This is a genomic window from Arthrobacter terricola (assembly GCF_004354015.1).
Taxonomy (GTDB): domain Bacteria; phylum Actinomycetota; class Actinomycetes; order Actinomycetales; family Micrococcaceae; genus Arthrobacter; species Arthrobacter terricola.
Genome location: NZ_SMRU01000023.1, coordinates 1 through 102,920, shown reverse-complemented (window position 1 = coordinate 102,920; position 102,920 = coordinate 1). Strand labels below are relative to the sequence as shown.

At 63.9% G+C, this 102,920-nt stretch carries 113 protein-coding genes and 4 pseudogenes; 59 read left to right on the top strand and 58 right to left on the bottom strand.

The window, feature by feature from the left end; genetic code table 11:
- The 4 genes from E1809_RS26800 to E1809_RS18350 form a co-directional block, all read left to right on the top strand.
- Positions 1 to 315, top strand: a 315-nt coding sequence (locus tag E1809_RS26800) for a hypothetical protein (RefSeq protein WP_165962382.1), incomplete at its 5' end; no start/stop codon positions are given.
- Entirely contained in the window at positions 300 to 1,511 is a 1,212-nt protein-coding gene (locus E1809_RS18360; RefSeq protein ID WP_165962381.1) for an MFS transporter, read from the top strand. The genes E1809_RS26800 and E1809_RS18360, both read left to right, overlap by 16 nt.
- A 72-nt stretch (positions 1,512 to 1,583) precedes the next feature.
- A complete protein-coding gene (locus E1809_RS18355) occupies positions 1,584 to 2,732 on the top strand; it encodes a GGDEF domain-containing protein (RefSeq protein WP_133205678.1) in 1,149 nt (382 codons plus the stop codon).
- A gap of 6 nt (positions 2,733 to 2,738) precedes the next feature.
- Positions 2,739 to 3,008, top strand: a complete 270-nt coding sequence (locus E1809_RS18350; RefSeq protein ID WP_133205677.1) for a hypothetical protein — start codon at positions 2,739 to 2,741, stop codon at positions 3,006 to 3,008.
- Positions 3,009 to 3,058: 50 nt separating this feature from the next.
- On the opposite strand, the gene E1809_RS18345 is transcribed toward E1809_RS18350, so the two are convergent.
- Together E1809_RS18345 and E1809_RS18340 are read right to left on the bottom strand one after the other, a co-directional pair.
- Positions 3,059 to 3,244 (bottom strand): hypothetical protein, encoded by a 186-nt coding sequence (locus tag E1809_RS18345; protein ID WP_133205676.1) that lies wholly within the window; start codon positions 3,242 to 3,244, stop codon positions 3,059 to 3,061.
- 201 nt (positions 3,245 to 3,445) lie between these two features.
- A complete protein-coding gene (locus E1809_RS18340; RefSeq protein WP_133205675.1) occupies positions 3,446 to 3,802 on the bottom strand; it encodes a cupin domain-containing protein in 357 nt (118 codons plus the stop codon).
- Positions 3,803 to 4,065: 263 nt separating this feature from the next.
- On the opposite strand from E1809_RS18340, the gene E1809_RS18335 reads away from it, so the two are divergent.
- Positions 4,066 to 6,243, top strand: a complete 2,178-nt coding sequence (locus E1809_RS18335) for an amylo-alpha-1,6-glucosidase (protein ID WP_133205674.1) — start codon at positions 4,066 to 4,068, stop codon at positions 6,241 to 6,243.
- Here E1809_RS18335 and E1809_RS18330 read toward each other — a convergent pair.
- From E1809_RS18330 to E1809_RS18295, 9 genes and pseudogenes are all read right to left on the bottom strand, one after another.
- Complete coding sequence (locus tag E1809_RS18330) at positions 6,240 to 7,484, bottom strand: NAD(P)/FAD-dependent oxidoreductase (protein WP_133205673.1); 1,245 nt, start codon at positions 7,482 to 7,484, stop codon at positions 6,240 to 6,242. The two genes, E1809_RS18335 and E1809_RS18330, sit on opposite strands and share 4 nt — an antisense overlap.
- 46 nt (positions 7,485 to 7,530) lie before the next feature.
- Positions 7,531 to 8,253 carry a VIT1/CCC1 transporter family protein gene (locus tag E1809_RS18325; RefSeq protein ID WP_133205672.1) on the bottom strand — a complete coding sequence of 241 codons (723 nt, stop codon included), beginning with the start codon at positions 8,251 to 8,253 and terminating at the stop codon, positions 7,531 to 7,533.
- A 36-nt stretch (positions 8,254 to 8,289) separates the two neighbouring features.
- On the bottom strand, positions 8,290 to 8,961 hold the full coding sequence (locus E1809_RS27775; protein ID WP_205754246.1) for an oligopeptide/dipeptide ABC transporter ATP-binding protein: 672 nt from the start codon (positions 8,959 to 8,961) through the stop codon (positions 8,290 to 8,292).
- Positions 8,962 to 9,070: 109 nt separating this feature from the next.
- Positions 9,071 to 9,310: pseudogene (locus E1809_RS28015) on the bottom strand (ATP-binding cassette domain-containing protein); the annotation flags it as partial.
- A gap of 53 nt (positions 9,311 to 9,363) precedes the next feature.
- Entirely contained in the window at positions 9,364 to 10,359 is a 996-nt protein-coding gene (locus E1809_RS18315) for an ABC transporter ATP-binding protein (RefSeq protein ID WP_133205671.1), read from the bottom strand.
- Positions 10,352 to 11,128 carry a GntR family transcriptional regulator gene (locus tag E1809_RS18310; protein WP_205754245.1) on the bottom strand — a complete coding sequence of 259 codons (777 nt, stop codon included), beginning with the start codon at positions 11,126 to 11,128 and terminating at the stop codon, positions 10,352 to 10,354. The genes E1809_RS18315 and E1809_RS18310 overlap by 8 nt, the downstream gene beginning before the upstream one ends.
- 43 nt (positions 11,129 to 11,171) lie before the next feature.
- Complete coding sequence (locus E1809_RS18305) at positions 11,172 to 12,110, bottom strand: ABC transporter permease (protein WP_133205669.1); 939 nt, start codon at positions 12,108 to 12,110, stop codon at positions 11,172 to 11,174.
- Positions 12,097 to 13,041 carry an ABC transporter permease gene (locus E1809_RS18300; protein WP_235835674.1) on the bottom strand — a complete coding sequence of 315 codons (945 nt, stop codon included), beginning with the start codon at positions 13,039 to 13,041 and terminating at the stop codon, positions 12,097 to 12,099. Before E1809_RS18300 ends, E1809_RS18305 begins: the two co-directional genes overlap by 14 nt.
- Positions 13,042 to 13,057: 16 nt before the next feature.
- Positions 13,058 to 14,599 carry an ABC transporter substrate-binding protein gene (locus tag E1809_RS18295; protein WP_133205668.1) on the bottom strand — a complete coding sequence of 514 codons (1,542 nt, stop codon included), beginning with the start codon at positions 14,597 to 14,599 and terminating at the stop codon, positions 13,058 to 13,060.
- Between the two features lie 414 nt (positions 14,600 to 15,013).
- Here E1809_RS18295 and E1809_RS18290 point away from each other — a divergent pair, with 414 nt between their 5' ends.
- A complete protein-coding gene (locus tag E1809_RS18290) occupies positions 15,014 to 15,310 on the top strand; it encodes a hypothetical protein (protein ID WP_133205667.1) in 297 nt (98 codons plus the stop codon).
- Positions 15,311 to 15,965: 655 nt separating this feature from the next.
- Here E1809_RS18290 and E1809_RS18285 read toward each other — a convergent pair.
- The 7 genes and pseudogenes from E1809_RS18285 to E1809_RS18255 form a co-directional block, all read right to left on the bottom strand.
- A pseudogene (locus E1809_RS18285) lies at positions 15,966 to 17,199 on the bottom strand (IS3 family transposase).
- 234 nt (positions 17,200 to 17,433) lie between these two features.
- Positions 17,434 to 18,477 carry an NAD(P)-dependent alcohol dehydrogenase gene (locus E1809_RS18280; protein ID WP_133205666.1) on the bottom strand — a complete coding sequence of 348 codons (1,044 nt, stop codon included), beginning with the start codon at positions 18,475 to 18,477 and terminating at the stop codon, positions 17,434 to 17,436.
- A 28-nt stretch (positions 18,478 to 18,505) separates the two neighbouring features.
- Positions 18,506 to 19,486, bottom strand: coding sequence for a D-2-hydroxyacid dehydrogenase (locus E1809_RS18275; RefSeq protein ID WP_133205665.1), 981 nt, complete (start codon positions 19,484 to 19,486; stop codon positions 18,506 to 18,508).
- Positions 19,483 to 20,598, bottom strand: coding sequence for a tartrate dehydrogenase (locus E1809_RS18270; RefSeq protein WP_133205664.1), 1,116 nt, complete (start codon positions 20,596 to 20,598; stop codon positions 19,483 to 19,485). Before E1809_RS18270 ends, E1809_RS18275 begins: the two co-directional genes overlap by 4 nt.
- Positions 20,595 to 22,142: an aldehyde dehydrogenase family protein gene (locus E1809_RS18265; protein ID WP_133205663.1), complete on the bottom strand. Its 1,548-nt coding sequence runs from the start codon at positions 22,140 to 22,142 to the stop codon at positions 20,595 to 20,597. The genes E1809_RS18270 and E1809_RS18265 overlap by 4 nt, the downstream gene beginning before the upstream one ends.
- Before the next feature lie 17 nt (positions 22,143 to 22,159).
- A complete protein-coding gene (locus tag E1809_RS18260; RefSeq protein WP_133205662.1) occupies positions 22,160 to 23,437 on the bottom strand; it encodes an NAD(P)/FAD-dependent oxidoreductase in 1,278 nt (425 codons plus the stop codon).
- Positions 23,438 to 23,467: 30 nt separating this feature from the next.
- Complete coding sequence (locus E1809_RS18255) at positions 23,468 to 24,142, bottom strand: haloacid dehalogenase type II (protein ID WP_133205661.1); 675 nt, start codon at positions 24,140 to 24,142, stop codon at positions 23,468 to 23,470.
- Between the two features lie 346 nt (positions 24,143 to 24,488).
- Here E1809_RS18255 and E1809_RS18250 point away from each other — a divergent pair, with 346 nt between their 5' ends.
- From E1809_RS18250 to E1809_RS18220, 7 genes are all read left to right on the top strand, one after another.
- On the top strand, positions 24,489 to 25,415 hold the full coding sequence (locus E1809_RS18250; RefSeq protein ID WP_133205660.1) for an ABC transporter substrate-binding protein: 927 nt from the start codon (positions 24,489 to 24,491) through the stop codon (positions 25,413 to 25,415).
- 13 nt (positions 25,416 to 25,428) lie between these two features.
- Positions 25,429 to 26,361 (top strand): amino acid ABC transporter permease, encoded by a 933-nt coding sequence (locus E1809_RS18245; protein ID WP_133205659.1) that lies wholly within the window; start codon positions 25,429 to 25,431, stop codon positions 26,359 to 26,361.
- The gene (locus E1809_RS18240; protein ID WP_133205658.1) at positions 26,358 to 27,125 is read left to right on the top strand and encodes an amino acid ABC transporter ATP-binding protein; all 768 of its coding nucleotides are present in this window, start codon (positions 26,358 to 26,360) and stop codon (positions 27,123 to 27,125) included. Before E1809_RS18245 ends, E1809_RS18240 begins: the two co-directional genes overlap by 4 nt.
- A gap of 3 nt (positions 27,126 to 27,128) precedes the next feature.
- A complete protein-coding gene (locus tag E1809_RS18235; RefSeq protein WP_133205657.1) occupies positions 27,129 to 28,262 on the top strand; it encodes an FAD-dependent oxidoreductase in 1,134 nt (377 codons plus the stop codon).
- An 80-nt stretch (positions 28,263 to 28,342) separates the two neighbouring features.
- Positions 28,343 to 29,596 (top strand): aspartate aminotransferase family protein, encoded by a 1,254-nt coding sequence (locus tag E1809_RS18230; protein ID WP_133205656.1) that lies wholly within the window; start codon positions 28,343 to 28,345, stop codon positions 29,594 to 29,596.
- A gap of 26 nt (positions 29,597 to 29,622) precedes the next feature.
- Positions 29,623 to 31,077 carry an NAD-dependent succinate-semialdehyde dehydrogenase gene (locus E1809_RS18225; RefSeq protein ID WP_133205655.1) on the top strand — a complete coding sequence of 485 codons (1,455 nt, stop codon included), beginning with the start codon at positions 29,623 to 29,625 and terminating at the stop codon, positions 31,075 to 31,077.
- Positions 31,078 to 31,119: 42 nt separating this feature from the next.
- The gene (locus E1809_RS18220; protein ID WP_133205654.1) at positions 31,120 to 31,812 is read left to right on the top strand and encodes a GntR family transcriptional regulator; all 693 of its coding nucleotides are present in this window, start codon (positions 31,120 to 31,122) and stop codon (positions 31,810 to 31,812) included.
- Between the two features lie 476 nt (positions 31,813 to 32,288).
- On the opposite strand, the gene E1809_RS18215 is transcribed toward E1809_RS18220, so the two are convergent.
- Positions 32,289 to 32,486: a YegP family protein gene (locus E1809_RS18215; RefSeq protein WP_133205653.1), complete on the bottom strand. Its 198-nt coding sequence runs from the start codon at positions 32,484 to 32,486 to the stop codon at positions 32,289 to 32,291.
- 614 nt (positions 32,487 to 33,100) lie between these two features.
- On the opposite strand from E1809_RS18215, the gene E1809_RS18210 reads away from it, so the two are divergent.
- Positions 33,101 to 33,367, top strand: coding sequence for a hypothetical protein (locus tag E1809_RS18210; protein WP_133205652.1), 267 nt, complete (start codon positions 33,101 to 33,103; stop codon positions 33,365 to 33,367).
- A 40-nt stretch (positions 33,368 to 33,407) separates the two neighbouring features.
- Positions 33,408 to 33,539, top strand: a complete 132-nt coding sequence (locus E1809_RS27770; RefSeq protein ID WP_268908715.1) for a hypothetical protein — start codon at positions 33,408 to 33,410, stop codon at positions 33,537 to 33,539.
- A 302-nt stretch (positions 33,540 to 33,841) separates the two neighbouring features.
- Here the strand turns inward: E1809_RS27770 and E1809_RS26795 are convergent, their stop codons facing one another.
- Positions 33,842 to 34,279 (bottom strand): hypothetical protein, encoded by a 438-nt coding sequence (locus E1809_RS26795; protein ID WP_165962380.1) that lies wholly within the window; start codon positions 34,277 to 34,279, stop codon positions 33,842 to 33,844.
- Positions 34,280 to 34,456: 177 nt separating this feature from the next.
- Here E1809_RS26795 and E1809_RS27475 point away from each other — a divergent pair.
- From E1809_RS27475 to E1809_RS18170, 6 genes and pseudogenes are all read left to right on the top strand, one after another.
- Positions 34,457 to 34,652: pseudogene (locus tag E1809_RS27475) on the top strand (ATP-binding cassette domain-containing protein); the annotation flags it as partial.
- Between the two features lie 601 nt (positions 34,653 to 35,253).
- Positions 35,254 to 35,481, top strand: coding sequence for a hypothetical protein (locus tag E1809_RS18190; protein ID WP_133205650.1), 228 nt, complete (start codon positions 35,254 to 35,256; stop codon positions 35,479 to 35,481).
- Between the two features lie 185 nt (positions 35,482 to 35,666).
- Positions 35,667 to 36,167, top strand: coding sequence for a hypothetical protein (locus E1809_RS18185; RefSeq protein ID WP_133205649.1), 501 nt, complete (start codon positions 35,667 to 35,669; stop codon positions 36,165 to 36,167).
- 193 nt (positions 36,168 to 36,360) lie between these two features.
- Positions 36,361 to 37,935 (top strand): DUF2079 domain-containing protein, encoded by a 1,575-nt coding sequence (locus E1809_RS18180; protein ID WP_133205648.1) that lies wholly within the window; start codon positions 36,361 to 36,363, stop codon positions 37,933 to 37,935.
- The gene (locus tag E1809_RS18175; protein WP_133205647.1) at positions 37,932 to 38,651 is read left to right on the top strand and encodes a hypothetical protein; all 720 of its coding nucleotides are present in this window, start codon (positions 37,932 to 37,934) and stop codon (positions 38,649 to 38,651) included. The genes E1809_RS18180 and E1809_RS18175 overlap by 4 nt, the downstream gene beginning before the upstream one ends.
- Before the next feature lie 29 nt (positions 38,652 to 38,680).
- Entirely contained in the window at positions 38,681 to 39,193 is a 513-nt protein-coding gene (locus tag E1809_RS18170; RefSeq protein ID WP_133205646.1) for a hypothetical protein, read from the top strand.
- A gap of 275 nt (positions 39,194 to 39,468) precedes the next feature.
- Here E1809_RS18170 and E1809_RS18165 read toward each other — a convergent pair whose 3' ends face one another.
- The 4 genes from E1809_RS18165 to E1809_RS18150 all read right to left on the bottom strand — a co-directional run bounded on the left by E1809_RS18165 (position 39,469) and on the right by E1809_RS18150 (position 43,423).
- The gene (locus E1809_RS18165; protein ID WP_133205645.1) at positions 39,469 to 39,705 is read right to left on the bottom strand and encodes a hypothetical protein; all 237 of its coding nucleotides are present in this window, start codon (positions 39,703 to 39,705) and stop codon (positions 39,469 to 39,471) included.
- A gap of 323 nt (positions 39,706 to 40,028) precedes the next feature.
- On the bottom strand, positions 40,029 to 40,403 hold the full coding sequence (locus E1809_RS18160) for a hypothetical protein (RefSeq protein ID WP_133205644.1): 375 nt from the start codon (positions 40,401 to 40,403) through the stop codon (positions 40,029 to 40,031).
- 369 nt (positions 40,404 to 40,772) lie between these two features.
- A complete protein-coding gene (locus E1809_RS18155; RefSeq protein WP_205754243.1) occupies positions 40,773 to 41,522 on the bottom strand; it encodes a gamma-glutamyl-gamma-aminobutyrate hydrolase family protein in 750 nt (249 codons plus the stop codon).
- Between the two features lie 248 nt (positions 41,523 to 41,770).
- Positions 41,771 to 43,423: an APC family permease gene (locus E1809_RS18150; RefSeq protein ID WP_205754242.1), complete on the bottom strand. Its 1,653-nt coding sequence runs from the start codon at positions 43,421 to 43,423 to the stop codon at positions 41,771 to 41,773.
- A 210-nt stretch (positions 43,424 to 43,633) separates the two neighbouring features.
- On the opposite strand from E1809_RS18150, the gene E1809_RS18145 reads away from it, so the two are divergent.
- Together E1809_RS18145 and E1809_RS18140 are read left to right on the top strand one after the other, a co-directional pair.
- Positions 43,634 to 44,347, top strand: a complete 714-nt coding sequence (locus E1809_RS18145; protein ID WP_133205642.1) for a FadR/GntR family transcriptional regulator — start codon at positions 43,634 to 43,636, stop codon at positions 44,345 to 44,347.
- 563 nt (positions 44,348 to 44,910) lie between these two features.
- Positions 44,911 to 45,081: a penicillin acylase family protein gene (locus E1809_RS18140; RefSeq protein WP_133205641.1), complete on the top strand. Its 171-nt coding sequence runs from the start codon at positions 44,911 to 44,913 to the stop codon at positions 45,079 to 45,081.
- Positions 45,082 to 45,501: 420 nt separating this feature from the next.
- Here the strand turns inward: E1809_RS18140 and E1809_RS18135 are convergent, their stop codons facing one another.
- From E1809_RS18135 to E1809_RS27125, 7 genes are all read right to left on the bottom strand, one after another.
- Entirely contained in the window at positions 45,502 to 46,320 is an 819-nt protein-coding gene (locus E1809_RS18135; RefSeq protein WP_133205640.1) for an SDR family NAD(P)-dependent oxidoreductase, read from the bottom strand.
- A 66-nt stretch (positions 46,321 to 46,386) separates the two neighbouring features.
- Positions 46,387 to 47,949 carry an amidohydrolase gene (locus E1809_RS18130; protein WP_133205639.1) on the bottom strand — a complete coding sequence of 521 codons (1,563 nt, stop codon included), beginning with the start codon at positions 47,947 to 47,949 and terminating at the stop codon, positions 46,387 to 46,389.
- A gap of 132 nt (positions 47,950 to 48,081) precedes the next feature.
- Complete coding sequence (locus tag E1809_RS18125; RefSeq protein WP_133205638.1) at positions 48,082 to 49,110, bottom strand: ABC transporter permease; 1,029 nt, start codon at positions 49,108 to 49,110, stop codon at positions 48,082 to 48,084.
- Positions 49,107 to 50,666 carry an ATP-binding cassette domain-containing protein gene (locus E1809_RS18120; RefSeq protein ID WP_235835673.1) on the bottom strand — a complete coding sequence of 520 codons (1,560 nt, stop codon included), beginning with the start codon at positions 50,664 to 50,666 and terminating at the stop codon, positions 49,107 to 49,109. Before E1809_RS18120 ends, E1809_RS18125 begins: the two co-directional genes overlap by 4 nt.
- Positions 50,663 to 51,637, bottom strand: a complete 975-nt coding sequence (locus E1809_RS18115) for a sugar ABC transporter substrate-binding protein (RefSeq protein ID WP_133205637.1) — start codon at positions 51,635 to 51,637, stop codon at positions 50,663 to 50,665. Before E1809_RS18115 ends, E1809_RS18120 begins: the two co-directional genes overlap by 4 nt.
- Before the next feature lie 685 nt (positions 51,638 to 52,322).
- Entirely contained in the window at positions 52,323 to 52,928 is a 606-nt protein-coding gene (locus E1809_RS18110) for a TetR/AcrR family transcriptional regulator (RefSeq protein WP_133205636.1), read from the bottom strand.
- A 3-nt stretch (positions 52,929 to 52,931) separates the two neighbouring features.
- Positions 52,932 to 53,111, bottom strand: coding sequence for a hypothetical protein (locus E1809_RS27125; RefSeq protein ID WP_133205635.1), 180 nt, complete (start codon positions 53,109 to 53,111; stop codon positions 52,932 to 52,934).
- A 217-nt stretch (positions 53,112 to 53,328) separates the two neighbouring features.
- On the opposite strand from E1809_RS27125, the gene E1809_RS18100 reads away from it, so the two are divergent.
- The gene (locus tag E1809_RS18100; protein ID WP_133205634.1) at positions 53,329 to 53,748 is read left to right on the top strand and encodes a VOC family protein; all 420 of its coding nucleotides are present in this window, start codon (positions 53,329 to 53,331) and stop codon (positions 53,746 to 53,748) included.
- Here E1809_RS18100 and E1809_RS18095 read toward each other — a convergent pair.
- From E1809_RS18095 to E1809_RS18085, 3 genes are all read right to left on the bottom strand, one after another.
- Entirely contained in the window at positions 53,648 to 54,547 is a 900-nt protein-coding gene (locus E1809_RS18095) for an RNA polymerase sigma-70 factor (protein WP_165962379.1), read from the bottom strand. The genes E1809_RS18100 and E1809_RS18095 overlap by 101 nt on opposite strands.
- Positions 54,548 to 54,557: 10 nt before the next feature.
- Positions 54,558 to 55,133: a carboxymuconolactone decarboxylase family protein gene (locus E1809_RS18090; RefSeq protein ID WP_133205633.1), complete on the bottom strand. Its 576-nt coding sequence runs from the start codon at positions 55,131 to 55,133 to the stop codon at positions 54,558 to 54,560.
- 949 nt (positions 55,134 to 56,082) lie between these two features.
- The gene (locus E1809_RS18085; protein ID WP_133205632.1) at positions 56,083 to 56,913 is read right to left on the bottom strand and encodes a ComEC/Rec2 family competence protein; all 831 of its coding nucleotides are present in this window, start codon (positions 56,911 to 56,913) and stop codon (positions 56,083 to 56,085) included.
- 339 nt (positions 56,914 to 57,252) lie between these two features.
- On the opposite strand from E1809_RS18085, the gene E1809_RS18080 reads away from it, so the two are divergent.
- Complete coding sequence (locus E1809_RS18080) at positions 57,253 to 57,516, top strand: hypothetical protein (protein ID WP_133205631.1); 264 nt, start codon at positions 57,253 to 57,255, stop codon at positions 57,514 to 57,516.
- 469 nt (positions 57,517 to 57,985) lie between these two features.
- Here the strand turns inward: E1809_RS18080 and E1809_RS18075 are convergent, their stop codons facing one another.
- A complete protein-coding gene (locus tag E1809_RS18075; RefSeq protein ID WP_133205630.1) occupies positions 57,986 to 58,234 on the bottom strand; it encodes a hypothetical protein in 249 nt (82 codons plus the stop codon).
- A gap of 378 nt (positions 58,235 to 58,612) precedes the next feature.
- Here E1809_RS18075 and E1809_RS18070 point away from each other — a divergent pair, with 378 nt between their 5' ends.
- The 3 genes from E1809_RS18070 (at position 58,613) to E1809_RS18060 (ending at position 60,737) form a co-directional block, all read left to right on the top strand.
- Positions 58,613 to 59,173, top strand: coding sequence for an SRPBCC family protein (locus E1809_RS18070; RefSeq protein WP_133205629.1), 561 nt, complete (start codon positions 58,613 to 58,615; stop codon positions 59,171 to 59,173).
- A 123-nt stretch (positions 59,174 to 59,296) separates the two neighbouring features.
- Positions 59,297 to 59,548, top strand: a complete 252-nt coding sequence (locus tag E1809_RS18065; protein ID WP_133205628.1) for a hypothetical protein — start codon at positions 59,297 to 59,299, stop codon at positions 59,546 to 59,548.
- A gap of 178 nt (positions 59,549 to 59,726) precedes the next feature.
- Positions 59,727 to 60,737 (top strand): SDR family oxidoreductase, encoded by a 1,011-nt coding sequence (locus E1809_RS18060; RefSeq protein ID WP_133205627.1) that lies wholly within the window; start codon positions 59,727 to 59,729, stop codon positions 60,735 to 60,737.
- A 450-nt stretch (positions 60,738 to 61,187) separates the two neighbouring features.
- Here E1809_RS18060 and E1809_RS18055 read toward each other — a convergent pair whose 3' ends face one another.
- Positions 61,188 to 62,285: a LacI family DNA-binding transcriptional regulator gene (locus tag E1809_RS18055; protein WP_133205626.1), complete on the bottom strand. Its 1,098-nt coding sequence runs from the start codon at positions 62,283 to 62,285 to the stop codon at positions 61,188 to 61,190.
- A 147-nt stretch (positions 62,286 to 62,432) separates the two neighbouring features.
- Here E1809_RS18055 and E1809_RS18050 point away from each other — a divergent pair, with 147 nt between their 5' ends.
- The 5 genes from E1809_RS18050 (at position 62,433) to E1809_RS18030 (ending at position 67,169) form a co-directional block, all read left to right on the top strand.
- Positions 62,433 to 63,314: an ABC transporter substrate-binding protein gene (locus tag E1809_RS18050; RefSeq protein WP_133205682.1), complete on the top strand. Its 882-nt coding sequence runs from the start codon at positions 62,433 to 62,435 to the stop codon at positions 63,312 to 63,314.
- A gap of 74 nt (positions 63,315 to 63,388) precedes the next feature.
- Positions 63,389 to 64,177, top strand: coding sequence for an amino acid ABC transporter permease (locus E1809_RS18045; protein WP_133205625.1), 789 nt, complete (start codon positions 63,389 to 63,391; stop codon positions 64,175 to 64,177).
- Positions 64,174 to 64,944 (top strand): amino acid ABC transporter ATP-binding protein, encoded by a 771-nt coding sequence (locus E1809_RS18040; protein WP_133205624.1) that lies wholly within the window; start codon positions 64,174 to 64,176, stop codon positions 64,942 to 64,944. The genes E1809_RS18045 and E1809_RS18040 overlap by 4 nt, the downstream gene beginning before the upstream one ends.
- Positions 64,944 to 65,984: a Gfo/Idh/MocA family protein gene (locus E1809_RS18035; RefSeq protein WP_133205623.1), complete on the top strand. Its 1,041-nt coding sequence runs from the start codon at positions 64,944 to 64,946 to the stop codon at positions 65,982 to 65,984. Before E1809_RS18040 ends, E1809_RS18035 begins: the two co-directional genes overlap by 1 nt.
- A gap of 63 nt (positions 65,985 to 66,047) precedes the next feature.
- Positions 66,048 to 67,169 (top strand): NAD(P)/FAD-dependent oxidoreductase, encoded by a 1,122-nt coding sequence (locus tag E1809_RS18030; protein ID WP_133205622.1) that lies wholly within the window; start codon positions 66,048 to 66,050, stop codon positions 67,167 to 67,169.
- 373 nt (positions 67,170 to 67,542) lie between these two features.
- On the opposite strand, the gene E1809_RS18025 is transcribed toward E1809_RS18030, so the two are convergent.
- Positions 67,543 to 67,740, bottom strand: coding sequence for a YegP family protein (locus tag E1809_RS18025; RefSeq protein WP_133205621.1), 198 nt, complete (start codon positions 67,738 to 67,740; stop codon positions 67,543 to 67,545).
- A gap of 578 nt (positions 67,741 to 68,318) precedes the next feature.
- The gene (locus E1809_RS26790; protein WP_165962378.1) at positions 68,319 to 68,468 is read right to left on the bottom strand and encodes a hypothetical protein; all 150 of its coding nucleotides are present in this window, start codon (positions 68,466 to 68,468) and stop codon (positions 68,319 to 68,321) included.
- A 99-nt stretch (positions 68,469 to 68,567) separates the two neighbouring features.
- Between E1809_RS26790 and E1809_RS18020 the strand changes: the two genes are divergently transcribed.
- The 4 genes from E1809_RS18020 to E1809_RS18000 all read left to right on the top strand — a co-directional run bounded on the left by E1809_RS18020 (position 68,568) and on the right by E1809_RS18000 (position 71,646).
- Positions 68,568 to 69,260, top strand: coding sequence for an NRAMP family divalent metal transporter (locus E1809_RS18020; RefSeq protein ID WP_133205620.1), 693 nt, complete (start codon positions 68,568 to 68,570; stop codon positions 69,258 to 69,260).
- Positions 69,261 to 69,406: 146 nt separating this feature from the next.
- Positions 69,407 to 70,435 (top strand): cation diffusion facilitator family transporter, encoded by a 1,029-nt coding sequence (locus E1809_RS18015; protein WP_133205619.1) that lies wholly within the window; start codon positions 69,407 to 69,409, stop codon positions 70,433 to 70,435.
- Positions 70,436 to 70,757: 322 nt separating this feature from the next.
- Positions 70,758 to 71,027 carry a TetR/AcrR family transcriptional regulator gene (locus E1809_RS18005; protein WP_133205617.1) on the top strand — a complete coding sequence of 90 codons (270 nt, stop codon included), beginning with the start codon at positions 70,758 to 70,760 and terminating at the stop codon, positions 71,025 to 71,027.
- Positions 71,028 to 71,307: 280 nt separating this feature from the next.
- Entirely contained in the window at positions 71,308 to 71,646 is a 339-nt protein-coding gene (locus E1809_RS18000; protein ID WP_133205616.1) for a hypothetical protein, read from the top strand.
- Here E1809_RS18000 and E1809_RS17995 read toward each other — a convergent pair.
- The 3 genes from E1809_RS17995 to E1809_RS17985 all read right to left on the bottom strand — a co-directional run bounded on the left by E1809_RS17995 (position 71,643) and on the right by E1809_RS17985 (position 75,278).
- On the bottom strand, positions 71,643 to 73,037 hold the full coding sequence (locus tag E1809_RS17995) for an Nramp family divalent metal transporter (RefSeq protein ID WP_133205615.1): 1,395 nt from the start codon (positions 73,035 to 73,037) through the stop codon (positions 71,643 to 71,645). The genes E1809_RS18000 and E1809_RS17995 overlap by 4 nt on opposite strands.
- A gap of 796 nt (positions 73,038 to 73,833) precedes the next feature.
- Positions 73,834 to 74,277, bottom strand: a complete 444-nt coding sequence (locus E1809_RS17990) for a hypothetical protein (RefSeq protein ID WP_133205614.1) — start codon at positions 74,275 to 74,277, stop codon at positions 73,834 to 73,836.
- Positions 74,278 to 74,549: 272 nt separating this feature from the next.
- A complete protein-coding gene (locus E1809_RS17985; protein WP_308166979.1) occupies positions 74,550 to 75,278 on the bottom strand; it encodes a GAF and ANTAR domain-containing protein in 729 nt (242 codons plus the stop codon).
- Between the two features lie 175 nt (positions 75,279 to 75,453).
- On the opposite strand from E1809_RS17985, the gene E1809_RS17980 reads away from it, so the two are divergent.
- From E1809_RS17980 to E1809_RS17965, 4 genes are all read left to right on the top strand, one after another.
- Positions 75,454 to 75,663 (top strand): hypothetical protein, encoded by a 210-nt coding sequence (locus E1809_RS17980; protein WP_133205613.1) that lies wholly within the window; start codon positions 75,454 to 75,456, stop codon positions 75,661 to 75,663.
- Between the two features lie 214 nt (positions 75,664 to 75,877).
- Positions 75,878 to 78,361: an ATP-dependent Clp protease ATP-binding subunit gene (locus tag E1809_RS17975; protein ID WP_133205612.1), complete on the top strand. Its 2,484-nt coding sequence runs from the start codon at positions 75,878 to 75,880 to the stop codon at positions 78,359 to 78,361.
- A gap of 235 nt (positions 78,362 to 78,596) precedes the next feature.
- Positions 78,597 to 78,821 (top strand): hypothetical protein, encoded by a 225-nt coding sequence (locus E1809_RS17970; RefSeq protein ID WP_133205611.1) that lies wholly within the window; start codon positions 78,597 to 78,599, stop codon positions 78,819 to 78,821.
- Between the two features lie 6 nt (positions 78,822 to 78,827).
- Positions 78,828 to 79,049: a hypothetical protein gene (locus E1809_RS17965; protein ID WP_133205610.1), complete on the top strand. Its 222-nt coding sequence runs from the start codon at positions 78,828 to 78,830 to the stop codon at positions 79,047 to 79,049.
- Positions 79,050 to 79,219: 170 nt separating this feature from the next.
- Here the strand turns inward: E1809_RS17965 and E1809_RS17960 are convergent, their stop codons facing one another.
- Positions 79,220 to 79,423, bottom strand: coding sequence for a cold-shock protein (locus E1809_RS17960; protein ID WP_133205609.1), 204 nt, complete (start codon positions 79,421 to 79,423; stop codon positions 79,220 to 79,222).
- Between the two features lie 252 nt (positions 79,424 to 79,675).
- Between E1809_RS17960 and E1809_RS26785 the strand changes: the two genes are divergently transcribed.
- Positions 79,676 to 79,849, top strand: coding sequence for a hypothetical protein (locus E1809_RS26785; RefSeq protein ID WP_165962377.1), 174 nt, complete (start codon positions 79,676 to 79,678; stop codon positions 79,847 to 79,849).
- 176 nt (positions 79,850 to 80,025) lie between these two features.
- Here the strand turns inward: E1809_RS26785 and E1809_RS17955 are convergent, their stop codons facing one another.
- A complete protein-coding gene (locus tag E1809_RS17955) occupies positions 80,026 to 80,832 on the bottom strand; it encodes a nuclease-related domain-containing protein (protein ID WP_133205680.1) in 807 nt (268 codons plus the stop codon).
- Positions 80,833 to 81,410: 578 nt separating this feature from the next.
- Between E1809_RS17955 and E1809_RS17950 the strand changes: the two genes are divergently transcribed.
- Complete coding sequence (locus E1809_RS17950) at positions 81,411 to 81,626, top strand: hypothetical protein (RefSeq protein WP_133205608.1); 216 nt, start codon at positions 81,411 to 81,413, stop codon at positions 81,624 to 81,626.
- A gap of 266 nt (positions 81,627 to 81,892) precedes the next feature.
- On the opposite strand, the pseudogene whiA reads toward E1809_RS17950, so the two are convergent.
- Positions 81,893 to 82,850 (bottom strand): annotated as a pseudogene (gene whiA / locus E1809_RS17945) (DNA-binding protein WhiA).
- A 410-nt stretch (positions 82,851 to 83,260) separates the two neighbouring features.
- Here whiA and E1809_RS17940 point away from each other — a divergent pair.
- Positions 83,261 to 83,467, top strand: a complete 207-nt coding sequence (locus E1809_RS17940) for a hypothetical protein (protein WP_133205607.1) — start codon at positions 83,261 to 83,263, stop codon at positions 83,465 to 83,467.
- Between the two features lie 362 nt (positions 83,468 to 83,829).
- On the opposite strand, the gene E1809_RS17935 is transcribed toward E1809_RS17940, so the two are convergent.
- Positions 83,830 to 84,126: a hypothetical protein gene (locus E1809_RS17935; protein ID WP_133205606.1), complete on the bottom strand. Its 297-nt coding sequence runs from the start codon at positions 84,124 to 84,126 to the stop codon at positions 83,830 to 83,832.
- 469 nt (positions 84,127 to 84,595) lie between these two features.
- On the opposite strand from E1809_RS17935, the gene E1809_RS17930 reads away from it, so the two are divergent.
- Together E1809_RS17930 and E1809_RS17925 are read left to right on the top strand one after the other, a co-directional pair.
- A complete protein-coding gene (locus E1809_RS17930; RefSeq protein WP_133205605.1) occupies positions 84,596 to 85,090 on the top strand; it encodes a hypothetical protein in 495 nt (164 codons plus the stop codon).
- Positions 85,091 to 85,190: 100 nt separating this feature from the next.
- Positions 85,191 to 85,490 carry a DUF4193 domain-containing protein gene (locus E1809_RS17925; RefSeq protein WP_133205604.1) on the top strand — a complete coding sequence of 100 codons (300 nt, stop codon included), beginning with the start codon at positions 85,191 to 85,193 and terminating at the stop codon, positions 85,488 to 85,490.
- Positions 85,491 to 85,614: 124 nt separating this feature from the next.
- On the opposite strand, the gene E1809_RS27120 is transcribed toward E1809_RS17925, so the two are convergent.
- From E1809_RS27120 to E1809_RS17915, 3 genes are all read right to left on the bottom strand, one after another.
- The gene (locus tag E1809_RS27120; RefSeq protein ID WP_205754241.1) at positions 85,615 to 85,758 is read right to left on the bottom strand and encodes a hypothetical protein; all 144 of its coding nucleotides are present in this window, start codon (positions 85,756 to 85,758) and stop codon (positions 85,615 to 85,617) included.
- 116 nt (positions 85,759 to 85,874) lie between these two features.
- Positions 85,875 to 86,153, bottom strand: a complete 279-nt coding sequence (locus E1809_RS17920) for a putative quinol monooxygenase (RefSeq protein ID WP_133205603.1) — start codon at positions 86,151 to 86,153, stop codon at positions 85,875 to 85,877.
- Positions 86,153 to 86,521, bottom strand: coding sequence for a hypothetical protein (locus tag E1809_RS17915; RefSeq protein ID WP_133205602.1), 369 nt, complete (start codon positions 86,519 to 86,521; stop codon positions 86,153 to 86,155). The genes E1809_RS17920 and E1809_RS17915 overlap by 1 nt, the downstream gene beginning before the upstream one ends.
- A 393-nt stretch (positions 86,522 to 86,914) precedes the next feature.
- On the opposite strand from E1809_RS17915, the gene E1809_RS17910 reads away from it, so the two are divergent.
- Positions 86,915 to 87,298 carry a hypothetical protein gene (locus E1809_RS17910; protein ID WP_133205601.1) on the top strand — a complete coding sequence of 128 codons (384 nt, stop codon included), beginning with the start codon at positions 86,915 to 86,917 and terminating at the stop codon, positions 87,296 to 87,298.
- A gap of 126 nt (positions 87,299 to 87,424) precedes the next feature.
- On the top strand, positions 87,425 to 87,715 hold the full coding sequence (locus E1809_RS17905; RefSeq protein ID WP_133205600.1) for a hypothetical protein: 291 nt from the start codon (positions 87,425 to 87,427) through the stop codon (positions 87,713 to 87,715).
- A 624-nt stretch (positions 87,716 to 88,339) separates the two neighbouring features.
- Here E1809_RS17905 and E1809_RS17900 read toward each other — a convergent pair.
- Positions 88,340 to 88,867, bottom strand: coding sequence for a hypothetical protein (locus E1809_RS17900; RefSeq protein ID WP_133205599.1), 528 nt, complete (start codon positions 88,865 to 88,867; stop codon positions 88,340 to 88,342).
- A gap of 102 nt (positions 88,868 to 88,969) precedes the next feature.
- Between E1809_RS17900 and E1809_RS17895 the strand changes: the two genes are divergently transcribed.
- From E1809_RS17895 to E1809_RS17865, 7 genes are all read left to right on the top strand, one after another.
- Positions 88,970 to 89,332, top strand: a complete 363-nt coding sequence (locus tag E1809_RS17895) for a hypothetical protein (protein ID WP_133205598.1) — start codon at positions 88,970 to 88,972, stop codon at positions 89,330 to 89,332.
- A 737-nt stretch (positions 89,333 to 90,069) separates the two neighbouring features.
- Entirely contained in the window at positions 90,070 to 90,909 is an 840-nt protein-coding gene (locus E1809_RS17890) for a hypothetical protein (RefSeq protein ID WP_133205597.1), read from the top strand.
- The gene (locus E1809_RS17885) at positions 90,906 to 91,331 is read left to right on the top strand and encodes a phage holin family protein (protein WP_133205596.1); all 426 of its coding nucleotides are present in this window, start codon (positions 90,906 to 90,908) and stop codon (positions 91,329 to 91,331) included. Before E1809_RS17890 ends, E1809_RS17885 begins: the two co-directional genes overlap by 4 nt.
- A complete protein-coding gene (locus tag E1809_RS17880; protein ID WP_133205595.1) occupies positions 91,328 to 91,870 on the top strand; it encodes a DUF3618 domain-containing protein in 543 nt (180 codons plus the stop codon). The genes E1809_RS17885 and E1809_RS17880 overlap by 4 nt, the downstream gene beginning before the upstream one ends.
- Before the next feature lie 101 nt (positions 91,871 to 91,971).
- Entirely contained in the window at positions 91,972 to 93,042 is a 1,071-nt protein-coding gene (locus E1809_RS17875; protein ID WP_133205594.1) for a YihY/virulence factor BrkB family protein, read from the top strand.
- Positions 93,043 to 93,092: 50 nt separating this feature from the next.
- A complete protein-coding gene (locus E1809_RS17870; RefSeq protein WP_133205593.1) occupies positions 93,093 to 93,836 on the top strand; it encodes an HAD family hydrolase in 744 nt (247 codons plus the stop codon).
- A 191-nt stretch (positions 93,837 to 94,027) separates the two neighbouring features.
- Complete coding sequence (locus E1809_RS17865; protein WP_133205592.1) at positions 94,028 to 94,273, top strand: DUF6480 family protein; 246 nt, start codon at positions 94,028 to 94,030, stop codon at positions 94,271 to 94,273.
- Between the two features lie 83 nt (positions 94,274 to 94,356).
- Here the strand turns inward: E1809_RS17865 and E1809_RS17860 are convergent, their stop codons facing one another.
- The 3 genes from E1809_RS17860 to E1809_RS17850 form a co-directional block, all read right to left on the bottom strand.
- Complete coding sequence (locus E1809_RS17860) at positions 94,357 to 95,010, bottom strand: hypothetical protein (protein WP_133205591.1); 654 nt, start codon at positions 95,008 to 95,010, stop codon at positions 94,357 to 94,359.
- Between the two features lie 366 nt (positions 95,011 to 95,376).
- Entirely contained in the window at positions 95,377 to 95,628 is a 252-nt protein-coding gene (locus tag E1809_RS17855; protein ID WP_133205590.1) for a DUF4259 domain-containing protein, read from the bottom strand.
- 27 nt (positions 95,629 to 95,655) lie between these two features.
- A complete protein-coding gene (locus E1809_RS17850; RefSeq protein ID WP_235835670.1) occupies positions 95,656 to 95,886 on the bottom strand; it encodes a helix-turn-helix domain-containing protein in 231 nt (76 codons plus the stop codon).
- A gap of 214 nt (positions 95,887 to 96,100) precedes the next feature.
- On the opposite strand from E1809_RS17850, the gene E1809_RS17845 reads away from it, so the two are divergent.
- Both E1809_RS17845 and E1809_RS17840 read left to right on the top strand, forming a co-directional pair.
- Positions 96,101 to 97,714, top strand: coding sequence for a recombinase family protein (locus E1809_RS17845; RefSeq protein ID WP_165962375.1), 1,614 nt, complete (start codon positions 96,101 to 96,103; stop codon positions 97,712 to 97,714).
- Positions 97,715 to 97,917: 203 nt separating this feature from the next.
- A complete protein-coding gene (locus E1809_RS17840; protein ID WP_133205587.1) occupies positions 97,918 to 98,241 on the top strand; it encodes a hypothetical protein in 324 nt (107 codons plus the stop codon).
- A 173-nt stretch (positions 98,242 to 98,414) separates the two neighbouring features.
- Here E1809_RS17840 and E1809_RS17835 read toward each other — a convergent pair whose 3' ends face one another.
- Both E1809_RS17835 and E1809_RS17830 read right to left on the bottom strand, forming a co-directional pair.
- On the bottom strand, positions 98,415 to 99,149 hold the full coding sequence (locus E1809_RS17835; RefSeq protein ID WP_133205586.1) for a hypothetical protein: 735 nt from the start codon (positions 99,147 to 99,149) through the stop codon (positions 98,415 to 98,417).
- A 176-nt stretch (positions 99,150 to 99,325) separates the two neighbouring features.
- Positions 99,326 to 100,177, bottom strand: coding sequence for a hypothetical protein (locus E1809_RS17830; RefSeq protein WP_133205585.1), 852 nt, complete (start codon positions 100,175 to 100,177; stop codon positions 99,326 to 99,328).
- Positions 100,178 to 100,542: 365 nt separating this feature from the next.
- Between E1809_RS17830 and E1809_RS27115 the strand changes: the two genes are divergently transcribed.
- Positions 100,543 to 100,818 (top strand): hypothetical protein, encoded by a 276-nt coding sequence (locus E1809_RS27115; RefSeq protein ID WP_133205584.1) that lies wholly within the window; start codon positions 100,543 to 100,545, stop codon positions 100,816 to 100,818.
- 26 nt (positions 100,819 to 100,844) lie between these two features.
- Here E1809_RS27115 and E1809_RS17820 read toward each other — a convergent pair whose 3' ends face one another.
- The 4 genes from E1809_RS17820 to E1809_RS17805 form a co-directional block, all read right to left on the bottom strand.
- Positions 100,845 to 101,087 (bottom strand): hypothetical protein, encoded by a 243-nt coding sequence (locus E1809_RS17820; RefSeq protein WP_133205583.1) that lies wholly within the window; start codon positions 101,085 to 101,087, stop codon positions 100,845 to 100,847.
- A 210-nt stretch (positions 101,088 to 101,297) separates the two neighbouring features.
- A complete protein-coding gene (locus E1809_RS17815; protein WP_133205582.1) occupies positions 101,298 to 101,618 on the bottom strand; it encodes a type II toxin-antitoxin system PemK/MazF family toxin in 321 nt (106 codons plus the stop codon).
- On the bottom strand, positions 101,615 to 101,821 hold the full coding sequence (locus tag E1809_RS17810) for an antitoxin MazE family protein (RefSeq protein WP_133205581.1): 207 nt from the start codon (positions 101,819 to 101,821) through the stop codon (positions 101,615 to 101,617). The genes E1809_RS17815 and E1809_RS17810 overlap by 4 nt, the downstream gene beginning before the upstream one ends.
- Before the next feature lie 235 nt (positions 101,822 to 102,056).
- Positions 102,057 to 102,503, bottom strand: a complete 447-nt coding sequence (locus tag E1809_RS17805; protein WP_133205580.1) for a hypothetical protein — start codon at positions 102,501 to 102,503, stop codon at positions 102,057 to 102,059.
- Positions 102,504 to 102,676: 173 nt separating this feature from the next.
- Between E1809_RS17805 and E1809_RS17800 the strand changes: the two genes are divergently transcribed.
- On the top strand, positions 102,677 to 102,920 hold a 244-nt coding region (locus tag E1809_RS17800; RefSeq protein ID WP_133204173.1), incomplete at its 3' end, for a helix-turn-helix domain-containing protein.

The following is a 102,920-nucleotide window of genomic DNA, read 5'->3' as shown; positions in this document are numbered from 1 at the left end:
TTCAACAGCCGCGCCGAATACTCCTACTTCAACGAACATTTCGGGACCAGCGGATACCGGATCGCGTCCCCGAGGCTGCTCACCAACCTCGAGACGGCCCGCCTCGACCCCGGCATGAAGGTCCGACTGAACGGCGTCGGCGGGACACTGGCCGTGCTCCACTTCGTCTGGAAACCCAAGCCCTGGGAGGAACCCTCCACCCTGAGCGAAGTCTGGGAATTCTTCGCCGACACCACCCCTGGCTGGCGGGACGCGGCCGCCGCGAAAGGCGCGCGTGTCAGGGCCGCCGCCACCGCGGGGTGGGAGTCGCTCTGAGCGTCGAACAGAAAACAGCAGCACCCCCTTGGGCCAGGGACCGCTTCACCCTCACGGCCTACCTGGCCCTCGGGTTCTTCATGCTCAGCCGCTCCGTCCTGGCACCGTTCATCGCCTACCGCTCGGCAGAAGACCCGGGGGCGGCAGGTCTTCTCGGGGTCCACGTGAGCATCGCGGCCGCAGGGATCATCGCGGCCGGCATGTTCTGGAACCGGCTCGGCGCCGGCTACTCCCGCCGCACGACCGTACCCGTTGCCGCGCTGCTGCTGGCTCTCGGGGCGCTGGGACTCGGCGCCACGGTCCTTGCCGTGAGCTTTGCCGCGGCGTTCCTGCTCGGAGCGGCGGGAAGTGTTCTGAACATCACGCTGCAGTCGGCCCTGTCGGACCGGCACGGTGCGAACCGGCGGATCGCCCTCGGCGAGGCGGCCGTCGTCAGCAGCCTCTTCGGAGCCCTCGCCCCGTTCGCCATCGCCGCCTGCTCGAGAGTTCCCTTCCTTGGCTGGCGTTCCGGACTCGTCCTGCCGCTCTTGCTGCTGGCTTGCYTCCTCCCGCTGCTGCGAACAACACCGATGCCGGAGAAGGGCAGCCACCAGGACCCGGACGCACCCCGTCACGGCGGGAACCTCCCGCGCGTGTTCCGGGCCTGGGTGGGACTGYTGTTCCTKTGCAGCGCCACGGAATGGGCGGTCATCTACTGGGGAGCGTCCTTCCTCCATGGAGCCGCCGGGATCCCSGTGCAGTGGGCGRCCATGGCCCTCGGTKTGTTCCTTGGCGTCGAGATCCTGGGCAAGGCCCTCTGGTCGTTCCTGAGCCGCCGGGCCCCGGTGGAACGGCTCATGACGGCCTGCACCCTTGCCGCGCTCCTCGGGATCACGGCGTTGATCRTCTCCGCACGGTCAGGATGGCCGCCGGTTGTTCCCCTCGCGGCACTGATGGTGTTCGGGTTCGGCATTTCCGGCACGACCCAGCTCGCAACCGCCGCGGCCCTGGCACTCCCCCGGTCCCTGTCCACGCTCGCCATGTCCCGTGTCTCCCTCGCCGCCGGGCTCTCCGTCGTCCTCTTCCCCCTCCTGCTCGGCCTGGCCGCCCAGACCGCCGGGATCACCGACGCGTTCTTTATCCCGGCGGCAACATGCCTCCTTGCCGTGGCCGCGTCCGCCGTCCTCGGGTTCCGTGCCGGCCGGAAACATGACTGAACGTGCCGACCGGTTCACCCGCCGCGCCGGCCGCGCGGCATATACCCTGTTTCCATCCGGGGAGGAACGCCAATGGTTCTCGACGTTGAAAGTCTGAAGCTCACGCTCGGTGTGGTGGCACTGACGTYGGGCGCGCTGTTTTACAACTCGTACCGGCGCACCGGGTCGGCGTACAGCGGGTGGTGGTGCCTGTCTCTGGGTTTCCTGATGGCCGGGAACATCGCCTACCTGCTGACCGGCACCACCCAGCAGGTCTGGGCGGACCCGCTGGGCAACGCCCTGATCGTGGCCGGTGCCTCCAGTATCTGGGCCGGGTCGCGGTCCCTGCACCTGCGCCGGACACGGGCGTGGCTGCTCCTGTCCGGTCCCGTGGTCACCGCCGTCGCCTCGGYACTGGAAAATCCGGCCTCCGATGCCTGGTCAGGAGGCGTGGTGTACTTGGCACTGATGGCAGTCGTGATGGGTCTCGCAGCCAGGGAACTGGCACTGCTCAAGCCCTCGGAGTCCAGGGCGCACCAGCCCTTGGCCGCCTCCGCCGGGCTGCTGGCCCTGTACTTCGCGGTGCGCACCTTTGTCTATGTCAGGGAAGGGCCCGACGGGCCGGAGTTCACCACCTATTTCAGTTCCGCGTTCACCTCTATGCTCACCATCGTCATGCTCGTCACCGTGTCCTTCAGCATGACGGCGCTGAGCAACGAACAGCTCATCAACGCCCTCAACGACCGTGCCAGCCGGGACGGACTGACCGGGCTGCTTAACCGCACCACCTTCGAGGAACAGGCCGGGCGGGAAGTACGCCGGCAGCACGCCGCGGGATCGGTGTCAACGCTCATCATCGCCGACCTGGACCACTTCAAGGCCATCAACGACACCCACGGCCACGCCGCCGGGGACGCGGCGATTCAGGCATTCGCCGACGCGTGCAGTGCCTCGATCCGGCACACGGACCTTGCCGGCCGGTACGGCGGGGAAGAAGTCATCATCCTGCTCCCCGGCGCGCAGCAGGAAAGCGCCTGGATCATCGCCGAGACCATCAATAGCCACCTCGCAGCGGCCAAGCCCCCGCAGGGTGTCACTTTCCCGACCGTGAGCTACGGCATCGCCACCAGTTCCACCGCCGGCGGCGACCTCGCACCGATGGTGGAAGCCGCGGACCGGGCGCTGTACGAGGCGAAAAGCCTGGGCCGGAACCGCATCGTCACCGCGAAACCCGGAAACTAGCTCCGCATGATGATCATCCCGACAGGGGCGGACGGCCCGGGCGCCGACGTGCGGGTCCGTTTCGACTCCTGCGCGCAGCCCCTTGCGGTCCGCTACGAAGGCTCCATCTGGATGATTGAGCCCGGTTCCGCAACAAGTCTTCCGGACGCCCTGGGTGAACCGCCCGGTTGGCGTGTCCGGGCACGCAACAGCGCAACACACGAGCTTCGGGTCATGGACCTTCTCCCCGGTCACGGTTCAGGTTCATGGCGTCTCGTCTTCACCGGTGACGGATGAAGGACGGTGCGCAGCGAAGCGGACCGATGAAATTTTCAGACAAGGACCGGCTAATGGAAAGATCCGCGAGGATACCCGTCCCAGGCCAAGGAAATCGCAGTCCGGCGACGGAGGATCTCGACATCGCCACCCTCGTTGCCCGGTATTCGCAGCGCCGGGCGTACCACCGCTGCGTACGCCACGGTGGTGCCGATGGCCGCGGAGAGGCCGGCGAAGTAGCCGAACAGGGACAGCATCCGCCACGGCCGAGGGAGGGTATGGACTGTTGCTGACGCAGCGGGGTCGGGGTCATGATGTCCATCGCATTGTCTACAGTTGTTGTTTTCACAAACATTTGGCCATGAAACCACGTCGTGCCGGCCTTGATGTGTGAACAAGCGGCCCCGGAACAATTGCTCCTTGTCCCGGGACCGCTTCTCCATCCGACCAGGCCGCTGTTACCGGGCGGGAAGATCGCTCACAACCCACATCTTCCGGAGGGTTTCGTGAATCGTCCAGGTGCCCCGCCACCCTTCGGGCGTTACGAACAAGGAACCCGGGCCGACGTCAAAACTGCTTCCGTCTTCTTCCGTGATTGTTGCTGTTCCGCTCAGGATCTGGCAGATCTCGTCATAGCCTGGGCGGGTGCTGGTGAACGTTCCCGGAGTTACCTCCCAGATGCCCGTCTTCAGCCCTTCGCGGGCCCAAAGCCGCAGGGACACCTCCGTCTGGCCTGCGGTGCTGGAAGTTGCTTTGGGACTGTGCTCGCCCGGGTTCGTTGTGTTTGCGTCACTCATGACAGTGGCCTTGACCATTGTTGCTCCTTCTGGGCTGCGCCCTTCGAAAGTGCTCCCGCCTTTGGGAAAGCACGCCTTTGATCCTAACAATTGTCAACAATCGACGATAGTGCCGCGAGGAAAATTTTTGATTAGAACGGCGCCTGAATCCCGGACCGGCCTCTCCCTGTCCTGCAATCGCGGGCAGGAGTAGCGTCGGTGTGAGGATCCAGCAGGAACGGTCAGCGCGGCTGATGAGAGGCCGAGGCCGCCTGGGACGGGTTCTTGAAGGAGAGCCGACAATGGCTGGATGGAATGCTGACACGGCGGCCGGCCCGCTCGGGGCCGGGACGGTCACCCTGGTGGAAGGTACGTCGTTTTGCATCTCGTTGCCCAACGGGGATATCCATCCGGATTCACCGCATGGGTTTTTCGTCCAGGACACACGTGTCCTGTCGCGTTGGAACCTGACCATCAACGGCCAGTCGCTGGAACCGCTGACGGCCCAAACCAGGGAGCCTTACCGGGCAGTGTTCGCAGGCCGCGTGACCCGGGCGGAGGGATACTCGGACAGTCCCCTGATCGTGGAACGCATTCGTGAAGTCGGCGTCGGACTCCTGGAATACCTTACGGTGCATAACCACTCCACGGAGCCAAAGGAATGCCTGATCTCGGTCAGCGTAGCTTGCGATTTCGCGGACGTGTTCGAGGTGAAGGAAGCGCGGATCCAGCGCCAATGGAACGAGTCCCGCCAGCCGGGCGAGGATGAACTTTTCATCCGCGCCAGTTGGCAGGACATCAGGAAGGCTGTCGTCATCAAATCCGACGGTGCCGATGTCGCCCCCGGGTCGCTGACGTACCGAACGACCATCCCGCCGCGAGGCCAATGGAAAACGGTGCTCACCGTGACGCCGGTGCTTGACGGAATGGTACCGGCGACGACGGTGGTTCATCCCGCAGCCGGCGAACTCTCAAGCAGCGACCGCCGCCGGGAAGAATGGGTGGCCAGGATTCCCGTTCTCCATATGGGAAACCACGCCATCGAACGGACGCTGCGGCGCAGTTACGACGATCTGGGCGCGCTTCGCATCGAGGACCCGGCCCACCCGGAGAGGATCGTGGTGGCAGCCGGCGCTCCGTGGTTCATGACGCTGTTCGGCCGTGACTCGTTGTGGGCCTCGGAGATGGCCATGTCGGTTGATCCATCCTTGGCACTGGGCACGCTGCAGACTTTGGCGGACCGGCAAGGGACGGTGGTCGACCCCGTTACCGAGGAGGAACCGGGCAAGATCCTGCATGAGGTGAGGCTGGACGTCTCCAGCAGCCTGGCCCTGGGAGGCAAGGCCATCTACTACGGAAGCATCGATGCGACTCCCCTTTTCGTGACGGTCTTGGGCTCGGTCAGCCGTTGGGGCTTTGCCCAGGACACCATCGCCGCCCTGCTCCCCCACGCGGACAGGGCTTTGAACTGGATCCGGGACTACGGCGACAGGGACGGCGACGGCTTCGTCGAGTACGAGCGCCTCAACGACCGGGGTTTGATCAACCAGGGCTGGAAGGACTCCTGGGACGGGATCAACTTCGCCGACGGGACTCTCGCAGAACCGCCCATCGCGCTCTGCGAAGTCCAGGCTTACGTCTATGACGCCTACATGGCACGGGCCTGGATGGCCTACGACGCCGGTGACGGCGCCTTGGCGACCGAACTCGCCGGCCGGGCTGCCCGCTTGAAGGAACGGTTCAACGAGCAGTTCTGGATGCCCGACCGCGGTTACTACGCCATAGCCTTGGATGGCAACAAACGGCAGGTGGATGCCTGCGCCTCGAACATGGGGCACTGCCTTTGGGTCGGCCTCGTAGACGAGGACAAAGCGCCACTGGTCGCCGAACGGTTGATGTCCCCTGAGATGTTCAGCGGCTGGGGCGTGCGGACCCTTGCCAGCGACATGGGCGCCTACAATCCTGCCAGCTACCACAATGGCTCGGTTTGGCCGCACGATAACGCCGTCATCGCCGCCGGCCTGATGCGCTACGGATTCGTCGAGGAGGCTCAACGGATTGCGACTGCCCTGTTTGAAGCTGCCGACTACTCGCAAGGCCGCCTCCCGGAGCTTTTCTGCGGATTCAGCCGGGACCAGTACAGGGAGCCCGTGCCCTATCCCACTGCGTGCTCGCCTCAGGCATGGGCAGCCGCTTCGCCCATCCAGCTAATCACGAGCCTGATGAGGTACGACACCCATGTTTCCCGCGGCGGGTTTTGGATGGACCCGAAGCTGCCGCCTTCCTACGGCGACCTGCACATCACCAACGCCCCGATGGCGGGCGGCCGGGTAACCATTGACATCGCAGATTCGGTTCCCACCGTGCAGGGACTTCCGCCGGGGATGCTTTTTCATCAAGGGCATCGGCCATGGCTGGCCGAACTCGTGGCGCAAGCCGGCCTCCGGACTTCTGAAGGCCGGCTGCGCGGCGGGGCCTAGTTGTGAACCTTGCCGACAGCGGCCGCGGGAAGCAGGCCGCTGAGCGGAATCCTGTGCCGCACGGCCTCGACAAGCGAGTCCTCGAACTGGGGGACGCCCATTGCGACGGCACCCCGGAGTCGTTCCCGCTCGTCGGTAAAGACCGTCGTCGGCGGCCCGGGAACATCTCCGGGGATGGCGGTCTGGCGCAGGCCGGCGCCGGTCTCCCCAAGCAATGTCAGCTTTGTCCCGTACATCTTGCTGGTGTAGACGGGCAGTTCCGAGAACGGCCCGGGCGCCTCGCCCAGGCCGAGGTCGTGGAGGACCGAACGGGCGGCGTGCCGGCCCTGGGCCCGAGCGCTGGCCCAGTTCTCGGTGCGTCGGGCTCGCGGAGTTGTCGCGACCCTGGCCACATCCCCAGCCGCGTAGACCCCGTCGGCCCCGATCGCCCGCAGCGAAGGGTCGACGGCGACCCCGTCCTCCACGTCAAGCCCGCTGCCCTGGAGCCACTCGGTGTTGGGGAGGCTGCCCGCAGCCACCAGGAGCAGGTCGCCGGCCAGCCGGCGTCCGTCGTCAAGACGGACCATGACCCGGTCCTCGCCGCTGGTCCAGCCGGCGACCGTGCGCCCCACGTGCGGGTGCGCATGTTCGTTGTGGCGCTCGAGGAGCCATGAGGCGGCATTGCGGCCGAGCCGGTCCGACATGGGTACCGGCTGCCTTGCAACCAGGTCCACTTCCACTTCTGCCCCGCTGAGCAGGCTTGCCGTTTCACCTCCGATGAACCCTGCACCCATGATGATCACGCGCCCATGGCGCCCAAGGGGCTTCCCGGACCAACCGAGCAGCGACCTCATGCGTGCTGCGTCCGCCGAGGTGCGCAAGGTCACCACTCGCTCCGGCACCGGGCAGGCGCTCCCTGGCCAGGGCCGGGCGCGCACGCCGGTGGCTATCACCAGGGCGCGGTATCGAAGCAGCTTGCCGCTGGCCAGCCGGACTTCCCGGCGCGCGGGGTCCAATGCCTCGGCCTCGTCCCGGGCGAGCCACTCGACGTCGGGCGTTTGCGCCTCAGGCAGGGTGAGCTCGACGTGGGAGTGCCCCGCGGACAACATCGTCGTGTTCACGGCCGTGCGGTTGTACGGCAAGGCGTCCTCCCCGCGCACTACCGTGACGCCGCCGTCGTACCCCCTCTCCCGCAGCGTCGCGGCGCATGCCGCACCGGCTATCCCGGAGCCGACCACCACGACCCGGTCTTCCTGCTTCATCCGCGCTCCTCTTGTTTGTCAGCCGGCAACGCCTGCACAGGCGATGCTAGGCAATGCCCGTGGTGCCCAGCAGGCTTCCGATCGCGAACGTCGTGGCCAGTGCAAGAGCGCCTCCGACGACGACCCGGCCGGAGGCCCTGAGCCTCGAGCCGCCGCCGATCCACGCGCCGACCCAGCCGGTGAGGAAGAGGGCGATGAGGACCATCGCGAATGTCAGAGGGACGCGGATCGGTGCGGGGGCCAGGAGGATCGAAAGTATCGGGAGGATCGAGCCAAAGAGGAACGAGACCGCCGATGCGATGGCGGCATGCCACGGGCTCACGATCTCGTCGGGATCGATGCCAAGTTCGATATCGAGGTGTGCACGCAGCGGGTCCGACTCCGTAAGCTCCAAGGCGACCCTCGACGCTGTCTCTTCGGACAGCCCCTTTGACCGGTACATCCCCACAAGCTCGGCGAATTCCTCCTCCGGCTTCTCACGCAGTTCCCGGGTCTCCTTCGCGATGAGTTGCTTCTGGCTGTCGCTCTGGCTGCTGACGGAAACGTACTCACCGAGGGCCATCGAAATGGCGCCGCCCACAACGGCGGCCATGCCCGCAGCAAGGATGGGACCAGTCTCCCTTGTAAGGCCTGCGACGCCGACGACGACCGCGGCAACTGAGACGATGCCGTCGTTTGCACCAAGTATGCCGGCCCGTAGCCAGTTCAATTTAGCCGCAAGGCCTGTTCCCTGAGGCTCGTGATGCACGATGACAGTTTCAATGCTCATGTTCTTGGTTCTCCGTTCTAGGGATTTGTGTTGGGTCTAGGAATTTCTCTGGATAAGCAGTGCACGCGACTCGGTCCATCGGTGGCACCGGACCTCATGGCCAGGGGCGACTTCGAGCAGCGCCGGCATGTCCGTGCGGCACTTATCGGTGGCAAGCGGGCATCGGGTGTTGAACCGGCATCCTGTCGGTGGGTTGATCGGCGATGGGGGCTCCCCGGCCGCCACAAGTTGCTCGGGGTGCTTCTCGTCGGCGACCAGCGCGGCGGAGAGCAGCGCGATGGTGTAGGGGTGCAGCGTTCCGTGGAACAGGTCCTCCCGGTCCGCGGTCTCCACGATCTGGCCGAGGTACATCACTGCGACGCGGTCGCTGACGTACTGGACGACCCGCAGGTCGTGGGAGATCACGACCATCGTCAACCGGTGGTCCCTGCGCAGCCGGGCGAGCAGGTTGAGCACCTTGGCCTGGACGGACGCGTCCAGGGCCGACGTCGGCTCATCACAGATCAGGAGCGTGGGGTTGGTGAGGAGCGCACGCGCGATGACGACGCGCTGGAGCTGGCCGCCCGAGCAATCGCCCGGATACCGGTCCAGGTAGGAAGCATCGAGTCCCACCTCCGCCAGGGCTGCCACGACCCGCGCGCGCCGGTCTGCCCTCGTGCCGATCCCGTGGGTACGCAGGACCGCAGCCAGGCCCACCCCGATGGTCATGCAGGACCGCAGCCAGGCCCACCCCGATGGTCATGCAGGGATCCATCGCGGCGTGGGGATCCTGGAAGACCAGCTGTGCCTTGGCTCGAAGGCTTTTGAGAAAGACCCTGCCCCCTTGGGAGGCGTCCTGGCCGTCGATGCCCACGGTTCCCGAGTCGGTGGGGAGCAACCGCAAAATCACCCGGGCCAGTGTGCTCTTGCCTGAGCCCGATTCCCCGACCAGGCCGAGCACTTCGCCGGCGCGCACCCGCAGGCTGATCCCGTCGACTGAACGGACGGACTCGGGCCTGCCGAACAGTTTTTTCCGGGCGAGGCGGAAGTGCTTGACCACGTTGTCCAGCACCACCATGTCGACGGCGGGTGGCTGAGCCGTGTTCTTGGCCGATGCCGTGCGGAGCATGCTCATCCCGCCGTCCTCGTCTCGATCGTCGACCAGCAGCGTGAGCTGTGCCCGGCCCTGCCGCACCCGGCGAGCTCGGGTTCCTCGTTCTCGCACTTCTGCTCAAGATGCTCGTCCGTGCAGACGAGGCACCGTGAGCGGAACCGGCATCCGTGCGATACTGCCCGGGCAGCGTTCGCGTCGCCCGGGATCGTGTACAGGGACCCGTCTTCCTCCGGCTCGAGCATCGCGCACTTGACGAGTGCCTTGGTGTACGGGTGCTGCGGGGAATGGAGGATCTCCCGGGTGGTCCCCTCCTCGACGATGCGGCCGGCGTACATGACCGCGATGCGGTCCGCGATGGATGAGACGACTCCGAGGTCGTGGGAGACGAAGAGCGCAGACATGCCCAGCTTCGCCCGCTTCGCCGCGATGAGCTGCAGGATCTGGGCCTCCACGGTGACGTCCAGCGCCGTCGTGGGCTCATCGGCGATCAGGACGTCGGGCTGTCCGGCCAAGGCCATGGCGATCATGACGCGCTGCGCGATGCCGCCGGAAAGCTGGTGGGCGTATGAGTGCGCGCGCCGCTCCGGCTCGGCGATGCCGACGTCGGCGAGGAGCTCGATGACCCGGGCGTGCGCCTGCGACCGGCTCAGGCCCAGGCACAGGCGCAGCGGTTCGGCGACCTGGGCGCCCACGGTGGCGGTGGGGTCGAGCATCCGTTTGGGCTGCTGGAACAGCATGCTGATCCGTGCGCCGCGGATGTGGTTCATCTCGTGCTCGCTGGCGTGGAGCACGTCGATGTCTCCCAGCCTGATAGCGTCGGCGCGCATGCGCGCCCCGGGTGGCAGCAGGCGCATCAAGGACATCGCGGTCATGCTCTTCCCGGACCCGGATTCGCCGACGAGGGCCACGATCTCCCCCGGCCCGACCGTGAGCGAGACCCGGTCCAAAATCGGCGGCGAGCCGAACGGGCCGAGTTCGACCGTGAGACCGCTGATTGTAAGGGTGTCAGTCATTACTTCCTCCTGGCTTTCGGCGCGCCCCGGCAGCACGCACATTCGATGTGGCCGCGGCGCCGAACGGGGTTTGCGGTGGTTCGGCGGCCTCGGCGTAGTGTCTGTGCAGCGTGTTCAGGGCTGTTCCCAGGTGGGACTCGAGTTCCTCGACCAGCAGGGACCGATCTCCTGAGACCAGGTAGTCGAAGATCCGCTGGTGCTCCTCGAGGTAGTCCGCCCGTCCCTCGAAGCTGCCGACGAGCATGTTCAGGCCGAGCCGCGACTCGCCCAAGAGCGAGGCGTACATGCGCGACAGGCGGGGACTTCGGGCGGCACTGACGATAAGTTCGTGGAAACGCAGGTCGGCAGCGACAACGTCCCGCCATTCCTGTCGCCGGGTCGCGACTGCCATCTGGCCAAGCGACTGTTCCAGGGCCGCGATATCGGCGGCGGACAGGCCGCGTTCGGAGATTCTCACCATCGCGGCCCGCTCGATTGCCGCGCGGGAGAAGTAGATGTCGTCGAGGTCCTCGACGGTCAGTTCCGGCACGAAGACGCCGCGGTGCGGCTCGCTCACCAGCAGCCCCTCCTGGACGAGTCGCTGGATGCCTTCCCGCACCGGAGCGCGGCTCGTCTCAAAGTACGCGGCGAGCTCCTGCTCGTTCAGCTGCATACCCGGCGGGTAGGTCCCGTCGACGATCCGGCGCCGCATTTGGGAGGCGACCACTGACGAGAGGGTCCGCTTGGGCACCTCGGATTTAACGTTTTCACGCCCGTAGCTCGTTGTCACCGTCGTTCCTGCCCTTCCTGTGTTTTTTGAAAGTGCGTTCATGTCAGCTTCGCCCCTGCCGCCTCGGCCGGACATTGATGCCCCTGCCCGCCAGCGTCACTGCGAGGGCGGTGAGGAAAATCGCCAGACCCGGGTAGATGACCAGCCCCGCGGCGCGTGACATATAGGGCAGCCCATCGGCCAGCATCGAACCCCAGTCGGAGTCCGGCGGCGCGACGCCGAGTCCAAGGAAAGACAGTGCACCCACCGTGATGAGTGTGTGCCCGAAGCGCACCGAGGCATGGGCCAGGAGAGGGCTGAACGCGTTCGGGAGGAGGTGGCGCAGGATGATGAAGGTCCGCGGGAAGCCCAGGCTCCCGGCAGCCTCGATGAAGTCGCGCGAGTCGATCTCCAGTGCGAGCGCGCGTGCCAGGCGGGCGAACGGCGTCCATCCGGCGACGGCCAGCGCCAGGATCAGGGTGCCGTACCCGGCACCGAGGATCGACACGAGGAACATCGCGACGATCATCTCGGGGAAGGCCAGCAGGACGTCCGATACGCGCATGACAAACTCGTCAAGCGCGCCCTTGGTCCGGGCGCAGACGATTCCCAAGAGGGTGCCGAACACGGCGGAAATGGTTAAGGTGATGGCCGCGATGGTGACTGAGAACCGGCCGCCCCACATGAGCCGGCTCAGCACATCGCGCCCGAGCTGGTCAGTGCCGAGCCAGTGGACGACGCCGGGCGGCGCCAGCCGGTTGGACAGGTCCTGGAGTGCCGGGTCGAACGGGGCGCTCCACGGCGTGGCGAGGAGCACGAGGACCACGGCGAGGACTCCGAACAGGCCCAGGCGCAGGCTCCACGGCCAGGCCCGAAGGCGCCGCAAGCCCCGGATCCGCGAGGCGCCAGGCGACGGCACGGCGCCAACAGTGCCATCCAGTGCCCCGGATGCGCGGTTATCAACTGCGGGATTATCAACTGCAGGGTTTTCAACGCGGGACATTCGAGGACCTCACCGTCGGGTTAATGAGCGCGTAGAGCAGGTCGGTCAGCGTGGTGATCAGGACAGTGAGTGCAACGATGCAGACGATTCCTGCCTGGATGACCGGGACGTCGCCGTCGGTCACGGCCTGGTAGAGGAGCCTCCCCATTCCGGGGACGGCGAAGATGACCTCGATGACGACCGAGCCGCCCAGCAGTCCGGCGAGCCAGATGGAGAACAGCGTCACCACGGGCAGGAGGCCGTTTCGCAGCCCGTGCCTGAGCATCGCTTGGGCGAAGCTCAGGCCCCGGCTGCGCGCGGCCGTGAGGTGTGGTGACTCCAGCACATCCACCATCGACGCGCGGGTCACCTGGGTGAAGTAGCTCATCGGGCGCAGCGAGAGGGTCAGTGCAGGGAGGACCATCGACACCGGGCCTGTCCATCCGGCGGAAGGCAGGATCCCGAACTTGAGGGCGAACACGAGCACGAGCACGGGGGCCACCCAGTACTCGGGGAGCGCGACGAAGCCCTGGGTGACAGTCGTGATGGCGATGTCGGAGGCCTTTCCGCGCCTGATCGCGGCCAGCGACCCGAGGGGAAGTGCCGCCAGCAGTGCGATGAAGAGTGCCGTGACGGCCAGGGAGGTCGTCACCGCAAGCGCGCTGCCCACCAGCCCGGAGACCTCGGTGCGGCTCGTGTACGACAGACCCAAGTCGCCGTGGAGCGCATTCTGCACCCAGTTCCAGTACTGCTCGATCACGGACTTGTCCAGGCCATACCGGACCCGGGCGGCCTCCACCGCGGAGGGGTCCAGGTTCGGCTCCCCTGTCCGGGCCTGGAGGATTTTCCGGGCGGGATCCCCGGGGGTCATGTAGGGGATCAGGAACACGAGGAACGACACCGAGGCGAGCGTGCCGAGGAGGACGACGACGCGTCTCAGCAAGAAGATCACCTTGCTCTCCTTTCGTTCAGCCGCCGACTGTGAGCGTCGGGGTGATGGCGTCCCTCGCCAACGGATCGATGGTGAAGTTCTTTACATTGGCGCGCACCACGGCGGTGCTCTGCTCGTGCACGAGGAAGACCGTGACCGCATCATCCTGAAGCTTCCGGGCGATGCGGGCGTAGATGGCGTCCCGGTCCTGCACGTCCGGCTTGCTGCCGGCGTCGGCGATGAGCTTGTCCATCTCCGGGCTGCAGTAGTGGCTGATGTTGAACGAGCCCTTGCAGGTGTAATCGGATGCGAGGAACCCGAGAGGGTCCGGGATGTCGATCAGGTGGTTCCGCGACAGCAGCGCCATGTCGTACTGACCCGAGAGGAGGTTGGGCTCGATGGCAGCGTAGTTGGCGATCCGCACCTTCACGGTCACGCCGATCTTGGCAAGGTCGGACTGGATCACCGTCGCGAGGTCAGGGAACTCGGGGTGCTCGGTATAGCCGAGCAACTCGAGGCTGAGCTTGCCGGGATCGACCCCGGCGGATTTCAGCAGCGCCTTGGCCTGGTCCAGGTTCTGCTTCGCCGCTGGGTCCTTGGGCGACCACGGCTCGTTGGGGGCAAAGGGGCCGATGGCGGGCTGTGCGGTGTCGTCGTACACCTGGGAGGAGATAGCCGAGGTGTCGATGGCGAGTTGAATGGCGCGGCGGACATCGGGGTTGTTGAACGGCGCCTTGGATGTGTTCAGGTACAGCCCGTTGGTTTTGGGGGCGCCCGTCTGGGTCACGACGACGTTCTTGTCACCCTTGAGGTCCGCCAGGCTCGAGGCCGGAATGCCCAGGGCGATGTCGGCCTCGCCGGTCCTCACCTGGGTCGCCCGCGTCGCTCCGTCCGGCACGAACTTGGCCTCGACGCTGCCCAGGGCCGGCTTCGTGCCCCAATATTGGTCGTTGCGGACGAGTTTCATCGACTGCCCCGGGGTGTAGGCCGTCGGCTTGAACGGGCCGGTGCACGCGCCGATCGGGTCGACGCTGTTGGCCTTGAATGCCTCCGGCGCAAGAATGCCGGTGTTCACGCTGGCCAGGTTGAACGGTATCAGGGCGTTGGGTGCCGGTGAAGTCACGCGCACGGTGCTGGAGTCGAGTGCTTTGACGTCGCTGACGACGCTGGGCTTGAATGACCGGGCAGGGGTCTCGACATGGAGTGCGCGCGAGAGCGCGCCCGCGACGTTCGCCGCGGTCAGCCTCGTGCCGTTCTGGAAGGTGACGCCGTCCCTGATCGTGAAGTCCCACGTGGTCGGAGTCGTCTGCTTCCACGCCGTGGCGAGGGAGGGCTGCAGCTTGCCGGTGCCTTCGTCGTAGCGAACGAGGGTCTCAAGGCAACCGATCTGGCTGAGGATGAAGGCGTCGTCGGTCTCCAGGGCGAAGTTCGCCCTGGGTGTGAACTGCATGTCGATGATGGCGTTCGCGCTGCCGGTGGCGGCGCCATTGCCGTTTCCACCGGAGAACGAGCATGCGCTGATGGTGAGCGCAAGGGTGGCGCCTGCTGCGCCGAGGAGGACTGCTTTGTTTTTTCGCATGATGCAAACTGCCTTTAGTCAGGGGATGCGGTGGAGTTGATCCAAGAAGTGATGCGAAACACACATTGACGTGGTGTGGAACACATTGCCACCGAAAATAGTCGATTGTCAACGATTTTTTTACTAGGAATTGTCGACAACCTTGGCGCGCGCCGCTTCCCCGCTCGTCCCGAGCCGGCAAGATAGGGTCGTGGCTCTTCCAGGAGGGTTCCCGAAATCCCCTACAATTAGCGGAACTCAAAGCATTGGATGTCACTTTCGCCCCAGCTGGACGTTCTCGCGAAGGGCGTCGGGTCGCTTGTCGACAATGCGTTCGCACCGGTTGAAACTATGGACTCCAATGGTCTAGCAATTGTCAACAATCGACGATAGACTGTTCGTGATCCCTCATCCCCCGCCGAACTGGAAAGGCAGATGAAGATGCGACAAAGCGGTCCTGCGTCCAGTCAGGTATCCGAGTGGACATCCCTCCAGCGCGGAGACATCGTCACCCTGCTCCGGCACGGGGTGCAGTGCCACATGGGCACCATTGACGAACGGACCGAAGACGGCCGGATGATCTGGGTGACCGACGCCATCGGTGATCGTCGGCTCTTCCACATCGAGGACGACTACGAGCTGCTCGTCATGACATTGTCTGCACCTGCCCGGGAGGCTCTGGCAGCAGCGGGACGTGCTGGCCATCCCGGAGCCTTCAACCGGGAGGTCTGATGGTCAGCCTGGTCATGCTCATCGCAGCGGGGTTCCTGACTAGCACAAGTACCCTTTTGCAGAACCGGCCGTCCAATGAAACCGGAAGGCGCAGGAGGCTATTTGGGACCAACTCCTCGTCCCGGATCTGCGTAGGAATCGTTGCCCTGTGCGCAGTCCTCCTGTCCGTCCACATGCAACTCGGAGCGTGACGACGGCGCCCGGGCCACAGCATTCGCATATGGGGCCGCCGGGGCGAATGACGCTCCGCGATGAACTCCTTGAATACCTCGAAACGACCACCGAGCGCACGTCCGGGGACCGGCTGCTCATGATGAGCGGAGGAATGCAGGGCCTGGACCGTGGACGCCGATCCCTCGGTCATAGCCAAACTCATCGATGCCAGACAGACAATGGGCACCTGCACCAATGGTCCAACCAACTCTTGGTCGCCGGGTTCCTTCGACGGGGCAACCTTGAGCCGCATCCAAAGCGACTCCGGAGTGAATACCTGCGGGGATGAAGGCCATGCATACCTCCCCTGCAGCGGCACCCAAGCGCAGACGCGACATGGACCAATCCCCAGGGAGGATTTTTCCTATGGCTCACGCTGGGCGATCACATTGACGTCGAAACTGGGCCTTGACCCCGGATCGTGGACACGGTGTCATTTCGGTTATGCCGCTTCTGCAAGCGTAGCGGTGCGCTCCGCTTCGTAGGCGTTGGGTGAGATGTTGCCGATCGCGGAGTGGCACCTGCGGGTGTTGTACCGGTTCGCCCAGCGGAACACGGCCCGGTACGCGGTGGCCTGGTCGGGGAACGCCGCCCGGCCTTCGAGGAGCTCGCGTTTCAGGGTCGCGTTGAAGCTCTCCGCCAGCGAGTTGTCGGCACTGGAGCCGATTCCGCCTATGGACTGCGTGACCAACAGGTCCTGGCAGAGCTTCACGTAGGCTCTCGAGGTGTAGACCGACCCGTGATCGCTATGGAACCCGCCCGGGCCAGTGAACCACGCTCCCGCGCTGCGGCCGTGAGGGCGTCTTCGACGAGTTCGGTGCGCATGTGGTCGGCGACCTGCCAGCCGGCAAGCTTGCGGGAGCCCAGGTCGATCACGGACGCGAGGTACAGGTTCGTGCCGTCCGCGATGGGCAGGTAGGTGATGTCGCCCACGTACCTGCGGTTCGGCTCGCCCGTGCTGAAGTCCCGCCCTATCAGGTCGGGGAACCGGCGCCCGGACTGGTCCGGGACCGTGGTGCGCACCCGCCGGCGCAGCCGGATCCCGGTGAGCAGGTGCTCCCGCATCACCCTGGCGACCCGCTTGTGGTTGACCCGCTCACCGGCGGGGACGCCGTCGTTGAGATCACTGGTGATCCTCGGAGCCCCGTACGCACGGTCCCCGCCCTGCTGCGGGTCCTGCAGCACCCGAATCCGCCTGGCCAGTGCCGCATCCGCCGCTGCCCGTGCCGCCCGTGCGGGCGCCGCTGCGACCCACGCGTAGAACGAGGACCGGGCGATTCCGACGATCTCGCACAACCGCTTCACGCCGTAGGCGTCCATGTGGTCCTCAACGAACTGGAAGCGGTTCACCAGTTCGTCTCCCCGGCGAAATACTTCGCAGCCTGTCGGAGGATGTCCCGCTCCGTCTCGAGCTTGCGCTGTTCGGCACGCGACGCGGCCAGCTCCGCCTCCAGGCGCACGATCCGCGCCGCCTGCGACTCGGACCGCGCCTGCGGGGCGGTCCTGGCGAGGCCCGCAGTGGTCGCCCCGGAGCCAAGCCGGTCCACCCACTCCTTCAACGCGCCACGGGAGATCCCCAGATCAGCCGCAATGCCCTGCAACGTCGCACCCGGCGTCGACTCATACAAGTCCACCGCCCGCCGACGAAACTCGTCCGTGTAACTCTTCTTTGCCATCCCTTGAATTCTCGCTTCTCCAGCACAGTGCTGGACTCAGCGTGTCCAAGATCAAGGGTCAAGACCCACTCTCCGAACCGGCTCTGCAAAACGGCGTGGCATTCATCCCTGCCGCGGCACCTTCTGTGATCAGACAGTTTGGGAACGCAGTGCGTCTGTGCTTTGCCTCGCAAACCCCAGAGCGGACAGAACCCGGCCCTTCGCGACTCGCCAGGACGCTCCAACTACGGAAAATCAGAATGTCGCTGCATCGATGACGAAGCGGTAACGCACGGCACTGTCAACGACCCGGTCGAATGCCTCGTCTATTTTGCTGGCCGGAATGACCTCCACCTCGGCGCCGAGCCCATGCGCGGCGCAGAAGTCCAGCATTTCCTGCGTCTGCCTGATGCCGCCCATCTTTGAACCAGCCAGATTGCGCCTGAAACCGGCAAGCGACCAGGCCCGTTGCGTCAGCGGTTTCGAGGGCAGCCCCACGATGACCAGGGTGCCGTCCAGGGCGAGCAGGGAAAGGTACTGATCGACGTCGATGTCCGCGGAGACCGTATTGATGATCACATCGAAATAGCCTTGGTGGCGCGAAAAAGTGGCGGGATCCGACGTCGCGTGGCAGGCAACCGCCCCGAAGCGGAGGGCGTCCTCCTGCTTTCTGAGCGATTGGCTCAGCACCGTCACCTCCGCTCCCAGTGCCGTTGCGATCTTGACGCCCATGTGGCCGAGCCCGCCCATGCCGATGATGGCTACCCGCTTTCCCGGACCCTCGCCCCGGTTGCGGAGGGGCGAGTACACGGTTATCCCGGCGCACAGCAGCGGTGCGGCGGCTTCGAGCGGAATGCCCTCGGGAATCCGCAGAACATAATTCTCGTCCACAACGATGCTCGTGCAGTAGCCTCCTGCCGTTGGCCGGCCGTCGCGGCCCACGGAGTTATAAGTGCTCACCGATCCGGCCAGGCAATACTGCTCCTCACCCGACAGACAATTGACACATTCACGGCAGGAGTCCACGAAGCAACCCACACCTACCCGGTCGCCCACCGCATGACGCGTCACCTTGGCTCCGACGGCTTCCACAATTCCGGAGATCTCATGCCCTAAAACAACAGGGAAGTTGACACTTGCCCAATCTCCTCGCGCAGTATGGATGTCGGAATGGCAGATGCCGGTGAACTTGATGGCAATCCTGACGTCGAACTCCTCTGGATCGCGACGCTCAATGACGCCGGGCTGCAGAGCGGACGTAGCCGAAGTGGCGATATACGCCTTGGCAATAGAGGGCATGTTTGCGGCTCCTTGGACGCTTCCGGGATCAGGAAACGGGGACAAACCCGAGGGCCTTGTCCACCACGTTCAATAATGGTTCGCCGTTGACGAACCGTCCCAGATTTTCCACAAACAGCTTGCCGAGGTCATCGAGGTAGTCTTCAGTGTCACCGCTCATGTGAGGGGTAATGATCACGTTCTCCATCCTCCAAAGCGCATGTCCCTCAGGCAGGGGCTCCGGGTGCACGACGTCGAGGGCGGCACCGGCGATGGAACCGGACGCCAGCGCTTCGGTCAGCGCGCCGGTGTGCACAATTTCGCCGCGGCCGACATTGATCAGGTGCGCTGACGGTTTCATCGAGGCAAGCACATCTGAGTTCACCAGTCCCCTGGTCTGCCCGGTCAACGGAGCGGCGAGCACAAGGTAATCGAAGTCATGGACGACGCCGGGCAGGTCTTGGGAGCAGTAGATCCAGTCGAACTGATCGTCCCCGGGACGGCTTGTTCGGCCAGCACCACTGACCTCCATTCCCACGGCCCGGAACAGGCGCGCGATTTCACGTCCGATCGATCCGGTGCCCACCACCAGCGCACTTTGGCCCTGGACCTTTTGCGTGACTCTGTGCTGCCAGCGTTGTTGCTGCTGAAGCCGGAAGGAACCCTGCGCGTCCTTGGCCAGATCCAAAACGAAACCGAGTGCGAATTCCGCGATAGCCCGGCTGAGCACACCCCGGGAGTTCGTGTAGGTCACGTCGCTGCGGATCAGCTCGTCGAAGAGGAGCTGGCTGACGCCCGCCGCCGAGACATGGATCCACTGAAGCGACGCGGCTGCAGCCCAATTCTCCTTCAAGGCGGGTGAGAACGAATGCCACTGGTACAACACATCCGCGCCGTCCATCGCCTCAGCGAGCCCGTCGGCCTTGGTAAGGCGGAGCTCCGCCAGTTCCTCGATCTCCCGCAGCCGGGGCGGCAAATCATCCCGGTACAGTGCGGCGACGACGGGCCGCTTGCGTTCCGTAGCCGTCATGACGACGCCGCTGCTGCCGGCTTGTCTTCTGCGGTGGCGTCCTTCGCGCCAACGGCATCAATGACGTCAATGGCGGCCACGACAGCGGCAGTGAATTCGGACGTCGACGACGGTCCTCCGACGTCGCGGGTGCCGTGGCCTTCGCGTAGGGCGGATTCGAAGGCCAATTGGAGGTGCTCGGCAGCTTCCGGGTGCCCGAGGTGCCGGAGCATCATGGCTCCGGACCACATCTGGCCTACGGGATTCGCCAAGCCCTTGCCGGCGATATCCGGGGCCGATCCGTGGACGGGTTCGAAGAGGGACGGAAAGTCGCCTTCGGGATTCAGGTTGGCGCTCGGGGCGACGCCGATGGAGCCGGTGACGGAGCTGCCCAGATCCGAGAGGATGTCGCCGAGGAGGTTGGAGGCAACAATGACATCAAAGGTCCAGGGTTTCAGGACCAGGTGCGCGGCCAACGCGTCCACGAGTTCGCTGGTGAGCGTCACGTCGGGGTAGAGGCGGGTGGTTTCTTCCACCACTTCGTCCCAGAACGGCATGGTGTGGATGATGCCGTTGCTCTTGGTTGCCGAGGTCAGCCTGCCCTTCCGGGAGGCTGCGAGCGATGCTGCGTAATGCGCGGCCCGCGCTACTCCCAGCCGGGTGAAAATGGTTTCCTGGACCGCGGTTTCATGCGGCAGCCCGCGGTAGGCGCGGCCGCCGACTTCCGAGTATTCCCCTTCGTTGTTTTCACGGACGATGAGAATATCGATAGGTTCCTTGGACGCGAGAGGCGACTTCACGCCGTCGAGCGTTTTCACCGGACGGAGGTTGATGTACTGCTGGAATTCGCGGCGGATGGGGATCAACAGTCCCCAGAGGGATTCAGCGTCCGGGACGGAGGGTGAGCCCACAGCGCCCAGGAAGATCGCTTCGTGCTCCGCCAGCTGTTCGAGCCCGTCACGGGGCATCATCCGCCCGTGCTCGGCGTAGTAGTGCGATCCCCAGCCGAAATGGTTAAATTCAAGGCTCACCGGGTGGAGTTCAGCGATACGTTCCAGGCATTCGATGGCCGCCGGGACAACCTCCTTGCCGATCCCGTCGCCCGCGATGACCGCGATCTTGTGGGTACTCATGAAGCATTCCGTTCTGCGGTCGTCAGCTGCTGCCACCCTGTGGACGGTTCCGCCAGTTTGATGATGGTGCTTTTGGGTTCGCTCATCTCACGGACTGCGTGCTTGACGCCTTCACGCCCGACACCGGATTTCTTGAACCCGCCGAAGGGCATCGAGTCGATCCGGACGTCGCTGGTCTCGTTGATCACCACGGCGCCCACCTGCAGCTTGTCGGCAATCGCCAAAGCCAGCTCAAGTGATTCAGTGAAAACACCGGCTTGCAGCCCGTACTCGGAATCGTTGGCTGCGTGGATGGCGTCCGCGACCTGGATAAACGGCAGAATGCTGACCACCGGACCGAATACTTCCTCGCGGATAACCCGGCAGTCCGCCGGCACGTCCGTGAGGACCGTTGGCTCGTAGAAGGCATTGCGGCGCTGCCCGCCAACGTGCACGGTAGCGCCGGCAGCCTTGGCCTCGTCCACCCATTCCTCCACCCGGCGGGCCTCTGCTTCGGAAATAAGGGGGCCGACGTCCGTGTCCCGGTCCAGTTTCGGCCCGACACGGAGCGAGCCGGTCCCCCGGATCACGCGTTCGAGAACCTCGTCGAACAGCGAAATGTGGACATAGACGCGCTGAACGGACAGGCAGTTCTGGCCGGCCACTCCGAAGGCACCGGCCACGATCGCCTCTGCGGCTTTCGCCGGTTCGGCATCCGGGCAGACGATCGTGGCGTTGTTGCCGCCGAGTTCCGAGAGGATCTTCTTGGCGCCCGCTGCCGCGGCGATGCGGTCAGCCGTTTTTGGGCCACCGGTGAAGGAAATGAGGTCCACCTGCGGGTCCGTCACGATCGCCTCGGAGACACCTGGCCCGGAAACGATCGCGGCGAGACGTCCGGCAGGGACACCGGCCTCCAGCAACAGCTGGATGAAGGCCAGCCCGGTCAGGGGCGTGCGGCCTGAGGGTTTAAGTACGACGCCGTTGCCCCCGATGAGTGCTGGCCCCAGCTTGTGCGCCACCAGGTTCAGTGGATCGTTGAAGGGCGTGATGGCGGCAATGATTCCCACCGGCTTCCGGTTGTACCAGCCGATCTTGTTGGCTCCGGCCTTGCTGTCATCAAAAGCGATGGTCTCTCCGGTGAGCTCACTCGACGCGGCAGCGGAAAGCCGCAACGTTTCGATGCATCGGCCCACTTCACGTTCGGCCTCGTTGATGGTCTTGCTGCTTTCCGCGGCAATGATTTCCGCGAACCGCACGGACTGCTCCGCAAGGAGCACTGCCGCGCGTTCCAAAGCTTCACGGCGGTCCCGGAGGGCCCATTCACCGTCCTGAAGGTGCCGGTGAATGTACGCGACGGCACGCCGTACGTCCTGGGGGGTCGAGGTACACACGTTGCCCAGCAGGACGCCGTCTTCCGGATCCCGGACCTCCAGGATCATTTCGGCTCTCTCCCAACGGCCTTCCAGGAATGCGCCACCCGGAAGTGCGGCCAGGTTTGCCCGTCTGTAGGCCGTTTCCTCCCCTGTTTTCGGGCGCGCGTCAGCGACGGTTGTTGATGAATTCATAGAGACGCTTACCTTGCCTAGCTGATTCGGTCGATGATCTTCGCAGCTCCGCCGATGAAGGGCAGGAACCATGGCGGGCCGAAGTGGCCGGGCACGGCCGGGTTCTTAAGGTCTTCCCAGACGTTCGCCTGTTTGTCTCCGCCCATGTAGCGGGCCATCTTCTTGCCCATGTGCGCGGCCATCTGCACGCCGTGTCCGCTGTAGTTAAGTGAGTAGTAGAGACCGTTGTGTACTCCGGCGTGAACCATCTGGTCCATGGACAGGTCCACCAGGCCGCCCCAGATGTAGTCAACCTTGGCGTTGGACAGGTACGGGAACAGTTCAATCATGGCCTTGCGCAGGATCTCGGCGCTCTTGACGTCGGAATCCGGGCTGGAGAGGGCGAACCGCGCCCGGCCCCCGAAGAGCAGCCTGTTATCGGGGGTGATGCGGAAGTAGTAGGTCAGCATCTTGCTGTCCGAGGCCTGGCGGCGGTTTGGCAGGATCCGGTTGACCACGTCTTCGGGCAGTTGTTCGGTGACGATGATGAAGCTGCCTACCGGGATCACCCGGCGCTGCATCCATGGAGTGATTCTGCCCGTGTACCCGCTGGTTGCGACCAGAACCTGCTTGGCCCTGGTGATGCCACGCGTTGTGTGCAGGTCGTGGACCGTGCCGCTGACCTTCTTGAGTTCGGTCACGCCCGCGTTCTCGCAGATCTGCGCTCCGGCGTTGGCTGCAGCACCGGCGAGGCCGTGAACGAACTTGCCCACGTGGAGACCGGCGCCCAGGGGATCCATCATGGCGCCTTGATAGAAGTCGGTGCCGATCTCGCTGTGGATCTCGGACTTCGGGATCAGTGTGACGTGGTGGTCCACGAGCTTGGCCAGCAGTTCCTGGGATTTCCGGAAGCCCGCGTTGTGCGACTCGTGGTAGGCCAACGAGAGCTTGCCGAAGCGATTGAAGTCACAGTCGATGGCGTGGTCATGGACCAGCTTCTCGATGCTGTCGATGGCGTCGTTGTACTCGCGGAAGTATTCCACGGCCCGTTCTTCGCCATAGCGCTTGACTGCGGTGCTGAAGCCGATGGCCAGACCCGTCGTCGCCATCCCGCCGTTGCGGCCGGATGCCCCCCAGCCCACAGTGTGGCGTTCGAGGACCGCGACGCTGGCGCCCTGCTGCGCGAACTCCAGCGCGGCCGATAAGCCGGTGAAACCGGCACCGATGATCGCGACGTCGACATTTTCCGGCACCGGCGTGCTGCGGTAGTCACCGGATGGTTCGGCTGTGTCCAGCCAGTAAGGGATGAGTTTCACGGGGATGGCCTTTCGCCTCAGGGAGTCGGTTTAGAGACCGAGGTGCTTGTTGAGCTCGTCGAGGGAGTTCACGGTGGTGTAGTCGTAACCGTGGGTGATGGGGTCATAGCCGCGGTCCAGCATCACAAGGTTCCGGAAACCCATGTCGTGCATCGGCATCATGTCGTAGCGGGTGTGCGAAGAGACGTGCAGGAAATCCTCGGGCTTGGCGTTCAGGGAGTCCAGCATGTACTCGAATGCCTGGTACCTCGGCTTGTAGGCCTGGGCCTGTTCGGCGGTGTAGACGGCGTGGAAGTCCGCACCCAGTTTGGGAACACTGATGTCCAGGAAGCTGTCGTCCGCGTTGGACAGGATCACCAGCTGGTAGTTGTCCCCCATCGTCTTCAGCGGGGCGGGCACGTCCTCGTGGGCAACCCAACCGCGGACAGCCTCGGCGAATTCCGCGCCGGCACCGGGTGTCGGCCCAATGCCCCACCGCTTGCACACCCGGTCAAAGGAGTCCTGAAGGATCTGCTCGTAGGGCTTGTAGTCGCCGCAGACCTCGTCGAAGCGGTAACCACGGAACACTGGCTTGAACGTAGACCACTGCTCTTCCGGCAAGCGGCCGTCCAGCAGGCGACGGGTGGTGGGATCGATGTCGAAGTTGATCAGGGTGCCGTAGCAGTCGAAGGAGATGTACTTCGGCCGGAAATTGGTGTCTGCCATGTTCGGTTCCGTTCTTTGTCAGGAATTGGGAGCGGTCGCCGTCCCTGCGTCTTGCGGGTTTCGGGAAGCGCGCGGTGAGCGGGGAACGGGTCCCCGGCAGGCTGGAAGATCCTGCCCGATAACTCGACATTAGGCTCCTGAATTGTAAATTGTCAACAGTTCATCGGCGGCAGTTTCGGGCCGCCTTGCCCCCGGCGCTGCGGACATTTATCGTCAATTGTTGACAATCTGGCGGCGAGGGAGTTGCATTGTCTTAGATGACAGAGAGATCCGGATCACACTGGTCAATCCACTCCCCCTCCCCGGTGACAACCACCAACTGACTACCCCTTCGAAGGGAAGCATTATGAAGACCCGAACCAAGGCACAAACTGCAGCCGCGGGGTTTGCCGTGCTGCTCGCACTGACCGCATGCGGAGGCACCGCCACAAGTACCCCGGCCCCGGGCAGCTCCACGACGTCGAACACCGCTGATATTTCCCAGGGTGTCCAACCCGATGCGGCCGCGGTCAAGTTGCTGCCGCAGTCCTACAAGGACAAGGGTGAGCTGACCGTCGCAATGGACCTTCACTACCCGCCCACCACGTTCCTCTCGGATGACAACAAGACCCCTATCGGCCTGAATCCGGATGTTGCCCGCCTGGTGGCCAAGAAGCTCGGGCTGAAGCTGAAATTTGAGAACACCGTGTTCGACACCATCATTCCCGGTATTGACGGTGGCCGTTACGACTTCACAGTCACCACGATGGCCCCCACACCCGAGCGGCTGAAGGTCCTGGACATGATCAACTACTTCAAGGCCGGCAATTCAATAGCCGTCAGTGCAGGCAATCCGCTGAAGCTCACCAACGAGACCCTGTGCGGGAAGAACATTGCCGTCACCGCCGGTTCGACGGGCCAGCTGAAGCGCCTCCCGGCCCTCTCGGAGCAAAGCTGCACCTCCAAAGGACAGCCGGCCATCAACGCCGTGACGCTTCCGAACGTCCAGGAGGCGCTGACGCAGCTGGCGTCCAAGCGCGTCGACGGCATCCTCTACGACACCACCTCCCTTGCGTGGGCCGGGAAGCAGCAGCCGGGCGCGTTCACCATCCTCACCCCCCAGATCAACGTCGGCTCCAGCGACCTGACGGCCATCGGCCTTAAGAAGGGCTCGCCGTTGACGCCCGCCCTTCAGGCCGCCGTCCAATCGGTCCTGAACAGCCCGGAGTACAAACAGTCGCTCTCGAACTGGGGCCTTGAATCGGGTGCCATCACGGATGCGAAGCTCAACTAGGAGGGGTGCTCCCATGGTGCAGACCATCAGTCACGGAAGCGGGAACAAGATCAACGGGACCGACCCGGCGCTCAAGCCCAGGCTGAGGCGCCGGAGCGTCTTCGAATACCTGGCTTGGGTAGTGTGCAGCCTGATCGGCGCAGGCATCCTGTTCTCCGTATCAACCAACCCCAATTTCAAATGGGACGTCGTCGCCAGGTACTTCACCTATGAAACGATCATCAACGGGCTGGTGCTCACGATCTTCCTCACCGTCGCCAGCATGTTCCTTGGCACCCTTCTGGGCCTGGGGCTGGCGATCATGAGGTCTTCACGGATCAAACCGGTCGCCGTCACGGCGGGCGTCTACATCACGTTGTTCCGTGGCACCCCGGTCCTGGTGCAGCTGATCTTCTGGTTCAACATCTCGGCCCTGTACCCGGACCTGACCATCGGCATTCCTTTCACCAACATCGGCATGGCTGTGGATGTGAACTCCGTGATGGGGCCGATCACGGCAGCCCTGATCGGCCTGAGCCTCAATCAAGCCGCTTACATGGCCGAAATCATCCGCGGCGGTTTCTCGGCCGTCGGCAAGGGCCAGATCGAGGCCGCAGACTCCCTCGGCATGAGCGGCGCGATGAAAATGCGCAAGGTCATCATCCCCCAGGCCATGCCCTCGATCATTCCCGCCACCGGCAACCAGTTCATCGGCATGTTCAAGGAAACCTCCCTCGTCAGCGTGCTGGGTGTCGCGGAGCTTCTGCAGAGCGCACAACTGATCTATGCCCGCACGTACGAGACCATCCCGCTGCTGATCGTCGCCAGCCTGTGGTACCTCGTGATGACGCTGCTGCTGAGCTACCCGCAATCCCTGCTCGAGAAAAAATACTCCCGCGCGACCTCCAGGCTTCCCCGGAAGGCGAAGAAGGTTGTACTGACAGAACAGGAAGGTGTTGCCCGATGAGTACCGACGGCACCATTCACGCCCGCGGAATCCGCAAGTCCTTCGGCTACAAGACCGTGCTGCAGAACATCGATCTTGACGTCGCCAGCGGCGAAGTCTGTTGCATCATCGGCCCGTCCGGCTCCGGCAAATCCACTCTCCTCCGCTGCATCAACGGTCTCGAGACGGTCGACTCGGGGGTCCTGAAAGTAAATGGTGAAGACTTCGGCTATTACGAAACCGACGCCGCCTACCATGCCCTGAGCCCGAAGAAGCTCGCCGCGCAGCGTACCAGGATCGGCATGGTTTTCCAGCAGTTCAACCTCTTTCCCAACATGACGGCCCAGGAGAACGTCATGTCCGGGCCTGTTCTGGTCAAAGGCACCGACAAGAAGCAGGCAGCCAAGCGAGCCCAGGAGCTGCTGGCCAGCGTCGGCCTCGGCGCTTTCGGCGACCGCTATCCTGCCCAACTCTCCGGCGGACAACAGCAACGCGTAGCCATCGCACGCTCCCTGGCCATGGATCCGGAGATCATGCTGTTCGATGAACCCACCAGCGCCCTGGACCCCGAAAAGGTCGGCGAAGTCCTTGCCGTCATGCAGGACCTGGCCAGGAAGGGCATGACGATGGTGGTCGTGACCCACGAAATGGGCTTCGCCAGGGAGGTCTCGGACACCCTGCTCTTCATGGACGAAGGCGTCATCGTTGAACGCGGCGCCCCGAGGGAAGTCCTGGCCAGCCCGAAGGAACCCCGCACCCAAGCCTTCCTGAAGCAGGTGCTTTAGGCCATGGACGGAAAACTGGCCGTCATCGGCCTGGGCAGCATCGGCAGCATGGCACTGTGGCAGGCATCCCGCTTGACCGGTTCCGTCGTCGGGTTCGAGGCCCAGTCACCGGGTCATGCCCGAAGCGCCGTAGGCGGCGACACCCGGCTCTTCCGCATGCTCTATCGCGGAAGACGCGACTACTACCCCATCCTGCAACGATCACGCAGGCTGTGGGCCGAACTCGAGGCGGAATCCGGCCAGGATATCCTGACGCGCTGCGGCGGGCTATCGATCGGGACGGTTGAGGGCCCCTACATCTCCGCCCTGCTCGAAACGACCCGGATCAACGGGGCCGAGCATGAGATCCTGAGCCGCGACGCCATGGCGGAACGGTATCCGCAGCATAACCTCCGGCCCGATGACTGCGCCGTGTTCGATCCGCATGCCGGCGCACTGCGCACTGACCGCGCAGTGACGGCCGCCGTTGCCGCCGCACAGGCAAATGGGGCAACGGTGGTCACCGACACCCCGATCGCGAGCATTCTGGAAACCGAGGACGGCGTGGTCCTCACCTCCCGCGACAAGACCTGGACCTTCGAAAACGTGATCGTCGCGTCCGGCGGCTGGTCCCAACGGCTCATGCCCGATTACCTGAAGGCGGCAACGGAGACCCGGAGGATCTTCCTTTCCTGGTTCGTTGCCAAGGACGCGGCGGAATTCTCACCGGAGAAATTCCCTGTCTTCATCAGGATCTCCGGGGACCGCTCCATGTACGGCGCACCGAGCGTCGACGGCGTGACCGTCAAAGCGACCCTGGATGGCCGCGGAGCGCCGACCCCGGCTCCGGATACAGTCGCTCGAAGCTTGACGCCAGCGGAAATCGCCGAGACGACGGACACTGTCTTGGAGTTTTTCCCCGGGCTGTTCCCCAACATCGTCCGGTCGGATGCCTTCCCGGACCTTTACACAAAGGACGGGAATCCGCTGCTCGGCCATCCCGCGGAAACACGCAGGATCTACTGCGCCACCGGCTTCTCCGGAGCGGGGTTCAAAATGGCCTCCGGCTACGGCGAAATCGCCGCCAACGAGGCCCTGGGCAAGCGCTCATTCGCGGGTCTCGACTTTGTCCGCCCCGGACGCTTCAAGACCCGTTGACCCAAAACGATTGGCCCCGGGTGACGCACCCGACATCGCCTATTGTTGACAATCTACAGTTCCTAAGAAAGTATGAAGCCATGGCAACTCTCAGCCCGATCCTCAAGCAGGCAACTCCCGTAGTCGTCGACCACGCACTCGGGAGCTGGATCCACGCGACCGATGGCAAAAAGTACCTCGATTTCACCACCGGGATAGGCGTCACCAGTACGGGCCATTGCCACCCGGACGTGGTGGCGGCAGCCCGCGAACAGGTGGGCAAGATCGTCCACGCCCAGTACACGACGGTGCTGCACAGGCCCCTTCTGGAATTGACCGGACTTCTTGGCGAGGTCCTGCCCGAAGGATTGGACAGCGTTTTTTACGCGACGTCAGGTTCCGAAGCCGTGGAAGCATCCATCCGCTTGGCCCGCATGGCAACCGGGCGCCCCAACATCATTTCCTTCCAGGGAGGCTTTCACGGGCGGACGGTGGCTGCAGCATCCTTGACCACTGCCGGGACCAGGTTCCGGTCAGGATTCTCCCCCCTGATGAGTGGCGTGCACGTAGCTCCCTTCCCGCATTGGTACCGGTACGGATGGGACGAAGCCACGGCTGTCGAGTTTGCGCTGAAGGAACTGGACCACCTGCTTCTGACCGTCAGCACCCCGGACGATACGGCCGGATTCATCATCGAACCCGTCCTCGGTGACGGCGGATACATCCCCACGCCTGCCGCCTTCCTCCAAGGGCTTCGGGAACGGGCAGACCGGCACGGCATCGTGCTCATCATCGATGAAGTCCAGGCCGGAGTCGGCCGGACAGGCAAGTTCTGGGGGCACGACTGGGCCGGGGTGCGCCCCGACGTCGTCATCACGGCAAAGGGCCTCGCAAGCGGCTTCCCGATTTCAGCAATTGCCGCCCCGGCGGATTTGATGGGCAAGGCCTGGCCCGGCTCCCAAGGCGGTACATATGGAGGAAACGCAGTCGCGGCCGCAGCAGCAGTCGCCACCTTGGGGGTCATCGAACGGGAGAACCTGGTGGAAAACGCCCTGCTCCGCGGCGCCGAACTGCGGGCGGGGCTGGACGCCCTGCAGGCGGAATTCACGGACATCGGCAACGTCCGCGGGCGAGGCCTGATGCAGGGCGTCGAATTCTCCGCAGCAGACAAGACCCCGGACCCGGAAACGGCACTCGCGGTCCAACAGGCTGCCATCAAGGAAGAGCTCCTGCTCCTCACCTGCGGCCCGCACGGCAACGTCATTCGCCTCATCCCCGCCCTGAACGTCAGCAGCGATGAAATCCAGGCAGGCCTTTCCAAGTTCACACAGGCCCTCAAGTCGGCCACCTCCTAGTCCCCTGATCACTGAAAAGAGCGAACATGTTCCCCTCCTTTGATCCCACCACCCTCCAAACAGGCTTGTTCATTGACGGAACGTGGCAAAGTGCCGCCGGCGGCGCCACCTTCCCGGTAGAGAACCCGGCCACGAACGAAGTCATTGCCCACGTTGCCGACGGCAGTCCCGACGACGCCGCCCGGGCCATCGAGGCCGCAGGCCGCGCGCAAGCAGAGTGGAGCAAATCCACTCCGCGTCAGCGGGCCGACATCCTGCGGCGCGCCTTCGATCTGGTCATTGCCAACACCGACCGGCTCGCGGCGATCATGACCGCCGAAATGGGAAAGCCCCTTGCCGAAGCAAGAGGCGAAGTAGCCTATGGCGCCGAGTTCCTTCGCTGGTTCTCGGAAGAGGCCGTGAGGATCGGTGGCGACAGCACCACTTCCGTGGACGGAAATACACGCATCCTCATCACCAAGGAACCTGTCGGGCCCTCGGTATTGGTCACCCCCTGGAACTTCCCGCTCGCCATGGGAGCGCGCAAAATCGCTCCCGCAGTCGCGGCAGGGTGCACCATGGTGTTCAAGCCGGCCGAACTGACGCCCTTGACCTCTTTGGCTTTGGTTGCCATTTTCAAGGAAGCCGGACTTCCCGACGGCGTGCTGAACGTGGTGACGACGTCGAGCGCTTCCGCCGTGGTACGAACCTGGACGGACAGCGGCATCGCCCGCAAGATCAGCTTCACCGGTTCCACCGAGGTGGGCAAGATCCTCCTCAGGCAGGCCGCGGACAACGTCATGCGCTCCTCCATGGAGCTCGGCGGGAACGCACCGTTCATCGTGCTCGCCGATGCCGACATCGAGAAGGCCGTGGATGGAGCCATGAAGGCAAAGATGCGGAACATGGGCGAGGCGTGCACGGCTGCGAACCGCTTCTTCGTCCACCGCTCGGTCGTGGAGGAATTCGGCGGGAAGTTCTCCAAAAAAATGTCGGAGTTGCAGGTGGGCGACGGTGCCTTGGCCGGCACGGAAGTAGGACCGCTGATAGAGCAGGCCGGCCTGGACAAGGTGGAATCCCTCGTCGCCGATGCGGTCTCCAAGGGCGCACGGGTACTGACGGGCGGTAGCCGGCCGGAGGGACCCGGATACTTCTACTCCCCCACCGTCCTGGTGGATGTCGCGCCGGAATCCGAGCTGATGACTACGGAAATCTTCGGTCCGGTAGCCGCCATTACGCCGTTCGACAGCGAGGACGACGTCCTGCAGATGGCCAACGACACCGCCTGGGGCCTCGTGGGGTACGTCTTCACGGAGAGCATGGACAAAGCCATGCGGTTCTCAACGGAGCTGGAAGTGGGAATGGTAGGCCTCAACACCGGCATCGTGTCCAACCCGGCGGCGCCGTTTGGTGGCGTCAAGCAGTCCGGGCTGGGACGCGAAGGCGGAAAGATCGGAATCGAAGAATTCCTTGAGTACAAGTACACGGCAATAGCGGTCTAGAAAGTACTGTAGTAAGCCGAAGAGTGAAATGAGGGGATGTCAATGACGGCACCGGATGGACCGTTCGTACTGGAAGGACGACCCACGGCACAACTGATCGCGGATCAGCTGCGGGAACAAATCGTCCAAGGAATCTTCCGTCCAGGACAACAGATCAATGAATCTGTCATTGCGGGTCAACTGCGCACGTCAAGAGGCCCGCTCCGCGAAGCCCTTCAGCGACTCTGCCAGGAAGGGATCCTGGTCAGCCACCGCAACCGGGGAGTGTTCGTACACGAACTTTCGATCCAGGATATCAGGGAGATCTACGCCGTCCGGGAGGCAGTGGAATCTACTGCAGCCGACGCATTGCTGGATGCCGGTGCCAAGCGCGTCAAAGACACGTGTCAGCTCTTGAAGAAAATCATCCGCGACATGGCGAAGCAGGTTGCCCTGTCCGACTGGCAGGCGATTGCACGGTTGGACATGGAATTCCATACAACGTTCGTCGCCGGCGCCGGCAACACCCGCCTCATCCGTATTTACCAGACCCTCGCAGCCGAATCCAGGATGTGTATCCTCAACCTTGAAGTCTCCTACCCCCGAATCGACGTCCTGGTAGAGGAACATCAGAACATTCTTGACCTGCTCGAGGCAGGTGACAGAGAGGAACTTCACAAAGCGATCAAACGGCATATGCAAAAAGCCGTGGAAGACCTCACCGCATCAAGCGAGGAGATGCACATCGCCAACTGATATGTAGAAGAGGCTGTCATGAGGCAGCGGTGAGTGGCTCCCGGCTTTGGATGCCGGGAGCCACTGTGCGTTGGTTGGTTTGCCTTCCACGGCCCGGATTCGGGTGGCCTGGCCGACCAGCTCGAGTTGCCGCAGCAGCCGTTCGGCTTTCGTGGTCGGGCCGCGGCGGCAGGATTGACCCGGGGGTTGCTCGCCGGGCAGCAGCCCCCAAAGTAGGAGCCGACGGAGGATCCGGACGCGTCTCATATCAGGCTCCATCTGGATGATCGAGCCCGGTTCCGCGACAAGACTTCCGGACGCCCTGGGTGAACCGCCCGGTTGGCGTGTCCGGGCACGCAACAGCGCAACGCACGAGCTTCGGACCATGGACCTTCTCCCCGGTCACGGTTCAGGTTCATGGCGTCTCGTCTTCACCGGAGACGGATAAAGGACGGTGCGCGGCGAAGCGGACCAGTGATATTCAGACGGGCACCGGGCTAGGCTGCGGTCCTGGATTTTCTGGAATGATCGACGACGATTCCCGTCGCTGCGTTCTCGCGGACCGCGTTGATGCCGTCGACCACTGCCTTCAGGTGATTGAACTTCGGTGATTCGGCGACGAGCGAGCCGTCGGCCGCCGTCAACCGGAAATAGTAGTCCGTGCCGTCCTGCAGAACTTCGAAACGTCCAGCCATCTTTGATGTCCCCCTCAATGTGCGGTCTGCCACCGCCAGCGCGTCATTGCACTGTGGTCTGCCTCACGTCGTCAGTCCATCTTACCCTCAGGCCAAGGAACACGCCGCGTCGGCGCAGCTCACGCCGGCATGAGGTCACAGCCCGAAGCCAGGCAGCAGCCCGGGACCGGCGGCGAGGTGCGAAGACCCTGAGCCCTGCGACCGTGCAGCGGCGTTCGATCCTGGCGGTGGCGCGGAGCCGGTCACTGTTCGCTGCCCGCTCCTGGTGGGAATGGAACGCACCGGAGCCCTGCATCGCTCATCGACCTGCCACGCCAGTGTATTCCCGGGGCCGGGGACTGTGAAAGGGCGCACCCGGCACCGGGGAGCGTCAGGGCCAAATGGTTCGGGAGGTGCCGGACGACGGCTGCCACCTCGACCGTGTCAACGCAGACGAGCTTCACTAGGACGGAGGAGTGCCGCGACCCGGCGGTCGTTCCGCGCCACGGAGTTAGTGGTTTCAGAGCACCGAACGGGAATGATCCGCTTCGGCTTCATGGTTCCATGCCCGAAACACGCGTCGTGTAGTTTGGATTCCTGTAAGTGGAGTCCAGGCAACGACGTTGGGGGGCGTGATGACCCGAGCAGCCCATGTAACAGAGTGCTACGGCCTGACCGGCGTCGCTTACTTGGTCCAGTGTGGAGATCGGGCCCGGGAGCGTCTCTTCATCACGCTTGAGGCTGCGATGGCTCATGCCCGGAAGCACAACGACAAGCATCACCATGGTGAACCCCCGGTCCTCCATGGCTGGCCGGGTGTGGACATCGAAAAACTGAAACGCGGAGCTGACAGGGCAACCGGATCCGAACTCAAGCGCCTCGCCACGCTGACAGCGCGCTGAGCTGGTACCGGGTTCACCCCGTTGATGGACGATCTTCCGGGTGATCAGCGGCCAGACCGGAGGCGCACCTATCTTCGCCGGTGCCGCCGACTTCGACCTGGAACTGATCGAGGGTCATACCCTCGACGGCCGCCCCCGGGAACTCCTTTACCGTCCCACCCGGCAGCACTGACATCCTCCGGGAACGTTGGAAAGCCGGTGCCTCCGGAACTATGGACAAGGTGCGCTCCCGCGTAGTGCGGGCGGGGCGGCATGTCATGGAGCGGCCTGCTCGGCGGGGCCGGTTTGGCCATCGGGCCACCGGAACTGTTTACCACCCGCTCTGGTGCCGGGTTGTGGCCGGCAAACGGAACAACGACACCGGAGGCCTTCATGTCATTGAGCTGGCCACGGTTGGTGCACGGGGGGAAGGGCGACAATGCCAAACTGAACGCGGCGTATAGCCGGAATTGTCAGATAGATGCGTGCCAAATGCTATTCGTGTAACGGCCGGGCATCCGCCTCGTCGCGCTCCAGCGCGCTGATGAACTGCCGCAGAGCGTTCTCCAGGGTGGCGAGGCCGCAGTGAAGACGATGCCATAGTCTTCGCGCCCGTTCCGGCCGGCCCGTGTTCAATGACGCTTGGATCAGCCGGGCATCCCGTTCAAGCTGTCTGGCTCCGGACTTCGCCGCGAATGTCGCAAGGGGAACCACGGACTCCCCTGCAGCGGCCAGGTCGCCATCTTCCAAAGCCGTGCCTAAAACATTCACGTGACCCCGGAGCGTGTCCACCAGAGCGGCCACAAAGCCTGCCCCTCTGCGTTCAGGGGCGTGTTCCTCAATCAAGGCTTCGATACGGGCCGGGTCGAGGACAATATCCCGTTTCCGAAGTGCCGGGTTGAAACGACCCGGATCCTTATGATGCTTGAGCATCGAGACATCTCCCCCTCCTACCAACTCCGATGTTGTTCATGCATCCTACTGGCAGCCGACGCCGGAAACCGGGAGAACCACCCGTTTATTGATCCCTTTCAGGAACAGTGCGGGGCCGCACTGGATCATGACGCGAAACTCCCAGGAACTTCTATTGAGGGAGTGACTAATCCATTGATGCATATCGAAAATTTCAGGACGAATTTCGGAGAGTACACAGGTCGTCCGGGATCTATCGTTTGATGTCCGGGCCGGGGAAACGTTCGGATTCGTGGGCAGCAACGGCTCGGGCAGGACGACCACGCTGCGGGCGCATTTGGGGATTCACCAGACCACGGCCGGGATCCTGCATATCGGAGGGAAGGCCTTTGATACCTCGGCACCGGGAGCATGTTCCCGGTGCCGAATATCTCGACGCATTGTCCTTCCTCGACACCCATCTGCGGCGGGCGGACCGATGAGTCCCCTTTGGGTGCGCCGATCGCCGTTGAACGGCACCCGTTCCACCATAGCTGTGTTCGTAATCACATGCCCGAAGGTTTCGTCACGGAAGCCCTGTTACCGCCTGTCAGCGGGCGATCATGAGGACGGTCACCTTGTCCGGCACACTCGGATTGGGCCGGACCCGTCGCCTACGGCTGTGAATCACAGCGATAAGTGGCAGGCTTTCGCGGCGCTAAATGTCACCCATGGTGTCTCGCCGATCCCCTCAGCGGGATATCCCGCAAGCCCGGAGCCGGGCCGGACCCGATGTGTACGCTATCGCTATGAGCAAGGTGACCTCAGAAGGCGGTTTGTGGCGACGGGTCCTGCAAGCGCTGAGGAACTTATTTGCAGATGGAGGGCCATTGGCGCCTGGATGGGGCTTCGGCCGACGGAAGAATTAGTAGTCCGGGTGACGGCGCAACCGTGATGCCTTGCCGTCGGGAGCGCCATCGTTGGATGCCGTCGGCTGTCCCGCAGGAAGGGGAATCATGCGGAAGAACTTCATACTTTCCTGGCCTCAAGCGGTGGGGTTCCTGTTCATAGCAGGGACGATCATTTTCCGACCGGAGTTCGATCCTTGGCGTATTGCGGTGGGCGGTCTCCTCGTCATTCTCGTAGCCGTTGGAATCGGAGTGAAGCTGCATTATGAGCGGATCGACAGGACGACCAAGGGAATGCAAGATGAACAATCGGGTGCGGGAGAGGATGTCCGTTAGCCGGTTCTCAACGCGCATGCTGCGCTTGGGCCTGGGTGAGCCACGTGGAATCTGCAGGTGTTGAACCGAGGTTTATAAGGTCGGAGTGCCTGCCGCGTCGGAGGCGTATCGATCCGCGGGCGGGTAGCCTGCTCCACATGTGGGGGAACAAGCGTAGTGGGCACAGGCGGCACTGGCTTATGCCCGTGACGGGAGTTGGCCTCCTTGCGGGGCTACTGGCGGGGTGTGCGTACTCCTACCCGGATTCGGGTCCGCCTCCTGGGCAAAGCCCGGTCAGCACCTGGCCGGCTTCCAAGCCTCTGCCCACGCCGGAGGCGGCCATCGAGGCCCTCGAAGCGAAGAACCGGGCTGAAGTGTCCAGGATTCTTGGCCCCGCACCCGAAGGAACGATCCTGCAGGACTCCGGCAGAATCAGCGCCGCGACCGTCAATCTCACGAAAAGTACCCTTGTGCCCAGCGCCGGGCGTTACACCCTGACTGCTGTCTGTGTCGGTGCGCCGAGCGCACAACTCTTGGTCCGGCAGAGCGGCGAAAGTTGGAATATCACCTTCGCCTGCGGTACCAGGGCCACACGGGACTTCCAACTCGACGCCGGCCCCGTCACAGCAGGTGTCATGCGACCCATCGAAGGCCCGCTCTACGGAACAGGCGCCATAGCCGGATTGCGGATCTGGCCCTCGCCGTGAGCCTCCATGGGGCCATAGCAGACCCGCACGTGCCCTGCTTCACCGCTCTCGCGGACGACCGCGAATAAGAATCCTTGTGGATCGTCCCTTTGCCTGAGCCGGTGGCTGAACTGCACCGCTACGCCGCGGCCGGCGCCGTTGTCCAAGCGGATCTGACGGGTATTGTGGGAAAGTCGATGAGGGGGATAGACACATGGCATTGGACCTTGCCGCCAGACCGGACGCCGGTATCACCGCTGGAGCGGGCCGGCTTCCGTTGCGTCAACGCATCGGCCGCGCGGCCCGGAGGACGTTCGGACCGGAGTCGCGGTGGGTCACGGTGCTTGCTGCGGTCGCCGCGGTCGTGTATTCGACGGTTTCCTTGCTGCGGTTCAGGCGGTTCGGCTCCGCGGGCTACGATCTGGGGATCTTCGATCAGGTGGTGCGCCAGTATTCGGCCTTCATGGCCCCGTACAGCGAGATCAAGGGTCTTGACTACAACATCTTCGGGGACCACTTCCACCCGGTCATCGCTTCCCTGGCTCCCTTGTACTGGATTTGGAACGATCCGCGGATGCTTGGCATCGCCATGGCGTTGCTCATGGCCGCGTCCGTGTACCCGGTCTACCTTTTCTGCAGACCACGGCTGGGCCATTGGCCGGCATTCGTCATCGCGGCCGGGTACATTTTCTGGTGGCCCGTCCAAGGACTTGTGGACTTCGACTTTCACGAGATCGCCTTCGGCGTGCCGCTGCTCGCCTGGATCATCCTTGCGCTGGACCGACGCCGCTACGCGGCTGTTACGGTCCTGTCCGTGGTCCTGCTCGGGGTCCGGGAAGACAAGGGATTCGCGGTCATGGCGATCGCCCTTGTCCTGCTGCTGCGCCGGAGGTGGAAGCTTGCCCTTGGCCTGTTCCTGCTCGGTCTGTGCACCTACCTGGTGGTGACCGGAAAGGTCATCCCGCACTACAACCTCTCCGGAAACTTCGGGTACTGGGTGTACTCGGGCCTGGGTCCCACCATGGGGGCCGCGATCATTTTCATCGTCTTCCACCCGCTGAAAACCCTGGCGATCCTCTTTGACCACGACACGAAGCAGGTCCTTTGGGCATCTTTGTTCCTGCCGGTGGGACTGCTTCCACTCGGGTCCGTCTACGTTCTTCCCGCTGCCCCCATCCTGCTGAGCAGGTTGCTCAGCGACAGACCGGGAACCTGGTCCACCGGGTTCCAATACAACGCGGTCCTGGCCCCCGTGCTGGTGATGGCCGCCGTCGATGTCCTTTTCAAGGTCATGAACCGCTTCCCCCGGCTTGGGTCCGCACGGTTCTGGGCCCCGGGGCTTTTCGCGGCCACCGTCGTTGCCGGGATCGCCTTCGTTCCGGCGGTCTTCCCGCTGAACAAACTGGTCACAGGCGAGGCCTTCACGTACACCACGCACATGGCCGCCCAGCAGCGGATCGTGAACATGATCCCCTCCGGGGTCTGCGTGGAAGCCGATGACCGGCTCGTGCCCCACCTGACCAACAGGACCGTCGTCGGGTTGATCGGCCGGCAGGTGGACTACGCCAGCTGGGCCATCATCGACTTCGACCAGGAGAATACCGGCGGTGGCGGGGACGGCAATTTCACGCCCTTCACCGGCCTGCGGTACAAGCAGGACCAAGGGTTCCAGGAGGTCTACCGTCAGGACAACATCGTCCTGCTCTACCGCCCGTATTCCCTGGACCGCGGAGCACCGGAGCACTGCTCGAGCCCTTACCTGACCAGCCTCTACGGGAGCGGAAGATGAGCCCTAACTCGAATCCTGACGTGCTCCTTCATCGCTGCGCACGTCCGGTGAACGTCCCTCGTCATCGGATTCTGCGTACCGCCGTCGCGACAATTCTCTTGGCTGCGGCCCTTTCCGGGTGCGCCAACGAAACCCTGACCCCGCTGGACGTTTCGGGCGTCGTACCGAAAACCCCGGCCGATTCGATCTCCTATGCAGGCGGCGTGTACACCGGCTGGTGGGACAAGGCTCCGTTGCCCGGGCAGCCCACGAACCTGGTTCTCTACAGCACCAAAATGAACCAGGTCGTCCAAACCGTCGGTTCCCCAACAGCGCTCAGTGCCAAGAATATGGAGTTCCTGCAGAGCCCGAAGTGGGCGAAAAACGTCATCATCGTCATGGACCCTGCCACTAACACCATCGCCGGAACCTTCGCCATCGATGCGAAAGGGAACCCCACCAACAAGTCGACACTCCCGGTAAAGACCGGTGGCTATGAAGGCTGGTGGAACGCCACCCCCGCTGACGGCAACACGGCCGGACTGCCGGTGGAAACCGTCCAGGTCAACACCGATACCAACGAAGTGATCGACGGATACAACCGCACGACAAAAAGCACCAACATCGCCTACGCCGTCGTCCCCGACCCCGCCTGGCCCAGGCATTCAGTCGTCGTCATCGACACCAGCACCAACAAAGTCATCGCCAGCTTCAAGATCAACGCCGACGGGACATAGCGATGCCGGCCTATCGAAAAGCACGGGCAATGCCCGTTGGTCGAATCCTCCCGGTCGCCGCTGTTGCGCTGACGCTGGCCGGCTGCACCTATGCCACACCGGCTGCCGTGCCGGACGCACAAACTCCGGAGGCATCTGCGTCGATTCCTCGTCCGAGCCCGACGCCGACCTCGGTGGCCGAGTCATGGGGTGCCCCGTTGTCCGGGCGGTTCATCAGCCAGGCGGCCCGGACCAGCGGCAGCGTCAGCATCACGGGAACCGCTGCCGGGGCCACCCTGACCTTGGAAGGCGTCTCGATTACTTCTGACCCGGGTTTAAAGGTCATGCTCAACGAGGGCGCATTGTCCAAGGACCCGTCAGGGAACATGGTCGTCGAAGACCCGAAATCCGTGGACATCGGCGCGCAGCTGAAACCCGGTCCCGGCTCGCAGTCCTTCCAGTTGCCGCCGTTTCCGCCCTTCACGGTTCGAAGCGTCACGATCGTGGACTGGCAGACGCACGTTGCCTACGGAACAGCGGACCTGACGTCCATCACCGGATAGCCCGGTTCCCGGCTGCTCCGTATTCGACCAGGGGGTGACATTTAGCGCTGCTGAAAGGGCGCCATTTATCGCTGCGATTCACACCCACGGCGGAACTGCCTGCGATCGTGATGCTTCCTGAAGGTCTGTGACGGCCGCTTCCGCCTGACGACCGGCACTCGATGTAGGCGGTACCTGCGGGAGATGCCGGGGAGGAAGCCCCTCCAGAAGTCCCCGTTGGCACCTCTCCGCAACGCATCCGCTTCGACGTCAGGACGATCCGTTGGGAGGGTGGTTCAGGCCTGTCCGGCGTCTTCGCCGTTTCCGACGGCCTCGATCCAATCGACCGCTTCGTCCGAAAGATAGAACCCCGATGGTCCGCTCCGTCCCACCCACGAAGCGTCAGAATCGGGCTGTCCGCCAACGTCTGCAATCTCCGCGATCACCTCCGCGGGAACCACATCACCGTTGTTCCCGATCAGCCATTCCCGGGTCGAGGGCTTCAGCCTCGGCCACCACTGAGCCATATCCATGGACGGAGTGTGGCATGCCGGACGCCACACTTCGAGCCGTCCGACGAACGAAGTCCTTGCCGCATCGAAGCCTTCCCTGCCCCTAGCCTCCACCGGATTTCATCGTTCCGGTGCAGACCGGATAGCCCGCGCAGCCGAAGAACCGGCCGTAGCGCCCTGCTTTTTCCTTCATGGTGCGCTTCCGCATTTCGGGCAGACCACGGTGATGATGTCCTCACCTCGGACGGACCGGATCCTGACCATACCGTCCCTGACCAATTCGAGGAGGAACGCTGATTCTGTGCCGGCACGGGTGACCAGGAGCACCGACCGCCTGGCGTGGGTCAAGGAGACATAGAACAGGCGTCGTTCCTCGGCGTACGGTACGGGTCGGGTTCCGCCATGGCCAGCTGCAGCAGCGGATCATCCTCGATAATGCTGGGAAACCCTCTCCGCTCCAGGCCGAGCACGACGACGTAATCGGCTTCCTTTCCCTTCGAAGCGTGCACGGTGTTGAATTCGACCCTCAGTTGGGCGTATCCGGCATTAAGAGCTGAGGCGACATCCTCCCTGACGCGGTCATACCGGCCAAGCACCAGCACGCTGACGGGCGCACTGAGCCGGGCGTCAATGCCCATCAGGTACTCCCGGACGGCCAGGCTGTATTGGCTGCGGTCCCGCACGCTGACAGCCCCTGGAACAGCCCAGTATGGTTCCACTGATCCGAGAAGTTCGATGACACGTCTGGTTTCCTGATCCGCTCCAGGGCCTTGTTGATGTCGGTTGTGATCCGTGATCCTCTCGGTCAGGGCGTAGCTGAGATATTCCCAGGCATCCCTTCGAGTGCGCCAGGCACTCTCGGGAGTGCCGGCATCAGTGGTGTTGGAAGGTGCGGGGAGGCGTGCATTTCGTCGTGATCTCCTCCAGGCGGTTCATCGTTGGCGCCAAACGCGCCGCAAAGGGAGGGGTGGCTCAGGACACAGCGGAAACGCCAGGCTAATGAGTCAGCGCAGCCGTTCCCACTAGCGCAATCACGGTGGGAACGGCCACAAAAGGCTAGGAGAACCTGGCTTTTGTACTGAAGATGGTCAGATGGCTGCGGTCAGAGGGGACAGTGCCGGGGCCGGAGCGGGGCGGCGCAGTCCCGCACATTCTTGGATGAATCCTGAGAGCAGCGCCGCGGCGTTCCCGTCAGATGGCCAGGTGAACTCGGGGTGCCACTGTATGCCGACAACGTGGCCGCCCGTGTCTTCTACTGCCTCGACCAGTCCATCAGGTGCATGAGCAGTTGCTCTTAACCCGGCGCCCACCGTCAAGATGCCTTGATGGTGCTCGCTGTTGACGTCGATTGGTCCGCTTGTTGACATCCATTGAGCCAGCTTGGAGTCAGATTCCACGGTCACCGTATGTTGGTTACGTGTGATCTTGGGCGCTCCGAACCGATGCTCGACGTCACCGGGCCTGTCGCGAACGAGATCCGCGATCAGCCCTCCTCCGTAGACAACGTTGAGGAGCTGGAATCCACGGCAGATGGCCAGGATTGGTTGACCGTTTTCACGGGCGGTCGCAATGGCGCTCATTTCGTTGCGGTCTCTGACCGGGTTCACTCCGGAAATAGCGGGATCATGCTTTTCGGCGTCGTAGAGTTCAGGATCAACGTCTCCGCCCCCGAGCACGATCAAGGCATCGGCGAGCTGAACCAGTTCACGTATCCGGGGTTGGGCGGTGGCGCAGTCGATCGCCAAGGGGACACCTCCGGCCGCGACCACGGCCCGGAACATCAGCTGCCACTCAACTCCGGCTTCGAGTTCGTCCAATTCAATGGAGCTGTATGTCATGGCGACGATGGGGGCGTGATCTTTGTCTGGAGGTGATGACCCTGGGGACGGGCTGGTCGGCTTCTCAACCATGGGGTTGTTGTTTCCTTTCGGACTATGTGGGAACTGCTCGAAGGTTCTGGGCGTCGTGACTCCGAAGCCGGCATGGTTCCTGTGGATACATGGGGTCCACGGGGCGCTGATCGAGCAACGGTATGTGGGGGCTGAAAGCCTGCCTGAATGGGTTCCGGAGCGTGGATTTTCGGCGGTCAGCCGTGGACCGGGAAGCCGGTCCCTGGTTCGGGGTTGGTTCGTTTGGCTTCAAGTTCGTCGGCAATGTCGGGGTTTGCTTTCATGTAGCGGAGCCCTTCAATGGTTCCCCAGCGGTAGAAAGCCAGTCCGCCAAGAAAAACGACGACGGTATCCCAGGGGGCGGGGAGAACCCCGATGCCGGTGCTGCCAAGGTAGGTTGCGGCGTAGAGGAATCCGAAGAAGACAAGCAGCCAGGCGCCCCCCTGTATTTCGGAACGGCCGTGTTTTTGCGTGAGATGGTTGACTGCATACAAGACAATGCCGATTGCAAGTATGGGGAAGGTGTTGGATACCTGCGCCCAAGGGACCCAGGAGACGATCAATCCGCCGGCGGAGAACGTGATCGGCGCCAGTATGCCTACGCCGCAAATGCGATCGGCCGACCGGGTAATGCCTGCCCGTCGGAATACGCCCACTGAAACGGACGCTATGCCGAAGGTGAAGGCAATCATTACTCCGATGATGCCGATCATGGCATGCCAGCTGGGCAGTGGCAGGAGAAATGCCAAGCCGACAACGAAATTCAAGGCCAGTGCGCGGCGCGGAATGCCCCATTTTTCGTCGATTTTCTGAAGGCCGCTTGGCAGGAAGCCGTTCTTTGCCATGGCAGCGACTGTCCGTCCGAGGGCTGCCACGGCAACGATGGCCGATCCTGATGGTGATACGGCCGCGTCGGCGACCAGGATCCAGTAGAGCCATTGGATCCCGGCAATGAGCGCAAGGTTGCCGAAAGGAGAATCGAACATCGCGCTGCCCCATCCCTTCAGCACACTCGCGTGAGGCGCGGCGATGATGAAGGCCAGCTGAAGCCCCAGATAGAGGACGATGGTGAAAACGATGGTGGTGATCATCGCAGCAGGAATGTCCTTGCGTGGGTTACGCGCTTCACCTGAGAGCACGACGATCGCTTGTGCGCCGTTGTAGGCGAAGAGGATGCCGGCAGTAGCAATGACGCCCAAGCTTGCTGAGAGGCCATAGGGGGCAAAGCCTCCCCCGTCGGCGAAGTTATTGATTCCGCCTGCCGATCCATGGCTGGTCAATCCGCTGATGATGAGGACAAGCAGGGTCAAGATCGGGATGACGATCTTGATGGTTGTCACGATGTTGTTGCTGCGGGCGAAAAGAGTGACGCCGAAGTAGTTCAATGCTGTGAAAACAGCCAATAGCAGAGCGGAGCCGATGATTCCTTGAAGGGTCAGGCTTCCATGTGCATAGAGCCCGGGGACATAGGAACTGGCGTACTGCATCACGCCTGAGGCCTCCAAGGCAGGAACCCCGATGACGCCGACGTTGGTGCACCAGCCAATGATGCCTGCCGCCAGTTTCCCGTTGGAATAAAGGGGATAACGGATCGTGCCTCCCGATTCGGGGAACGTCATGCCGAGTTCCGCTACTACCAAGGACAAGGCGAGCATGACGGTGCCGCCGATAACCCAGGAGATGAGCGCTGAGGGTCCGGCTCCTTGTGCCGCGTACATTGCGGAGAACAGCCAGCCTGAGCCGATGACACTTCCGATGCCGATTCCTACCAGGGACCAGTAGCCCAATCGTCGTTGAAATCCGGCACTTACTGTTGTGCCTGTGGGGGCGGATAATTTGGTCGCCATCATTGCAGCCAATCTGAAGAAACGTGAGCGGGGAATGGGGAACGGGCGCTGACCGGCAGACGAAGCATGCGCGACAGGGCCGAAGATGCGTCGAACTTCCGGGGGCCTCTTTGCCCCTAAAGGTATGAAGTCCGAACCTAAAACCATTAACAGTGAATCAGCACACGTTTGCGACGTCAAGCCCTTGCGCCATTTGGCCTTAAAATAGAACCTATGACTGTGGAAGTTCCCTCATCAACCTCCGTGCCGGAAGGAATCATCGACCACCTCAAAGGCCGCATCGGTCGCGGGGAGCTCAATCCCGGAGACCGATTAGCGCCGGAGCGGCAACTCGCTGAGAGCCTGGGTGTGGGCAGGGTGAGCCTGCGCGAAGCCTTGAGGAAACTTCAGGAAGACGGCTATCTGGAAGTCCGCCGGGGAAAGACGGGTGGCACGTTTGTCACGGACCTCGATAAGCCGATGGCGGAGTGGCGAAAACAAATGGTGGCGAGGGTGGGGGAACTCGACGACATCACCGAGCTTCGTCTGGCAATCGAGACCCATGCGGCAGCGCTCGCAGCTGAACGGCGCTCCGATGATGACCTGAAGAAATTGAAAGCCGCCATCACTCAACAGAGCCAAGCAGCAAACCGCGGAGAATTCCGCCAGGCCGACTCAGCCTTCCATGAGATCATCGGGGGCGCATCCGGCAGCGTCCGGCTGGCACAAGCGGCCAGACAGGCACGCGGCGAATTCTTTGTGCCCGTCGAAATCGGTAAATACGAGGACCCCGTTGAAGCAGACGCCCAACAGCACATGGCAATCTATGAAGCCATCAGGGACGGGGATGCTCCCAGAGCTTGCCAGGAAATGTCCCGGCATATCAACTACACAAGAACCATGCTCCGCCGGTTTGTCGACGGACTAATGTCCAATGACCCCGCCTAGTGGACCGGGATCGGGCTTCACCATGCCGCGATCGCAATCTCCCATCGCGGCGCCGATCCATCCGCCGAGCTGGACACTGCCGACCCACCGTCCCGTCTTCGTCGTTTACTACGCCGTCTACCTGGTCCTTGAACTGATCGTGTTGTCGGTTCTTGGCCTTGTGGTTGCCTACGCGGTGATCGTCGCCAAGCTGGCGGTTGCGGAAGAGGTCACGTCCAGGAACCGGGCACTGGTCACCGGCGTCGTGGCCTTCATGGTTTCGGGTGGGTCCGGCGTTCTGGCTAGCCGGCCTCGGCCACACGGGCAATCCGTGGGCGGTCGCGACTATCGCCGGAGCGTTTGTAGGCGGTGCCTTCGCGCTCCTCTCCTACCGGCACATCACCCAGGCTTGAAGGGATCCGGGACCCGCCCACGGGTTCGTGAACGCAGCTTCAGACTGCACTCACGGGCTGGCCCTCACGCGCCATCCCGGCCGTTCCTCGGTTCCAACGGCGGGGCCGCCCGCCCTCCGTGTTGCCGCCGCGCATAACGCACTCAAGCCTGGTGTCCCGCGGGCACGCTTTATGGGCATTTCCTGTCTTGCTCCCGGCCAGTCCGGTGACCCTCGCTCCCCGCACTACGCTGATCTGCTGTCCACCTGGGCCAACGGCGAATCCTTCCCGCTTCTCTACAGCCGCAGCGCCATCGAAGCCGCCACCACCCACTGGTTCTTGGTTCGAGCCGACGGAAAGTGACCTCAAAGCAAGCGAACGCTAGTCCCATGTTCCTAGTGGTTGGATCAAGTCCGGGAAGCCCGGATCGATGCGCCCGGTGGCCGCCGGGCAGCCGGCCACCGGGCCAAGGACTGCATAAGCACCCCACTGCGTCGGCAACCACGTAAACGTGGAACACGTCATTTTCTGTCCTGCAATGGGCTTGGCCAAGGTCACTGAATGTCAGAGGGTAGCCGGACCAGCTCTCGAGCGCCGGCGGTATGGATGCGTGGACCCGCCCCGGCTTATCTTTGGGGCGGTGATTCCTCAATCGTTCAGGATTCGTGCCGTGGTTGGCCGGTTCCGGATGGAGATGCCTTCCCGTGGTATCGGCTGTTCTTGAGGTTCGGCCAGGGTTCCGGAGCCGCGCGCCTGTTCGGGCGGCTCCGGAACCCTCGGCTTTCACACTATGCTGGCGGTTTTGTGGTCTTGTTCGTACAACAGGGCGGCGACATCCACGGCGGACGCTCCCCCGTCGATGGGGATGATCGCGCCGGTGAGGTACGAGGCGCCTTCGGAGAGGAGGAAGGCGATGACTGAAGCGATTTCGGAGGGATGCCCGGCCCGTCGGGCCGGCACATGCTGGGTGGCCGTCTCGTAAGCGGCATCGAGGGTAATGTCGCGTTGTTGCGCGACGGTCATCAGTGCCGTGGCGGACATCTGGGTTTTGATCAGCCCGGGGCACACCAGGTTGGCGCGGACGCCCTTGTGCCCGAATTCGACGGCGACCGATTGGAGCATGAGGCCCAGACCGGCTTTGGAGGCTGCATAGCCGCTCATGAAGGAACTTGCCCGCAGCGCGGCGAGGGATGCGACACCGACGATGGAGCCCCCTGTTTTGTCGAAGTGGGGCAGGACGGCCCTGGTCAGCCGGGCAGCGCCCAGGAGGTTCGTTTCCAGCATGTCGCGCCACAAGGAATCCGTGGTGTCCATGAAGCGGCCGGCGTGTGCGACGGCGGCATTGAGCACGAGTCCGTCCACGCGTCCGAATTTTCCGATGACGGCGTTTACGAGGTCGCCGGCGCTGTCTTCGTCGCTCATGTCCAGGGCGATGGGAAGGGCGCCGGTGGCTGCAGCTGTCTCCTCCAGAAGCTGTGGACGGCGGCCGCAGATTGCGACATTCCAGCCGGTTTGCCGGAGCTGGGCCGCGGTGGCGGATCCGATCCCGGTCCCGCCTCCGGTGACGATGGCGACGGGTTTTGACGTGTGTTCAGGGCTCATGTTTCTTCCTTGCTAGGGGTGTTGTTGTGCCGGTGGATGCAAAAGCGGGGTGGTCGATTTGGGTGATCAGGCTTGGTAAACGATGTCGCCTTCGAAGACGGTCATGCCGACAACCGTGGCGCCGATCTCTGACGTGGGGATGGCGAACAGATTCCGGTCAAGCACGATGAAGTCTGCTGATTTTCCGGTCTCGAGGGTTCCTTGGATGTCTTCTTTGCCCACGGCTTTGGCGCCGGCCAGGGTCACGGCTTCAAGCGCGGTGGCGAGGTCGACGGACTCCTGACCGTGTTCAAGCATGCCCTGGATGCCAGGGAACAGGTTCGGGCTGGGAAGCACGATCCAGTCCGAGCCGACCGTGAGCTTACGTTGATGGGCCAGGACGGACTTGAACCGGAAACCGTCCTGAAGGCCGAACTCCGGAATGTGCCAGAGGGCAGGTGACATTTCAGCGATCACGTCCAGTGCGGCAAGCCTGGAGTAGTCCGCTTCGCTGATGAAGCCGGCGTGGGCGAGTTCATGGGTGGGTCCGTCTGTTCCGTTGATCCGGCGTACGTGTTCTATGGCATCCAGCGCAGCGCGGATGGCGCCTTCTCCTGCGCAGTGGATCTTTACCTGCAGGCCGTCTGCGTCGAATTTGGCCAGGGCTTCGACCAGTTCATCCGGCGGGACGAGGATTTTTGAGTCATCGATTTCGTCCTCGAGCAGGTCCGACTGCGTGTAGTGCGGGGGCAGCGGAGCGCCGTCCAGCCAGATTTTGATGAAGGAGGTGTCCACGTGGGGGCTCGCCCAGGCACGCCGATCCGAGATGAGTGCTTCCAGTTCGGCGGCGGTGGCCATGCCGAAGCCTTCCTCGCGCCATACCAGGTGGGCGGCTACCCGGAGCTTGAGTTCTCCGCCGGTGTCCAGGGTCCTCAGCGCTGCCAGGGTCTGGGGCGAGGCTGAGGCTTCCTGGACGGAGGTGATGCCGAACTCGTGGCACCGGCCCACAGCCCAGCGGACCGCGTCGAGGTAGACCTCCTGCGGGTAGTCCGGGATGGCGCTTTGCACCGGCCAGGTTGCCTGCTCGACCAGCTCGCCGGTGAGGTGGCCGGTCGTGGAGTCACGCATGAGCCGGCCGCCGGGATTGTCCTGCACCGGATCGGTGGCCAGCCCTGCCAGTTCAAGGGCCTTGGCGTTCGCCAGTCCGTGATGGATCGAATAGTCGAAGAGGTACACGGGGGTGTCGGGGAATGCCTCGCTGAGGAGGGTGTTGTCGACGCCGTGGGTGAAGTTGGCGGGTACGAACTCGCCGCCGATAATCCATTGGTTCCCGTGCTGGTCTTTTGGTCCGGTGCAGGAGCAGCTTTTGAGTTCCGCAATGATCCGTTCGGCGTCGGCATCGGGCGAGAGCCGGGCCTCGTATTTGAATTTCAGGCCACTGAACAACAGATGCAGGTGCGCATCGTGGATGCCGGGCATGACCATGCGTCCTTTCAGGTCGACCACTTCCGGTCCAGGCCCCGCGGCAGCAAGGACATCCGTACTGGCACCCACGGCCTCGATCTTGCCGTCCCTGACCATCAGTGCCTCGGCCCACGGCTGGTTTCTGTTCCCTGTGTAGATTTCCCCGTTGAGAAAAACGGTCGACATCAATACTCCTTGTTGTTCAATGCCCGGGCTCCGGGGAGCCGTGTGCGGAAAGCCTGTTGTTGGTGTCCCGCACGTGTCAGCCCACGGTTGTGCACCGTCGGCGGTCGTATTTGCTGTTGCCCGATGGTGGAACTATTTGCCCGGGGAGACAAGTTCCAGGCTGCGTGCTCCGGCGCTGTCCTGTTGGACGAGCTTTCTGGCCCTGGATTGCCACGCCGAGCGGATGATTCGTTGGATCGATTTGTCCAGCGCGACGGCCACAACGAGTGTCAGTCCTACCAGGATGGTCTGGAGGTAGGCCGATACGCCAAGAATCACGAGACCGTTTCGCAGGACCCCGACGAACAGCAGTCCGGCGACCACCCCGCTGATCCGCCCGGTTCCGCCTTCGAACGCGATCCCGCCCAGCAGCACGACGATCAGGGCGGTGAGTTCCATGCCGTTGCCGACAGAGGGGCTGACGGCGGCAAGTTTGGCGGACAGCATCATGCCGGCCAGGGCAGAGAGGGCCCCGGTGACGACGAAAACCCGGAACTTCGTCGCTTCGACCCGGACCCCCATCAGGTGGGCGGCCCGGTTGTTGCCGCCCACCGCAAGGATCTGCTTTCCCTTGGCCGTGTGGTTAAGGATGTACCAGGCGGCTGCGACGGCGACGATCAGGACGGCGATCTGCAGCGGCACGAAGCCGATGAAGAAGGTGCCGAGCCGGGTGAACCCGGCAGGTAATCCGGTGAGCGTTTTTCCGCCACTGAGCAGGAACGCCAGACCGTTCCAGACGTTCAGGAACCCCAACGTCACGACGAAGGTGTTCAGTCGCAGATAAGCCACCAGGAATCCGTTGATCGCCCCGGCGAGGACCCCGAACGCCAGCCCCGCCAGCATTCCGATGATGACATTGTGGCTGCCCAGCAGTGCGTATCCGGCGATGACCGCCGAGCATGAGGCGATTGCCCCGACCGAGAGGTCTGCGCATCCCATCATGACGACGAACGCTACCGGGAGCGAGATGATCCCCAGTTCGGCGATTTGTTGCAGGATGGTCGAGCCGTTGTTAAAGGACAGGAACCGGGGGTTGATGGCGCCGAAAATCAACGCCATGAGGATCAGAGCGCCGAAAACGCCGTTCCGGGCCAGAACAATCTTGATTTTCTCAATGCTCACGGGAGTTGCTTTCTATCGGAATCTTTGAAGGGGACGGTTGTTGGGTCGGGTTCGTTTCCGGCAGCCAGGGAGAGCAGGCTTTCCAGCAGGTTCTCGTCGCTGACCTTTTGTCCGCGGAGTTCACGGAGCCTGTCCTTGTAGATGACGTAGCTCCGGTCGCACATGCTCGCGATTTCGTCGGATTCTGCCGACGCGACGAGCGCGGTGGTACCTTCGGCGGCCAAGCGGCGCAGTGCACGGACGATGTCGACCTTGGCGCCGAAGTCGACCCCTTGGGTGGGTTGGGCGAGCAGCAACAACCGGGGCCGCTTCGGGAACATCCAGCGCGCCAGGAGGTGCTTTTGCCGGTTTCCTCCGCTGAATTCCGCGATGGGCTCCTCGCCCGTCGGCCCGTGGACATTCAGTTCGTTCCGGGAACCGGAATACATGCCCTTCCCGGCACCACCCACCCACCATCCCGCTCCCATGTGGGAAAGCCACGGGAGCAAAACGTTCATTTTCGCCGAAACTGTCGGCAGGAGACCGTCCCGTTCCCGGTCTGCGGGGACGTAGTGGATCCCGCGGCGCAGCGCATCCAGGGGCTTGGCCGGTTGATAGGCCTCCCCGTCCAGGAGGACACCGGTCATCGGCCTGCCGACCCCGTAAAGGTCTTCGAGGAGCGAGAACTGCTCACCGGAAGCCATGCCGAAAAGGCCCACCACTTCCCCGGTCCGTGCCTGGATCCGGGAGCTGCCGAACGGCAGCTCGATCGCGGTCTTATCTTTTGATGTGTCGGTGAGTTCCGGCTTGGATATCCCCGGCGCCAGTGCCTGGGCCAGGTCGCGGGCGGTGATCCCGGCGGCCGGACGGTCAATGATTTGCCGCCCGCCGCTCATCACAACGATTCGGGTGCAGACATCCAGGATGTCCGGCAACCTGTGGGACACGTAGATGACGGCGGTACCTGCGGCAGCGAACTCGCGGATGAGACCGTGCAGGGCTGCGGTTTCCTGGGCTCCGAGAGCTGCGGTCGGCTCATCGAGCAGCAGGACCTTGATTTCTCCCTCCATTACCCCGCGTGCCAGGTCCACAAGCTGCCGTTGGCCCAGTGACAGCGTGGAGACGGGACGGTCAAGGTCGATTCCGGCCCCCACTTTGGACAGGACGGCCCGGGCAGTGTGCCGCCGGGCGTCGCGTCCGCCCTTTCTGCTGCGGCCCAATTCCAGGTTGTCGAAAACGCTCAGGTTCTTCGCCAGGGCGGGCTCCTGGTGAACGACGGTGACGCCAAGTTCCGCGAATGCCCGGGGCGAGCTTCCCCGCGGGACCTCGACCCCGTCGACGGCGAACGACCCTCCGGTCGGCGCCACAGCACCTGTCGCGACATTGAGCACCGTGGATTTCCCGGCGCCGTTGTGGCCCAGAAGCCCCACGATTTCCCCGGGGAGCATGGCCAGCGAAAAGTTGTCCACGGCGCGGGTGGCACCGAAGTCCACCGTCATGTCCTGGAAGTGCACGCGTTCAAGCGCGGGCGCGCCGGCAGGAAGCGCCGGGTCCATCGCAGGCGCCGCGCCGATCATTTTGACATCATCCCGGCCGCGGTGTCCTTCGTGACATGCCTGGTGGGAACGTTGATGTCACCGCTGGGGGTGCCCTCGGCGGCGGAAATTAGAAGCTTGGCGTCGGCTTCCGCGAGGTCCTCGGGAGACCAGACCTGTGTCTCGCGCCAGATGTCGTTTCCGGACTGAATGAGTTTGTAGACCTCGTCGTTGCCGTCCGTGGCAGAGACATACCGGCTCGGATCGCTCGGGCTGACCCCGCTGTCAATGACGGCCTGCCGTGCTCCGAGCGTCATGTCCGCGCCGATGCCGAGCCAGACCTTGGTCTGGGGGTGCGCCACCAGTTGCGTCTGTGCGGCCTTGTAGCCATCATCCCGGGAAGAAGCTTCCAGGTTGTAAACGGAGGTGTTGGCGCCGCTGGCCTTCAGTCCTTCGGTGATGCCCGCTGCCTGCAGCCGGCCCAGATCGGCCCTCGTGTCGGCCAGGAGCCCGACCTCCACAGTCTGGCTGCCGAACTTGCCTTTGATCCATTTTCCTGCCGCTTCGCCAACCTCCGCGCCGGCGCCCTTGACGTCAAGGACGAGCTTGGCGGACGTGCCGTCCCAGGATCCGGCGTAGCCGATCACGGGAATATCGGCTGATTTCGCTTGGGCAGTGACGGAGACCATCGAGTCCGCCTGCACCGGGAAGCCCATGATGGCCTTGACATCTCCCCGCTGGATCCAGCTGGTCCAGTCGTTCACCTGGGTCTGGATGTCCCAGTTCGGGTTATCGGAAAGCAACTCATAACCGGCCTTCTTGACGATCGGCTGCATCAGGTCGAGCTGCTGCTTCCAGATATTCACATCCTGGGTGGGAAAACTCATGGCCAGAGCTCCTTTGCTCGTGGCGCCACCTGAGGCTGCGCTGCCTCCGGAAGAGGCGCAGCCGGACAGCAGGGCGGCGGCTGCCGTCGCAAAGGCAGCGGCTCGGATCAGTGCGGTGACTTTCATGGGACTCCTCAAAATTTGACGACGACGGATTCGTGGACGCCCCGGGCACGTGCGCAATGAACACAGCGGTCCGCCATTGGACGGCGCAGTATCAGCCGGGGTATCGAAGGGGGAATTGAGCTGGACGGCCGCCCTCTGTTTCTGTGACGGTCAGCACGTTTTCCAAAAATATACGTTTGTCTAGTTTCGGGTGTCAATAGCTAGACTAGACAAACGTAGAGTTTTGTTGAATCTGCCGACCTGATCATGACCGCCTGGGATGCGCGGTGGCTTATTTTCCGCAGGAATGCAGAAAGGACCGACCTGCGGACCGCGCTCCTTGACGGGCGCCAAAACCTCCGCCACGCACGTCCGCCGGTATCTGCGAGTCCCGGAGATGCGCGTTCCGCATCACGGCCGCCAAGGTCTTGTCGATCTGGCACTTCTAGCGGAAGGGGCTTGAGGCGGAGCGTGCACTGGTGTTCGTCGGTGTGATCCCGCCACGGCGGGAGTTTTAGATTTGCAAGGTTGGCGGCGTTGCCGGGCAGTACCGCCGCCGGCCCGGCCATGGCGGCCTTTGGCGTGGTGCCGCCGGCCCGTGGCGGCCGGGCCCTCGTACCTGCAGTGGCACCAGCCTGTGCACCCGCGGACGGGACCCGTTTGAAAAGTTCGGCCGGGGTGTGCTCAGCACCGCAGCGCCCGCTATTTATTCGGCGTTATCGGCTGGGCCGGTGTCCTCGCCCGGGCGCTTGTCGTCCGGGAGGATGTTCGTGAGCAGGCGGCCCACCTCGACGATGGCCTCCCGGACCGGTTCGGTGCTGCCGACGGCGAGGAATTGCAGGACCAGCCCGTTGAGGGCGCCGAAGACGACCCGGCCCAGTTCCCGGTGGGAGCCGTCGGAAGTGTTGATGCCCCGCGCCCGGAGCCGGTGCTCGACGGCGGTGATGTAGTTGTCGTAAAGACGTTCAACCAGGGCGCGGATCTCCGGCCTCCGTGGCGCCTCGAGCACCATCTGCGCCTGGAACATCTCTATCTCGGGATCTGACGTGAGCGACTCCAGCATCGTGTCAGCGAAGGCCTCATCGAAATCAGCGGTGCCGGCAAGCCCCGTCTCCCGGATCGAGCGTTCCACTGCAACCTCGGTGGCGGCAGCCACCAGGGCATCCAGCGAGCCGAAGTGCTGCCCCACGAGCGCATGGTGCACGCCCGCCCGGGCGGCAACCGACCGGTGGGACAGGCCTTGGAGCCCCTTTTCGGCCACAATTTCAATGGTCGCCCGCACGAGGGCGTCACGCCCTGATCCGTACCCCACGTTCTACTCCGAAGAACCGAAATAATGCGTCACAAGGGTGCCCTTCATTCCTGCCCGCGCCGCGACTGCATGGTAAGCAACGCCCCTGAGAGCCGTATCGCCCGCGACGGCAATCACTGCTGACAGCAATGCGTCGGGCCCATTGCCGTAGGGAAGGCGGCTTGAAAGTTGAGCTTGGGTCATGCATCGAGTCTAGCGCCCGGCATTGCGCGAAGGAGAGACAACGGCAGCTAGAAATGAACATATGTAGAGGTTTGCTTTGTGGTTGCGGTGACGTCAGATTCAGCCGTCCCAAGCAGAATTCCTGCTCCTCCCGAATGCACTGTCGCAGCGGGCCTCGTCGCGTTGACAGGCAATCACGTGGCGCGTATTCCTGACGTGAGAGCAAGGAGGCCGTCTCATGCCCACCGTGAGCGTGCGCTACATCGTCGATGATGTCGATGCCGCGATTGACTTCTACTGTCAACATCTGGGATTCACGCTTGTCATGCATCCTGCTTCGCCTTTTGCCATGCTCGACCGTGCTGATCTGAGGTTGCTGCTGAGCGCTCCGGGCGGCCAAGGCGGAGGAGGCCGGAGCATGCCTGACGGGCGCAGTCCCGCGCCGGGAGGCTGGAACCGTTTCGCGCTGGAGGTGGCAGACCTCGCGGCAACCGTGCACACCCTTCGCGACGCAGGCGTGCCCTTCAGCACCCGGACCGCTGCAGAGGTCCGTGCGTCTAACGCGCGAGCCGGGTTTCCTCCTCCATGTGGCCGAGCTTGTCCGGGTTCCGCATGGCGAAGATCCGCGCGATCCTGCCGTCCTCCACCACCAGGCTGATGAGTGAGGGACCGCCTGTTTCGTCGTCGATCCGGATGCCGAGGCTGCCGTTGAGCCAGAGCAAGGCGGTTTTAGGGTTGAGCGCGGCCTGCGGGAAGGACCGCAGCAGATTTGTCACCTTCTTCGCACCATATACCGGCACGCGAACCGCCTGCGCGACGCCGCCGCCGTCGGCGATCAGTACGACATCAGGGGCCAACACGTCCATCAGACCCTGCACATCCCCGCTGGTGACCGCGGCGAGGAACCGTTCGACGACTTCCTGCTGCTCGCCACGGTCCACCCGCATCCGGGGCCGCCGGGCGGCCACATGAGAGCGCGCCCGGCTGACGATCTGGCGCACGGCGGCCGCTGACTTGCCCACGGCCTCGGCAATCTCCTCGTAAGGCACGTCGAAAACCTCCCGCAGTACAAAGACCGCCCGCTCCACCGGAGAGAGCGATTCGAGGACCGTGAGCATGGCGATCGAGACGCTTTCGGCCAGTTCCACGTCCTCGGCGATATCCGGCACGGTAAGCAGGGGCTCAGGCAGCCATTCCCCGACGTAATCCTCCCGCCGTCGTGACAGCGTGCGGAGGCTGTTGAGCGCCAGGCGGGTGACGGTGCGAACGAGGTAGGCCCGCGGTTCGCGGACCCCGGAGCGGACGTGGGGGTCCAGCCCAGCCCACCGGATCCAGGCCTCCTGCACCACGTCCTCGGCATCCGCGGCGGAGCCTAGGATCTCGTAGGCAACAGTGAAGAGCAGACTGCGGTGGGCGACGAACGGGTCCGGCAGGTCAACGGCGTCGGGGCTGCTCATGCGATTCAGGCTACGCATGGCCGCTGCGTGTTGCGAGCGGCTTCAGCTCACAGGAATCCGCGAATCCCTCGGACTCGATGCCGAGGGCCACGTTGCCGCGGGTCGTGAGGTTGGCAAAGCCGATGACGCTGGTCAGTTCAATGAGTGCCGGCGCGCCCAATTGCCTAAGCAGCCGGGCCGACAGGGTGTCTGTCACCGCTACTGGCGTGGCGCTCATGGACTCGGCATACTCCAGGACGTCCCGCTCGAGCGGAGTGAAGACGCCGGACTCGCGCCAGCAAGGGACCTGCCGGGCCTTCTCCAGATCAAGGCCGCGGTTGTGCGCCATGAAGTAGTTGTAGTCCAGGCACCAACTGCAGCCGATGAAAGAGGCCACGGCCATGTGAGCGTAGGACTTCAGCGACTGATCGCAGCTATTCCACCTCTGCAGCTTCTGTCCGAAACCCATGGATGCCTTAAGAACGGGCCGGTTGTGCCACATGACACCCAGCGATTCCGGGACTTTGCCGAACAACTTCGTGCTGAACTTCTTGACGAGTGCGCCGTAGAAACCGGTGATTTCTACGGCCGGGATCCTGGTGGTCATGACTCCTCCTGCGGGTCGGTTCCGGGGCCTACGACATGAAGACACCGGCCGCGCCCCATCTGTGACAGTGATGCCGTGAAACTGCCTGGAAAGCACCCGGACTGGAATGGCGCAGCCACGGGTGAACGCGCCTCCGCCCTCGCGACCTGCGAACGAGGTAACTCCTCTGGTCCTGAGGTAAACACCGTGAGGCGAGATGCGCATGAGTCCAGCCAACTCCCCCGTGTCAGCACCGTAGCCCGGCGGCGCCGGGCACGGCCGGAGCCAGCCGGTTCCTACCAGGGACCAGTTGCGGGCCATCGGCCGGTGTCGCAGTGCGGCCGAAGAGATGCTTGCACGGCACCTGCTCGAAGCACGGCAGAAGGAAGCGGGCGTGGTCGTGTCTTCCGCGGAGGGCGCCACCGGATCCGGCGGCCCTGTTCCGTGACCGGTGGCTGTGCATGCCCGGTGACGTGAAGCAAGTCAGTCGGATGTGAACACCAGCGGCCGGGCTGCGGCGCGGGGCTGTTCTCGTGGCTCGTGTCGCCGGTTCGGGGCCGCATCCCGGCAAGGAGCCAGGTGATGGTACGCCCGTTCGGCAGGCGCCGGATCAGCTGGTTCGGCATCCTGTATCCGGCCATCGGAATCGTGGTCGCCGCCACCCACGGCTACCTCGTGGACTGGAACATCCCCGGAAACGCCGTGGAAGGCCTGGCAACGATCGTGCGCTGGCCGCGCGTGTCTGTCTTCGGAGTTGACCTGCATGGCCTGATTCTGCCGCTTCCGGGTCTGCAACCGGGCGAATCGGTAGATTCGCCGTACCTGTCGATCCAGCCGATGGTCGGGTGCCGGTGGCGGATGAGCCGGAGCCTGTCAATTCAGGTGCCTGCAGCCATGGACGCCGTGGTAGTTCTTCCATCACCTCGGTGGTTTGAGATGCCCGGTTGGTTCAGGATCCAAGGCCTGGGAGTCATGCTCTCCCCCGGCGCTTGGTTGTTTCGGTTGCCGCTATCAGGAGGACAATCCGCGCATGCATTGCAACGGCGGATCCGCGGACCCGGTCCGGGTGGAATGCCATCCAAATCAGTCCCGTTGTGAGGGCCGAGGTCAGCGTCATGGTGATGGTTCCCGTGGCGCCCTCGGGCCACGGCAGTGCTGAGCCGGGAAGTCCGGCGAAGAACCTCGCGACGGCAGCGACGATTCCCGCGCTTGCCCCGGCTATGGCTAGCGGAACAGCTGCCAGCCACGGCAGCACGGGGACCAATGGAAGCGCAATGGTGCCCAGGATCGTGACAGGTGCGACGAACGGGGCAACCACCACATTGGTGATCAGGGCGTAGGTGGAGAACGTGGGCTGCAGGGCAACGATGACCGGGCCGCAGAGGAGTTGGGCTGCCAAGGGCACCGCAAAGGCCGTGGACAGCCAGGGTGGTACCCATGCCGGAGCCCACGAAGCGATCGGCCGTGCCAGCAGGATGATCCCCAGTGTCGCCAGGACTGATAAGAGGAAGCCCACGTTAATCCCCAGCGACGGATCCAGGATGAGCAGTGAGGTGATCGCGATGGAGAGGAAGCCAAGGCTTCGGCCACGCCTGCCGGCACTCAAGGATGCAAGCCCGATGGCACCCATTGTTGCGGCCCTGAGGACGCTCGCATCGGGGCCGACCATCACCACGAAGACCCCAAGCCCTGCAAGGGCCCCTGCGGCGGCCAAAGCCCGCGGAAGCCGCAACCATCTCGCGAGCAGCACCAAACCACCGAGAATCAGACTGCAATTCGCACCAGTGATTGTCAAAAACATGTATGGGTGAAAATTAGGCAGAATCTCAAGGATTTCCTAGGCAAAATCGCGCCTATCTGCTGAGCTGCCGGGAGTAGTAAAGCCAAGGTCTGCGGCGACCAACCTCGCCCGCTCACTGTGCCGCCGGTGTCGAGGACGGCCACTCCAAGCTGCCATTTGAGGCGATCCGGCCCCGACTCAGGCACAGTTGTTGTGCATCCCGTCCAGTCTTGGCGAATGAAACGCGAATACCTCCCCTAGGGCCAAACCCGTAGGCGATCCGCATGACCAGGCGCTACCCCGGCGGGTGTTCGTCTGCAGTCATGGACGGCGCCGATGACGGATCAGTAGGCTGACGGCATGGAGGAAGACCGATCCGATGACCACACCGGAACCGAAGTGCCGGGCAGGGCCGTGCCGCGGCCCGGACGGAAACTCTTTGTGTACATGGGCTGCGGCTGGCTCGCCCTCGGCATCGTCTGGCTGATCACAGTTATCACGAACGGCCCGACGCTGCCTTGGCAGATTGCCGTAGGCGTCCTCTTTATGATGTTCGGCATCGGATACCTGATCGGCGGATTCCGCAGCAAAAGCCGCCTCCGGAACAAGGGCCGTTCGACGTAGATCACGGGGTCTTCTCGTTACCCTCCTGAGCTGCACCCCTTCCATCAGCGGCCCGGCCCACGGGCCGGCCCACGGGCCGGCGTGCCTGGCCACCGGCGGCACCCTCATGATCACCGGAACACTTGCCTGGACCCAACCTCTGGCCGACTTATCTCAATGCACTGATTCAACCCCGGCCCCGTTCCCCGACGAAGTACTCCTCCCGGACCGTGCGTGGCCGGCGACCTGCCGGGGATCCGTCGGTTTCGGCGGCGGGGACGACACGACAATGTGACCGGTGTACATTCAGAGCACGTGACAGACCTGTTCGCGACCATGGGCGTCCTCCACGCCTCCCGCATCAACCCGGGCAGCGCATTCCCTTCCCGGGCAGGCAAGATCCTGACGGTGACAAGGTCGCCTACCGGATCCGGGCAAGCCGCGGGTCCGGCTCGACGTTCTCGGATGTGCCGGTCTTCGCGGTGGGGCGTCAGTCGTACCACTGCCAACCCGGCGGGGCCCACCCCTGGGGCGCGTGGTGGGAGTAGTGGTTCCCGCAGCGTTTGCACGTGTATCTGACGGTGGAGGGTTCCAGTCCCTGTCCCCCGCTGTAGTAGGCCGGGACGAAGTCGTCATAGCTCAGATGGGCGTCCGTCCGGCAGGAGTCGCAGTACGGCAGGGTCTGGAAGTTTGCCGGTGAAGGCCGGTTCCGTCGTTCGTGCGGTGTTGAGGTGCTCATGGGTCACCGGTTTCTTACAGCTAGGGCCTGCCCCCTCAGGCGCTGGATGTCGGAGGCCGGCTGGCGGCCTCCTGGAAGAGGCGGCCCGACGCGCGGGCTGGAAGCGTTGGAATGATCCGGCCCCGCGTCCGGGCGTGGAATGGATTAAGGGAATCCTACCACCAGAATAGTAAGTACACTTACTATTCACCTTGAATCGGGCTAGGCTCGAAGGGCACACTCGTCCCGGGATCGGAGAACCCATGGAAGATCCACTGTGCGCGCGGTCTCACGCTGCACCATCCGATACTCAGGTCCGCTTCCTCGACCTTCCGGGGTCTGGGAAAGTCAGGGCCGGGTCGGGCCGGTATTCACCAACAATCCGCAGGAGGCACACAAATGCATACCGTCACCAAGGCCATTGAGGTCGAGGTCCCTGTCTCGGTCGCGTACAACCAATGGACGCAATTCGAATCCTTTCCGCGTTTCATGAGCGGAGTGGAAGACGTCCGCCAGATCGACGATGCCACGCTGCATTTCTCCACCAAGATTTCGGGCGTCAAGCGCGAGTACAACGCCCGGATCACCGAGCAGGTCCCGGATACGGTCATCAGCTGGGAGAGCCTGGATCAGCCCCGCAATGCAGGATCGGTCCGTTTTGACGCCCTCGGTCCGGACCGCTCAGGAGTGAGCGTGACCCTCGAGTGGGAGCCGGAAACCCTTACCGAAAAAGCCGGTGCCGCGCTTTCCGCGGACGAGATGCAAGTGGCCGCCGACTTGGACAAATTCAAGGACTTCATCGAGGACCGTCAACGCGAAACCGGTGCCTGGCGCGGGACCGTTGGAGGCGCAGCGGCCGACGGCAGCGGCCCGGTCCGCCGGGACGCTGCGGAAGGCGGGACGATGCCCGGGACACCTTTGGAGGGCGGAGCCATGGAAGACGGGGCGCCGAACATCTGACATCGATGATCTGACGCCCGGGCTGTGCCGGATTGCCCTCTACAACGTAATCGGCCCGGGCGGCCAGGGGTGATGTTTGATCCCGAACCAGTATCCAGCGAAGAAACAGGAAAGGGGCCGGCCATGGGCGGCGAAGCGAAACACCGGGACCGGATTGTCCGCGACGGCGTGCAGGACGGCAGCCAGCCGGTTCCCAAGGAACCGGAGACCACGGCCGGGAACGAGCAGAGCGCCGGTGCATCCGGCGGGTTTGCGCAGGAGCCGCCTTCAGCCCGGGATGCTGAGGCGATGGCCCCCACCGGGCTGGCAGAGGAACACGATGATGCTTCATCGGATGACCGGGGCCCGACCACCGAGCCATCCCCCGGCGACTGATTCCGGCCCGGTCGTACGGCCCGATGGTGCGTCATGCCGGATCCGCGGGGTGTGGAAAGGCAACCCGGTCTTCGGCCCGGACGTGAAGCAAGTCAAGGACGACAGCGCCAATCAGCTGCCGTTGAAGATGGCAGGGGATCCGCTCGCTGAAGTCTCCGGAAACCCAGGGAGGAAAGTCATGACCGACAGCGATTTCGAACAGGACGAACAAAAAGCAAACGTCCCTCCGTTTGAGGAGGCGGGCGAACTGGATGAGGACATCGTCCTCGCCCTGGAAAACCAGGTCGTGGGCGGTGCGGACGGTCCTGCCGGCCTCAAGGATCCCCGGAGCCTGTATCCCGACGAAGAGTTCGAACCCCGGAGCCAGGACTATCCCGGCTTCACCGCAGCGATGCGCCCGCGTCCGGACCACGGGGAACACAGCTATGTCGGACACCACCGGATGACAGGTTACCGGACACTGATCACCGGGGCGGACTCGGGAATCGGCAGGGCTGCCGCCATCGCGTACTCCAGGGAAGGAGCCGACGTCGCCTTCACCTACCTCCCCGAAGAGGAACAGGACGCCGCGCACACCGTCCAGCTGATCGAAGACGCCGGATCCAGGGTGCTGGCCCTCCCCGGCGACCTTCAGGACGAACACTTCTGCCGGGAAGTCATCGCCCGAACCGTCCGTGAGTTCGGCGGGCTGGATGTCCTGGTCAACAACGCCGGCTTCCAGATGAGCACCGGCAAGGGCATTGAAGACCTGAGCAGCGAACAATTCGACCGGACCTTCAAGACGAACGTCTACGCGCTGTTCTGGCTCAGCAAGGCAGGCCTGCCGCACCTGCAACCGGGTTCATCGATCATCAACGTCTCGTCCATCCAGGGATACGACCCGAGCCCCTCGCTCATCGATTACGCGGCCACCAAGGCCGCCATTATCAACCTGACCTACTCGCTCGCGGAGTCCCTGGGCCCACAAGGAATCAGGGTAAACGCCGTGGCTCCCGGGCCGATCTGGACACCCCTGCAACCCCCCACCCAGCCGAGCGAAAAAATCGCCCACTTCGGCGAAAACACGCCACTGGGGAGGGCCGGGCAACCGGCAGAACTTGCCGCAACATTTGTCCTGCTGGCAACGTCCGAAGCAAGCTACATGTCCGGTTCGGTCATCGGCGTCACCGGCGGAAGACACCTTTCCTAGGTGCTGCGCAGCGACAACGTCCCCGGACCGCTCCCAGTCCGTCATCACGGTACGATCCCGCAAAGGTGGCCAGCGCTCCGTGCGGCAAGATCCACCGGAGCGCCACCCGGGTCCGGCGGCAATTCGGCGTTCGGCTGCCTTGATTCGCGATACGGGCGGCACCAGCCCCTGGCCATGAAAACATGGCCGTTCACCTGCCCCATTTACCTGCACTTAGACGTGGTATCCGCATCTGTCATCCGTGGGTCCGGGGCCGAGGAGCCCGACATGTCCGGGGTCCGTCCCCGCTTCCCGTTCAGGGCTCACAGCGCTCCCGGACAGGAAGGTGCTGGCTGGCCGCGATCATGCCGATGCGGCGCGCCTTGTTGCCGGCAAGCGCTCGAGCAGCTCCTTGAGCCCGCTGTGGCGTCGCCGGGCTTTCCCGTTGGTGGGTGCGGTGCCCGCAGGTTCTCACGGGACGGTGGTGCCGGCGGGGGTCTCCGCGCATTTGCGGGTCCCGACCGAGCCGCGGCGGACCAGCGTGGCGGTGAATTGGGGTGCGGGGGTCGAGGGGGGCAGGCCGTCGATCTGGCGGATCAGTGCCTTCGCCGCGGCCAGGCCCATGTTGTATACGGGCTGGGCGACGACTGTCAGGGGCGGGGTGGTCAGGCGCGTCCAGGCGAAGTCGTCATACATGAGGAACGAGACGTCCGCCGGGATGGCCAGGCCCAGTTCCTGGATCGCCTCCACGATGCTGAGCGCAATGAGCCCGTCGGAGGCGACGATGGCGGTTGCGGGGTCCGGCATGAGGAGCACCTCGCGCGTGATGCGGCGGATGGATTCCGCGTCTCCGGCGTTGAGCCGTACGAGGTCAGCCGGGAAGACCAGTTCCCGCTCCTGGTATGCCTGCTGCATGCCGTCGAGGCGGTCTGCGATCTGCGAGGAATCCAGGACCATTCCGGCACGGTATGGAGTTTCCGTCTTGAGGGTGGAGATGAAGGCGATCCGCTGGTGTCCGGACTGAAGGAGGTGTCGGGTGGATTCGCGTGAAATGTCAACCATGTCTACGGCCATGGTTTCGACCTCCATCCCTCCGGCATGCCGGTCCAGCAGCACCAGGGGGCGACCGGAATCCTGAACGCGTTGCAGGTGGTGTGTTTCCACCGAGGATGCCGGTGCCACAATCAGGCCGTCCACCCGCTTGTCGAGCAGCACCTGCACTGCCTCGATTTCCGCTGCGAGTTCCTCATCGGTGTTGATCAGGATGACGTTGAATCCGCTCTTCTTCGCGGTGTCCGTGATGCCCCTGGTGGCCAGGCCGAAATGGGGGTTTTCGATGTCACCGACGATCACCCCGATGGTGTTCGATTTCCCCGTGTTCATGCTGCGCGCGAGTTCATTGGGCCGGTACGAAAGCTCTTCGGCCGCGGCCAGAACACGGCTGCGCACGTCGTCGCTGACTGCCCCGTAATTGCCCAGTGCCCTTGCCGCCTGCGCCTTGGAGACCTGCGCCGCCTTCGCGACATCAGCGACGGTAATCTCGCGCCGCCTGGAACCGTTGCTGCTCATGGATACCTTCCGATGGGGCCTTGACGGCCGCTGTGGCTTGGGTTACATTTTTGGCAACCCCATTGTGAGTCCGGTCTCAATCCTAGTCACTGAGACCGGACTCAGCAAGGGAATTCGTGAATGGTCTTAGACCTCTTTCTCCATCTGATGATTGGAAAATCTGCTGTGATTAAACGACTGAACTTCCGCACGACGGGGCTCGTCGCGGCCGCTGTCGCGGCCCTGCTTGCGCTTAGCGGGTGCGGCGGATCGACCCCCGCCTCGTCATCGACGGCCGGGAACCCGTACGGCCTCATCGAACCCGGGACCATCCGGGTGGCCAGCCTGGGCGATGCCAAGCCCTACACGTTCACGGACGCGAGCGGAAACTTCACCGGCTTCGACGTCGAATTGTTCAAGGATGTCGCACACCGCGCCGGAGTGGACAATGTCGTCTTCACCGGTCAGGACTTCTCCGCGATCCTGCCCGCGGTCGCCAACGGTCAATTCGACGTCGGTGTCGCAGCCATTGGCATTACAGACAAGCGCAAGCAGACCGTGGACTTCTCCAACGGCTACCTCGCCGGCTACCTGACCGTCCTGACCACCAAGACCTCCGGAATCAAGAGCGCCAACGACCTGGCCGGCAAGCGGCTTGGCGTCGTGCAGGGCACCTTGCAGGAAGCCTATGCGGTGAAGAATTTCCCCTCCGCCAACCTCGTGCGGTTCCCTGACAACAACTCCGCGGTCTCGGCTTTGAACAGCGGCTCGGTGGACGCGCACTTCCTGGACTATGAGGCCGCGAAGTCTTACGAACAGCAGTTCGGCCTGGTCAGCGCCGCTGACATTCCCTCCTTCGACGCACCGGCCGGTTTCGCCCTGGCCAAGGGCAAGACCGCCCTGAAGGACGCGCTGAACAAAGGCCTTGCCGCGGCAATGGAAGACGGGACCTGGGAGAAGCTTTACCAGAAGTGGTTCCCGGGCTCCCCGATGCCCACTCAATACCTGCCCAAGGCCCAGCAAACCGCCAGCCCGGCGCCGAGCAAATAAACCACCAGCCCAACGGGGCGGGCGGACCCAGCCGGTCCGCCCGCCCGAGGGCCAACTAAGTCTGAGAGCAAACCATGGATTGGTTAAGCACCATCATCCGTACCTTTTTTGATTTCGGCGCCATGGCCGAAGTCCTGCCCCAACTCCTCGGTGTCGGGCTCCTGAACACCCTCATCATCTCCGTCGCCGCGACCATCATCGGTGTGGCCCTGGGCATGATCGTCGCGGTCATGGGCATCTCCCCGTCCAGATGGCTGCGGGTCCCTGCCCGGATCTACACCGACCTTTTCCGCGGCCTGCCGGCGATCCTGACCATCTTGCTGATCGGCCAAGGCTTCGCACGGCTGAGCCAGACCATTTTCGGCCCCTCCCCCTATCCGCTGGGGATCATCGCGTTGAGCCTGATCGCCAGCGCCTACATCGGCGAGATCTTCCGCGCCGGCATCCAGAGCGTGGACAAAGGCCAGGGCGAGGCGTGCCGCGCCCTGGGCATGAGCTACGCCAAATCCATGCGCCTGGTGGTCATCCCCCAAGGCGTCCGCCGCGTGCTTCCGGCCTTGGTGAACCAGTTCATCGCCATCGTCAAAGACTCCTCCCTGGTGTACTTCCTGGGACTGCTGGTCGGTGAACGCGAACTCTTCCGGGTCGGACAGGACGCCGCCGTGCTCTCCGGGAACCTCTCACCACTGGTCCTGGCCGGGGTCTTCTACCTGGTCATCACCGTGCCCCTGACCCACCTCGTGAACTACTTTGACAGCCGCTTCCGTACCGGCCGCCGCCGGCCGGCCCCGCCCACCAGCGGGCTGAAGGAAGTCACAGAACTCGACGCGGCCTCGCCGCTGATCACCGGGAGCAACACATGAGCCTGGCAAGCAACACCGCTTCAACCGGTGTCCACACCTTCCACGGTTCCAGCCTGGAACTGAAAAACCTGACCATGGCCTACGGAGACATCGAGGTGCTGCGCAACGTCAGCCTGAACGTGGCACCGGGCACCACGACCTGCATCATCGGACCATCCGGATCAGGCAAGTCGACGCTGCTCCGGGGTGTCAACCGCCTCCACGAACCCAAAAGCGGCGACGTGCTCCTCGCCGGGGAAAGCGCGCTCATGGTCAAACCGGACATCCTGCGCGCCCGCATCGGCATGGTCTTCCAACACTTCAACCTCTTCCCGGACCACACCGCCCTGGACAACGTGGCCCTGGCACTGTGGAGCGTGAAGGGAATGTCCAAGACCGCGGCCAGGGAACGCGCCCGCCGCAGCCTCGCCGAAGTAGGATTGGCCGAACGCGCCGAACACCGGCCCAGGGACCTTTCCGGCGGCCAGCAGCAACGCGTCGCCATCGCCCGGGCCCTGGCCATGGAACCGGAAGTCATGCTCTTCGACGAAGCCACCAGCGCCCTGGACCCCGAACTCGTCAAAGGCGTGCTGAACCTCATGGCAGGACTGGGCCGGCGCGGCATGACCATGCTGGTCGTCACCCACGAAATGGGCTTCGCCCGCAAAGTCGCCGACCAGGTGGTCTTCATGGACGAAGGCGAAGTCGTCGAGTCCGGCACCCCCACCGAACTCTTCGACAATCCACAAAGCAAACGCCTCCAGCGCTTCCTGTCGGAAGTGCTCTGATGGGCGCCGTATCGACGCCCATCCGCACCGCCGTCGTCGGGTTCGGAATCTCCGGCAAGGTCTTCCATGCCCCGCTGCTCGCCGCTGACCCGGGCTATTCCCTCGATGTCATCGTGACGGCCGACCCACAGCGGGCCGCGCAAGCGGCCACGCTCTACCCCAGCGCACAGATCCTGCCCACGCCCGAGGCGATGTTCGAGCTGGCAGAGGACCTTGACCTCGTGGTCCTCGGCACACCTCCCCTCACGCACTTCGACCTTGCCGCAACCGCGATCGCACACGGGCTCAACGTTGTCGTGGACAAGCCGTTTGTCACAACAACGGCTCACGGTGAAGAGCTCGTTTCCAGGGCCGCCGACGCCGGAGCGCACCTGACAGTCTTCCAGAACCGCCGGTGGGACGCCGATTTCCTGACCCTCCAGAAGCTCATTCGGGCGGGTGCCCTAGGGCAGGTCCGGAGCTTCGAATCGCGGTTTGAGTGGTGGCGGCCCGACGGCTTCGGAAACTGGCGGGACACCGCGTCCCTGGCCGAAGGCGGCGGCATCCTCCATGACCTCGGCGCCCACCTGATCGACCAGGCCATCCAGCTCTTCGGTGCCGTAACGGAAAGCTACGGTGAGACCGCCAACTATGGCCCGTCACCCGAAGGCGCTGACACCGAGGCCTTCGTCTCCTTGCTGCATGAATCCGGCGTCCGCTCCAGGTTGTGGATGAACGGCATGGCAGCCCAGGCCGGCCCGCGCTTCCACGTCCTCGGTTCCGCGGCCGGTTACACCAAATGGGGCCTGGACAGCCAGGAGCCGGCACTCGCGGCCGGAATGTCCCCGACGGATCCGGCCTACGGCGTCGAACCACGGAATTCCTGGGGAGTCCTGGGAACCAGCGGACCTGGCACCCCCGTTCCTGCCGCACGCGGCTCCTATCCCCGGTTCTACACGGAACTGGCCGCAGCCCTCCAAGGCCAAGGACCCCTGCCCGTTGATCCGGCGCAATCGCTGAAAGTCTTCGGGATCATCGAAAAAATCCACGCCTTCGCCTAGCCAGCCATGCCGCACGCGAGCCAGGCACCCAACACGGTTACAGACACTTAGAAAGGGACACCCATGTCCTCCATTGCTTCCACCAAGCGCGTCGCCGTCATCGGCGGCGGCATCCTCGGCGTCTCCACCGCCGTCCACCTGCTCCGCGAAGGCGCCTCCGTGATCCTGCTGACCGAACGGGGCCTCGCCAGCGAGGCCACCGGACGCTCGCTCTCCTGGCTGAACTCCGCCGGCGAACGCTCCACCGCCTACCACCAATTGCGCATCGCCGGCATCGACCGCTACCGGACTCTTTTCGCCACGGATCCCAGCCGGGAATGGCTGCAGTTTGGCGGCGGCATCATGTGGAACGCCGCCGGGGAACGGGCCGTCACCGAAGCCCGCCACGCCTATGAACAGTCCGTTGGCTATGACTCGAAACTGCTCTCGCCCGAGGACATCGCAGCGGTCACCCCCGGCATCGATGCCGGCTCCGTGCCGGAGAACGCCATCTTCAACCCCGGCGAAGGCTGGGTCAGCCTTCCGGACCTGGTGGACTTCCTCATGGAAGAATTCCACTCCCGCGGCGGCGAACTCGTCCTCAACGCCGGCAAAGCCTCCGTCATCATCACCGACGGCCGCGCCACCGGCGTCGAAACCCCCGCGGGCGGCATCTACGAAGCCGACACCGTCCTGGTGGCCTGCGGAGCCGCAACACCCGCCGTCGTAGCGCCCCTCGGAGTCACCATCCCCAACGGCTCCCCCGTCTCCATGCTCGTACTGACCAAACCCGTGGACCACCCGGTCAAGGCCGTGCTCAACACTCCCCGCGCAGCCGTCCGCCCCAACCCCGGAAATACCCTCGCACTGGACCACGACTGGTACGAAGAACACATCACCGAACACGCCGACGGCTCCTTCAGCATCCCCGAAGACATCGTCCAGGAACTCGCCGACGAGGCATCCAAACTCCTCGCCGACACCCCCGAACTCAAACCCGCTTCCTGGAAAATCGGCTACAAACCCATCCCCGGAGACGGCGAACCCGTCATTGGCGAACTCGGCCAAGTGCCCGGCTGCTACGTGGCCTTCACCCACTCCGGAGCAACCCTCGGACTCATCGCCGGCGAACTCCTCGCAGGCGAGATCATGACCGGCAACAAGCATCCCATGCTGGCAACCTTCCGGCCCGGACGCTTCTCCTAACGCAACACCCCGGACCCCGGCTTTGACGCCGGCTCCCGGCACTGGGCCGGCGCCACGGCCGGGGCTTCCGGTGCCCTCCCGGCCCGTGACATGGAAAACAAACAACCCTCAATAATGCCGGCCCGGGTCAAAACATAAAGTCCCCGGAGGTGTCTTTGCTGAACCTGGCCGACATGGCAGCGGGCAGGACCCGGCACGCGGGGTCTTCCAGGATCCATGTCCGGGTCGCGGCATCCAGCCGGCCCCACTCGTCCTTGAGGCTCCCGCCCGTGCTCGTTCCTGCCCGATCATTCCCGACGGTGGATTCCGTCAAGACCAGGCCCGTCGGCAAGCGGACGACAGGCAGCGCTCATGCCCCTTGGCAGCGGATGGGTCAGGGCAGCGAGGAACCGGACCGGTGGTCTTCGATGAGTCCGCTCGCGGCGATCTCGCGGAAGGCGGTGATTCCGCGGAGTGCAGCACCGTCGTCAGGGAACGGGCCGGAGACTGCCAGCTCGTTTCCGGAGTCATCAATCAGCCTGACCCTGCACGAACCGTCCTTGTCGGTGAACAGCTCAAAATGTCCGGCCATCAGGACCTCCACAGGCTGGATGGGAAGCCTGCCCGCGGAGTTTGGCCACGGCGTCGTCGCTGGCGGTTCCCCGGTTCGCTACGCGGCTGCAGTCTGGCCGAAACACGATCCGACCATGCCTGCGCCGCATCGCCTGCACTGCCGTGTGCGGCCGGGCGGACGACGTCAACGCAAAAGAAGCAGGACGGTGGGGGTGCGTCCGGGTCGCGCGAAGGCCTGAACGGCCATCGCCGGAAGAGCCGCCGGAGAGCGTCCTGCCTCGGGGAGGTCCCGGGGGTGGTTTGCGGGCGTCAGCGTCGTCCTGACAGACCTTGCTGCGGGACCGGGTGCGTGGAGTGCGGCCCCGGGCGCGGATGCGGGGGTGCGAGGGAGTAATTGCTGCCATGACTGACTCTCGACTCGATCGGGAGGCCAGCTGCTTGACTGTAACCACGATACAGAATGAGGGCTAGGTCACGTCAATGAATTCGCCCTGGAGGCCGGCATCGGCAGGGCCATTGTCATTTCAGTGCCCGGCCGCTGCGATCGTCGTTGGGGGTCCGTTCAGCGCCGTGTTGCCTTGTTATGGCGTCTTCTGGTCATTGACCGCCCGTGCGGATGGCAATGGCCTTGTGGCCTTCGGGGGCCAGGGCAAGCGCTGCTTCCCTGGCCTGAAGGTAGCTTTCCCCTGTCGCGCTGACTTCGCCGAGTGTGCCGTCGGGGGCCTCGATGATCACGGTGACTTCCATGCCCCCGGTCCTCGTGTCGTGTGTTTCAGGTGTCCCGGAACTCCGCCGCCCGGGTAGCCGGGCCAGGGAAATTCCGGTTCCGCAAACCCTTGCCGTTCAATGGTCGTATGTCTACAAAGCGCGGACCGCATCGAAGAACTCCGGACCGAAGATGACCGTGCAGGAGACCAGGCACTGGGCCTGGAGCAAAGAGACTCTGCCCCGGCAGGACGCAAGCTCCGCGAGGCCTGCGCCGAGGTGTTCATCGGCATGTTCTTCTCCGTCCTTGTCATGTTCGCCATCATGGCCGCCACCGCCGCGACCCTGGGCAAGAACGGCACGGACGTCAAGACCGCCGCGGACGCCGCCCGGGCGCTGGAGCCCATCGTGGGGCCGGCGGCGAAATTCCTCTTCGCGGCGGGGTTCATCGGCTCCGGAATCCTCGCGGTCCCGGTCCTGGCAGCCGCCGGATCCGCCGGGCTGGCCGGCCTGACCGGAAGGCAGCGGGGATTTGAAAAACATCCACGCAAGGCCCCGATCTTCTATTCGCTTCTCGGCGTGGGAACCATCGGCGGCGTCATCATCAGCTTTTTCACCTCCGACCCCATCGGACTGCTGATCCTCAGCGCCATCATCAACGGCATCGCCGCGGAGCCATTCCTCATCGTGACCATGCTCATCGCCGGCGACAGCAAGCTCATGGGAAAGTACCGCAACGGCAAACTCGCCACGTCCCTCGGCTGGGCGAGCACCGCGATCATGGTCCTGGCCGGCGTCATCGGCATCTTCACCACCATCACCGGCACCGGTTAGGCCCCCATGCAGGGCAGGTGCATTCCGCCCGTGACCGGGATGACGGCGCCGGGGCAAGCAACCGGCTTGCCCGGTCGCCGACACGAATGTTTCCGCAGCTCCGGCGGTCGTGCTCCGATCCCGCGCCGGCGGGTACGGTAGGTTCCATGGCTCACACCGGCAGGGTCAGGATGCCATCCTCATCGCTCATGACCGTGATCCTGGCCTTCACTACCAACCTGCTTGTTGCCGCGGCAAAAACATTTGCTGCCGTGATCACCGGGTCCGCTTCCATGATCGCTGAGGCGGCCCACTCCTGGGCTGATACGGGAAACCAGGTTTTCCTTCTCGTGGCCGAAAGGAGATCCTCGAAGCAGCGCGACGCAACCCATCCGATGGGCTACGGCAGGGAAGCATACGTCTGGTCGATGTTTGCCGCGTTCGGTTTGTTCACCGCCGGTGCGGTGGTGTCGGTCATGCACGGCATCCAGCAGCTTTTCGCACCGGAGCCTGCCGGTGATTTCGTCGTCGCCTACGCTGTCCTGGCCGTCTCCTTCCTCCTCGAAGGGGCCTCGTTCATCCAGGCGTTCCGGCAGGCGCGCAACGCGGCGAGAGAGCTTGAACGGCGCACCCTTGAACAGGTACTGAAGAGTTCAGATCCGACCATGCGTGCCGTTTTCGCCGAAGACAGCGCCGCACTGCTCGGCCTGGCCATCGCCTCCTTGGGCGTCTTACTGCACCAAGCCACAGGATCGGCGCTACCGGACGCGCTCGGGTCCATCCTTGTCGGCCTTCTCCTCGGGGCTGTCGCGGTCGTGCTGATCGACCGCAACCGCCGGTTCCTCGTCGGCCAGGGCGTCACCGACGAACTTGAGCAAACCATGGCAACCCGGATCCTGGAACACCCCGACATCGACCGCCTGACCTACCTGCACCTGGAATTCGTCGGCCCCCGCAAGCTTTATCTTGTCGCGGCCGTCGACATCAAAGGCGACCTCCGGGAACACGTGGTCGCCATCGCCCTGCGCCGGGTCGAACGCGAACTCGAGGATCACGCCACCATCGAAGAAGCAGTCCTCACACTCGCAACCCCCGACGAACCCGCCCTGACGTTCGATGCCCGCGTGCGCACGAAAACCACCGACCAACAACACCGCCGGACAACACCCCCGGCAGAGGGCGATCAGATGAGATGACCCAGTTGGCACGGCAACAGCCGGGCCCGGCAGCCATGCCTTACTCGCGCGGCCAGGGCCCGCGATGCTGTTCAATCATGGCCAGGACCACCTGCCTGAGGTGGATGAGCCTGGCCAGCAGGCCAGCTGCCGCACGGGGCCAGCAGCGGGAGAAGCTCCAGAACCCAGAACCAACGGAATTCTCCAATCCCTGACGCGCGCTGGCCCCCGGGGGCGGAGACAAATGGCACCGATGGACCCCTCCAGGCCTCGCATTCCCCGCGACCCAGGCGGTCCGAAGGAAGCGCCCATGTAGAAGCCGTAGACGGCGATATGGACAGCGATGAAGGCGAATGCCATCCCCAGCGGGGCTGTCAAGACCGCACGCAAACGCCGCCCCCGCGGGTCCCTGACCCGCGAGCAGGTCGTCGAGGCGGCGCTGGAACTGGCCGACCTCGAGGGCCTGGAAGCCCTCACGATTCCCGCCCAGGCGCGCTGGCTGCACTGCGGTGTGATGACCATCTACGGATACATCGACCGCAAGGAAGACCTGCTCGATGCCATCGCGCACCACGGCCTGCGCCATCTCCAACTCCCCCTTTTGCTTTTTTGATCTACGCGAACATCCGGGTGCCTCGCCGTCGGAAGGCCCTCGGGGTTGCCGCCTTTGGGACTCACTCCGAGGTTCAGGAGCCGACGCCGGAACAACACCGCGGAGGTCGTGGACGAAGGCGAACAACAGGACAATTCCCATAGCGCGCCTTAGCCCAGGAGCCTCCGACGAAAACACCGCCACCATACGAGACGGGGAGGCCTCACGGTATCTACAATGAGCTACCGGCCCGCGATGGGTACGATCTGCTCGATGGAGCACGCGGCGAAATGGTGTGGACATGACCCCTGAACAAATCAACCAGTTCCTCCAGGCGTGCGTTGTCCGGGACGATGAAAGCGACTCTGGGATCGACGCTGGATCGTTGTATGGGCTTTACGTCAGCTGGTGTTGCCTGAACCGGATAGTTCCCGTGTCCGAGCACGCTTTCCATGCCGCGCTGCGGCACGCGGGACTCCGTTCGGAAACCGACGGAAAGACGAGGACGTTTCCGGGTCTGCGCATGATCGGGCAGGCCGCAAACGGACTACATCCTCAACAGCTATCCCTCGGAGGCCGGTGGTTCCTGGCCTGCGTGAGCCTCTTCGAGCCGCTTCCGGTCCTGATTGCCGATGGTTAGGCTGCCCCTGTGACCGCGGTCCAGATGCCGACGGCGCCGGCGAGGACCATGATCGCGGTGGTGGACCAGCCGAGGGTGGCTGCGAGTTTTCCGTTGCGGTATTTGCCCATGAGGTCTTTGTCCCGGGAGATGAGCATGGTGACGATGAGGAACGGGGCGGCGGCAATCCCGTTGATGATGGCGCTCAGGACCAGCAGTCCGATGGGGTCGGAGTCGAAGAGGCTGATGATGACGCCGCCGATGGTTCCCACGCCGAGCAGCACATAGAACGTGCGTGCCTTGCTGGGCCGCCGGTCCAGACCCCAGTTCTTGCCCAGCAGGCCGGCCAGCCCGGCTGAACCGGAGGCCGCGAGGACGGGTATTGCCAGGATCCCGGAGCCGACGAAGCCGGCGGCGAAGAGGAACTTGGCTGCCGGGCCCGCGATGGGTTCAAGGGCCTTGGCGGCATCCGCGGCGGTTTTGATGTCCGTGCCGTTCTTTCCGAGCGTCGCGGCGGTGGCGGCGATGATGGCGAACATGACCAGGACGGAGAAGAACATGCCGGTGAAAACGTCCGCGCGGGCGTTGCGGAGTTTGCGGTGGGCCGGTGCGGTGCCGCTTTCTTCGAGGCTCTCTGGTCGGGCGTTCCCGTGGTCTTCCTCCCGGAGTTCCTCGACCCGTTGCGCGCTTTGCCAGAAGAACAGGTAGGGGGAGATGGTGGTGCCCAAGACCGCGACGATCAGGCCCAGGTAGTCCCAGCTGAAGCGGAACTGCAGTCCCAGCAGGCCGGCGACGACGTCGGCCCAGTCCACCTTGGCCACGAACAGCACCGCCACATAGGCCAGCAGGGCCAAGCAGAGCCACTTGAAGATCTTGGCAATGATGACGAACCCGCCGGCGACCAGGACGATGGCGATGCCGATGCCGGCGATCGCGCTCCACAGCTGGGCCGGTCCCGCGCCGAACAGTTCCATGCCCTGTCCTACCGCCATCAGGTCAGCCGCCGCATTCAGGGTGTTCGCCCCCAGCAGTGCCACGATCAGGATCGCGATCACCACCCGCGGTTTGCGGGAGAACTTCCGGCGCGCCAGCCTGCCCAGGCTGTCCCCGGTGGCCAGGGCGGTACGGTCGCAGATCTCCTGGACTGCCATCATCATCGGCAAGGTCACCGGCGCGGTCCACAGCATCCCGTTGGAGAAGGTGGCGCCGACCTGGGCGTAGGTCGCGATCCCGGACGGGTCATCATCGGCCGAGCCCGTGACCAGGCCCGGACCGAGGAGGCTGAGGAACCGTACTATCGGTGATCGTTTCGTGCCCGACGGTGCTTTCCCCCGATCGGAGGAATCCCCGGGTTTGTCGACGCCGGCCGGGGATTTTCCGGACTCGGGTCCGGTGGCGTGCACGGAACTCATCTCGTTCTCCTGCTCTTAACGGAACGTCAAATGCTAAGCATGCTGATTATCCCCGGTAAGGCTTTAGCTTACAGGTAAAGGCCTTCCATGTTTATGGGGTGCCTGCAGGCCAAGCCACCGGGGAGGGCCGGTTTCCCTTTCGCCAAGACGCAACAACGTCCCCGTGCTATCGTCCGCCGGAGGTCAGGGGTAATCTGGGCGGAATTCATTCGGACAGGCCGGCAAGGCGGTATGGACGAGTGTGAGCCTCAAGGATGAGTGGGAGCGGCTCGATTCCGGTATCCGGACGTGGCTTCTGGAGAATCCGGCGTGTTTGGTCCTGCCCCCGCCATGTCGGCCAAGGTCACCAACGACGCACGCGGGGATATGCCGTGTGACCCGAACGGGCAGGTCGTACTCTCCCGGGAGGACCGGGATTTCATCCGGGAGAAAGCCGGGGCCGCCGGAAAAGCAATCCGCATTCCCACAAGGGAATACCGACTTTTCGACACCGCAGCTTTGCCTGTCATCAGGAACGAGCCGTCCGGAGACAGTTCCGCACCGCCCCCGGAGGGGGCCCAATTGGAAAGCCGGGTGGTTCGTACGGACGAACGCCTGGCCGGCACGCGGGCAGAGTCTGCTGCCCGGCCGGTCACTGTCCCATCCGCTGCCACAGATCCAGACCCATCCGTGCCGGCGTCCTCAGCAGCGCTGCCCCGCGATGCCTGGCCTGCCGGCGATCCTCTTCCGTGTTGTTTTCGTCGTCGACGTCATGAGCATCGCGCAAACAACCGGGAATCCGATGGATGATTCCGGACTACCGGGACCGTCGCTCCGCCCCGGATTCCCCGGACTCCGGACCGCTGCTCGCGGCCCTCCAGGCCAGGACCCCGGCAACGGCAACCACGGCGGCGACCAGGGCGGAAACAAACAGAGTCTTTCCGAAAGTGCGGTCGGCGGCATTGAGTTTCCGCTCGGCCCGCCGTACAGCGCGCGACGCGGCCTTCCGGGCCCGGTTGGCGACCTTCCTGTTTCCCGTCAGGGTAACCACCACCCCGTGAACGACATCGGGTACGTGGGCTTCGTCAACCATGGACAGAGCCCAACGGACGGCGGCCTGCGCCTGGGGCGAGGCCCTGCCGGCCGCCTCCTTGAGCCATTCCTCTGCACGGTCCTGGGCAGCATGTGCCGCTTCCCTTGGACCGCGGGCAGCCTTGGTCTTTCCGGTCATTGCTACCTCCTCGGCAGTCATGGCTTTCACCGGACATCCTACGCCCGCACCCGGTGCCAAGACACCGCAGGATCGTGTCAAGGCCGGAGCCCACCTCGTACAGGCACATGCACGGACGCTCCACCCGGCGGCCCACCCCGTGGCTGCATGAACCCATGAGACACCGTGCCCGTGCCCCGGGAGCCAACGGTCGCCACCTGTTTCCGGCAACGCGTCTTCGCAACGGCCCGAGCTGCGCTGCAAGGCGGCCAACGCGCCCGACCCTGCCCCGGTTCCGCCCCTGGGAGGCCGTGCATCCGGTTTTAGTCCTCGAATCGCATCAGATGTTCGGGGTCGTCGTTCAGGGCCATGACGATGTCACCGGCGACGGCATGCATTTTCTGGTTCCGGTGACTTGAGGCTGCGGTCAGGATCGCGACGGCCTGCTCGTGGGTGCACCGGTTCTGGGCCATGATGATCCCGCACGCGACGTCGATCACGGACCGGCTGGCCATCGCGGCTTTCAGGTCGGTGTTGGTGTGTTCGACCGCTTCGATCCGGATCGCCAGGCGCAAGGTGCTCCCGGCGACCTCGGCGAACCCTGTCGCGGCGTCGATCACCTCGGGGGTGAACACGCCGGGCAGCGGCCCGAAAAAGTTCAGCACCGCTTCGGACGTGGCGCCCAGATCCATCGGAACACCCAATGCCGACCGGCACCCCGCCTCAGCCAGCGCACGGCTGTACGCCGGCCACCGGATATCTGTCCCGACGTCGGCCAGGAGCACCGGGCGGCCGGCATCCAGGGCCTCCAGGCACGGGCCATCCCCCAGGCTCTGCTCGATGGCATCCAAAAGGACTGCCTTCTCACTGCTGCCGGCCACCGTGGCCGTGCGCTTGCGCCGACGCAGCGTCAAGGCGCAGTCGATCCCTTCGCCCGCCGACTGCGCCACCGCAGCCGAGGCGAAACCGGTCACCGCGTCCAGGACGGCCTTGATATCGGCAGTACCGGCCACCAGTTCGTGAAGGTCAAGAAGATGCTCAGCAGGGTCCATGACCACCATGGTAGAACCCACGCGCGCATACCGTACCCCGCCGCCAGGCGCCCCCCGGGATGGGGAACCGCGCGGTTGACTCCTTGATCCAAAACCGTGGATCGGCCTAGAGTAAAAAGTAAGGGTGCTTAGCATCTCTTTGGATGGAACGTTACCGACTGCGGGCACGATACTCATGGATGATCCACGGAAGACAGCGCGGGAATACCTTCAACGGGGCACGGCCACCCTGGACCAGTTGTGGGCCAGGTACTGGGGAAACGGCGGAAGCGCCGGACCTGCCGAATTCAAAGCCTACCTCTACGCCGTGCACGATCCCCCGGCCCAGGAACTGGAAATCCTCGGGTGGGCCGTCACCGAGATCATCACCGACATCCCCGACTGACCTGGCACCGGGTACCGGAAGACATCTGGTCCGGCGGATGGCCACGGTCCACCCAGGGGCGCCGTCCAGTCGGTTGATGGCAGAGTAGGGCCGGGCGGTCCGTTGCGGTCTGTTTCCTGTGCTGCCCTTGCTCTGCATGCCGGGCCTTCTGGTGAACGCTGTGCAGGCCCGGGGCGTAGCATCAGAGGAGGAGCCAGGCCGGGAGTGTGGCGAGATGTTTGAGCGGTTCAGTGAGCGTGCCCGTCGTGTGGTGGTGCTGGCCCAGGAAGAGGCGCGGCTGCTCAACCACAATTTCATCGGTACCGAGCACCTCCTTCTGGGATTGATCGATGAGGGTGAAGGCACGGGCGTCAAAATTCTCCAGGTCCTGAATATTCCGCTCGACGACGTCCGTGAGCAGGTGCAGGACCTTGCCGGCAAAGGCCTCCAGGCCCCGTCCGGTCACATTCCGTTCACCCCGCGCGCCAAAATGGTCCTGGAGCTTGCCCTGCGCGAGGCGTTGCAGTTCGGGCACAGTTACATCGGGACCGAACACCTCCTGCTGGGCCTCATCCATGAAGGGGAAGGTGTTGCCGCGCAGGTGCTTGCCAAGCTGGGAGCGGACCTCGATAGTGTCCGCCGGCAGGTCATTCAGGGGTTACCGGGATCCGAGGGGAAGGCGGGCGTCGGTGCGGCCCGGCTGGAGGCCGGCCCGGCAGGGTCCGCGGTCCTGGACCAGTTCGGCCACAACCTGACGCAGGCCGCGCGGGAGAACAGACTTGATCCGGTGATCGGCCGCGGGCTGGAGATGGAACGCGTCATGCAGGTCCTCTCCCGGCGCACCAAGAACAACCCCGTGCTGGTCGGTGAGCCCGGGGTCGGCAAGACCGCCGTCGTCGAGGGCCTGGCCCAGGCGATCGTCCGCGGCATGGTGCCGGCGACCCTGAAGGACAAGCAGCTCTATACCCTGGACCTGGGATCCGTCGTGGCCGGTTCCCGGTACCGCGGTGACTTCGAAGAGCGGTTGAAGAAGGTCCTGAAGGAAATCCGGACCCGTGGCGACATCATCCTGTTCATCGACGAGATCCACACCCTGGTGGGCGCCGGTGCGGCCGAGGGGGCGATCGATGCCGCGTCCATGCTGAAGCCGTTGCTGGCCCGCGGTGAACTGCAGACCATCGGTGCCACCACCTTGGACGAGTACCGTAAGCATATTGAAAAGGATGCCGCGCTCGAGCGCCGTTTCCAGCCGATCCAGGTCCAGGAACCGTCGGTTGCCCTGACCGTTGAGATCCTGAAAGGGCTCCGGGCCCGTTACGAGGCGCACCACCGGGTGCGGATCACCGACGGCGCGCTGGACGCCGCCGCGGCCCTCTCCGACCGGTACGTTTCGGACCGTTTCCTGCCGGACAAGGCGATCGACCTGATCGACGAAGCCGGCGCGCGCCTGCGCATCCGCCGGATGACCGCTCCGCCGGAGCTCAAGACCCTCGCCGAAAAGATCCGTGCCATCAAAAAGGAGAAGGAGTCCGCGCTCGAGGCCGGAGACATCGATCGCGCCACCTCCCTGCGCGGCACCGAACGCACACTCATGGCCGAACACGCCTCCCAGGAGTCGAACTGGAAGTCCCGCGGCACGGGAGGCTTCTCCAAGGTGGATGAAGACCTGATCGCCGAGGTACTGGCAATGTCCACCGGCATACCGGTCTTCAAGCTCACCGAGGAAGAGTCTTCCCGCCTGCTGACGATGGAAGCAGAGCTGCACCAGCGGGTCATCGGCCAGGATGAGGCGATCGGTTCAGTGTCGCGGGCGATCCGGCGCACGCGTGCGGGCCTGAAGGACCCGAAGCGCCCGGGCGGTTCGTTCATCTTCGCCGGCCCCACCGGCGTCGGAAAGACCGAGCTCGCCAAGGCCCTCGCGGAGTTCCTGTTCGGTGAAGAGGATGCCCTCATCACGCTGGACATGTCCGAGTACTCCGAGAAGCACACGGTGTCCCGGCTCTTCGGTGCCCCTCCGGGCTACGTCGGGTACGAAGAGGGCGGCCAGCTGACCGAAAAGGTCCGCCGTCGTCCGTTCTCCGTGGTCCTGTTCGACGAAGTGGAGAAAGCCCACTCCGATCTCTTCAATTCGCTGCTGCAGATCCTCGAAGACGGCCGCCTGACCGACTCCCAGGGCCGGGTGGTGGACTTCAAGAACACGGTGATTATCATGACCACCAACCTGGGAACGCGTGACATCTCCAAGAGCGTGGCAACGGGCTTCCAGTCCGGCACCGACACCGTTACGGGCTACAACCGGATGCGGGCGCGGGTCACCGAGGAACTGAAGCAGCAGTTCCGCCCTGAGTTCCTGAACCGTGTTGACGACGTCGTGGTGTTCCCGCAGCTGACCCAGGACGAGATCATCCAGATCGTGGACCTGATGGTCCGCCGTCTGGAGGAGAACCTGAAGGAGAAGGACATGGGCATCGAACTCACCACGGCCGCCAAGGTGCTCCTGGCCACCCGCGGCTACGATCCCGCGATGGGTGCCCGGCCGTTGCGCCGCACCATCCAGCGCGAAATCGAGGACCAGCTCTCCGAGAAGATCCTCTTCGGAGAACTGCACCCCGGCGATATCGTGGTGGTCGACGTGGAGGGCGACGGCGACGACGCCAGGTTCACCTTCACCGGCAACAGAAAACCGCGCATCCCCGACGCGCTGCCCGCCACGGGCTGAACCACGACCACAACTGACCGCCCTCGTCGGGTCCATCACCGACGGATGGCCGGGTGTGTCCGGAGTTGTTGCTCGATCCGGAATCCGTGTTCGCAGCTTGGAGACAAGTCAGATCATCCGACGGACCTTAACCGACATGCGGAGCCTCACGACCGGGAACAAGCAAACCGGACCGGCAGGGCCCTCAAGCACTTCTGCCCTTTCGCATTGTCTGTACCAGGTGGGATCCTGCATCATGGCTTGCAAACGTCGTCGCTCACGTAGCGCGGGCGCCGGTGCCCTCGGGTGCGGCCCGCTTTTCGCCCTCATTGTGCTCGTGCTCCTCATCCAGTACTGGTGGGTCGTCCTCATCGTTCTCGGTGTGGTTGCGCTGACCGTCGTACTGGTCCGCGTCGCTGCTGCCCCGCCCCGCCCGCCCGGGGTGCGCGCTCCCAGGCGGGCTCCCCCGCCCCGGCCCTGACCGATCATGCAACCGGCCGGCCCGGCCGCCGTCGTTGATGATTTCGCAGACAAGATGCGCGCTGCCAAACACGTCCGCCGTATCCGGGACATGCAGGAGTGGGACTACGAGTGGATCCGGCTGGCCAACCCCGGGAAGAGCCACCGCGAACTCAACGAAATCGCCAACGCCCATTTCGCGCGCGGCCGGTCGATCGGCATCAACTATGGGGACCCATCTGTGCCGTGACTCAGTGGGATCCATTATCGTCCTGCCTATGCCCAGTGCGTGGTGTTGGGACGATCGCAGCGGGGTGTGGACCTCTAGGTCCGGATGATGGAACGGACACATAATGCCCATTGGATGGACAGAGCCAGAGACTGGCCGGCGCATTGGCTGACCAGTCCCTTGTCGGAGGGTTAGAGCGGCTGGATGTTCTCCGCCTGGGGCCCCTTGGGTCCTTGAATGATGTCGAACTGAACCTTCTGGTTCTCCTCGAGCGAGCGGTAGCCGCGCGAAGCAACTGCCGAATAGTGCGCGAACACGTCAGGGCCCCCGTCGTCCGGGGCGATGAAGCCGAAACCTTTTTCCGAGTTGAACCACTTGACAGTGCCTGTTGCCATTACCGTTTCCTTCACGGGCCGCTGGTCGGTTCCGCTGCTCGGAAAAGCCGTCCCTGCCACCCGTTACCAGGACGAGCCTAGCGCCCGCCGCCGGGTTTCGACGCGTTCTGCACTGAATGTCCGAAGCCGGCTGGACAGAGCTTGATGTCTCAACCTAAGTGGCGATCGTCGTTGTTGCCCATTCGACAACGACCTCAAATCCGCCGGGAAATGCATCCGCCAGCAGGGACACGGTTTTGAAGAATTGATGGGGTGCTTCAGGACCGGGCCCGGTCCGGCGCCCTCGTTACCACGCGTAGCCCGTTGGCCGGTGCGGATGCGCTTGTCTTTGACCCGAAAGTATCAGCATTGCTTACAGTGGTCATCGTCCTGGCCTTCATGATCATCGCCCCGCCGGTTGCCTGGGCCGTGGGCTACGTCAGCTGACGGGCCGGCGCGCTTGAGCAGGTCCGTTTCCCGCCTTGGCCTGCAACCGTCGAAGAGTACCGCCGACATGCCGTGGAGGAAGGGTTCCGCCCCGCCAAGCCAGGTGAGGACCGGACCATTACATCGGTTTCGTTGAATCCGCACTAACGACCACGTTAGAACATCAATGACTGGCATCACGCAGGCCGGAACCGGGAGGCCACCAGATCACGGATCGACGCCACATCGAGGTCACCGGATTGCTCCACCAGTGCTTTGGCCAGCCGTTTTGGCCAGAGCACCTGTACGCCGCGGGTCCGGAAGGCGCCCCCGATCAGCGGCCAGTCGGCGTCGATGAAGCACAGCGCCCCGGTGACCGGCACATCGCCGGTTAACTCGCGCACGACGTCGACCTGCTTGAGCACTCCATCGACCAGTTTCGTGCAGTCACGCCGTCCGACCAGGAGTTTCTCGACGCGCGGACTGAGGATGCCGCCTTCGATTTTCAGCTCAGGCCGGCCCTTGCACCGCTTGGCATCGATCACCCAGATTCCGCCGGGCGTGATGGCGATGTGGTCGATGTTGGCTTTCGTACCGGGGATCCGTCGGTCGTGAAGGACGGCGAAGCCATCGGAGGCAAGGGCATCAAGCACGACGCCGAGGCGTTCCTCACCGATCGCGCCCCGGTCCCAGGCCTTGGTGCTTTGGCGCTCATCAGACAGGGCAACTGCGAGGCCGCCGAGCCGGCCCCATTTCCCGCGTAGCCTTTCCTCGTCCTTGGCCTTGCGGCGCTCGTATTCACGCCGGGCGGATGAGCCGGCAATTCCGGACTCCCGGGGCAGCGGCTGCTCGCCTGCTGGTTCCGGATTGCGAGGCGGGGTCTCCGTTCCACTGGGGCATTCCAGGCACCGGACGGTCTTCGTCCCGCTCTCATAGATCGCTTCTGTCCGGGCCGGAAGCGAGGCGCCGCACAGCCGGCACACTCCGGAAAACCGGAGCCTCATCTGCTTCATGAGCTCATGGGCTGGATCCTCGAAACCGACCCAGTCTGTTGATGAATCACCACTGTTAGACCGCGGATGCGCTGTGCCATGGCTCCATCCTCACCCATGGCACGCGATGTCCGGGTGTGCCGCGCGCACATACCGGGTCCTTCGCTTCTGATCGGGCGGAAGTACCGTCAACGCCCTGCACTTCATCCGATGGGCAACGTGCACTGGTTTGATGCTGGGCGATACCCCGCTCACCAACGGAACATGCTCACGCCCGACGCCGCTGGAAGGCCGCGCGATACATCTCGATAGCATCGCCCGGCGCCTCTCCAGCGCAGAAGCCGGCGTCCCGGTTGGGACCGGGCACACCCGCCGACTGCAGCGGCAACAGGCCCTTGCACGGACGCGTCCTCCGGCGAGCCGCACCGTCACCGCATGAAGTCATCTGACACCATGCCCCTGCCCCTGGCGCGAGTAGCCGCTACCTGTTTTTCCGCAGCGCGTCTTCCCGTCCGTCGCAAAACACGCCCGCAGGCCGGCAACATTACGGACCAGCACCAGCCGCTGACCTGCAGACAGGGGTGTCGGACGTGACCCGCCGCGAGGGCACGCAGCCGGACCCAGGAGAACCGCGCACCGGGACAGCCACACCAACCCGTGAGCCCTACATCCTCGATGCCGCGGTCGACGTCCGGTTCAGCCCCGACGGCCCGTCCTTGGCCGTCCGGCACGACGGACGCGTGTTGGCTGGCACCGACTGCTCCTCCACGGCGCGTTCGGACACGTCGTGGCTCCCAAAAATCTAGGCCTGCCAGGCGCCGGAGCTTGCGGTTAGGCTATGGCGTGGAACAAACCTTCCGCTGGTTCGTGCAGCTCGCCGGAAGGGGCTCCCGGACCATTGCTGCAGCACATGGGGGCTGTTCCGTTCCGGCCTTGACTATGTCTCTCTTGTGCTGGTCAGGCGCCCCGGAGTGACCCGTGACGGACGACGTCGTTTCCGCCGGTCCACGACTCCGTGAAAATCCCGGGGTTGCCGGTCAACACCGACCCATCAGGGCCTGCCGTGCCCGTTTCACGCCCCGGCGGCCGGAGTGTCCGGCTCGGAGGTTCGTTTGTCTGCTGACTTCAGGAGCCGGCGGATGCGTCCGGCGATGGTGTCTTTGCTCAGGGGAGGATCTGCGAGCCGGCCGAGTTCCTCCAGGCCGGCCTGCGGGTGGGCGAGGCGGAGTTCCCCGGCATGTCTGAGGTTGTCCGGGACCCCCTCGCCCAGGATGTGCAGTGCCCGTTCCACCCTGGACACGGCGATCCGCGCGGCTTCTTCGCTCCGGCGCTGGTTGGATGTGTCGAAGTTGACTGCCCTGTCCGCCGTGCGGGTTTTGGCGTCCCTGGCCCGGCACAGGTCCTGCCACCGGTCAACGCTCCTGTGGGCGCCCATCCGTGTCAGCATCCGGGCAATGGCGTGATCATCGCGCAGCACCACCAGTTGAATGCCGTGCTGCTCGCGGGTCTTGGCGTCGATGCCCAGCCGCCGTGCCGCCCCGTGCAATGCAAGCGCAGCCTCCGGGCCGGGACAGGCGACCCCGAAGGCGGGCCCCCGGCCAGGTCCCGTGAGGCGAACCCTGGGCCAGGAACGCCCCGCGCCACACCGCTTCAACATCATCCATGGAGCCGTTCACGACGGCCGGCGGCAGCCCGCGGACAGGTTTCCCCCGCCCGTCCAGCAAACCGATCTGACGGGCCAGGGACCCGCTGTCCTGCACGACCCGCACGCCGTACCGGCCGCCGGGACCGCGCTGTCCCCCGGGGACAACGAAGACCTCGCTTCGGCGGCGGTAAACCTCTGCGATCGCAGCGCTCAGGCGCCCGGCCGTGGACGCAAGGTCGACCTCGGCCTGGATCACGACACGACCGGACACGAGGTGCAGCCCGCCGGCGAACCGCAGCATCGCCGCGATCTCGGCCTTGCGGGCCGAAACCGTCCTGATCTCCACCCGGGAGAGCTCTTCTTTGACCGATGCTGTTAACCCCATCGCATGATCCTAGCCACTCCCCCGGCTTTCCTCCTCAGACCCGACCCACCGATGGCCGCGCCGGGATGCGGCGGTGCGCCTGGACTGATTCTGTGGACGGCGGCTTGCTGCTGCATATGCAGGCATGAACGCGCGACCGTCAGCGTCTTTGCTGCCGGGGAAGGCCCTCACCGGCAAACGGCGGGCGTGAGGATGAAGGCACGTCACCGGTCTTGCATTGAACGCCGGGGATCCTTGGCCTCTCCCGGTTGGTTTTATTCGGACGCTCCGTAGTCGGAGCGATGGGGGTTTGTCATGGTCGGGGCAGGTTCGGGTCCTCGCGCCGGCCAGGTCCGGGCCTAATCACCGGAACCATGCTCTTGCCCCGGTCAGCATATTGACCGCCTTTTTGTCCCGGCGTACCACGCCACTTGTCAGTCGGATTTACCGGCCGCGGTATCCATTGGAGGGCCACCGAGGGCGGAGCCCGGATCGTTGACGTGTGGCAGACCCGTGAGCAAGCCGATGCGTTTTACCAGTACACGCTCGGGCCTGTCACCGCGGAGCTCGGCATCCAACCGCCGGAGATGTCGTACTTCGATGTCCACAACTTCCAGACGGCAGGTCCGGAAGAATAGCTCGATAAGACGGCCCCGGCCCGCAGCGCGGTGAGGAATGCCGCGTAGCTCCGGGGCAGGTTGCTGACGAAACCAGGAGTTTGATTCTGGTGGCGGCTGCGCTGGGTTTTGTGCGCCTCGGGATCCGGACAGCGGTAACGCCCGGCACGCCGCAGACCCATCGTCGGGCCTTGATCGCCCGCCTGCAGGGGGCTTCGCGGGGCGAAGGCACCCGCTCTGCCCAATGATGACACCGCGGCTGTTCGCTAGATGTACCTGCGGGCCAGGTTTGTCAGGCGAGGTGCGGGAGGCCTCCGATGAGTGGAATTCCGGTTCGCTACGAGACGGATCCTATGAGGGAGTGCTGAAAATTGCAGCGGGGCTCAGCCCTTTTCAGGCGGCTCTTTCCTGATGACAGGCATCTCCGCCGTGTCGAAGAACCGGTACGCCCTCGTGGGAAGGCTGATTGCTTTTCCGGCGGCTTCAGCTTTCTCCCGGATAAAATCCCGATCGTCTCTGGAGAGGACCACCTGCCCGTTCGGATCGTACTCAACGTCCCCGTGCGTGTCCTGGGCGAACTTGGCCGACATGGCGGCCGGCAGAACCCGACACGCCGGATTTTCCATAAGCCAGGTCCGGGTATCGGCATCGAGCCGGTCCCATTCGTCTTTGAGGCTCACCCTGCCAAGCACCGCCTTCTCCAGAAGTGAATTCCGTCCAGATTACGCTGGGCATCCTGCGAATGACAGCGCGGTAAACCACGCACCGGGTGCGACAAGCCGCGCTTCGGCTCACCTGATCGTTGATGGCCCGCGATGATGAGCGGTTTCAGTCTCTATTGCCGTGAGTTCACCCGGCAGGCCCGTGGAAATCGCCTGGTAATCGTTGATCCCAGTACCCGTGCACGGTCGTCCGTTCCTTGACGGCGAGGATCAGGTACCCGGTACTCGTGTGCGTCTACCGTGGGTACCTTGTACTGGTATCCGGTACTACAGGGGGCTGGCTATCCTGCTGCGGTCAGCAAAGTGAGCAACTGAACGGGGGCGAAGATGAAGCAGCATGGTATCCCCAGCCGAGCGCCTTTGCTCTGCCCCGGCGTGTCGCGTCGCAGCGGCATTCCGAACCAATGAAATGAGGAGAACGGACAGCATGAGCCCTCGCGAAGCACAAAGCCCTGCTTTCAGTCCCGGGAGCCATGTCTCCGAACAGACGCCGTACGAAACGGGAGAGCGGCTGCGACCTCGGCCGTGGCCGGTTGGCCCGGACGAGAGCTACGGCAAAGTGGACTTCGTGGACGGCGCGGGAAAGAGCGTTCTCACTGTCGACGTTCAGCGCGGGCCCGACGACGGTTACGTTCTGCACGTTGGGCATCTCGCCGCACCTGTCCGGGTCGACGGCACGCTCCTTCACCTGTACCCGGCGCTTCATAGTGAGAGGGATGCCGCGGATTTCCGCCGGATTACCGCTGCCCGCACGGCGGCCGCGAAAGCCGGGGCCGAGCTGGAGGCGGCCGTCAGGGCCGCCCGCACCAACGGGGACTCCTGGGAAGTTATCGGTACCGCCCTCGGCATCCCCGCTCGAAGCGCGCGCGGGCAATTCGGGCACTCCCTGAGACGACAGCGAAGTGCGGCATCGACGAAGTGACGAACGCCCTTGAGTGCTGCCACTCAGTTGGTTGCCAAAGCCTGCCGTCCTGTACGTTGCTTGTCGGACAAACCAGTTTGCAGGGAAAGAGAAGCACATCGTGGCAGCTGATTACGACGAAGTACGCTCCGACGTCAAGGAGTCCCAGGAGAGTTCCCTGGAGGCATTGAAGTCGGCGAATGCGCCGGATGCCCGGAGCGTCGTATTGGACCTTGACCAGGCTGACGGGCTCGACCAGGACGGCCCTGGAGGGGAGTTCATCTGGGAGGAATTGACCGTGCACGTCATCCCCCAGGCCAATGACGAATTCACCTGCTACTCCTGTTTCCTGGTCCGGCACCGGTCCCGGATCGCGCGAGAGAAGGACGGCCACGCCTACTGCATCGAATGTGAAGGCTGACCGGCTCCCTGGCGGGTTACCGGAGGTCACCGGCTATTTTGTCGTCGGGGCCCGCCACTGCATCGACCATGTTTCTGCCCGCCCGGCGCGGTTGTTGTCGCGACGGGCCCGACAGAACCGCGGTTCAGCGCCGCAAAGCCAGAAAGACGACAAGCACCGTCGCCGCTGCCAGCACCCCAAGTCCGACGTAGGCAAGTTTCTGCCGCAGCCTCTTCCGACGCTCGCGCCGTTCATCCCGGGCCAAATATCCCGTACTGTATTTCCCCATGCCCGGATGATAACCGAGCTGGCTTGGGGTTCACCCGGCAGGGGTCCGGCCACGTCACAGCCATCGCTGCCCAACGAGATGAGACCGGAAAGGGATCGCGGGCGATGTTCGAAACCTCAGAGACCTTCGACCGTGTAGCGGCGCTCGATCCTGGCGGTGGCTCGGCCCCACTCACTGCTCGCCGCCCGGTCCTGATGGGCGTAGAAGGCCTCGGCGTCGCTGAACCGCTCATCGACCTGCCACACCAGCGGATTCCCGGTGCGGGTCACAGTGAAGGAAATGCACCCGGGCTCGGCGCGCGTCAGGGCCACATGGTTGGGGAGGTGCAGGACGACGGACGCCACCTCGTCCATGTCGACGCAGACAATTTGCCCGCTGAGATGAACTGCAATCATCACGAACACGTTCGAAGGAAGGAAGTGGCCCCCGGCCGTTCACGGAAGGTCACGGTGTGGCCGCTGTCGTCACGGAAAACCGCCTTTCCGCCGTCCACCATCATGGTGCCCTCCTGGAACGGGTTGCCCCATCCCGCGGGAGGATTGCCGTTGCCGTCGTCCAACGGCTGGTCGGCCACGTAGAAAGTGTCCTCCACCCTGACCTCATGAATGCCGCAGTGCGTGAGCAGCGCGAAAGGGACAGCGGAAACGGTGGGTGTCGGAGTCTGCGGGACGGCGTTGTTCGGGGCTGCCGGCTCCGCGCATCCACTCAACGCGGATATGACGACAGCCGCCGCGGCGATGACATGAACGCACCGGGTTGCCATGCGCCAACCCTCTCCCGGGATGACTGCGCCGTCAAGCCGATTCGCTGCCAATTGTCATACGCGCGAGAGGCGTCAGCGAAAAATCGGGTACTACCCGCTCTTGCCACGGACGGTTCCCAGGTCCGATTATCACCTTGGACCCGGTGTCGGGTTCTGTCTGGAACTGGGGTACATCGAATATCCGGGGAGTCAGCATGCGTGCTGTTCGGTTGGTTCTTTGCGGTCTTCCGATGGAGTCGAAATGCCGTTGCTAGTTGAGGGTTGGGTGTATCCCTCTCACCGCCGTGATCTTGTCGGCCCCGACCATTCTCGTCGTGGCCGCGATCTTCTTGTTGTTTGCCGCCAATCTCGTTCTGATCCTCATGTTCGATGGCCTCTGAGGGGACCGGCTAAATGAGCGGGCAAGACGTCACCGGGACAGACCGACAGAGATCTGAGGGTAGCCCGATCGAATACGAATTCAGGGGCGGCTTTGCGATCCCCGGCCGGTTCAGGATCGAAGGACCGTGGGCCATCCTCACCATGAGCGCCTCGCAGCTTGAGTTTCGACCCAGATCCCGTTGGTGGGCACGGCACTTCGGCCCTTGGCGGCTCGAGCATCCGACCGTCCGCACGGTCTATCCGGGCGGTACGCACCCCGTCTTCCTGTGGGTCAGGATCAATTTCCTCGCCCAGACGAACATGCCGTGGGTCTTTATGACCCAATGGCCCGAGGGCGTCCTGGGCGCCGCGGAACAGCTCGGCTACCCGGTCATGTACGACGATCCGATCCGATGACGGCGCGCTTTGATCTCTGTTGTCCCGTTCCATGGATTCCCGGAAGGATGCTGGATTGAACGAGCGTGATCTAAGGTGACCGAGTGGACGAAGGTGTTCAATGGTGGCTTGGTAAGACCAGGCGTAATGACCAGGATCATGGGTGCCTGGGTCGTGCTCACCATCAAGCCGTCCCACCTCGAATTCCGGATGAGATTCCGTTTGCTCGCACGGCTTTTCGGTCCCTGGCGCCTCGAGCGCGCCGCCGTCCGGGACGTCTACCCGGGCCGTCTGCACGCCTTGGATCCCTGGGGACGGGTGAACTTCCTCGCCGGGGAGATCATGCCCTGGGCGTTTCTGACCCAACGGCCGTTCGACGTCCTCGACGCTGCGAAAGAGCTCGGCTACCCGGTCCGGTACGACGACAGAATCCCATGACGGCGCGCTTTGTCGCAGTGGCACCGTGATGACGACGCGTAGGATTCTTGCCTCTGTTTCGGTTTTCATGGTTGCAACGGCATGGGTCCTTGTCGTCTTCCAGGCAGTCCTGTACGGGGTGAGTTCATCATGGCGACGATCGCCTCAGCCGTGCTTGCGGGTTTCACACGGCGCGGGGCCTGGATCGTGGGCGTCTCCAGACCTTGCACTGATCACACGCCCATGGAGATGGTTGACGCTGCTGTCATCGGCGTCGCGACGATCTATGCGCCTCGGCAGTAGGCCAGCGTCAAGTCCTCGGAATCCTGGCCGCGTCCATCATGTTCTTCGCTTACAGGTCCTTGGTCTTGTCGCTCGACGCGCCACGGCAACCGGAGGATGCACAACCCCGGGCACGGCCCTTCCCATTAGGTGGTGAATCGCCTGCGGAGGCTGTGCAGGCGCCGTTTGCCACCCAATCTGCCCCGACCGACCACCTAATGTCACGTCTTTCACCACTCAGCGGTGTGCGTGGAGGCTACTATCGCGCCGGTTCCCGCCGGCCACCCGCCTGTGTCGGTCTAACAGTGCCTTCCGGCTCAATGGGACAAAATTATGATCGAGGTGGGCAGGGTGATGACAGCATCAGTCGTCGGCGGTCGCCAACGCTGCCAAGACGAATCGCCGGTACTTTCCGGGGCTGTTCCCATGAACCCTGCCGTACGCTGCTAAGTAATGCGGCACGGCGACCGGGCGGACCCTGGCAAGGCCGAGCCTGTCCGCCAAGACCGGGGCATGGTCGGTGAACGCCTTGGCGGTCTTCGCGCCGATCAAGATGAACAGCGGGTCTACCGCCTCCAGGGCCTGCAGTTGATCCACAAGCACCGAAACGTATCGGCGGATGGTCTCGTCGCTCAGATCGAGCGTCGCCGACTTCGAATTGACCTCGCTGAGCAGGTCAGTCATGTGCGCGCCCCAGTACGCGGTGTCCCGGAAGGCCTCGGCCAGGAAATGATCGTTGTGTCTTCCGGCCGTGTGGAAGTTGTGCCACGGTCGTCGCACGACCTTCGGTGCTCCGGGGTTGAGGCCGAGGATCGCGAGCGGGCATGAAGGATACCGTCGAGGTTGTTCGTGGGGGAACGAGATGTCGCTCGTCTGCTCATACGCCTGCATTCCGGGCGCGGTAGGTGTGTACCGGCCATGGCGGGTCTATCCTGCCGTCAAGAACCTGTGTACCGGACAGCGGAGAGCTAAGCAGATCTGGGGGAAAAAATCATGAAAACCTTCCGGCTCATTAAGCGGCTTGCCACCGGGATGCCGCAGCCTGCGCGGGCCTTTTCGTGGCTCTTCCCGTCGCTGTTCCTCTTGGTCCCGCTGATCTATACGCTCACAGGTCAGAGATGGCTTGGCCTCGCCGAACTTGGTATGGCTGGTGTTTTCCTCACCCTCTTCGGTTTCTACGTTTTCAGGGACCTCAAAGGCACGGCAAGTTCGTGGTCGCGTATGTACAAGGAGAGCCGGGGCCTCTCCCCTGAGCAGTTCACCTTCGCCGATGTACCAAGTATCAAGGCCATGGGTTTTGTCTACATGCTGATGGGTCTGCTGTGGCTTGGAGCCGCGGTCTTCTTCGCGCTCTGATGACAACTGGGTTTTCCTTGGATGCTTTCTTTATCCGTCAAGTAGTGATTGGACCTCGCTAAGCGCGGGTCAGGTTGGGCGCGCCGTCCAGCCGTTTTCCTGGAATGCCAAAGGGGAATGGCTTCTTGCCGTGTACCCGTGGGCAATGCAGGAACGGTTCCTGCGGAAGTTTCGCCGGTATCGCTCCCCTGTTTACGGAGCCGTGGCCCGGTGGGATGCTGATCCCGGTTCAACGAGTGGAGGCCAGGACGTTCAACGAGCAGGAAGGAGCCAGTCAGATGCCGCGCGAAGTCTTGGAGCTCCTCGGTTGGGTCATCACCATCGTTGCAGTCGTGGCGGCAGCAGCTATTCGTATGGATTCGGGTCAGACGTCGAGGACCCGTTCCGGGTCCTCATAAAAAGGATCCACATCAGACGCCACGACTGAAACTGAATCCCTTCCTCATGGCCTGCGGATGGCCACCACAAGCCACACGAAGTCGGGGTCCACCTCGCTGCCCATGCTTTCTGGAACAATGTCGCAATGTATCGTCCCGTGGGTGGGCGCTGTCGAGCGTTGAGGGCCGGTGACCAGCCGCCGAGAGCGGCTCGGAACCCACTTGCTTGTCGCTGGCCCTCGTGGTCACCAGATGGAGCGTAAAGAGGGCTTCCGTTCAGATGCTAAGCATGCTTAGTATTATTTGGCCAGTATTTCTGGTTCTTGATCCGTAGCAGACCTTTTTGGAAAGAGAGCGAAGATGACAGAGAACCAATGGCCGCAGGACGGGAGCTACGGCTCCTCCCCGACCAGCCGACGCGCACCGGGGGCGCACGCCACCGTGCCCGAGCCCGGCATGGATCCATCCACGCCGGACACGATCAAGGATGGGGCAGGGAACGCCGCCGAGCAGGCCAGAGAGTCCGCGACGGATGTGGTGGAAACCGCAAAAGACGAAGCGGCAAACGTTGCGGCGGAAGTGAAGACAAACGCGAGGGACCTCCTTGACCAGGCGAGACTGGAGTTGATGGACCAAGCCGGCAGACAGCAGCAGAAAGTCGCCTCCGGGCTACGGTCCGTCTCGGAGGAACTTCGTTCCATGGCCAACGCCTCCGAGGACCCCGGCGTTGCCACCGATCTGGTACGGCAAGCGGCTGAGCGGTCTTCCTCCGTGGCACGTTGGCTGGAGGACAGGGAGCCGGGATCAGTGCTCGACGAGGTCAAGACCTTCGCCCGGCAGCGCCCGGGCGCGTTCCTCGTGCTTGCCGCCGGGGCCGGGATCCTTGCCGGAAGGCTGAGCCGTGGCCTGAGCGCCGGCGCAGACGGTTCCACAAGAATCGCCGCCGTGCAGCAGCCGGACCGGGACGCGGACCGGCGCTTCGTCCCTGGAGCAGGAATGACAGTGCCCCCTCCCGCTGTCCAGCTCACGGGTCCGGACGTCACCACGGCCGGATATGCCGGCGCCACCCCGCCACCAAACGAGGCCGGCGCCGCCGGCGGAACGTACCCGCCCGATCCCGTTTACAGCGCGCCCGGGCAGGAACCACGCGACGCCGGGCCTGGATTCGGAGCAGCTCCCGACAGCGGTGGGCCACGATGACCGACAGCGAACTCCCGCCGACACCGGCGCACCTCAAGGCGGAGTCGACATCGCTGGGCGATCTGTTGGGAGAGGTGACCCAGGACCTTTCCACCCTGATCCGCCAGGAAGTGGAACTGGCGAAGGCCGAGTTGAAGCAGTCCGCCACCCGGGCCGGCAGGAGCGCCGGAATGCTTGGCGGCGCCGGCGTTGCGGGACATTTTGTCCTGCTCTTTTTGTCCCTGGCCCTCTGGTACGCGCTGGGAGAGCTGATCGGCTTGGGCTGGTCCGCCGTCGTCGTGGCCGTCCTCTGGGCGATCATCGCCGCAGCCCTGGCAATCAAAGGCCGCTCGGAACTCAAATCCGTCAAAGGCTTTCCCCGGACAGTCGAAACAATCCAGGAAATCCCAGAAACACTCAAACCACGCGAGGAACAACGATGAGTGAAAACCCGGATGACATCCGTTCAGAAATCGAAGAAACCCGCCGTCGGCTTGGCACTAACGTCGACGCCGTAGCGGACAAGGTGACGCCATCGCACGTTGTCCGGCGCCAGACGGAGAAAGTGAAAGACGCCGTCTTCGGAGTGCGGGAGAGCGTCATGGGAGCGGTGGACGACGCCGGCACGGCGATCGGCGACGCACCGCGCCGGCTCACCGGAAAAACACAAGGCAACCCGCTGGCTGCAGGGCTGATAGCCTTCGGCGCAGGATTGCTGGTCGCGTCCCTCATTCCGGCCAGTGAGAAAGAAAAGGAAGCGGCAGGCGCCCTCAAGGAAGCCGCAGAACCCGTCACTGCCGAACTCGCGGCGGCCGCGAAAGACGCAGCCCAGGATCTCCAGCAGCCCGCCCGGGAGGCATTGGAGAACGTCAAGACTGCCGCTACGGAAGCCGCGGAACACGTCAAAGAAGAAAGCCAGATCGCCGTCTCCGACGTCACCGAAACCGCGGCAGACGCAACGGACCGCATCCGGCCAGCCTGATCCCTGCCGAGTCGTGCTGACAGACCCGTGCCCGCGCGAAGGGGCCTTTGTGCGGGCGCGGGCTGAGCACGCCTGCGGCCGTATCGGAATGAGGGACAACGATGACCACGGACGAGCCCGAGGAAACCAGCACCGTCAAGGCCCGAACAGCCCCCGCGGCGGACGATGCCCGCAAACCGGCCGGTCCCGCCGACCTCGCCAAACCAACCTGGACATACATCGCCAAAAGAACCTTGCGCGAGTTCGGCAAGGACCAATGCCCGGACGCCGCAGCGGGCCTGACCTACTATGCGGTGCTCTCGCTTTTCCCTGCCCTTCTCGCACTGGTCTCCTTGCTGGGAATTTTCGGTCAGGCAGGAAGGACCACGGGCGCGCTCCTCGATGTCGTCCGAAGCATCGCCCCGGGATCCACGGTTGATGCCATCCGCCAGCCCATCGAAGAGCTCACCACCTCGGCATCGGCCGGGTTCGCCCTCGTCATCGGGCTCGCCACCGCCCTGTGGTCCGCGTCCGGTTACGTCGGGGCCTTCAGCCGGGCCATGAACCGCGTCTACGAGGTGGACGAAGGGCGCGGTTTCGTCAAACTCCGGGCAACCATGCTCGGAGTCACCGTCCTCACAATCGCCATCGTGGCACTGATCGCCGGGATGCTGGCGATCAGCGGACCCGTAGCCGACACCGCCGGAACCGCAGCCGGATTCGGCGGAGACATCATCTCGGTGTGGAGCATCGCCAAATGGCCGGTCATTGTCCTGCTGGTCATCGTGAACATCGCTGTCCTGTACTACGCCACCCCGAACGTGAAACAGCCCAGGTTCCGCTGGATGAGCATCGGCTCGTTCATAGCCCTGCTCGTGTTCGTCCTGGCCTCCCTGGGCTTTGCCTTCTACGTGGCCAACTTCAGCAGCTACAACAAAACTTACGGAACCATAGGCGGCGTGATCGTCGCGCTGCTGTGGCTCTGGATACTGAACATGTCCCTGCTGTTCGGCGCGGAATTCGACGCAGAAATGGAACGCGGACGTGAGCTGCAGGCGGGAATCAGCGCCGAAGAAACCATCCAACTGCCGCCCAGGGGTACCAAGCGCAGCAAAAAGCTGCAGGACCAGGAAGAAACGGAAATCCACCGCGGACAGGAACTCCGCGAACAGAACCGCCCGGAGAAAAACTGAACCATCCAGCGGGCACGGCTTGGCAAGCAGAACAGAGAAGGTCGTCACCAGTGGAGGAACAATCCAAAGGCGCCAAACACGCCGGAGTCCTGTTCGATGTTGACGGAACCTTGGTGGATTCCACCTATTTCCACACCATCGCATGGTGGCAGGCCTTCCGGCAACACGAACTGGAGGTGCCCATGGCGCTCATCCACCGGCACATCGGGATGGGTGGCGACAAGCTGCTTGAGCGGCTGCTGCCGGTGAAGTGCTATGAAGGGGTCCGCGATGCCGTCAAGAGCGCGCATGGGGCGATATTCTCGACCTTCTGGCCCGCCATCCGCCCCTTCGAATCCGCAAGGTCCCTCCTGCGGACATGCGCCGAATCCGGCTTGGCCGTGGCACTGGCGTCCTCGGCGCATGAGCGTGACCTTCAGGTGCTCCGAAGCGTTCTCGATGCCGGACCCTGGATCGACTGCGTGACGAGTTCAGCTGACGCCGCCGAGAGCAAGCCCTCCCCCGACATCCTTGTCGCCGCGCTTGAAAAGCTGCAATTGAATGCGGCAGATGTGGTGTTTGTCGGGGATTCCGTCTGGGATGTCCAGGCTGCGGCCCGGCTCGGCATCGAAACAATCGGCGTCACCTGCGGCGGTATCAGTGCGGCCGAGCTTTTTGAATCCGGAGCGGTCGAAGTCTATTCGGGTCCCCGGGCGCTCCTCCAGCAACTGAACCCCAGCTCCATCGGAAAACTCGCACATCGACATGGAGCACAGCCGACCCCGTCAATCCAGGCCAGATGCCTTCCCCGATGATGCCGACGACGGATCCCGACATGTGCCTTGCCTCCCCACTCGCCAGCAGCATGTGGTAAAGAGTGCAGAATGAGGCTCCTGAGCCATCCCCATCGGAGCCTTCATGGGTCACTACGGCCACTTGTTGGCTCCGGGCGCCCGGACTACGCTGGCAGGCAAAATAGTACGTATGCTGAGGAAGGGAATTGGCCATGACCAGCTTTGATCCGGAAGACGACCCGAGGACGTTCGGAGCGCCCGGTAGCGACCAGCCGAAGGGTACGGACCGGCCGGAAGACTCCAGGGTCGACGACAAGCACCCGGACCCCGCCGCATCGGCCAACCCGGATCCGCTTGAGGGAAACGTCACCGGACTGGAGCCTGGCGGCGGCGTACCGCCGGGCGAGACCCCGCCTGCAGAGGACCAGATGAGCGGCGACCAAGGACACGACGAGTAGCAGTCCGGGGCATCGTCCAACAAGGAGGGGCCCTCGCTGTTCCTGGAGGCCGGGCAGTTTCCAACTGACAAACACGGTTGGTTTCAAGGTGCCGGCGGCGCGTCGGGAACCGTGTTTTGAAGGAAGTCCTCGACCCGTCGCAGTTTCTTAAGAGAGAGGGGAACCGCGACGACGAAAACAGCCAAAGCAATGGCGTACAGGATCCTTGCGAGGACCCAGTCCGTCCACATCAGGTTTCCCAGGGCGAACAGGACGTATGCAAGCAGCAGACGCAGCGAGAACCGTTGAACGGCGACAGCCTGCCGTGCGGCAGCGATCACCACCCTCATCTCCTCGGGATGGGCGGGTTCCCGGCCCTTGATCTGGTTCGCGACGCGCCGCTTCTGCGTGAAGGACAACTGAGCCACGACCAGGTTCATGCTGATGGGCCGCTCTCCCGTTCGGCCGGCCCTGACCCAGACGAAGATGCCAAGGAGGATCCCGGCCCACTCAATGATGAGGCCCGTTGTCTGAAGCCAACCGGGCACCGCGACGGCACCCCCAAACAAGGATTGGGGTAATAGGAGAACGAAGGCGACGAAACCCGCGAACACCCCGGCCGCCAGGACCACGACAGCGGTCAGCACCCAGGCCTGCCCCCGGCCGGGTGCTGGCCCGGTTTCCGGCGGCAAGCCCGCTGCCGCCCGTTCTGCCGCAGCCCACCGCCGAGCCGCGTCTGCCTCGTCGCTGTCCGTCATCGGTGCCCTGACGGTCGGACAGTCACCGGCGCTCCTTCAAGCACCTCGGCGGCGTGGAAGCCAAGGGTGTAGCCGGTCCGGGTCGTGCCGGGTCGCGGCACGGTTCCAGTGCAGGCGCAGATCAACCGTCGAACCGTTATGTCCATCTGCCAGGGACCCGAAGGACATCCTGTCCTGCCCAGCCCGCATGGCCCCCAGCCGCAAGGTCAGCGGAGCCGCCTGTGGCGGTACACCAGCATCCATCCCGTGTCCTCCCCAAAGGCAGCCAGGTTCCTGCTTGGAGCCAACACCAAGGAACCAGCTTTCGCACGAGTGGCAGCCACCTGTATACCCGTCGGTCATTGGAGTGAAGACAATCTCCTGCAGTTATCTCGCCACCGGGATCCGGGCCACGTCCTCCAACGGGTCCGGGATGATCATGGTCGAGGTGCCGGGCTTGATGTCGAACGAAGCCTCCAAGTAAGCGGCGTCAGCGGCCTCCAACGCAGTGCGGACGATCTCCATACTGCCGTCATCGAGTTCGTCCGGCCAGTCCATCGCACCGTCATTCCCGAAAGGCAAGAAGCCGCTGCGCCCATCCGGGCCCTTCCCGGTTGTCGGTTGGTCGCAGAGCCTCATCGACGGACAACCGGGCAGAACACCACATCAGACGTCGCCGGCCGCGATGCGTTCGGCAGTCTTCCGGTAGGCGCCCTCGATGAAATCCTCGACGTCCTGCACGCCGATCCTCCAGATGCCGCGGCCGCCGACCTGGATACCCCGCAACTCCCCGCTCTTCAGCAGGGCCCGGATCTGCGGGAGCCCGACATTGAGCTCTTCCGATACCTGCTCCATCGTCAGGAAGCGGCGGCGCGACGATTCTGATCCTTCACTCACGGATTTCATCGTAGGCGCACTCCAGCCCCACGGCCACGCAGCGTAAGTCGATGCGAAACTGTGAATTCGCTGAACGACCGCAGTGACGCGCGAGACCGGCTCTTCGGATGGGGGCCGGCGAAACTCCCTTTCAGGAATCATGGGCTGGATTCCAACTCTCGTTGGTGGAAGCGGGTGGCCGATTTTTGAGTCCGGTTGGCGGAAACAACAGGTCGTGTCTGATCCCGACTGCTGCAACAATCCAAACTTGCTGGCAGATATAGTTACAGAGGGGGGTGTGTCAACGATGGAGAAACCCAGGAAGCGTCCCGGCACGGCGGACGTCGTTGCCCGTGAATACCTGCGGGTTTCAAAGGATCGTTACAGCACGGGCAAGTCCCCGGATCAGCAACACGACGATAATGCCAAGGCTGTGCAGAACCAGGGATGGCAGCTTCACCCGAAGGCTTACCGGGACGACGATCGCAGTGCCAGCCGGTATGCGAAGCGCGACCGCGAGGATTTCGACCGGCTGATCTCCGACCTGAAGGCCGGCCGGTTTGAGGCGACGATCCTGGTGCTGTGGGAGTCGAGCCGGGGATCGCGCCGGGTCGGTGAATGGCTGACGCTGATCGAGCTGTGCGAGGAGCGCGCCATCCGCATCTTCGTCACCACGCATGGCCGGGACTACGACCCGGGCAACCCCCGTGACCGGCGTTCCTTGCTCGAGGATGCAGTGGACTCGGAATATGAGTCTGCCAAGACGTCCACCCGCGTCAAGCGCGACGTCCGGGCAGCGGCCGAAAAAGGCAGGCCGCACGGAAAGAATCTTTACGGTTACCGGCGGGTCTATCACGAAACCACGCGCGAGCTGCTCCGGGTCGAACCTGATCCGGACCAGGCGAAGGTCGTGAAAGAGGCTGCCGAACGGGTTCTCGCGGGTGAGACGTTGTATTCGATCGCAAAACTGTTCAATGAACGCGGAATTCCACCAAGACGGGCGTCCTACAAGGCCCAGCGGCAACACCTCGGGTGGACTCCCCCGGCGGTGAGGCAGATGCTGACCACCCCGGCGTACGCCGGGAAGAGGCAATATCACGGGGAGATCGTCTCCGACGCTGTCTGGCCTGCGTTGCTGGACGCTGATACATGGGAGAACCGCCTGATGCCGCTCCTGAACGCAAGGGGCGGAAAGAAGGCAAATGACTGGCCGGCGAGGCATCTGCTGACAGGAATCGCCGTCTGCGGGGTCTGCGGCGGCGGCGTGATTCCCGGCAAGCAGAACAAAGGAAGCCAGACATTCGACGACGACGGCAATCCGCTGCCTCGCCGGCACTACGCCATCTACGTCTGCAAGGGGGCGCCCGGCCTGAGCGGGTCCCATGTGGCCATGAAGGAGGAACATCTTGACCTGGTGGTGGTGGAGATGGTCCTGGAACGTGTGAAACGGCCGGACTTCCTCGCCCGTGTCGGCCGGCAGGGTGAAGGCGTGGATGCAGAACGCCAGGCCCTGCTCGATGAGATCGAAGAGCATCGTGAGTACCTGGAAGCCGTGCGGAAACAGGCTGCAGCACGCAAGCGCCTGGACCTGCTGTTCGACCAGGAAGATCGGATACGACCGCTCATCGTTGCTGCGCAGAAGCGCCTGGAGCACCTGACCGCGACTGATCCGCTCGTGCTGGATCTCGCGAAAGCCGAGGATGTGCGAGCGGCGTGGGAGCGGCTCGAGCTCGCCAGCAAAAGGAGAATCATCCGTGCGCTGATGACCCCGCGCATCGGTCCCATGCGGGAGGGATGGAAGGGGCGCAGAGCCATCGATTACGACAGGGTGCAGCCCGGCTGGCAATAGCCTCCCCTCCCGCCTACGCGAATCAATGATGATTCGACTAGGCATTGATAGATGACTGGTATAGAGTGGCCATATCTCATCCGTACACGTGAGGTGGCCTCTTACTGGGGTGGCCGGCTCGACCTGACCCGGGTGTCAGGAGACCGTGGTGCAAGCCGGAGCCACGGACAAGGTGTGCTGCGCAATAGTTTGAGGACGTCGCCGTGACTTCTACCATCCTGAAGCCTTCAACCAAACTGGATCTGGCCCGCGCCTCTGAAATCCGCACCGAAAACGGAGAGCGCCGCTACGGATCAATCGACACCCTCCGCCGTCGGGTCAGGTCCGGCGGGCTGCCCTATGAGATCACCGGGCACAAGTACATGGTCACGCTCGCCGACCTGGACACGATGCGGCAAGCGTCGGCAGCGGAGCGTGCGTACGCCGAGCTTCAGGCAGCCGCCAGGAAGGCCGCCGCTGCAGCGCCGCCGATCAGTCCCGAGCGCCGGGATCTGATCATTTCGATTCTGCGAGGTGCGACGGCATGACTCCGCTGCGCATGTCTTCATGATGCCCGGGACACCGGAGGCTGTCAGAACCGGTGATGCGCAATCGGGCCCAGGAGGTCCCGCCCCGGTTGTGCCATGGTGTCGTCGCACGGGCCGGGACCACTGGAATTCATAGGGACCCCGGCATCATCAATGAGCCCGTGTTTTACCGCTCAATCAACCGTGCCGACGCCGATCGGCTCAGCCCGGCGGAACTCCCGCCCTGAGGCGTAGCGCCATATGACGTGGTCCAGTCGTCGCGCATCAGCCGGATAGAGCTTTGCTACCTCGGTAATCAACATGGTTGTCTGGGCGGGCGTGAGGGCTGTTGTGAGGCCCGCATATTCCTCGATGAAGCGGATCACCATGCGGTCGGGCTTCACCGACGGCAAGCCTGCCAGGATCAGCAGGTAGTTGAACGTGACCCCCGATCCCTGACTCGGGAGCCTCAGCCAGGCTTCCTTCACGTCCGTGAGGTCTTCATCCGCCTGGTGCAGCTGATGGAGCGCCGCAACGGTCGGGACGCCTGAATCATCGAGCACGGCGGCTGCCCGGTAGATGACCTCCGCTTTCAGGAGCGCGCCGGGTTTGGAGTGTGCCGGCTTGTGGTTGTCGACGACGAGTTCAGCCCATGCTGTGCTGCCGCCGACCTCGCCAAAGGTGGCGAGGAGCTCTGCGGTGCCATCAGTATCCGGGTCGCCGCCTTGGGCTCTCCTGTAGCTGCGGTATGCAGTGACAACATGGGAAACGCTCGTGTAGTGCGATCCCGTGGAAAAGATGGAATCGATGATGCACAGGGCAAGGCTGTCCGGGTAGCCGTCTGCTTCGATCCATGTGGAGGGCTCTCCGAAGATGGTGCGGCACACCTCGGTCAAGCGGTCGGCCGCGGCCTGGAGTTCGAATGTCATGGTCGGAGCGTAACAAGATGCGCCGACGAAGATACGCAGAAGCACACGCGACCCGCCATGGTCATTGGGTTGAACCTCAGCTCAATGCTTGGCTTGAACATGGCATTTGGCTGCATTGGCCCGCCAAATTGGGGCGGTTACACGGCCCGTCGGGCCCGTCAAACCCGGGTGGCTGGTCATTCGAATTCGGCGAGGAGCGCCGCCACCCGGGCGTTGAGCTCGTCGGCCCGGGCAAGAATAGCGGCCTCCTCTTCGGCGGTCACATGCCTGATGGCGGGTGGCTCCAACGCGGGCAGTGTCTGCAAAGGTTGCCGGACGGGAGCCTCCAGAAGCAGGGCCATCACGGCGATCACGCGGGACAGGGAGGACCGGTGCATCGAGCCGTATCTGTTGAGGTATCCCCAGCGGTCGATGCCCGGCAGGAGGTTCGGGCAGTCCTCCCAGTCGCCCCAGCCGGTATCCGGGTCATTGCGTTCATGACGGTGCAGCGCGTGTTTCCCGGCGGCGCCGCCGGGTCGCTTCGCGAGTGACCGGACCATGGCGGCGGACCAGCCCGCGTTAGTGCCGAGCACCTCGAGCCAGGACCACGCGGCGCATGCGGGACAGGATGATTCCTGGACGGCGGTCCCGAGCAGGGCGCGCATCTCCTGGCACCCTGCTGGCGTCAGGCCGAGCGCCTGGCCGCGCGTGAGGCCCAGGCCGCCCATGGAAACCGGTGCGAGGAGGGTCGCGGCGAACAGCATCCTCCGGACCCTGAGTCGGTCGATCCAGAAGGTTCCGGGGTCGCCATCAAGCACCGAGCCGCGGTGGAGCAGCCGCCGGAGCGCGCCGGGGTCATCATGCCCGCGGGGCCACGCTGTTTCCCGGTGGCCCCGGTCGGTGACGTGTGGTTCCAAGGCATGGACAAGGCGCCGTGACGCTCCGGCCTGACGGGCGAAACGCGTCAGCACCGCGTCGTCGCGGCACCCGGGAGACGTGCCCGTGACGGCGCACCAGTCCTCCCAAAGGTCCAAGAATTCGGTCCCCATCACCTCAGCGTCTCACGCGACAGCACGCCTGTCTCATGCCCGGATAAGAGCCGTTATCAGGGACCCGTGTTGAACAATGGCGCATTGGCAGCCCCTGCACGATGACACCGTCCGCGTGATGCGACATTTCGTCAACGGCCGTTCGGGATGCACGGTATCCGGTCCAGGCCGGGCGGCTGTCGAGCAGCGACCTCGACTCTGATGCAGCCGGCACCTGTGACAGGCAGGCGGCCGCCCGCGACGAATTCAAGCGCGGGGTCCTGTCCCGCAGCGCGACGACCTTGGCAGGCCCGTCCTTTTAGGCGACATACCTTTCCTCGGACAGCGTCAGGCGGATATACGGCCGTTCGCGTTCATTGCCAACAATGATCAGCCGGTCGCTGGCGCCATGCGCCCGGCTGCGCGGGCATTACCGCCAATCGGGCGTTGTTGCTGGAGTCATCCTCGAGGCAGCAATCGGCGCGATCAGTGGAGGGATAGTTGGTGCCGCAGGGGGGTTCCTATTTGGGTTGGAAATCTTTACGGGCGGAGCTGGAGCGCTCCTCGGAGGAACCATGGGCGCGATCGGCGGCGCCTTCAACGGACTCGGAGGTGGGTTTCTCTCCGGTCTGATCTATTGCGGTAATCCTGAATACGCCTAAACCAGTTGTTTTAACCAAGGTGCAAGTCAAGAATCAATGGTTCCTTGCTGCCGTTCGTTCTGCTGGCTGCTGATAGAGCGGCGGAGAGCAGGAGTGATGGCCAGCATTACGAGGATTAGAGCGATCGATGGAATGCCGTAGCTGACCCATTGAGACCAGCCGGAAAGTGTGTATATCAAGCCGCCGAGGAGAATGACCAGGACGATCCCGATGGCTCCAATTATGTTGAATCGGAGGACGGAAGACAATCGGGGGCGGCGCTCGTTCATGGCCTCAATCTAAGACGGATAAGCCGGCAATGGAAGCAAGTTTCCTAAGCTCAGCACAGGGGCCGAACGACGGACACGACAACAAGCTCACTTCGCCGCAATCCTGCCATTCGCAACACAGTGATTCCTTCCTCCGGGCTTCAGAAGGACATGCAAAAATGGCAAGCATCAGACAGGTTTCCCCTCATGGCCTTCTGGGTATTCCGCCGCCTATGCGATTCCGAGGAAGACCAGCAGTGCCCGCTCCACCGCGACGAGTTCCGTTGCCGTCAGGTGCCCCACCCGCTTGTGGGCGTTGGCGCGGGGCACGGTGGTCATCTTGTCGATCATGATCTGGCTCTTAACCGTCAGACCCGTCCGCTGGGAAGGCTCCACCGGGATCCGCAGCAGCGGTGCATCTTTCAGGGTGGAGGTCAGAGGGATTACCGTCACGGAGCCCACGTCATCGAACCGGTCATCCTGGATGACCAGCGCCGGGCGGGGTTTGGAGGCGTATCTGCCGCCGGCCACCGTCCAGATTTCGCCCCTCACTCCTCATCCCAGGACACGGAAACCGCGTTGATCCACTCGTGAATGTCCTCGTGTCGGTCGGACTCCGCCACAATGGCGCTCTGCCGCTTCGCCTCCTCAGCGAAGGACTTGGAGCGGGTGTCCGGGACCCACACCTGAATCGGCCGGAAGCCTGCTTCACGCATCCGGCGCCTGTGCTCACTGACTCGATCCTTCACACTCATACCCCCATTGTTTCATGTAACACGCGTGGGTGGTAGAGCGCGATTCGATCGACGGGGCTGGGGTCTGAGTAGTAACGCAACAGGATGGCGCGTTTAGCGGACCCTATTACGTAAGGCCATGACTAATCGGGGGACAGCTCAGGTTCAGGGGAGGTCAGACAGAAATTCTTCCGGTGGCAGGTTTACGTATCCCCAGAGGTCTTCCGACACCCTGAAAAGACGTGCGCCGATCTCGTCAAGCTCTTCCACTCCACGCAAGGTGGTCTCCCACCGCGGCTGCTGCCCGGACGCTACGGACCCCCTTTTTTCTCCGGTGACGGAAGGCCGTTTTGCCCTCAAGTATGAGTTCGCCCACGCTTGCGTGGAGGATCTTATTGCGTTGCTCTAGGGCTGCTTTCGCTTCCGTGAGCATTGCCTGGACCTCCGCCCTGTCCCCGTCCCTGACCGCATCTGAGTCAGCCGACAGTTGCCTTGCAAGCTGGATCATCGATGACGCATTCATGTTTGCAACCACGGCATAGCCAACCTCACGATCGAGGTGGTTAATCAGTGACACACACAGTTCCACGAGGTTGTCTTCCACGGACGCGGCCCAGATGGCTATCCGCCCTACAGCAGCTTCCCCCTCAGAGGTCATGCCGACCCAGAGGCGGTGCCCCTGCACTTCTGCGTCTTCTTCCATTCTCGTTAGCCTATGCCTCGACGTGGCGGTTGATGTTCCACCCTCAACGGGGTCGACTAATCGCAATCCTGTTCCGTTACAACGGTACGGTCCACGCGGAGTGCGAGGACCGTACTGGCCTAGTGTCGCGTGTCGTTAATAGCTAGACGTTTGGGTGTTTGGGAGGATTGGTTATGGCCAATCGTCCTGCTGCTGCCCTGGGTCTTCGTGATGGTGATTTTGAGGCGTTGAATCGTCTGTCCAGGTCCTCGGCGGGACGGGCGGGACTCGCCCAGCGGGCGCGGATCGTGCTGCTGGCCGCGGAGGGGCTGTCGAACACCGTGATCGCCGAGCGTGTCGGGGCGACACGGACGACGGTCATAGGGTGGCGCAGCCGGTACGAGTCCGCAGGGATTGCCGGGCTGCATGATCAGGACC

What these genes read in the sequence shown, in the direction of transcription:
- E1809_RS18155 (WP_205754243.1), bottom strand. Translation starts at nt 41,522, where the DNA reads ATGACATACAGCTCCATTGAATTGGACGAACTCGAAGCCGGAGTTGAG.
- E1809_RS17805 (WP_133205580.1), bottom strand. Translation starts at nt 102,503, where the DNA reads ATGGAAGAAGACGCAGAAGTGCAGGGGCACCGCCTCTGGGTCGGCATG.
- E1809_RS18080 (WP_133205631.1), top strand. Translation starts at nt 57,253, where the DNA reads ATGGAGGAAGACCGATCCGATGACCACACCGGAACCGAAGTGCCGGGC.
- E1809_RS27120 (WP_205754241.1), bottom strand. Translation starts at nt 85,758, where the DNA reads ATGGGGAAATACAGTACGGGATATTTGGCCCGGGATGAACGGCGCGAG.
- E1809_RS27775 (WP_205754246.1), bottom strand. Translation starts at nt 8,961, where the DNA reads ATGACCATCGGGGTGGGCCTGGCTGCGGTCCTGCGTACCCACGGGATC.
- E1809_RS18210 (WP_133205652.1), top strand. Translation starts at nt 33,101, where the DNA reads ATGACCCGAGCAGCCCATGTAACAGAGTGCTACGGCCTGACCGGCGTC.
- E1809_RS17885 (WP_133205596.1), top strand. Translation starts at nt 90,906, where the DNA reads ATGACCGACAGCGAACTCCCGCCGACACCGGCGCACCTCAAGGCGGAG.
- E1809_RS17855 (WP_133205590.1), bottom strand. Translation starts at nt 95,628, where the DNA reads ATGAGGCTCTGCGACCAACCGACAACCGGGAAGGGCCCGGATGGGCGC.
- E1809_RS18090 (WP_133205633.1), bottom strand. Translation starts at nt 55,133, where the DNA reads ATGACCACCAGGATCCCGGCCGTAGAAATCACCGGTTTCTACGGCGCA.
- E1809_RS18000 (WP_133205616.1), top strand. Translation starts at nt 71,308, where the DNA reads ATGACCCCTGAACAAATCAACCAGTTCCTCCAGGCGTGCGTTGTCCGG.
- E1809_RS17930 (WP_133205605.1), top strand. Translation starts at nt 84,596, where the DNA reads ATGAGCCCTCGCGAAGCACAAAGCCCTGCTTTCAGTCCCGGGAGCCAT.
- E1809_RS17910 (WP_133205601.1), top strand. Translation starts at nt 86,915, where the DNA reads ATGAGCGGGCAAGACGTCACCGGGACAGACCGACAGAGATCTGAGGGT.
- E1809_RS18225 (WP_133205655.1), top strand. Translation starts at nt 29,623, where the DNA reads ATGTTCCCCTCCTTTGATCCCACCACCCTCCAAACAGGCTTGTTCATT.
- E1809_RS17985 (WP_308166979.1), bottom strand. Translation starts at nt 75,278, where the DNA reads ATGGACCCTGCTGAGCATCTTCTTGACCTTCACGAACTGGTGGCCGGT.
- E1809_RS17820 (WP_133205583.1), bottom strand. Translation starts at nt 101,087, where the DNA reads ATGAACGAGCGCCGCCCCCGATTGTCTTCCGTCCTCCGATTCAACATA.
- E1809_RS18295 (WP_133205668.1), bottom strand. Translation starts at nt 14,599, where the DNA reads ATGCGAAAAAACAAAGCAGTCCTCCTCGGCGCAGCAGGCGCCACCCTT.
- E1809_RS18270 (WP_133205664.1), bottom strand. Translation starts at nt 20,598, where the DNA reads ATGAGTACCCACAAGATCGCGGTCATCGCGGGCGACGGGATCGGCAAG.
- E1809_RS17890 (WP_133205597.1), top strand. Translation starts at nt 90,070, where the DNA reads ATGACAGAGAACCAATGGCCGCAGGACGGGAGCTACGGCTCCTCCCCG.
- E1809_RS17835 (WP_133205586.1), bottom strand. Translation starts at nt 99,149, where the DNA reads ATGACATTCGAACTCCAGGCCGCGGCCGACCGCTTGACCGAGGTGTGC.
- E1809_RS18235 (WP_133205657.1), top strand. Translation starts at nt 27,129, where the DNA reads ATGGACGGAAAACTGGCCGTCATCGGCCTGGGCAGCATCGGCAGCATG.
- E1809_RS17955 (WP_133205680.1), bottom strand. Translation starts at nt 80,832, where the DNA reads ATGAGGCTCCGGTTTTCCGGAGTGTGCCGGCTGTGCGGCGCCTCGCTT.
- E1809_RS18020 (WP_133205620.1), top strand. Translation starts at nt 68,568, where the DNA reads ATGGTCGTATGTCTACAAAGCGCGGACCGCATCGAAGAACTCCGGACC.
- E1809_RS18345 (WP_133205676.1), bottom strand. Translation starts at nt 3,244, where the DNA reads ATGCTGTCCCTGTTCGGCTACTTCGCCGGCCTCTCCGCGGCCATCGGC.
- E1809_RS18035 (WP_133205623.1), top strand. Translation starts at nt 64,944, where the DNA reads ATGGGCGCCGTATCGACGCCCATCCGCACCGCCGTCGTCGGGTTCGGA.
- E1809_RS18055 (WP_133205626.1), bottom strand. Translation starts at nt 62,285, where the DNA reads ATGAGCAGCAACGGTTCCAGGCGGCGCGAGATTACCGTCGCTGATGTC.
- E1809_RS18325 (WP_133205672.1), bottom strand. Translation starts at nt 8,253, where the DNA reads ATGAGCATTGAAACTGTCATCGTGCATCACGAGCCTCAGGGAACAGGC.
- E1809_RS18060 (WP_133205627.1), top strand. Translation starts at nt 59,727, where the DNA reads ATGACCGACAGCGATTTCGAACAGGACGAACAAAAAGCAAACGTCCCT.
- E1809_RS18145 (WP_133205642.1), top strand. Translation starts at nt 43,634, where the DNA reads ATGACTGTGGAAGTTCCCTCATCAACCTCCGTGCCGGAAGGAATCATC.
- E1809_RS26795 (WP_165962380.1), bottom strand. Translation starts at nt 34,279, where the DNA reads ATGCTCAAGCATCATAAGGATCCGGGTCGTTTCAACCCGGCACTTCGG.
- E1809_RS17980 (WP_133205613.1), top strand. Translation starts at nt 75,454, where the DNA reads ATGGATGATCCACGGAAGACAGCGCGGGAATACCTTCAACGGGGCACG.
- E1809_RS17915 (WP_133205602.1), bottom strand. Translation starts at nt 86,521, where the DNA reads ATGGCAACCCGGTGCGTTCATGTCATCGCCGCGGCGGCTGTCGTCATA.
- E1809_RS18030 (WP_133205622.1), top strand. Translation starts at nt 66,048, where the DNA reads ATGTCCTCCATTGCTTCCACCAAGCGCGTCGCCGTCATCGGCGGCGGC.
- E1809_RS18140 (WP_133205641.1), top strand. Translation starts at nt 44,911, where the DNA reads ATGGGCATTTCCTGTCTTGCTCCCGGCCAGTCCGGTGACCCTCGCTCC.
- E1809_RS17830 (WP_133205585.1), bottom strand. Translation starts at nt 100,177, where the DNA reads ATGGGGACCGAATTCTTGGACCTTTGGGAGGACTGGTGCGCCGTCACG.
- E1809_RS18065 (WP_133205628.1), top strand. Translation starts at nt 59,297, where the DNA reads ATGGGCGGCGAAGCGAAACACCGGGACCGGATTGTCCGCGACGGCGTG.
- E1809_RS18050 (WP_133205682.1), top strand. Translation starts at nt 62,433, where the DNA reads ATGATTGGAAAATCTGCTGTGATTAAACGACTGAACTTCCGCACGACG.
- E1809_RS17965 (WP_133205610.1), top strand. Translation starts at nt 78,828, where the DNA reads ATGCAACCGGCCGGCCCGGCCGCCGTCGTTGATGATTTCGCAGACAAG.
- E1809_RS18170 (WP_133205646.1), top strand. Translation starts at nt 38,681, where the DNA reads ATGCCCGTTGGTCGAATCCTCCCGGTCGCCGCTGTTGCGCTGACGCTG.
- E1809_RS18005 (WP_133205617.1), top strand. Translation starts at nt 70,758, where the DNA reads ATGAAGGCGAATGCCATCCCCAGCGGGGCTGTCAAGACCGCACGCAAA.
- E1809_RS18240 (WP_133205658.1), top strand. Translation starts at nt 26,358, where the DNA reads ATGAGTACCGACGGCACCATTCACGCCCGCGGAATCCGCAAGTCCTTC.
- E1809_RS26790 (WP_165962378.1), bottom strand. Translation starts at nt 68,468, where the DNA reads ATGGAAGTCACCGTGATCATCGAGGCCCCCGACGGCACACTCGGCGAA.
- E1809_RS17875 (WP_133205594.1), top strand. Translation starts at nt 91,972, where the DNA reads ATGACCACGGACGAGCCCGAGGAAACCAGCACCGTCAAGGCCCGAACA.
- E1809_RS17880 (WP_133205595.1), top strand. Translation starts at nt 91,328, where the DNA reads ATGAGTGAAAACCCGGATGACATCCGTTCAGAAATCGAAGAAACCCGC.
- E1809_RS18175 (WP_133205647.1), top strand. Translation starts at nt 37,932, where the DNA reads ATGAGCCCTAACTCGAATCCTGACGTGCTCCTTCATCGCTGCGCACGT.
- E1809_RS18265 (WP_133205663.1), bottom strand. Translation starts at nt 22,142, where the DNA reads ATGAATTCATCAACAACCGTCGCTGACGCGCGCCCGAAAACAGGGGAG.
- E1809_RS18130 (WP_133205639.1), bottom strand. Translation starts at nt 47,949, where the DNA reads ATGTCGACCGTTTTTCTCAACGGGGAAATCTACACAGGGAACAGAAAC.
- E1809_RS18075 (WP_133205630.1), bottom strand. Translation starts at nt 58,234, where the DNA reads ATGAGCACCTCAACACCGCACGAACGACGGAACCGGCCTTCACCGGCA.
- E1809_RS18025 (WP_133205621.1), bottom strand. Translation starts at nt 67,740, where the DNA reads ATGGCCGGACATTTTGAGCTGTTCACCGACAAGGACGGTTCGTGCAGG.
- E1809_RS18290 (WP_133205667.1), top strand. Translation starts at nt 15,014, where the DNA reads ATGAAGATGCGACAAAGCGGTCCTGCGTCCAGTCAGGTATCCGAGTGG.
- E1809_RS18120 (WP_235835673.1), bottom strand. Translation starts at nt 50,666, where the DNA reads ATGATCGGCGCGGCGCCTGCGATGGACCCGGCGCTTCCTGCCGGCGCG.
- E1809_RS18255 (WP_133205661.1), bottom strand. Translation starts at nt 24,142, where the DNA reads ATGGCAGACACCAATTTCCGGCCGAAGTACATCTCCTTCGACTGCTAC.
- E1809_RS18165 (WP_133205645.1), bottom strand. Translation starts at nt 39,705, where the DNA reads ATGGATATGGCTCAGTGGTGGCCGAGGCTGAAGCCCTCGACCCGGGAA.
- E1809_RS18015 (WP_133205619.1), top strand. Translation starts at nt 69,407, where the DNA reads ATGGCTCACACCGGCAGGGTCAGGATGCCATCCTCATCGCTCATGACC.
- E1809_RS18085 (WP_133205632.1), bottom strand. Translation starts at nt 56,913, where the DNA reads ATGTTTTTGACAATCACTGGTGCGAATTGCAGTCTGATTCTCGGTGGT.
- E1809_RS18245 (WP_133205659.1), top strand. Translation starts at nt 25,429, where the DNA reads ATGGTGCAGACCATCAGTCACGGAAGCGGGAACAAGATCAACGGGACC.
- E1809_RS17960 (WP_133205609.1), bottom strand. Translation starts at nt 79,423, where the DNA reads ATGGCAACAGGCACTGTCAAGTGGTTCAACTCGGAAAAAGGTTTCGGC.
- E1809_RS17920 (WP_133205603.1), bottom strand. Translation starts at nt 86,153, where the DNA reads ATGATTGCAGTTCATCTCAGCGGGCAAATTGTCTGCGTCGACATGGAC.
- E1809_RS18340 (WP_133205675.1), bottom strand. Translation starts at nt 3,802, where the DNA reads ATGGTCAAGGCCACTGTCATGAGTGACGCAAACACAACGAACCCGGGC.
- E1809_RS18100 (WP_133205634.1), top strand. Translation starts at nt 53,329, where the DNA reads ATGCCCACCGTGAGCGTGCGCTACATCGTCGATGATGTCGATGCCGCG.
- E1809_RS18190 (WP_133205650.1), top strand. Translation starts at nt 35,254, where the DNA reads ATGCGGAAGAACTTCATACTTTCCTGGCCTCAAGCGGTGGGGTTCCTG.
- E1809_RS17995 (WP_133205615.1), bottom strand. Translation starts at nt 73,037, where the DNA reads ATGAGTTCCGTGCACGCCACCGGACCCGAGTCCGGAAAATCCCCGGCC.
- E1809_RS18150 (WP_205754242.1), bottom strand. Translation starts at nt 43,423, where the DNA reads ATGATGGCGACCAAATTATCCGCCCCCACAGGCACAACAGTAAGTGCC.
- E1809_RS18095 (WP_165962379.1), bottom strand. Translation starts at nt 54,547, where the DNA reads ATGAGCAGCCCCGACGCCGTTGACCTGCCGGACCCGTTCGTCGCCCAC.
- E1809_RS18250 (WP_133205660.1), top strand. Translation starts at nt 24,489, where the DNA reads ATGAAGACCCGAACCAAGGCACAAACTGCAGCCGCGGGGTTTGCCGTG.
- E1809_RS18305 (WP_133205669.1), bottom strand. Translation starts at nt 12,110, where the DNA reads ATGTCCCGCGTTGAAAACCCTGCAGTTGATAATCCCGCAGTTGATAAC.
- E1809_RS17865 (WP_133205592.1), top strand. Translation starts at nt 94,028, where the DNA reads ATGACCAGCTTTGATCCGGAAGACGACCCGAGGACGTTCGGAGCGCCC.
- E1809_RS18350 (WP_133205677.1), top strand. Translation starts at nt 2,739, where the DNA reads ATGATGATCATCCCGACAGGGGCGGACGGCCCGGGCGCCGACGTGCGG.
- E1809_RS18045 (WP_133205625.1), top strand. Translation starts at nt 63,389, where the DNA reads ATGGATTGGTTAAGCACCATCATCCGTACCTTTTTTGATTTCGGCGCC.
- E1809_RS18135 (WP_133205640.1), bottom strand. Translation starts at nt 46,320, where the DNA reads ATGAGCCCTGAACACACGTCAAAACCCGTCGCCATCGTCACCGGAGGC.
- E1809_RS17970 (WP_133205611.1), top strand. Translation starts at nt 78,597, where the DNA reads ATGGCTTGCAAACGTCGTCGCTCACGTAGCGCGGGCGCCGGTGCCCTC.
- E1809_RS17810 (WP_133205581.1), bottom strand. Translation starts at nt 101,821, where the DNA reads ATGAGTGTGAAGGATCGAGTCAGTGAGCACAGGCGCCGGATGCGTGAA.
- E1809_RS17905 (WP_133205600.1), top strand. Translation starts at nt 87,425, where the DNA reads ATGACCAGGATCATGGGTGCCTGGGTCGTGCTCACCATCAAGCCGTCC.
- E1809_RS18230 (WP_133205656.1), top strand. Translation starts at nt 28,343, where the DNA reads ATGGCAACTCTCAGCCCGATCCTCAAGCAGGCAACTCCCGTAGTCGTC.
- E1809_RS18215 (WP_133205653.1), bottom strand. Translation starts at nt 32,486, where the DNA reads ATGGCTGGACGTTTCGAAGTTCTGCAGGACGGCACGGACTACTATTTC.
- E1809_RS18315 (WP_133205671.1), bottom strand. Translation starts at nt 10,359, where the DNA reads ATGACTGACACCCTTACAATCAGCGGTCTCACGGTCGAACTCGGCCCG.
- E1809_RS17975 (WP_133205612.1), top strand. Translation starts at nt 75,878, where the DNA reads ATGTTTGAGCGGTTCAGTGAGCGTGCCCGTCGTGTGGTGGTGCTGGCC.
- E1809_RS18220 (WP_133205654.1), top strand. Translation starts at nt 31,120, where the DNA reads ATGACGGCACCGGATGGACCGTTCGTACTGGAAGGACGACCCACGGCA.
- E1809_RS17860 (WP_133205591.1), bottom strand. Translation starts at nt 95,010, where the DNA reads ATGACGGACAGCGACGAGGCAGACGCGGCTCGGCGGTGGGCTGCGGCA.
- E1809_RS17895 (WP_133205598.1), top strand. Translation starts at nt 88,970, where the DNA reads ATGAAAACCTTCCGGCTCATTAAGCGGCTTGCCACCGGGATGCCGCAG.
- E1809_RS18180 (WP_133205648.1), top strand. Translation starts at nt 36,361, where the DNA reads ATGGCATTGGACCTTGCCGCCAGACCGGACGCCGGTATCACCGCTGGA.
- E1809_RS27125 (WP_133205635.1), bottom strand. Translation starts at nt 53,111, where the DNA reads ATGACCCAAGCTCAACTTTCAAGCCGCCTTCCCTACGGCAATGGGCCC.
- E1809_RS18335 (WP_133205674.1), top strand. Translation starts at nt 4,066, where the DNA reads ATGGCTGGATGGAATGCTGACACGGCGGCCGGCCCGCTCGGGGCCGGG.
- E1809_RS18115 (WP_133205637.1), bottom strand. Translation starts at nt 51,637, where the DNA reads ATGAAAGTCACCGCACTGATCCGAGCCGCTGCCTTTGCGACGGCAGCC.
- E1809_RS18275 (WP_133205665.1), bottom strand. Translation starts at nt 19,486, where the DNA reads ATGACGGCTACGGAACGCAAGCGGCCCGTCGTCGCCGCACTGTACCGG.
- E1809_RS18040 (WP_133205624.1), top strand. Translation starts at nt 64,174, where the DNA reads ATGAGCCTGGCAAGCAACACCGCTTCAACCGGTGTCCACACCTTCCAC.
- E1809_RS18070 (WP_133205629.1), top strand. Translation starts at nt 58,613, where the DNA reads ATGCATACCGTCACCAAGGCCATTGAGGTCGAGGTCCCTGTCTCGGTC.
- E1809_RS18280 (WP_133205666.1), bottom strand. Translation starts at nt 18,477, where the DNA reads ATGCCCTCTATTGCCAAGGCGTATATCGCCACTTCGGCTACGTCCGCT.
- E1809_RS27115 (WP_133205584.1), top strand. Translation starts at nt 100,543, where the DNA reads ATGATCAGCCGGTCGCTGGCGCCATGCGCCCGGCTGCGCGGGCATTAC.
- E1809_RS17900 (WP_133205599.1), bottom strand. Translation starts at nt 88,867, where the DNA reads ATGCAGGCGTATGAGCAGACGAGCGACATCTCGTTCCCCCACGAACAA.
- E1809_RS18330 (WP_133205673.1), bottom strand. Translation starts at nt 7,484, where the DNA reads ATGAAGCAGGAAGACCGGGTCGTGGTGGTCGGCTCCGGGATAGCCGGT.